Consider the following 113,124-nt stretch of genomic DNA (forward strand, 5'->3'; position numbering starts at 1 on the left):
GATGCGCGCGACCGGCCGGGGCGGCGCCGCGCCGAGGCCAGACAGCGAGGAATGGTCGGAATTCTAACCGTCGAGCGCCCTGCCTGCACCCGGCACAGACAGGCGCATCCCCGCGATGAAGCCCGCGCCGGTCGAACGTCGTCCCGGCTCGGCGTCAGTCCCCGCCAACGCGCTCGGGCCAGCCGCCCGCGGCGTCGAGATGACGGCGGATCGCGTCGCCATCCGCGTCGAGCCGGGGCGAAGGTCGATCGAGATCGAGATCTCCCGAGGACAGGGTGATCGGCGTTCGGACTCCGGGAATGCCGTCCGCCTCGATCGCCATCGCGCGATGCCGGAGCTGCGGCTCCGCGAAGACGTCCGCGACCGTGTTGATCGGGCCGGCCGGAACGCCCGCTTGTTCGAGCCCGGCCAGGAGATCGTCCCGCGTCCGCCGCAGCGTCGCTTCCTCGAGGCGTCGCGTCAGTTCGGCGCGATGCGCGACGCGCGCCGGATTGGTCGCGAAGCGCGCGTCGGCGGCAAGCTCGCCGAGGCCGAGCAGCGCGGTGAGCCGGGCGAACTGCCCGTCGTTCCCGCAGGCGACGATGACGTGCCCGTCCGCCACCGGCAGGGTCTGATAGGGCGCGATATTGGGATGGGCGTTGCCGAGACGGCGCGGCACCGTGCCGGTCGCGAGGAAGTTCATGGCCTGATTGGCGAGGACGCCGGTCATGCAGTCGAAGAGCGCCATGTCGACATGGCATCCGAGCCCCGTCGTCTGGCGTTGCCAGAGCGCCGCCTGGATCGCGACGACTCCGTAGACCCCTGTGAAGATATCGGCGAAGGCGACGCCGATCTTCTGCGGCTCGCCGGCAGGGTCGCCGGTGAGGTCCATGATGCCGGCCATGCCCTGGATCATGAAGTCGTAGCCCGCGCGCTGCGCTTCGGGTCCGTCCTGGCCGAAGCCGGTCACCGAGCAGTAGACGAGGCGCGGATGGAGCGCGCGCAGGCTTTCGGCATCGAGCCCGTACTTGGCGAGACCTCCGACCTTGAAATTCTCGATGAGGACGTCGGCCTCGGCGACGAGCTTCAACACGATCGCCCGCCCCTCCTCCGTCGCAAAGTCGACGGCGATCGAGCGCTTTCCCCGGTTGCAGGCGTGGAAATAGGCGGCCGAGCGCTCGCCCTCGCGCTCGATGAAGGGCGGCCCCCAGCTCCGCGTGTCGTCGCCGCCGGGGCTCTCCACCTTGATGACGTCGGCGCCGAGATCGGAGAGCGTCTGCCCGATCCAGGGGCCGGCGAGGATGCGCGCGAGCTCGACGACCTTCAGCCCGCGCAGCGGCGGAGCGCCCTTCTTCGTCATCGCATCCCGCCCGTCATCGCGCCCGGCCCGCCATCAGAAGAAGGCCTGGAGGCCGGTCTGCGCCCGCCCGAGGATCAGGGCGTGGACGTCGTGCGTGCCCTCGTAGGTGTTCACCGTCTCCAGATTCTGCGCGTGGCGCATGACCTGATACTCGATCTGGATGCCGTTGCCGCCGTGCATGTCGCGCGCCATCCGGGCGACGTCGAGCGCCTTGCCGCAATTGTTGCGCTTGACGATCGAGATCATCTCCGGGGCCATCCGGCCCTCGTCGAGGAGGCGGCCCACGCGAAGCGACGCCTGCAGCCCCAACGCGATCTCCGTCTGCATGTCCGCGAGCTTCTTCTGGAAAAGCTGCGTCTGGGCGAGCGGGCGGCCGAACTGCTTGCGATCGAGCCCGTATTGGCGTGCGCGGTGCCAGCAGTCCTCCGCGGCGCCGAGAACGCCCCAGGATATGCCGTAGCGCGCCCGGTTGAGGCAGCCGAACGGTCCCTTGAGGCCGGAAACGTTCGGGAGAAGCGCGTCCTCGCCGACCTCGACGCCGTCCATCACGATCTCGCCGGTGATCGAGGCGCGCAGGGAGAGCTTGCCGCCGATCTTCGGGGCGGTGAGGCCCTTCATGCCCTTGTCCAGGATGAAACCGCGGATCTCGCCGTCATGGGCGGCCGACTTCGCCCACACGACGAAGACGTCCGCGATCGGAGCGTTGGAGATCCAGGTCTTGGCGCCGGTCAGGCGATAGCCGTCCGCGGTCTTCTCGGCGCGCGTCGTCATGCCGCCGGGATCGGAGCCGGCATCGGGTTCGGTGAGGCCGAAGCAGCCGATCGCCTCGCCCGAGACGAGGCGCGGCAGGTATCTCTGCCGCTGCTCCTCCGAACCGTAGGCGAAGATCGGATAGATCACGAGCGAGGACTGAACCGACATCATCGAGCGGTAGCCGGAATCCACGCGCTCGATCTCGCGCGCGACGAGCCCGTAGGAGACGTAGTTCGCCCCGGCCGCGCCGTAGGTATCGGGCAAGGTCACGCCGAGGAGACCCGCCTGTCCCATCAGGGGGAAGAGATCGGCGTCCATGCGCTCGTCGAGATAGGCATCGTTCACGCGCGGGCGCAGCACGTCCTCGGCGAACGCGGCGGCGGAATCGCGGATCATCCGCTCCTCCTCGCCGAGCTGGTCCTCGATCAGAAACGGATCGTTCCAGACGAAGGCGTTGCGCTCGGCCATGGTCGGTCTCCTCGGATGGGCTCGAAGCTCCTGTCTACCCCGCTCCGCCAGCCGGACGCCAGCAAGGTTTACGCCTCGATCCATTCGGTTTAGGAATGGATCATGTCGCCCTTCGCGCGCAAGCTCCTGCCCTCGACCGGGGCCCTCGCCGCCTTCGACGCGGTCGCGCGGAGCGGCAGCTTCACGGCGGCGGCCGAAGCTTTGTCGCTGACGCAGAGCGCGGTCAGCCGGCAGGTGGCGCTTCTCGAGGCGCAGCTCGGCACGCCCCTCTTCGCGCGCACCAGCCGTTCCGTCACGCTGACGGAGGCGGGACGCGCCTACGCCGCCGCCATCGGGCCGGCGCTCAGCGAGATCCGGCGCGTCACGCTGCAGATGATGACGAAGCGCCATGCCGATACGCTCGAACTGGCGATCCTTCCGACCTTCGGAACGCGCTGGCTGATGCCGCGCATTCCGCGTTTCGTGGCGGACCACCCCGGCATCACGCTCAACTTCGCGACGCGGATCGGCCAGTTCGACTTCGCGCGCGAAGGCCTCGACGCGGCCATCCACATCGGACGGCCGGATTGGCCGGGCGCCGAATGCCGTTTCCTGATGGGCGAGACCGTCGCGCCGGTCTGCAGCCCGGACTTTCTCGAGGCGCATCCGATCTCCGGGGCCAGCGATCTGCTCGGCCTGCCGCTCTTTCACATGGCGTCGCGGCCGGGCGCCTGGAGCGGCTGGTTCGGCGCGGCGGGACTCGGGCAGGCGAGCGAGGAGGGCATGCGCTTCGAGCAGTTCTCGCTGGTCTCGCAGGCCGCGATGGCCGGCCTCGGCGTGGCGCTGATGCCCCTCTTCCTGATCGAACGGGAATTGTCCTCCGGCCGACTGGTGATCGCCCATCCCCATGTCGTGGAAAGTCCGAGCGCCTACTACCTCGTCGCCCCCTCCTTCGAGCGCGGCGGCGCGGCGCTCTCAGCTTTCAGCGACTGGATCGTCGGGGAAGCCCGCGCGGCCTGACGACGGTCCGGAGCCCCGTCGGGCCGGCGAGGCCGCGATCCGCCGGTCCGCCGGTCCGTGAGGCGAGGGAAAAGCCATCATCCGCTTCGCGGCACCTCGGCCATGCCGCCCGTCTCGGGGATGCGTCGTGCCCCTCCATGTCGCTCGGCGGCTACCGACTGCGTCCGGAACGAAGACGAGGAAGGCGGCTTACCGGCCCACACGCAGCGCGGATCACCGCGCTGTCGTCGAAACGGCGCGCCGCGGCCAAGCAGCTTCGGCGCGCCCTCGATCAAGGGACGAATGCGATGAGCGACAAGACCCTCAAGGAGCTGTTTCTCCACCAGCTGAAGGACACCTATTACGCCGAGAACGCGATCATCAAGGCTCTGCCGAAGATGATGGAGGCGGCGACCTCGACGGACCTGAAGTCGGCGCTCGGCGTCCATCTGGACGAGACCAAGGGCCAGGTGAAGCGCCTGGAAGAGGTCTTCCGCATCGTCGGCGTCAAGGCCGAAGGCGTCGAGTGCAAGGCGATCCTCGGGATCATCGGCGAAGGCGAGGAGGTGATGGAGGAGTTCCAGGGCTCCGACGCCCTCGACGCCGGCATCATCTCGGCGGCTCAGGCGGTCGAGCACTACGAGATCACGCGCTACGGCACGCTGAACGCCTGGGCAGAGCAGCTCGGCCTCGAGGACGCCGCGAGCCTTCTCAAGGAGACGCTGATCGAGGAGGAAAACACCGACGACATCCTGTCCGATCTCGCCGAAACCTCCGTCAACGCCGAGGCGACCGAAGAAGCCTGACCTCGCTGAGCGCGGCGACGGGAGCCTTCGCGCTCTTGTTGCCGCGCTTTCGAAGCGTGCGGGCTTTCACCGCGGGACGGCGACCGGTGGCCGGATGCCGTTCGCGCGCTACAAGGGTATCTGTCAGGCCGCGGAACATCGGTGCCGCTGCGGGAGCCCTCATGTCCATTCGCCATCTCGACGCCCTCTTCGAGCCCCGCGCCATCGCCCTCGTCGGCGCCAGCAATCGCGCGGGCTCTGTCGGCGAGGTCCTTGCCCGCAACATCTACGGCTCCGGGTTCAAAGGTCCGGTCATGCCGGTCAACCCGCACGAGACGGCGATCCGCTACTCGGTGAGCTATCGAAGCGTCGCCGATCTTCCCCTGGTGCCGGACCTTGCCGTCGTCGCGACGCCCGCCGCCGGCGTCGCCGCCATTCTCGGGGAACTCGGGCGGAAAGGCTGCCGCGCGGCCATCGTGATCTCTGACGGCTTCGCCGACGAGGCGCTGCGCCAGGCGCTGCTCGACGCCGCCGCGCCGCATCTCCTGCGCATCGTCGGGCCGAACGCGATGGGACTGATCTCGCCGGCCGCCGGGCTCAACGCGAGCTTCGCGCATCTGACGCCGAAGGCCGGCGACGTCGCCTTCGTCAGCCAGTCCGCCACGATCGCGACGGCGGTGCTCGACTGGGCGGACGTGCGCGAGATCGGCTTTTCCCACGTCGTTTCGGTCGGCGACATGTGCGACGTCGATATCGGCGATCTCCTCGACTACCTCGCGCTCGACGCCCGCACCCGCGCCATCCTTCTTTATGTCGAGACGATCACCGAGGCGCAGAAGTTCATGACCGCCGCGCGCATCGCCGCGCGCACCAAGCCGGTCGTGGTGATCAAGGCCGGCCGGAGCGAAGCCGGAGCGCGGGCCGCCGCCTCCCACACCGGCGCGCTCGCCGGCTCCGATGCCGTCTACGACGCGGCCTTCCGCCGGGCGGGCATGTTGCGCGTCGGCTCGCTGCGCGAACTCTTCGAGGCGGTGGCGACGCTGGCCTCCGGCATCCGCCCGAGGGGCGACCGGCTCGCGATCCTGACGAACGGCGGCGGTGCGGGCGTGCTCGCCACCGACGCGCTGTCCGATTGCGGCGGCCGCCTCGCGCAATTGTCCGATGCGACCGTCGAGCGCCTCGACCGGCTCCTCCCGACCGGCTGGTCGAAGGGCAATCCGATCGGCATTCCGGCCGGCGCGGCATCCTCGACCTATGCCGAGACGCTTCGCGCGATCCTCGAGGACCCGGCGCAGGACGCCGTGCTCGTCCTCCATTGTCCGCAGGCCATCTCCGACAGCACGGGCGCGGCGGAGGCCACGGTCGACGCGGCCCGCGGGCAGGAGAATCGCAAGGCGCCCGTCCTCACCTCCTGGCTCGGCGAGCGCGCGGCACGCGACGCGCGGCGGCTCTTCGCAACTGGCGGCGTTCCGACCTACCAGACGCCGGACGAGGCGGTGCGCGCCTTCATGCAGCTCGTCGACTACCGCCGGAACCAGGATCTTCTCATGGAAACGCCGCCCGCCATCGCGCCGGGCGGAACCGACCTCGCGGCCGCCCGAAGCGTCATCGACGACGCGATGTCGAACGGCCGACCGGTCCTGACCGAGCCCGAGGCGAAGCGCCTCCTTTCGGCCTACGGCATTCCCGTGGTGCTGACGCGGATCGCGGCCTCCCCGGCCGAGGCTGCCAGGCTCGCAGCAGAGATCGGCTTTCCCGTCGCGCTGAAAATCCTGTCCGGCGACATCACCCACAAGTCCGATGTCGGCGGCGTCCGTCTCGATCTCGACACGCGCGAGATGGTGGAGGAAGCCGCCGCGCACATGCTCAAGCTCGTCGCCGAGCGTCAGCCGGGGGCTGTGATCGCGGGCTTCACCGTGCAGGCGATGATCCAGCGCCCCCGCGCCCACGAGCTGATCGCCGGCGTCACCACCGACCCCGCCTTCGGCCCGGTCATCCTGTTCGGCCAGGGCGGAACGGCCGTCGAGGTCATCGCCGACCGCGCCGTCGGCCTGCCGCCCTTGAACGAGATCCTCGCGCGCGATCTCATCGGTCGCACGCGCGTCGCCCGGCTCCTCGACGGCTACCGCGACCGGCCCGCCGCCGACCTCGGCGCCATCGCCGCGACCTTGGTGACGCTCTCGCAGATGCTCGCCGATTTCGACGAGATCGCCAAGATCGACATCAATCCGCTGCTGGCCGACGAAAACGGCGTGCTCGCGCTCGACGCCCGCGTCGTCCTCCAGCCGGCGACCGGCTCCACCCGGCGCTCGCGCTTCGCGATCCAACCCTATCCGAGCGAGTTGGAGGAGGTGATCCTCTCGCGCGGCGGCACGCCCTTCCATCTGCGCCCGATCCGCCCGGAGGACGAGCCCGCGCTGATCCGGATGGTGGAATCCTCCGATCCGAACGACATTCGCCTGCGCTTCTTCTCCGCGATCCGGAAGGTCGGCCATGCCTTCGCCGCGCGCCTGACGCAGATCGACTATCGCCGCGAGATGGCCTTCGTGATCCAGGCCGATCCGAAGACCAATGCCGACATTCTCGGCGTCGCCCGTCTGATCGTGGACCCGAACGAGGAGATCGCCGAATTCGGCATCATGGTGCGCTCGGACCAGAAGGGTCGCGGCATCGGCTGGATGCTGATGAACGCGATCCTCGCCTATGCGAAGAAGCGCGGCTTCCAGGAGATCTACGGCGAGGTCCTGTCGGAAAACACGACCATGCTCGCCATGGCGCGCACGCTGGGCTTCGTCCAGAAGGCCCATCCCGACGATGTCGGCCTGCGCAAGGTCGTCATCCGCCTCTAGGGCATCGCGAACCCGCGCGGGACGCTCAGGCGGACCCGTCATCCCCGGGTCCGAAGCGCCCGTCCGCGATGGCATCGACCAGCGCCTGATGGTCCAGCGCGTTCTGGTCGCCATACGTCTCCGCCCAGTCCGCCAGCGCCTCGTCGAAACTGCGGTTTTCCGAACCGCCGCAATAGCCCGAGATCGCGGCGGCGTCCCCGGTTCGGGCATGGGCCCGCGCCAGAAGCGCGCCGTAGCCGAAGGCGAAGAACACGAGCGAGCGGCCCGTCAGCAGCGAATGCGGGATCTCGCCCTTCATGTTCTTCATCTGCCGGACATAGAAGGGCCGGTCATCGATCGTCGTCCAGCCGAGCAAGGGATCGCCGACCGCCTGCAGCAGCCTTTGTCCGTAGACGACGCGCGCGCCGTCATGCGATCCGTAGGGCTCGGGCAGCGGCGCCACATAGGGCGCATGCGAGGGCCGGATCGCTTCCTTGACCTGCAGGAACAGAGCGTCCTGATCCGAATTGCCGAAGAGCAGCGCCAGATAGGCCCGTGTCCCGACGCTGCCGACCCCGACCACGCGGTGGACGACATCGACCACGTGGTAGCGGCTCAGCATGAAGCGGCGTTCACGCGGCAGGGATTCGGCATAGTGCTCGAGACCGGAGATCACGGCCTCGCGCACATCGTCGTCGACCGCGGTGAGGATCGGCGGGTCCTCGCGCAGGCGCCAGCCCCCGTCCACCTGTCGCTCTCCGGCCTTTTCCAGGAGGGACGCATTGTTGCGGCGCCGCGCCTTCTCCACCGCCTTGCGCAGGACCGCCTGCGAATCCGGGTCGATCTCGATCCCGTCGAAGTCGAGCCGGTCGGCCCGCGCGGCGCGATGCCAGACGTCGATCGGCCCCTGCGGCGCCAGTTCCACCATCGAGCGGCGATAGCCCTCGACGCAGCCGGCGACGATCCGCCGCCGGTCCTGGCGTCCGATCGCCTCGTCGCGCCCCGCGACGTTGAGGCTGGCGACGAGGCGCTTCAGGTCCCATTCCCAGGGACCGATCGTGACCTCGTCGAAATCGTTGAGATCGAGCACGACGTCGCGCTGGGGCGTGCCGAACAGGCCGAAATTGGAGATATGCGCATCTCCGTTCATCACGACGTCGATGCCGCTCCGGGGCGTCGTGGACAGATCCGCCGCCATCACGCCGGCCGCCCCCCGCAGGAAGGCGAAGGGCGATTCCGACATGCGCTTCAGACGGATGGGAACGAGGCGGGCCTGCCGGCCCTCGTTGCTCGCCGCTACGATCGCCACGGGATCGCGTCGCCCGTCGGTCGAAACCGCTTCGCCATGGGCGGCGTGGGGCACGGACAGGCGCATTTTCTTGCCCGCCGCCCGGCGCTTCTCCCAGGGCTCGCCCTTGGCGCGCAGGTCGATCCGCGGGATCGCCTCGGCCGGCGCGAGCACGACGTCGGAAGCGTCCGGTAAAACGGGCGAAACCGGGCGTTCCGACGGCAGGTCGGCAGGCGTTTCCGGGAGGCCGGGATGATCGAGACTCATGTCACCAGCCTTTCACGCGCTGCAGCACGGGAAGAAAGGGCCCGGCGTCCCGCTTTCAAGGCATCCCGGCCAGTGGCGAAACGCCCGGCGGCGCCTGTGCCTTTCCGGTGACTCCGGCCCTTCGCGCAGCCCGGCCGCAACGCCCCGCCCCTGCCGGGCCTCGGCTGCCCCGCGCGGGACTTCCTGTCGGCAGGATGAACGGCCCGTTCGCCGCTCGTTCATCGCGGCGGCGCGATAAGACGCCATCGCTTTCACGAAAAGCAGCCGCGTCGTCCCGTCCCTTCCGGCCCGGCTGTTCTGGCCGGGCGCCTCGCAAGAGGCGTCCGGTCCCTCATCGGTCTCAGCGTCTCGCGTCTCCGTCCTTCGAAGGGCCACGCCCGCATCTTGGCCCGAAGAGACCGGCATTCGCGGCGCAGCGCCCTCGAAAGCCGGTGACAAGGACTCCATCTACGCATCCAGCGAAACCGCGACGGCTTTGTTCGGCGCGACAGATGCGAGGCAGGTCCCGTGACGGCTCACTTCTCCTTCGACAACAGCTATGCGCGGCTGGACGCCCCCTTCCACCGCCCGACCCTGCCGACCCCCGTTCCCGCGCCGCGCCTCGTCCAGCTGAACCGGCCGCTCGCCGAAGAGCTCGGCCTCGATCCCGATGCGCTCGACAGCCAGGAGGGCGCGGAGATCCTGTCCGGCAATCGCATCCCGCGCGGTGCCGAGCCGATCGCGGCGGCCTATGCCGGGCACCAGTTCGGAAATTTCGTGCCCCAGCTCGGCGACGGACGCGCGATCCTTCTCGGCGAGGTCGTCGACCGCGCGGGGCGTCGTCGCGACATCCAGCTGAAGGGCTCCGGCCCGACGCCCTTCTCGCGCGGCGGCGACGGGCGCGCGGCGCTGGGACCCGTCCTGCGCGAATACATCGTCAGCGAGGCCATGGCCGCCCTCGGCATTCCGACCACGCGGGCGCTGGCCGCCGTCGCCACCGGCGAGCCCGTCTATCGCGAGACCGCCCTGCCCGGCGCGGTCCTCACGCGCGTCGCCGCCAGCCATGTGCGGATCGGCACGTTCCAGTTCTTGGCCGCGCGCGGCGACGACGACGCCATCGGCCGGCTTGCCGACCACGTCATAGCCCGCCACGATCCGCAAGCCGCGGAGGCGCCGAACCCCTATCGCGCGCTGCTGGAGGGGGTGGCGCGTCGGCAGGCGAGGCTCGTCGCGCGCTGGATGCAGGTCGGCTTCATCCACGGCGTGATGAACACCGACAACATGTCGATCTCCGGCGAGACGATCGACTACGGCCCCTGCGCCTTCATGGACGGCTACGATCCCGCCACCGTCTTCTCCTCGATCGACCGGAACGGGCGCTACGCCTATGCCAACCAGCCCGGCATCGCGCAATGGAACCTGACGCGCCTCGCCGAATGCCTGCTGAGCCGCCTCGACCCGGACGAGAGCCGGGCGATCGAGATCGCGCAGGACATCCTCGCCGGCTTCGCCGAAGCCTTCAACGCGGCCTATGTCCAGGGCTTTCGCGAAAAGATCGGACTTCACGACGAACAGGACGAGGACGCGGCGCTGATCCAGGATCTCCTCGGACGAATGGCCCGGGAGACGGCCGACTTCACCCTCACCTTCCGGGGGCTCGGAACGGCGGCGGAGACGCCGGAAGCGGACGCCTCGGTCCGCGCGCTCTTCGCCGATCCCGCAGCCTACGACGGTTGGGCCGTCCGCTGGCGCGCGCGTTTGGCCGCGGAGTCCCTGGCGCCCGCCGCACGCAAGGCCGCGATGGATGCGGTCAATCCCGCCGTGATCCCGCGAAACCATCGTGTGGAGGAGGCCCTCGCCGCCGCCATCGCGGGCGACACGGCTCCGTTCGAACGCTTGAACGCGGCGCTCGCCCGCCCCTACGAGGACCGTCCGGACTTCGCGTCCTATGCCGCCCTCCCGCCCGAGCGCGAGGCCGCCTATCGGACCTTCTGCGGAACCTGAACCCGGCCGGGCGCGGCGGGGCCGAAGCGCCCCGCGCCCAAGATAGGGCTTGACCCGGACGGTTCGTTCGACGTTCGTCGCCGCGACGGAGACGGGACGGCAAAGGTGGCCGGTCCCGCCGAAAGGACAGGGAACGACGTGCCGGACCAACTCTCGACATCGGGGCTCTACGGCCTGCCGCCCGGGGATCTCGTGGAGGCGCCAAGCGATGCGATCCAGTTCTCCCCGCTGAAGCCCGGATCGGCCGATCTCGCGGGGATCGAGCCCGGCAGCCTCTCGGAGATGGTGGTCCTCGCGCCCCCCGGCACGTTGGAGCGCCGTCGCATCCTCGCTTTGGCGCTGAGAGCGCTGACGGTCGGCGGTCGTCTGACGGCGCTCGCGCCCAAGGCGAAGGGCGGGCAGCGGCTCGCCCCTGAACTGACCGAGTTCGGCTGCGGGATCGGCGAGACGTCGCGGCGCCATCACCGCATCGTGGAAACCCTTCGTCCCGCGAGCCCGGTCGGCCTCGACGCCGCGATCGCGGCGGGCGACCTCCGGCTCGACCCGGATCTCGGCCTCTGGACTCAGCCCGGCGCCTTCGCCTTCGACCGCGTCGATCCCGGCAGCGCACTGCTTCTCGAACATCTGCCGAAGCTCTCCGGCCGCGGGGCCGATCTCGGCTGCGGCATCGGCATCCTCTCCCGCGCCGTCCTCCGCCATCCCGAGGTCACGGCCCTCCATGGCGTCGACATCGACCGCCGCGCCCTCGCCGCCGCGCGCCGAAATGTCGAGGACGCCCGCGCGACGTTCCTCTGGGCCGATGCGCTCGGCCCCGAAGCCGTGCCCGCCGGCCTCGATTTCGTCGTGATGAACCCGCCCTTCCACGAGGACGGGGTCGAGAACCGGGCCCTCGGTCAGGGCTTCATCGCACGGGCCCATGCCGCACTGCGCCCCGGCGGCTTCCTCCACATGACCGCGAACCGGCACCTGCCCTACGAGGCGGTCCTGTCCGGCCTCTTCAAGACGGTGGCCATGAGGGCGGAGGGCGGCGGCTACAAGATCTTCGAGGCCCGCCGATGAAGCCGGCAGCCCCCGTCCGGCTGGACAAGCTCCTCGCCAATCTCGGCTACGGCTCGCGGCGCGAGATCGGCCTTCTCGCGAAAGCCGGCCGCATCACGCTGGACGGCGCGGCGCTGCCGAGCGGCGAGACGAAGATCCGCCCCGAACCGGACCTGCCGGAGCGCATGATCGTCGACGGCGAAGCGGTCGATCCCCCGCCGGGGCTGGCCTTGCTCCTCCACAAGCCGCTCGGCGTGACCTGCTCGCACAAGGAGGCCGGCCCCCTCGTCTACGGCCTCCTGCCGCCGCGCTGGCGCCGGCGCGATCCCGCCATCTCGACGATCGGCCGGCTCGACAAGGAGACGTCCGGCCTCCTCCTCCTCACCGACGACGGCGCGCTCCTCCACCGCGTGATCTCGCCGAAGATGCATGTGCCCAAACGCTACCGCGCCACGCTCGCCCGCCCCTTGCGCGGCGACGAGGCCGAGATCTTCGCCTCGGGCACGCTGATGCTGGAGGGCGAGGAGAAGCCGCTCCTGCCGGCCGTGCTCGAAGCGCTTTCGCCGACGACGGCCCATCTGACCCTCACCGAGGGTCGCTATCACCAGGTGAGGCGGATGTTCGCCGCCGTCGGCAACCATGTCGAGGCGCTCCACCGCGACCGGATGGGCGGTCTCGATCTCGGCACGCTCGAGCCCGGCGCCTTCCGCATCCTCGGACCGGCGGATCTCGGCCTCGTCCTGCCGCCTCGTGGAGCGTGAGGCGATGGCGCTCGACCTCGTGACGGATTTCGCGCCCCGGCACGGCGAAGCGGTGCCCGTCGCAGCCGGCATCTGGCGCATCACCGCCGCCAATGGCGGCCCCTTCACCTTCACCGGCACGAACACCTACCTCCTCGGTGACGCCGACGGCGTCGTCGTCGTCGATCCCGGCCCCGACGACGATGCGCATCTCGCAGCGCTTCTCCGGGCCATCGCGCACCGTCCCGTCGAGGCCGTGCTCCTGACGCACACGCATCGCGACCACACGGCGCTGGTCCCGAAACTGCGTGCCGCCACGGGCTCGCCCCCCGTCCTCGGCGAGGGGCCCCATCGGCCCTCGCGCCCCCTCGGGCCGGGCGAGATCAACATCATGGATGCCGCGGCGGATCCGATCCGTCCCGACCGGCGCCTCGCCGGCGGCGAGGATCTCGGCCTGTCCAGCGCCCGGATCGTCGCCGTCGCGACGCCCGGCCACACCGCCAATCATCTCGCCTTCGCGGTCGGCGGCGAGGGCGTGCTTCTCTCCGGCGATCACGTCATGGCATGGTCGACGACCATCGTCGCACCGCCGGACGGACGAATGTCCGATTACATGGCCTCGCTCGACCGTTTGCTCGACCGAGACGATCGCCTCTTCCTGCCCGGCCATGGCGGACCGGTCGAGCGCCCGCAAGCTTTCCTGCGCGGCCTTCGCTCGCACCGGCGCATGCGCGAGACCGCGATCCTGGAGCGTCTGCGCGGGGGAGACCGGGGGATCCCGCAGATCGTGTCCGCGCTCTACCGCGACACCGATCCGCGCCTTCACCCCGCAGCGAGCCTGTCGGTGCTGGCGCATCTGGAAGACCTCGTCGAAAGCGGCCGGGTCGCAGCGGACGGCCCCGTGCGCCTTGACTCGGCCTTCACGCCGGGCGGCGGTTCGTCCGGGTGAGGCCGATCGCCGGCTTCCCTGAACGCGACCGTCAGCCCTCGCCGGCCGGCACCACCGTCAGGGCGCCGGCCATCGCGAGGTCCAGCCGCGTCAGGAAATCCTCGATGAAACGGCGATTCTGGCCGAGATCCCAGGCGACGGAGCGCGAGGCTGAGCGAAGATCCACGAAGCTCTCCGATCCGTCCTCGACGATGCGGATCGTGATGTCGCTGGGCAGGGCGAGAACGGGTCCCGTCGCCGTCGCCTCGATCGCGTAGTCGGTGGAATCCGGCTGGTCGAGCGGATCGACCTGCGCCTGCGCGCCCTCGGTGTCGCGCGGTGTCGGGATCGGGACGTCGACGGTGCCGCTGACGCCGAGATCGCCGTCCTCCTCGTCGAGAGGGGCTGCGGCGTTCACCGTCGAGACCTCCCAACCGAGATCGGCGAGCACCAGACGGGTCACGCCGAAGACCTGCGCGGCGGTCGCCTGATAGCGCCGGCCGGTGATTGGCGGCGGGGCGTCGGGCGATGCCTCGGCCGGCTCCACCGGCGCGCCGATCTCGGCCGCCTGCATGCCCTCGCTCGACGACTGCGCAACGCCGGGATTGTCGTAGGCGAGGATGCCGGCGAGGACGAAGGGCGCAAGGGTCAGGAGCGACAGGGCGACCGCGCCGATCGCGACCCCGCCGCCCTGGTAGCCGCTGCGCCAGACACGGGCGAGGCCGACCAGCGCGATGACGAGAGCGGCCGCAGCCATCGCGAAGGCGACGACGAGCACGCCCTTCAGCGCCTCGAAATCCACGACGTCGAGCCGGTAGGCGACGATCCCCGCCGCGAGGAACACCAGCGAGAAGCCCGCCAGGCTCCGCGCCGCTCCCGCCAGGCGCAATCGCTTGCGGATGTAATGACCCGTGGCCTTCATGCCGCCTGCCGCCGCCTCGCCCTTCGCAACCTCACCCAAGAGCGCCGTCACCGGACCGGACCGGTCCCGCATCCCGCGGGCGATTCGCCGCCGCGGCGCTCAAGCGCTGGTTCCTACGCCAAACCGCAACGGCCGGCGAGATGCGCCGGGGCACACCGCCGGGATCAAACCGTTGGCAGGCGATAATCCTTGAACTGGCGCCGGAGTTCGAGCTTCTGGATCTTGCCGGTCGCCGTGTGCGGGATCGCCTCGACGAAGACGACGTCGTCCGGCGTCCACCACCGCGCGATCTTGCCCTCGAGATGGGCGAGGAGAGCCTCCTTGGTCGGTGCCGCGCCGTCCTTCGGCACGACGACGAGCAGCGGCCGCTCGTCCCAGCGCGGATGCGGCACGCCGATGACGGCGGCTTCCGCCACGTCGGGATGACCGACCGCGAGGTTTTCCAGTTCGATCGAGGAGATCCATTCCCCGCCGGACTTGATCACGTCCTTCGCCCGGTCCGTGATCTGCATCGTGGCGTTCTCGTCGATATGGGCGACATCGCCGGTGTCGAACCAGCCTTCCGCATCGAAGCATTCGGCTCCCACCCCGCGGAAGTAGCCGGAGGAGACGGCGGGGCCGCGCACCTTCAGCCGCCCGAAGGTCTCCCCGTCCCAGGGCTGCGCGCGGCCCTCGTCGTCGGTGATCGTCATCTCGACGCCGAACGGCGTCTGGCCCTGCTTCTGCTTGTGGTCGAAAAGCGCCTCGCCGGCGAGATCGGCCGTTTCGGGCTTGGGCACGTTCAACGTGCCGAGCGGGCTCGTCTCGGTCATGCCCCAGGCATGGACGACCTCGACGCCGTAGCGCGTCTCGAAGGCTTGCGTCACCACGCGCGGACAGGCCGCGCCGCCGATCACGACGCGCTCGAGATCGGGCAGCGCACCCTTGGTCCGATCGAGATGGTCGAGCAGCATCAGCCAGACCGTCGGCACGGCCGCCGAGAAGGTCACGCGCTCGCCCGTCAGAAGCTCCGCGATCGAGGCGCCGTCCATCTTCGGTCCCGGCATGACGAGGGCGGCCCCCACCATCGGACAGGAGAACGCGATGCCCCAGCCGTTGGCGTGGAAGAGCGGCACGACGGGCATGGCCCGCGACTGCGAGGAGAGGTTCATCGCGTTCGGCTGGATGGCGATGAACGAATGCAGGATGTTGGAGCGATGGGAGAAGAGGACGCCCTTCGGATTGCCCGTCGTGCCCGACGTGTAGCAGAGGCCGGCGGCCGTGGTCTCGTCGAACTCCCGCCAGCGGAAGTCCTCGTCGGCCTCCGCCAGCCAGTCCTCGTAGGCGACGGCGCCCGGCAGGTTCGTCTCCGGCAGATGCGCGCCGTCGGTGAGGACGATCACCTTGCGCAGGCTCGGCACGGAGGGCGCGATGGCTTCGAGGATCGGCAGGAAGGTGAGGTCGACGAAGATCAGCTCGTCCTCCGCATCGCGCAGGATCCAGGCGATCTGCTCGGGGAAGAGCCGGGGGTTCAGGGTGTGGTAGATCGCGCCGAGCCCGAGGATGCCGTACCAGCATTCCAGGTGCCGCCAGGTGTTCCAGGCCATGGTCGCGACGCGGTCGCCGAGCGCGACGCCCTCGCGTTCCAGCCGCTTGGCGACGCGCAGCGAGCGCTGCCGGATCTCGGCATAGGTCGTGCGATGGATCGGCCCCTCGACCGAACGCGAGACCACCTCGCGCCGCGCGTGATGGATCGCGGCATGGTCGATCACCTTCGAGCACAGCAAAGGCCAGTGCTGCATCAGTCCCTGCATCGGGGTTTCCTCCACCTGCATGTCGTCGGGGCGCCGCTTCTCTGCGGAAGCGCTTCGAAGCTCCTCGCGGGAGCTGCCGGAAAGAGGTTGTGCCGCCCGGACCGTTCTTGTCCAGCGATCCTTTCCTCGCCGCGGGACCCCGGCGAGCGCGAAAGACCAAAGGTTCGAACGCGCGCAAAACCGCACCGGGCACGCAACGATCGCGCGAAACCGTCGTTGATGGCAGAAGACGGTCGGAGCGTCCGGCCGCCGCCATCGCTGGGAGCGGACATGAGCGCGGTTCTGAGCCTTGGCCCGGACAAGACGGGCGGCGCCTTGACGGATGCGTTCTCGAGCGTGGAATTCGAGATCGCGCTCGATCTGCAGGACCCCGTTCTTGCGAGCTTCGAAAGCTGCGTCCGCGCGGCGGCGTCGGTCGTGGGCGGAGAATTCCTGTTCGAGATGCCGGCCGATGGAACGGCGTCGAACGCATCCCGCATCGCCGCCGTCCGCATTCCCGCGTCAGAGAGCCCCGCGCAGCCCTCGCAGCTCAGCCCGAGCAAGGCGCGGGACACGATCCTCTTCGCGGTGCTCGACGCCAGCGGAACGCGCCTGCGCATCGCCGATCGCCAGGAGATCGCCGAGCGATTCCACGGCTTCGCCCGCGCTTTCGTCGGCGTTCTCGAACGCTTGCGGGATCACCGGTCCGGGCTGCCGGCGGAGGGGCCGTCCGGCTCGGCCTGACGCCGATCCCGCGACAGGTCCGAAGCCTCACTCTCCCCCGGACGTTCTCAGCCGTGCGTCCTCAGTTGCGGGGTCTTGTCTTGGCGGGCCCGTGGCCCCGCAGGGCGCGGGTCGCGCGGATCGCGGCCTGCGCGGCGGCGAGCCGCGCGATCGGCACGCGAAAGGGCGAACAGGACACGTAGTCGAGCCCGGTCTGCTCGAAGAAGCTGATCGAGGCGGGATCGCCGCCCTGCTCGCCGCAGACGCCGAGCGAGATGTCGGGCCGCGTGCGCCGGGCCTTTTCCACCGCCAGCGCCACGAGCTCGCCGACACCCTCGACGTCGATCGACTGGAAGGGGTCGCGGTCGATGATGCCCTTGCGCTCGTAGGTCGACAGGAAGTTCGCCGCGTCGTCGCGCGAGATGCCGAAGACGGTCTGCGTCAGGTCGTTGGTGCCGAAGGAGAAGAAGTCGGCGACCTCCGCGATCGTGTCGGCGCGCACGGCCGCGCGCGGCAGTTCGATCATGGTTCCCACGAGGTAGTTGACGCGCTTGCCGCGCTCGGCGGCGACGAGGTCGGCGACCTCGTCCACGACGCGCTTCACGAAGTCGAGCTCCTTCCGAAGCCCCACCAGCGGCACCATGATCTCCGGGACCACCGCCTCGCCCGCCCGCTCGCCCGCCTCGATCGCGGCCTCGAAGATCGCGCGCGCCTGCACTTCGACGATCTCGGGATGCGAGATGGCGAGGCGGCAGCCGCGATGCCCGAGCATCGGGTTGAACTCTTCGAGCTTCTCGATCCGCTCGCGGATCACCCGTTCCTCGACGCCAAGCTGCAGCGCCGTCTCCGCGATCTCCGCCTCGCCCTTGGGCAGGAATTCGTGGAGCGGCGGATCGAGCAGGCGGATGGTGACGGGCAGCCCCGCCATGATCTCGAAAAGCTCCACGAAGTCCGAGCGCTGCATCGGCAGGAGGTGCTCCAGGGCCGCGCGCCGGCCGACCTCGTCGGGCGCCAGGATCATCTCGCGCATCCGCCGGATGCGATCGCCCTCGAAGAACATGTGCTCGGTGCGGCAGAGGCCGATGCCCTCCGCGCCGAAGGAACGCGCCGCCCGCGCCTCCATCGGCGTCTCGGCATTGGTGCGCACGCCCATGCGCCGGGCCCGGTCGGCGAACTCCATCAGCGTCGCGAAATCGCCCGACAGCATCGGGCGCACCAGTTCGACCGCGCCCCGGATCACCTCGCCGCTCGATCCGTCGATGGTGATGCGCTCGCCGGCCCGCACCACGATCCCGCCGGCGCCGAGCAGTTCGCCCCGTTCCAGATCGATGCGCAGCGAGCCGACGCCGGTGACGCACGGCTTGCCGATGCCGCGCGCGACCACCGCCGCATGGCTCGTCGTGCCCCCGCGAACGGTCAGCACGCCGTCCGCGACATGCATGCCGTGAATGTCCTCCGGATGCGTCTCGTTGCGCACCAGAATCACCGCGCGCCCTTCGGAGGCGAGTTCCTGCGCGCGTTCGGAGGTGAAGGCGATCTCGCCGCTGGCCGCCCCCGGCGAGGCCGGCATGCCCTTGCCGATGAGGACGATGTCGTCGCCCCGCTTGATCGTGGGATGGAGAAGCTGCTCCAGCGAGATCGGATCGATCCGGAGGATCGCCTCGCTCTCCTCGATCAGGCCCTCGCGCACGAGTTCGACCGCGATGCGCACCGCTTCCGGCGCGTCGCGTTTGGCGACCCGGGACTGGAGGAGGAAGAGTTCGGAATCGCCGACCATGAAGTCGACCTCGACGGCGTCTCCCACATGCGATTCCAGCCGGCGGACGTGGTCGCGCAGCGCGCCGATATCGCCGGGAAAGCGGCTGGTCCCGCTGGTTTCGGCCTCGGCCACGAGATCTGCGAGCGACCAGCGCTCGGCCCGGTCGCCGATCTCCTCGCGCTCCCGCCGCCCGAGCCCGAACTCGCCGGTGAGGCTCGCCTTCCCCGTCGCCAGGTCGCGCGAGAGCGCACGGCCCGTTCCCGAATTCTGGTCGCGCTCGTTGAAGATCATCGCATGCGCGGTGACCGACAGGCCCGTGTTCTCCGGAATGCCGTGGGCCACTCGAAAGGCGCGCGCGATCGGGTTGCGCCAGCTGGCGAAGGCCGATTCGACGACGGCATAGAGCTGCTCCATCGGCGTCTGCGGCACGGTCTCCCCGATCTCGTCCTCGACGAAGGCCAGGAAGCGGGCGATCAGAGCGCGCCACTGCGCGAGATCGTTCGGCACGGCGCCGGTCCAAGCCGCGACGGCGCGCTCGTCGTCCGCGATATCCTCGAAATCCCCGGGATCGACGTCGTAGACGAGGCTGCAGAAGGATTCGATGAAGCGGCGGTAGCTGCCGAAGGCGAAGTCGAGATCCTCGAGCTCGGCCGCCAGCGTCTCGACCGTGCGGTCGTTCATGCCGACGTCGAGGACCGTGTCGGCAAGGCCCGGCATCGCGACGCGCGCGCTGGTTCGCACGGCGAGGAGCAGCGGGCGGGACGCATCGTCGAAACGCCGCCCCGTCGCCCCTTCCAGCCAGTCCACCGCCGAGACGACCTCCGACCGCAGGACCTGCGGCAGACCGTCGGTGGCGGCGAAGGCCTCGCGCCACGCGGAGGACGTGATGGTGAAGCCCGGCGGAACCGGAAGATTGAGCGAGGCGAGGAGCGTGAGATTGGCGCCCTTCAGCCCGAGCGCTTCCGAGGCATCCGCCGTTCGCTCGGCGGAACCGCGCTGGAAGGTGTGCACTCGCTTTGCCATCGACGGCCGCCGCTCCTCGTCCCCCCCGCGGGATCGGCCCGCCGGGCGGCGGGACGCTGATCCCATACGGGATAAAAGCGCGCAGGCCAATTGTTGCACTGCAACGAAGGCGGCGACGTTTCGTCCGGTGAGGATCGGGCTCGATCGGCCCGCAGACGCGGAGCCGCCGGCGGCCGCACCAAGGGCCCCCGGCCGGCTCCGGTTCGCCTCAGAGCATCGAGTCGATGACGGCCGAGAGCTGGGCTGCGTTGAGCGCGCCGGAATAGCGCTGCCCGTTCACGAAGAGGGTCGGCGTCGCTTCAACGCCGAACTCGCTCTGCCCGCGCTGCTGCGTGGCGACGACCTTGGCCTGGAGGTCCTTGTCGTTGAGGCAAGCGGTGAAGCTCTCCTGCGTAAAGCCGGCGAGCTTGGCGATTCCGAGAAGCGCGGCCGAGGCGTTGTCGGCATGCGCCCAGCTCTCCTGCTGCGCGAAGAGGACGTCGACCATCGCCTCGCGGCGGTCGCCGGGGGCGCAGCGCGCCAGCATGAACGCGGCGACGGCGCGGGGATCGAACGGGAATTCGCGCAGGATCAGCTTCGCCTTGCCGGTGTCGATGTAGGTCTTCTTGATCTCGGGCAGCGTGTTGATCGCGAAAGCCGCGCAATGGGGACAGGTCATCGAGGCGTATTCGACGATCGTCACCGGCGCATCGGCCTTGCCGACCACGACGTCCGGCAGGGGTCCCGGCTCCATCAGCTTGGCGACGTCGACCGAGCCGTTCGCCGCGGGAACGTCCACCGCGGGCTTGGCGGGCGCGGCGGCGGCGGCCCCGGCGGCCGGCGCCGCGGTGTCCTGAGCGCCGGCGGCCGGCGCAGCCGGCGCGGTCTCCTGCGCGTTGGCGGCCGGCACGACCGACGAGGTCGCTGCCGTCGAGGACGATTCGTCCGAGCAGCCGGCGACCGAAAGGACACCGGCGCCGAGAGCGGCGAAAAGGGCGATGCGAAGGATCTGGCGCATGGGAATCCTGGAAAGCCTGGCTCGGCCACGACGGCCGCCGGAAAAGGTTCGAGGGCCGTTCTAGAAAGAGATTGCGGCAATTCCAATAGGCAGCGGTCGCGCCAACCTTACCCTTTGGTCACGTCGCGCCGGGAGGTCATGCTCCGCGCGAAGGCGGTCAGCGCGTCGCGCAGCTTCGGATCCTCGATCCGCGACGTCATCTCCGCGATCCCCGCCTCCTCCTCCGGACGAAGCTGCCGAAGCACCGGCTTGCGGTTGGGGCGCGGCGCGGAGACCGCGCGCTGCACGATCTTGATCCGCGCGACCGCCCCGTAGCCGAAGAAGCCGTTGACGCGCGACAGAAGCTCGCTCGTCCCGTGCTGCAGGCGCAGCACCGAAGCCCCCTCGCAGGCGACGACGAGCGTCGCCGGCTCGAACGGATCGTCGCCGCCGCGTCGCGGCGGCCAAACGAGCTTTTCCGGTCGCGTCACGCCGTCGAGGCGCGGACCGACGAGTTCCGGCCAGGCTGCGATGAGGCCGGAGGTCATGCCGGCCTTCTTCGCCAGGACGGGATCGAGCAGTCCCGCGACGAGATCACCGACCGGACGAGCGCCCCTGCGATGAAGGGGGCGATCAGGCCGGTCCATGCACGCCTGCGGTGGGCGTCGTGCTCGCCAGGGGCAGGCGGGCGGGATTGAGGGCGGTGAGAAGCACGGTCATCGTCCCGAAGATCTGGATCAGCATCCACTCGTTGAGAAGGACCCCGTGGAACGATCCGAAGCTGCCGACGAGGATCGGCAGGAAGACCGCGCACTCCCGGATCTCGCGCGACGCCGTCCAGCGCCACACGCTGACGAGAAAGCTTGCCACCACCCCGAAGAGAAGCGCAAGCCCGATCAGCCCGCTCGTCAGAGCCTCGTCGAGCGCGAAATTGTGAAGATGCTTGTAGGTTCGGATCAGCGCGCCGTTGCGCGCGGGATCGGGCGTCGCCTCCGAAACCGCCTGGATGCGCGTCGTCCCGCCGACGCCGGTCAGCGGATGCTGGGCGATGAGGATCACCGCGCCGCGCCACATCGCGAGGCGCACGTCGACGGACCCCCCCGCCATGCCCGTCTCCTGGAACCGCTCGTATTCCGCAAGGCCGATGGAAAAGCGCTGCTTCACCACGCTGGCGAGCGGCACGACGGCCAGCATGGCGATGGCGACGCCGGCCGCGAGCGCGGCATAGGACCGCCGGCTGTCCGGCCGTCCCGCCTTCCAGAGGGCCCGCAGGTCGAAGAGCATGGCAAGCCCGTAGATCAGCCAGGCCGCCCGCGTCTCGGACAGGATGACGGGCAGGAAGGAAAGATAGAAGATCGCCTTCCCGTTCGGCAGGAAGCGCGATGCGCGCTCCGCCGGAAGCCGCGAGACGAGGCCGGCGCCCGCGGCGAGGAAGCCGAAGATGGCCTCGTTCCCGCCGAGCCCCACCCGCTCGCCGAAGCCGAAATACTGGATCGGCGCGAGAATCGAGACGCCGAGCACGCCGAGCCGCGCGCCCGCGACCATCGCGTCGATCGGCCTCGGCACGAGGGCGATCCCGAGCGGCAGGAACAGGAAGCCGAACTCGATCGCCGCATAGGACAGCGCCCGGTTTCCATCGAGACCTTCGCCGCGCAGGAGGCTGAGCCCCACCGTCCAGACGACATAGGCCAGGAGCGCGGCGGAGAAGAGGCGCGGCATGGAGCGGGCCACGCGGTGCCGGGCGAACGCCAGATAGATGCCGCTGAGGATGAAGGCGCCGAACACGGCCTTGCCCCCGGCGTTCATCAGCGGCAGCAGCGCGAAGCCGAGCGAGAGGACCGCCGCGTCGACATGCCGGCGCGCCAGGAGAAATCGCGTCAACCTCACCGCCCGCCGATCCCCGCGGCATAGGCGAGGCGGCGCAGGAGATCCAACGCACGGAACCGCAGCGTCGTCAGCCGCCGCCAGGGCGGCAGCTTGCGCGAGGCATAGGTCTGGCCGTCCATGGTCAGGCTCTTCGAGGTCGCGGCATTGAAGGTGACGAGGTCGGGAACCGCGTGGAGGATGCGGACACGGGACGCCCAGGCGCGCTCCAGCGCGACATCGTAGGGAAGGCGCATCGGGTCGAGCGATCCGCGCAGCCGTTCCGCCCCGGCGCGCGTCACGAGATAGGCGGCCGAGCTTCCCGTCGGTCCGAACACGGCGCGGCCGAGCCGGTGCCCCTCGATGCGGCGCAGGGTGCGGATCGAGGGACGGCGGTGATGGGCGAGCTTCACGAGGTCGAAATCGGGCACGCTGGCAATGGCCGCCAGACGCTCGGCGAAATGTGGCTTGAAGCGCACGTCGTCCTCGAGGATCAGCGCGGCGTCGGCCGAACTGGCCAGGAAACGGTCCAGCGCCAGCAGATGGCTGGCATAGCAGCCGAATTCGCCGTCGAGCGGGCGCTTGCCATGGGCCTTGCGAAAACCCGCCTCGTCGAGCTGCCGGCGCTCGGCGACCGGCACGCTCTTTCCATCCACCGCCGGCACCCGTATCAAGCGGAGCCCCGCGCGTTCGGCATCCGCCTCGATGGCGGCGCGCCGGTCGGTCGATCGGTCGAGGTTGATGACGTAATGGTTGATCTGCAAGCGCTGTCTCCGCCGGTCCGGACCTCGGCACCGGCACGATCCTCTCGTTGCGATGCGATAGTCCGCCGATGAGTGTCAAGCGCCGGTCCCGCACGGAGATCACGATCGCCGGGCTTGCGGTGCATCCCGGCCACGCCGCGCCCGGCGGTCCGGCGATCGCGCGCGCGCTGCTCGCCTGGTACGATCGCCATGCCCGCGCCCTGCCCTGGCGCGTCGGTCCGGCGGAGCGTGCGGCGGGCGTCGCGCCCGATCCCTATCGCGTCTGGCTCTCCGAGGTCATGCTGCAGCAGACCACGGTCGCGGCGGTGAAGACCTATTTCGAGACCTTCACGCTGACATGGCCGACCGTCGCCGACCTCGCGGCGGCCGAGGACGATGCGGTCATGAGCGCCTGGGCGGGGCTCGGCTACTATGCCCGCGCGCGCAATCTCCTCGCCTGCGCCAGGGTCGTGGCGGATCGACACGGCGGGTGCTTCCCCCGGACGGCGGCCGCGCTTCGCGATCTTCCCGGCATCGGCGACTACACGTCCGCCGCCATCGCCTCGATCGCCTTCGACGAGGCGGCGCCCGTCGTCGACGGAAACATCGAGCGCGTCACGACGCGGCTCTTCTCGATCGAACAGCCGCTCCCCGCCGCCCGCCCGCTGATCCGGCGGCACGTCGCCGGGATCATGGGCGACACGCGGCCGGGGGATTTCGCGCAGGCGATGATGGATCTCGGCGCGACGATCTGCACGCCGAAGAGGCCGGCCTGCATCCTCTGCCCGCTCGCCGACGCCTGCACCGCCCGCGCCGCCGGCACGATGGAGCGCTTCCCCGTCAAGCTCGCCAAGAAGGCCAAGCCCTTCCGGCGCGGCGCGGCCTTCGTCGCGGTCCGTCCGTCCGACGGGGCGGTCTGGCTGCGGCGCCGACCGGCGACCGGGATGCTCGGCGGCATGGCCGAGCCGCCGACGACCGATTGGTCGAGCCGGAGCGACGGCGCGACGGGCTCCGGAGCCGCGCCCTTTCCGGCGAAGTGGCGGCGCGTCGGCTCGGTGTCGCACGGCTTCACCCATTTCGACCTCGAACTGGAGGTCTGGCGCGGTGCGGCCGAGCGCGACCCGCCGGTGGCGGGCTGGTGGTCCGGCCGCAACGCCATCGGCGGCGAAGCCCTGCCGACGCTGATGCGCAAGGCGCTGGCCCTCGCCGTTCCCACAGGCGACGGACCGAACGACGATCCCGGGAAGGAAGCGGACGCATGATCGACCACATCGTCTTCGACATCGGCCGCGTCCTGATCCACTACGACCCGGAGATCCCGTTCCGGCGGCTGATTCCGGACGAGGCCGAGCGCACGCGGTTCCTGTCCGAAGTCTGCACGCCCGACTGGAATCTCGAGCAGGATCGCGGGCGACGCTGGTCGGAAGCCGAACGCGCGCTGATCGCGGACCATCCGGACCACGAGGAGCACATCCGCGCCTTTCACCGGCACTGGCACGAGATGGTGCCCCATCATCACGCCGAGCCCGTGGCGCATCTGCGCCGTCTCGTCGCGGAGGGGCGCGACGTGACGCTCCTCACCAACTTCTCCGTCGAGACCTACGCCCTCGCGCGCCGGCTGTTCCCCTTCCTCGACGAGACGCGGGGGGCGACCGTCTCCGGCGAGATCGGCGTCCTGAAGCCCGACCGCGCCATCTACACGCGTCATGCGACCCGTTTCGGCCTCCGGCCCGATCGCACGCTCTTCCTCGACGACAGCGCCCGCAATGTCGAAGGCGCACGCGATGCGGGCTGGCAGGCATGGCTCATCGAGGAGCCGGGCGACGTGACGCGCGCGCTGCGCGCCGTCGGCCTCTGCGACTGAGACGATTGACGGACCGACGGGACGGGCCGGACCGCGCCGCGATCCCGCCCGTCCCGTTCCCTGACCTCTCGTCTCGCCGAGTCGTGTCGCTGTGGGTATCGGCGCGCCGGGCGCGAGCGATCAGGCCCCGGCCATGGCCATGGAATCGCGGATCTCCTGGCGGAGTTCGTCGATCACGCGGAGCTTGGGGCCTTGCGGCACATGCCAGAACGTCCAGCCGTTGCAGGATTCCAGCCCCTGGACCTTGGCGCCGAGCCGATGGATGGAGGCCGCGTCATTGCCGATCGAAACCGTTCCGTCCGCCCGCACCAGCGCCTTCCAGCGCCGCTTGGCGTCCATGATTTCCGAACCCGGCGCGACGAGACCGGCCTCGACGAGGCTGGAGAAGGGCACGCGCGGCTCGGCCCGCTTCCCCGCGACGCCGCGCAGCGTCGCGAGATCGAGCGCGACGGTTCCCTCGATGCGCGCCTTGGCGTGCCGGATGTAGTCGTCCTCGCGCTCGATGCCGACGAAGTGGCGACCGAGCTTCTTGGCGACCGCGCCGGTCGTGCCCGTGCCGAAGAACGGATCGAGGATGACGTCGCCGGGCCGCGTCGAGGAGAGGATCACGCGGGCGAGCAGCGCTTCGGGCTTCTGCGTCGGATGCGCCTTGCGGCCGCTCTCGTCCTTCAGCCGCTCGGCGCCCGAGCAGATCGGGAACACCCAGTCCGAACGCATCTGGAGATCGTCGTTCGCCGCCTTCAGGGCGTCGTAGTTGAACGTATAGGCCTTCGCCTCCGCGTTGCGCGACGCCCAGATCATCGTCTCGTGCGCGTTCTGGAAGCGCCGGCCGCGAAAGTTCGGCATCGGGTTGGTCTTGCGCCAGACGATGTCGTTGAGGACCCAGAAGCCGAGGTCCTGCATGATCGCGCCGACGCGGAAGATGTTGTGATAGGAGCCGATCACCCAGATCGTGCCGTTCGGCTTCAGCACCCGGCGCGCCGCGAGCAGCCAGGCGCGCGTGAAGTTGTCGTAGGCCGCGAAGCTCTCGAACTGGTCCCAGGCGTCGTCGACGGCGTCGACCTTCGACTGGTCCGGCCGATGAAGGTCGCCGCCGAGCTGGAGATTGTACGGCGGGTCGGCGAAGATCGCGTCGACGGAGGCCGCGGGAAGCGCTTCCATCCGGGCGATGCAGTCGCCCTTGATGATCGTGTCGAGCCAGGCCGGAGGGGCCGAGACCCCGACGTCGAAGGAGGTCGCAAACCGCGATTTCACCATGTCATCTCACCCGTTACGCAGCACAAGTCGTCGGGGATCATGGTTACCGAACGAGGTTAATTCTCTCTTATTTACCGAAAAACTTCGACGGATGCGGACCGCTTTTTCGCTGTCGGTCGCTGCCGCCCTCCCCTATAGGAGCCGGAACGTTCGAACCCGTCCGGAGACATGGATGCCCTCCCCGCTTGCCCTCGCCATCTTCGACTGCGACGGCGTGCTCGTCGATTCCGAGATCATCGCCGCCCATGTGGAATCCGATATGTTCCGGGAGATCGGCTACGAGATTTCGCCCGAGGAGCTCGCCCATCGCTTCGCGGGCCTGACGCTGACGCGCATCGTCGAACTCGTGAAGGACGAGTCCGGCATCGCGGTACCGGAGAATTTCGTCGCGCGCGTGGAGGCGGAGAACGACGTCCGCCTCGGTCGCGACGTCGTGGCCATTCCCGGCGTCGGGGCCCTGCTCGACGCGATCGATCTGCCGCGCTGCATCTGCTCGAACTCGTCCTCCGCCCGGCTGGAGATGATGCTGCGCCATGTCGGGCTCTGGGACCGGTTCCGGCCTTTCGTCTTTGCCGCGCGCGAGGTCGGCAGCGGAAAGGTGAAGCCGGCGCCGGACGTCTTCCTCCATGCCTGCACGGAGTTCGGCGTGGAGCCGTCCCAGGCGGTGGTGATCGAGGATTCCGTCCATGGCGCGGCGGCCGCCGTCGCGGCCGGTTGCCGGGTCGTCGGCTTCACGGGCGCCAGCCACACCTATCCCGGCCATGCCGAGGCGCTGGAAGAGGCCGGCGCCGAGACCGTGATCAACCGCCTTGCGGACTATCCCGCCGTCGTCGGGGCCCTGTCGAGCTGGCGCGGCTGACAGGACCGCGCCGCAGCGGGCGTCAGCGTCCCGGACCCTCGTCGAAGCCGGCATAGACGACGAGATTGCGGGCCGTCGGCTCCGGCACGGACACCGCCGCGTCCACATAGATGAACTCGGCCGCCGCCTCGCCCGGCGTCAGCGCGACGCTCTGGCTGCCCTGCTGGGAATAGATGACGTCGGTGCCCTGGACGATCGCGATCCGGATCGGAAGCGCGACGTTGCCGGCCGTGCCGGCGGGGCCGGGCACGACGCGCCCGGCGACGCCGATCTTCATGCGCAGCTGGCCGTCGACGATGCGGCAGTCGCGGTTGGTGGCGGTGACGGAGGCGACATATTCGAGATCGTCGCCCGAGCGCTTGCGCAGGATCGCGGTCCCGTCGCGCAGCGTCACGCGCGGGCAGTAGTCTGCGGCCTTTCCGTCGAACGACGGCGGAGCCGGGGCCGCGGTCGGCTCGATGGCGGCGACGGAACGCTCGCCGGTCGAGGTGCAGGCGGCGGCGAGGGCCGCGAGGGCGGCAAGGCTCACCGCGCGAAGGGCAGACGACTGGTGCATCCTCGGATTCTTCCCTAAACGTTGCGCGACGTCGTATATCAGCCCGTTGGCGCGAGTGCGACGGCTGAGATATAGTCGAGAGGACGGGCCCCCGGGCCCGGATGGAATTCGACGGCTGAGACGCAATTCGAAGACTGAGAAGAGGCGGCCCGGAGGACAAGGGCAGCCCGGCCGCCCGTTCGGGCTCTGGTGAGGGGCTCTTATGGGACCGGCGATCGTTCTGGAAGTGGAAGCGGCGTGAAATATGTGAGTTCCCGGGGCGAGGCTCCGGTGCTGGGCTTCGCGGACGTGCTCCTGGCGGGCCTTGCCTCCGACGGGGGCCTCTACGTCCCGGCGGAATGGCCGACGTTCGGGCCGGACGAGATCCGTGCCTTCCGCGGCAAGCCCTATGCGGATGTGGCCTTCGCGCTCCTCTCGCCCTTCGTCGGCGACGAGATCGAGCCGGCCGAGCTGAAGAGGATGATCGACGAGGCCTATGCGACCTTCGCCCATCCGGCGGTGGCGCCCCTCGTCCAGCTCGGACCGGAGCACTTCGTGCTCGAGCTCTTCCACGGCCCCACGCTCGCCTTCAAGGACGTCGCCATGCAGCTGCTCGCGCGGCTCATGGACCATGTCCTGAAGGAGCGGGCGATGCGCGCGACCATCGTCGGCGCGACCTCCGGCGACACCGGCGGCGCGGCGATCGCGGCCTTTTCGGCCAGCGAGCGCACCGACATCTTCATCCTCTTCCCGCATGGCCGCGTGTCGCCCGTGCAGCAGCGCCAGATGACGACGTCGGGCGCCGCCAACGTCCATGCCATCGCCGTCGACGGCACGTTCGACGATTGCCAGTCGCTGGTGAAGGCGATGTTCAACGACCAGCGCTTCCGCGCGCAGTCGCAGCTCTCGGGCGTCAATTCCATCAACTGGGCCCGCATCATGGCCCAGATCGTCTACTACTTCACCGCCGCCGTCAGCCTCGGCGCGCCCGATCGCGCGGTCTCCTTCACCGTGCCGACCGGCAATTTCGGCGACATCTTCGCCGGCTATGCCGCCAAGCGCATGGGCCTGCCCGTCGACCGGCTCGTCATCGCGACCAACGCCAACGACATTCTCGCCCGCACCCTGGAGACCGGCCGCTACGAGATGACGGGCGTCCATGCGACGAGCTCGCCCTCGATGGACATCCAGATCTCCTCGAACTTCGAGCGGCTGCTCTTCGAGGCGAGCGGGCGCGACGCCGAAACCGTGCGCCGCCTGATGCAGCAGCTCGGCCAGTCCGGCGGCTTCACGCTCCCCGACGACATGCTGGCCGCCATCCGCGCCGAGTTCACCGCCGACCGGACCGACGAGGCGGGCACGGCCGTGACGATCCGCGAGGTTCTCGGCACCACCGCCTATCTTCTCGATCCGCACACCGCCGTCGGCGTTCGCGTCGCGGAGGCGCAAGGCCATCGCGGACCGATGATCACGCTCGGCACCGCGCATCCCGCCAAGTTCCCCGCCAGCGTCAAGGCGGCCTGCGGGCGCGAGCCCGCTCTGCCCCCGGCCCATGCGGACCTGATGGGTCGCACCGAGTGCTTCGATCGCATCGCGGCCGATCTCGACGCGGTCGAGACCTACATCCGGGACCGCAGCCGGGCGGTCCGCAAGGGAGCTGCCGCATGAGCGTCGACGTCGAGATCTCCCGGCTTTCGAACGGGCTGACGGTCGCCACCGAGACCATGCCCCATCTGGAGAGCGCCGCGCTCGGCATCTGGGTCAAGGCCGGCGCGCGCGACGAGCAGGCGGGCGAGCACGGGATCGCCCATCTCCTCGAGCACATGGCCTTCAAGGGCACCAGCCGGCGCACGGCCCGCCAGATCGCGGAGCAGATCGAGGATGTCGGCGGCGAGCTGAACGCGGCGACCTCCGTCGAGACGACCTCCTATTACGCCCGCGTCATGAAGGACGACGTGCCGCTGGCGCTCGACATCCTCGGCGACATCCTCCTCGATTCCAGGTTCGATCCCGAAGAACTGGAACGCGAGCAGCAGGTCATCCTGCAGGAGATCGGCGCGGCCGAGGACACGCCGGACGACATCGTCTTCGACCATTTCCAGGAGACGGCCTTCCGCGACCAGATCATCGGCCGGCCGATCCTCGGCACGCGGCAGACGGTCAAGGGCTTCACGCCGGACAGTCTGCGGTCCTATCTCGCGCGTCACTACACGCCCGACCGGATGATCGTCTGCGCCGCGGGCGCGGTGTCGCATCAGGACATTCTCGATCGCGTCACCGCGGCCTTCGGCGGCATCGGGGCTTCCGCCGTGCCGATGCTGAAGCCCGAGCGCACGCCGGCGATCTACACGGGCGGCGAGTTCCGCCAGTCGCGGGACCTCATGGACGCGCAGATGGTGCTCGGCTTCGAGGGCCGCCCCTATTATGCGAGGGACTTCTACGCCTCGCAGGTCCTTTCGCTGATCCTGGGCGGCGGCATGTCCTCGCGTCTCTTCCAGGAGATCCGCGAGACGCGCGGGCTCTGCTACGCGATCTACGCCTTCCATTGGAGCTTCTCCGACTCCGGCATCTTCGGCGTCCACGCCGCGACCGGCGAGGAGGAGCTGGCCGAGCTCGCGCCCGTCATCGCGGAGGAGCTGGTGCGCGCGGCCGACGGCATCTCCATGGAGGAGGTCGTGCGCGCCCGCGCGCAGATGCGCTCCAGCCTCCTGATGAGCCAGGAAAGCCCCGCATCGAGAGCTGGGCAGATCGCCCGCCAGATCCTCTTCAACGGAACGACCATCTCCAACACCGAGCTGATGGACCGTCTGACGGCGATCACCCCGGAGCGCCTGTCCGAGCTCGCCGGACGCACCTTCATCGGCAAGGCGCCGACGCTCGCGGCCATCGGCCCGATCGACAAGCTGCCCGGCCTCGACATCCTCGGCGCGCATTTCACGGGCGAGACACCGTCCGCATCCGGGGCGCGAACGGCCGCTCTCGGCTGAGAGCGGGCGGGGCGGGTCCGGTGGGCCTTTTCGAGCGCTGGCTGTCTCCGGCCTTCCCCCGGATCGAGGGCGAGGGCGTCGTCCTGCGGCTGCCCGAGGCGCGCGACTACGAGGAATGGCGTCGTCTTCGCGAGGCGAGCCGCACCTTCCTGACGCCCTGGGAGCCGCTCTGGACGCCGGACGAGCTCTCCGGCCGTGCCTATCGGCAGCGTCTCCTGCGTTACCGGCTGGATGCGCGCGAGCGTTCCAGCTACACGTTCTTCCTCTTCGACACGCGAAGCGGCGCCCTCTTGGGCGGCGTCACGATCGGACAGATCCGGCGCGGGGTCGCTCAATGCTGCACGCTCGGCTATTGGATGGGCGAGGTCCATGCCGGAGCCGGCTGGATGCACCGGGGCGTCGAGGCGCTCAAACCCTTCGTCTTCGACGTGGAAGGTCTTCACCGCATCGAGGCGGCGTGCCTGCCCACCAACGCCCGATCGATCCGCCTTCTTGAAAAATCCGGTTTTCGGCGCGAGGGCTATCTGCGAAACTACCTCAAGATTGCCGGCCAATGGGAGGATCACCATCTCTACTCGCACCTCGCCGAAGACCGGACACGACCGGGCGCGCGTCCCAGCACCTTGCGCGGACCCCTGGATGATGCGGTCGAGCGGCGATCGGTCGAGGGGAGACGGGACTCCTCCGCGCCGGGCGCGCGCTGAGTTCGAGGCATCGTCGTGCTGACGTCTTGGCTCCTCCGCCTTCTGGCGGGGCTTCTCGTTGCGATCGCCGCCCTCGGCTCGGGCGCGGGTCCGGCCGCGGCGCTGGAGCCCGTCGGCATCTCGCGCGACGACGTCGCGATCGATCTCCTGCCCGCCGTCGACATCTATCGCGGCCGTGGCGCCTCGTTCCAGGTGTCGACCGTCCCCGGCGCGGACGGCATCGTGCGACGCATCGAGGTCGAGGCCAATGCGCCGAACGCATCCGGCGACTGGGCCGTCTTCGCCCTCGCCAACAACACCGACGTCCAGATCGACCGGCTGATCGTCGCGCCGAACTTCAAGCTGGCGGGGTCCGGCGTGATCTGGCCCGACCTCGGCTCGCAGCGCATCGCCTCGATCACGCCCTCCGAGGGCTTCGCGCTGGACCGGCAACCCAATCCGGAGGCCGACGTCTTCCTGGTGACGCTCGATCCCGGCTCCACCATCACCTTCGTCGCCGAGCTCGCCTCGGCGCGCGGGCTGCCGGAGCTGCGGCTCTGGGAGCCGAACACCTACAAGGACACGATCAACGCCTATACGCTCTATCGCGGCATCGTCCTCGGCATCGCGGGGCTGCTCGCGGTCTTCCTGACCATTCTCTTCGTCGTGAAGGGTTCGCCGATGTTTCCGGCGACCGCCGCGCTCGCCTGGGCGGTGCTCGCCTACATCTGCATCGATTTCGATTTCTGGCAGAAGCTGGTGCCGATCATGCCGGGACAGGAGCGCATCTGGCGCGCGGGCACGGAGGTCGCGCTCGCCTTCACGCTGGTCGTCTTCCTCTACGCCTATCTCAACCTCAACCGCTGGCACGGCATCCTCTCCGCCTTCACCATCCTCTGGCTGACGGGCCTACTCGCGCTCGGCGTCGCCGCGGCCTTCGATCCCCCCGTCGCCGCCGGCATCGCCCGGCTGTCGCTGGTCGTGACGGCCGGCATGGGCCTCCTTCTCATCCTCTATCTGTCGTGGCTGCGCTTCGACCGGGCGATCATGCTGATCCCGACCTGGTGCCTCGTCATCCTCTGGCTCTTCGGCGGCTGGATGACGGTAACGGGGCAGCTCGTGAACGACGTGATCCAGCCGGCGCTCGGCGGCGGTCTCGTCCTCATCGTGCTCCTCATCGGCTTCACCGTGATGCAGCACGCCTTCGCCGGCGGCAGCTTCGCGGGCGGGGCGATCTCCGAACTCGAACGGCGCTCGCTCGCGCTGACCGGCACCGGCGACGCCATCTGGGACTGGGACGTGACGCGGGACCGCATCTTCGCCGGCCTCGACGGCGACGGCCTCGGCACCCTCCCCTTCGCCGACATGAACGGCGCCGCGCGGGACTGGCTGCCGATTCTCCACCCCGACGACCGCGACCGGTTCAAGCTGACGCTGGACACGATCGTGGAGCATCGCCGCGGTCGCATCACGCAGGACTTCCGCGTCCGCGGGCGGGAAGGCCACTATCACTGGGTGCAGCTGCGCGCGCGGCCGGTTTTGGGCTCGGACGGCGAGGTCGTGCGCTGCGTCGGCACGCTGAAGGACGTGACCGACCGCAAGAAGGCCGAGGAGCGCCTGCTCCACGACGCGCTTCACGACCAGCTGACCGGCCTGCCGAACCGCGAGCTCTTCATCGATCGGCTCGAATCCATCGGCGCGCTCGCCGCGACCCGGCCCGACGTCAAACCGAGCGTCATCCTCATCGACATCGACCGCTTCCGGCAGGTGAACGACGATTACGGAATCGCCACCGGCGACACGATCCTCCTCACCGTCGGACGCCGCCTGAAGCGCGTCCTGAAATCGCAGGACACGCTCGCCCGGCTCAACGGCGACCAGTTCGGCCTGATCCTCACGTCCGAGACGGAGGTCGCCGCCATCGTCGCCTTCGCCGAATCGCTGCGCGAAGCGATCAAGGCGCCGATCTCCTTCGGCGGACGCGAGATCATCCTCACCGGCTCGCTCGGCATCACGGGTTGGAGCGAGGGCTGCAATCCCGAAGAGGTGCTGAAAGAGGCCGAACTGGCGATGTTCCAGTCCAAGCGGCTGGGCGGCGATCGGATCGAGCCGTTCCGCCCGGCCTACAAGTCCGCCGGCTCCGGTCGTCTGGAGATGGAATCGGATCTCCGGCGCGCCTTCGACCGCAACGAGCTGTCTCTCGCCTTCCAGCCCATCGTGCGGCTGGAGGACGGCGAGATCGCGGGCTTCGAGGCGCTCCTGCGCTGGGAGCATCCCAAGCGCGGCGCGATCTCGCCGGCCGAGTTCATTCCCGTCGCGGAAAGCTCGGGGCTCATCGTCCAGCTCGGCCAGTTCGCCCTGGAGGAGGCGGTTCGCCGCCTGTCCGACTGGCACAAGATGACCGGCGACGATACGCTGACCGTGTCGGTGAACATTTCGAGCCGGCAGCTGATCCGCCAGGATCTTCTCAACGACGTCGCCGCCTGCATCGCGCGCTTCCAGATCCCGCCGGGCTCGCTGAAGCTGGAGGTGACGGAATCCCTGGTAATGGACAATCCCGAGCGCTCGGCCCAGCTTCTCGTGAAGCTCCGCGAAATGGGAGTCGGCCTCTCGCTGGACGATTTCGGCACGGGCTATTCCTCCCTCGCCTATCTCATGCGCTTCCCCTTCGACACGCTGAAGATCGACCAGTCGTTCCTGCGTGACGACGGACGGCCGCAGCGGCCGATCATCCTGCAGTCGATCGTCACCATGGCGCACGATCTCGGCCTTTCCGTCGTGGCGGAAGGGGTCGAGACGGAAGAGGATGCGGTGCGGCTGCGCCAGCTCAACTGCGAATATGCCCAGAGCTACATGTTCTCGCCGCCGCTGCCGCCCGAGATCGCCCGACGTCGGCTGCAGGACAAGATGGTCGGCTTCAAGCGCGCGAGCTGAGCACGCGCCGCGCCGTGCGCATCGCCATGCCGGGACAGCGCCTTGCCCCGGCCGGACGCACCGGGTCAGGCGTGACCGGCCTCCGCGTTGAGGAAGGTCGGATCGACGCCGAGCAGCCCGAGCGCGCGGCCATACTTGCCGTCCAGCGCGGGGTCGAAGATGATCCCGGCATCGGCGCGGCAGGTCAGCCACCCGTTGGCCGCGATCTCCGCCTCCAGCTGACCCGCGCTCCATCCGGCATAGCCGAGCGCCATCATCGCCGCGCGCGGTCCGATGCCTGCCGAGATCGCCTTCAGGATGTCGAGCGTCGGCGTCAGGGAGACCTCGTCGGCGACCGACACGGTCGATTCCGAATCGTAGTCGCCCGAATGCAGCACGAAGCCCCGTCCGCGCTCGACCGGGCCGCCCATGCAGACCGAGACCTCGCGGCCCTTATCGGGCAGGCGGATCTCGTCCTCGTTCCCGACGATGCCGAGCTGCGTCAGGAGCGCGGGAAAGGAGATCGGTTGCGATTTGTTGATGATGAACCCCATCGCACCGCTCGGCGAATGAGCGCAGATATAGACGACGCTTCGCGAGAAGCGCTCGTCTTCCATGCCCGGCATGGCGATGAGGAAATGCCCTTCGAGAGAAGTCGTCTCCATCGGCAGGTCTCTGTCCTTCGTGGCGTCCATGGGTTTCAAATAGGAAGCATGCCGAAGAAAGTCATTCATCCCGGTTCGCTCGGGACTGAACGGGAATGGGGCACGAGCTTGGCCGTTCGATCAAGAGCGTTGAAACGACGGCACCCGCTTTTCGAGCCGCTGCGACATTTGGGTCGCGGCCTGGCCAAACGCCTGTTCGCGCTGGCGACCTCGATCCCGCTGCTTCTCGCTGGCGCTCCGGTGCCGCCGTCGAGCGCGGCCGATGCGCCGCCGCGCCTGTCGATGGAGGGCGCCGAGCTGCGCCTGGTGGCCGAAGAGCCGGCCCCGGACGGGCGCCTACGCGCGGCGCTCCTGATCGACCTCGCGTCCGGCTGGAAGACCTATTGGCGCGATCCCGGCGAGGCCGGCATTCCACCCCGCCTCGACCTGTCGAAAAGCGTCAATCTCGTATCTCTCGCGGCAGGGTTTCCGATGCCCCACCGCTTCGGCGACGCCGATGGCGCCTCGAACGGCTATTCCCAGCCGCTGGCGGTCGCGCTGACCTTCGAGCGGCCCGATCCGTCCGCGCCCGCCACGATCGACCTCGTGCTGTCGCTCGGTCTCTGCCGCGAGATCTGCATCCCCGCCTCCGCTCACCTCCGTCTCGACATCGGCGCGGGCGATGCCGCCGACCGACGCCTCGTCGCCTACGCCTTCGCGGCTCTGCCCGAGGCGAGCACGCCGAACGCCGGCATCGCCTCGGCCCATCTCTCCGCGGACGGCGCGTCGATCGAGATCGAGGCGCTCGCGCCGGACGAGCGGGAGCATCGCCGCGCGGATGTCTTCGTCGCCGGCCCCGAGGGCTGGTTCTTCGGCGCACCGAAGGCGCCGCGACGAGACGGGCGTCGCCTGACCTTCGCCGTTCCCGTCACCGGAAAGCCGCGCTCCGCGGGCGACGCGCCGCCCGCCGCGGTCGACGTCGTCCTGGATCTCGGCGCGGAAACCTACGGTGCCTCGAAGCTCGGCGTGGCGCCGCCGCGATGAGTCTCGACGCGGCTGCGGGACCGCCTATCTTCCGCAGCGGCCGACGCCGGTGCGGCGCGGCATGGCTCGAAGGGACACGAACGACATGACCATCCAAATCGGCGACAGCATCCCGAACGCCACCTTGAAGACCCGCACCAGCGACGGCCCGACGGACCTGTCCACCGCCGAACTCTTCGAGGGCAAGAAGGTCGTCCTCTTCGCCGTGCCCGGCGCCTTCACGCCGACCTGCACCATGAACCACCTGCCCGGCTTCCTGGAGAATCACGACGCCATTCTCGCCAAGGGCGTCGATACGATCGCGGTCGTGGCGGTCAACGACGTCTTCGTCATGAGCGCCTGGGCGAAATCGACGGGCGCAGAGGACAAGATCCTCTTCCTCTCCGACGGCAATGCCGATTTCGCCAAGGCGGTCGGTCTCGACGTCGATCTCTCCGTCGCCGGTCTCGGCGTGCGATCCAAGCGCTATTCGATGATCGTGGAGAACGGCGTCGTGACGGCGTTGAACGTCGAGGACTCGCCCGGACAGGCGGAAACGTCGTCGGCTGCGACTCTGCTGGAACAGCTCTGAGGCATCGAGGTCCGAGGGGCCGCGACGTCCGCCTGCAGCAAAGTCCGGGAAACGAGGTCGGGGGGCGGCGCAGGCCGCCCCATCGTCCGGCGGTGCCGACCTATTTCGCCTTCTGCACGATCCCGTGCAACATCTTCGGCGCGGGCGCCTTCCCGCCCTTGAACGGCGCCATGCCCATGCGCGCCAGTTCGTCCGCGCGCTCGTTCAGCTCGTGACCGGCATGGCCCTTCACCCAGTGGAAGGTCACGTCGTGCACGGTTCGCGCCTGATCCAGCGCCTGCCAGAGCTCGGCGTTTTTCACCGGCTTCTTGTCGGCCGTGCGCCATCCGTTGCGCTTCCAGCCGTGGATCCACTTGGTGATCCCGTCGCGCAGATATTGCGAATCCGAATGGAGGTCGACCGGCATCGGGCGCTTCAGCGAGCCGAGCGATTCGATCGCGGCAAGAAGCTCCATGCGGTTGTTCGTCGTCATCGCCTCGCCGCCGGAGAGCTCCTTGCGCGTGCCATCGTAATGGAGGATCGCCCCCCAGCCGCCGGGACCGGGATTGCCCGAGCAAGCGCCGTCCGTGTAGATCTCGACGCGCTTGGATGCGCCCGCGCCGACGGCGTTCTCGTCGCTCATGAAAGGCTCCGTTCGATCCCGTAATCGGCGGCCTGTTTCACGCCCCGATGGAACCGCAGCTTGCGCAGATATTCGCGCGGATCCTTCTTCGTCACGAAGCTGTCGTCGGGAACGTTCAGCCAATCGTAGAGGCGCGTCAGCAGGAAGCGCATCGCCGCGCCCCGCGCCAGGATCGGCAGCGCCGCGATCTCGGCCTCGGACAGGGGACGCACCGAGCGATAGCCCTCGATCATCGCGCGGCCCTTGGTGATGTTGAAGGCGCCGTCCTGCTCGAAGCACCAGGCGCAGAGACCGATCGCCAGATCGTAGGCGAGAATGTCGTTGCAGGCGAAGTAGAAGTCGATGAGCCCGGACAGCTCGCCCGACAGGAAGAAGACGTTGTCGGGGAAGAGATCGGCGTGGATGACGCCGGTCGGAAGATCGCTCGGCCAGTGGGCTTCGAGCGTCTGGAGATCCCCCGCGATCTCCGCGGAAAGACCCGGCTCGACCCGGTCGGCACCGGTTCCACACGCCTCGGCCAGCGGCCGCCATGCCCCGACAGAGAGTGCGTTCGGCCGCACCAGGGAAAAATCGGACGCCGCGACGTGCATCCGCGCCATCTCCGCGCCGACCGCGCGGCATTCCGATGCGCCCGGCCGGCGCGTCCACATGCCTTCGAGAAAGGTGAAGATCGCGGCCGGACGGCCCGCGAGTTCGCCGAGACGCGTGCCGCTGCGCGCATTCACCGGCAGCGGACAGGACAGGCCCCGCTCGGCCAGATGATCCATGAGCCCGACGAAGAACGGCAGGTCGTCCTTGTCGACGCGCTTTTCATAGAGCGTCAGGATGAAGGTGCCGGCCTCGGTGCGCAGGAGGAAGTTGGAGTTCTCCACCCCTTCCGCGATGCCCTTGTAGCTGAGCAGGGCGCCGAGATCGTAGTCGCCCAGAAAGGCCGACAGCTGCGGCTCCGTGACGTCGGTGTAGACCGCCATGTCAGCGGCTCCCGGCGGCCAGGGCCGACGCGCCCTCGCCGTGGACGAAGGCCATGTCGGCGGGGAGAAGCGGCGTGTCGCGAAGCGAGCGCATCACCGGGAAGTTCTCGTTCTCCTCGGCCGTGCGCACGAGTTCGACAGAGATATCGTAGCGCGCGCGGAAGGCGTCGATGATCTCGTCGATGACGATCTCCGGCGCGGAAGCCCCCGCCGACATGGACAAGGTCGCGCCGTCGGAGACGAGGTGCCAGGGAATGTCGCTCGCGCGCTGCACCAGGGCGGAGGCGAGCGCGCCGGCACGCGTCGCGACCTCGACGAGGCGCATGGAATTGGACGAGTTCGGCGCGCCGACGATCAGGAAGAGGTCCGTGCCGGGAGCCGCCGCCTTCACCGCGTCCTGGCGATTGGTCGTGGCATAGCAGATCGAATCCGACGACGGTGCCTGCAGGTTCGGGAATTTGGCCTGCAGCGCGGCGACGACCCCGGCGGTGTCGTCCACCGACAGCGTCGTCTGCGTGACGAAGCCGAGCGCATCGGGATCGGCGGGATCGAAGGCCGCGACGTCGGCCTCGCTTTCGATCAGGGAGACGGTGCCGTCGTCCAGCTGGCCCATCGTTCCCACGACCTCGGGATGACCCTTGTGACCGATGAGGAGAACGTGGCGTCCCCGCTTCACGTGCAGCATGGCCTGCTTGTGAACCTTCGAAACGAGCGGACAGGTCGCGTCGAGATAGAGAAGCTCGCGGGAGGCCGCCTCCGCCGGAACGGATTTCGGCACGCCATGCGCGGAGAAGACGACGGGCTGACCGTCGTCCGGCACGTCGGACAATTCCCGCACGAAGACGGCGCCGAGCGTCTCCAGTCCTTCCACGACATAGCGGTTGTGCACGATCTCGTGACGGACATAGACCGGCGCGCCGTATTTCTTCAGCGCGAGCACCACGATCTGGATGGCCCGGTCGACGCCGGCGCAAAAGCCCCGGGGCTCGCAGAGTCGTAAGGTCAGGCGGGGCGTTGGCAAGGTCTGGAGCAAGGCGCTGTCCGTTCTCTCCGGCGGCCGGACCGCGCGGCATAGTTTCGCCGGGAATGAAGGCATCGCGCCCGTCTGTGTCAAGCGCGGCAAGACGCCGGATCGGACGGGATCAACCGTCGCGCGGAGCCCGGCGCTGGCGCAGCACGAGAAGGACCAGCATCACCGACAGAACCGCGGCGAGCCCGTACCACGTGATCGCATATTGGAGATGGCTGTTCGGAATGTCGACCACCGTCGTTCCGCCGACGGGCCCGCCGGCACCGGACGGCGTATCGGGGCCGGCATCCACGATGAAGGGCAAGAGACCCGCCATGTCGGCCTCCGGCAGGCCGCGGGCGAGATCGGGCAAGTGCTTCCAGAAGAAGGCGTTCTTGACCGGATCGTTGTCGGGCACGAAGGAGCTCGGCTTTTCCGCCAATGCGTTGCGCGCGATGCCGGCGAAGGCGACCGCACCCTCCACCTGCCCGCCGCTTCGCGTTTCCGCGCTCTTGCGGTCGTAGGCGACGAAGCCGCGATTGACGAACAGCGTCCGCCCGTCGTCCAGGCGCAGCGGCGTGAAGACGTTCCAGCCGGCGGCGCCGCCCGAGGTCGAGAGGACGTGGCGCTCGTCGGCATGCAGGAAGCGCCCGGAGACGAGGACCGGGACATAGTCGACGTCGCCGCCGCGCGCGAACTCGGCCTCGACCTCTTCGAGAGGACGCGGCGGCGCATGGACCCGCGCCTCGATCGTTGCGATCAGCCCGTTCTTCCAGCCGAGCCGCTCCATCTGCCAGGTGCCGAGCCCGACGAGCACGGCGATCCCGAGGAGACAGAGCACGACGCCCGCCGCGAAGCTGCCGCGGCCGAGACGACGGATCTCCCTCGGCGGCGCGACCGTCCCGGGGCCCTCAACCCGCGACATCGTCATCCGTCTCCAGGCGTCCCGGCGCGGCCTTGTTGCGAAACTGCAGGCCGATCATCAAGCCCTTCAGGAGGCGCAGCAGCGGCAGGCAGAGAACCAGCGTCAGCGGAATCCACAGGAGGAAGTGGATCCAGAGCGGCGGATTCCACGTGACCTCGGTGTAGAGAGCGAGGCCAACCACGACGAAGCTGATGATGAGAATGACGAAGACGGCCGGACCGTCGCCCGAATCGATGAAGGCGTAGTCGAGCCCGCAATGACTGCAAGCCGGCTTGAGAGAGAGAAAGCCCTTGAAGAGACGGCCTTCGCCGCAGCGGGGGCAACGATTGCGCATCGCCATCCCCGCGGCATCGACCGGCGCGTAGAGCGGGGTATCTTCGGCCATCTCGTCACCTCCAAACGAAAGAGGCGGTCGCCGACGCGCCGCCCCTTCCTTCTCGTTCAGTCCTCGGCCGGAGCCGGATTCACTCGGCGTGGATCGTGCCGCCCCAGCTTCCCCAGATGTAGATGGCGAAGAACAGGAAGAGCCAGACGACGTCGACGAAATGCCAGTACCAGGCCGCGGCCTCGAAACCGAAATGCTTCTGCGCCGTGAACTGGCCCTTCAGCGCCCGGATCAGGCAGACGATCAGGAAGATCGTCCCGACGAGAACGTGGAAGCCGTGGAAGCCGGTCGCCATGAAGAAGGTCGATCCGTAGATCGAGCCGGCGAAGGCGAAGGGCGCGTGGGCATACTCGTAATACTGCACGTAGGAGAAGATCACGCCGAGAACGCAGGTGAGCGCGAGGCCGGTGATCAGACCCTTGCGGTCGTTGTGCAGCAGGGCGTGGTGCGCCCAGGTGACCGTCGTGCCCGAAAGAAGGAGCGTCACCGTGTTGAAGAGCGGCAGGTGCAGCGGATCGAGAACCTCGATGCCGACCGGCGGCCACTGACCGCCCAGGACCTCGGTCCGCGCGGCCTGGATGGCCTCGCCGGGAAACAGGCTGGCGTCGAAGAAGGCCCAGAACCATGCGACGAAGAACATCACCTCGGAGGCGATGAACATGATCATGCCGTAGCGCAGATGCATCGACACGACCGGCGTGTGCGCGCCCTCCTGCCCCTCCTTCACCGTGTCCGACCACCAGGCGAACATCACGTAGAGGACGAGCGCCAGTCCGATGAAGAAGATCCAGGGCGTGGCGAAATCGACGCCGCCGATCAGGAACTGCTGCTCTGCGTGAAGCCGCATCCAGCCGACCGCGCCGAAGAACATGATGAGCGCGCCGAGCGAGGCGAGGAACGGCCACGGGCTCGGATCGATAATGTGGTAGTCGTGCTGTTTGCCGTGCGTGGTGTCGGCCATGTCTAGTCCCCGGTCGTTCCGTGCCCGTCTCCGACCCTCTTATACGAAGGCGGCGGCATGCTTTACCAGCCCATCCCCTCCGCCTCTGTCCCGAAAGGCGGTGGAAGAGCGATTAGAGTTCGTTCGTCGTCTCGGTCTTTCCGGCCTCCGACGGCGCCGACGCGACAGGCGCCGGCGTGTCGACGGGGAAGAAGGTATAGGACAGCGTGATGGCCGGCAGGCCCGTCAGGTCCTCGGAGTCCAGCATGGCCGGATCGACGTAGAAGATCACGTCCATGTCCCGGCTCTCGCCCGGCTGAAGCGTCTGCTCGGTGAAGCAGAAGCAGGTGATCTTGTTGAAGTAGACGCCCGCCGCCTCCGGCGTCACGTTGTAGGTCGCCTGCGCGGTGACGGGCTTGTCGGACCGGTTGACGACCCGGTAGCTCGTCTGCCGCGTTTCGCCGAGCTTGACGCGGATTTCGCGCTCGATCGGCTGGAACGCCCAGGGCACGCTCTTCGACGCATTGGCGTCGAACCGGACCAGGACCTCGCTGTCGACGACCCTCTCGGACGCCGCTTCGGCGCGCTGCGTCGTGCCGCCATAACCGGTCACCTGGCAGAACATCTGGTAGAGCGGAACCGCCGCATAGGCCGCGCCGAGCATGCCGCAGGCGAAGGCCCCGGCGGCGACCGCCACCGTCAGGTCCCGGCGGCGCTTGGGGGACGGAGCCCCCGTCACGACGGACTTCCCATCTTCGCGATGGTCACGACGTAGAAGAGGACGACGAGCGCCACGAGGAACACGCCGATGGCGACCGAGCGGCGGCGACGCGCCTTCTGCTCTTGCGGTGTCAGGGTCACGAAGTCTTCGGCCATCACGGCGCTCCTCACAGGAGACCCGCGCGGGCGACGATCGCCTCGCCGAGCAGGATCACGAACAGGGCGAAGAGGTAGAGGATCGAGAAGCCGAACAGCTTCTTGGCCGGCAGCATCTTCGGGTCGGCATCCGGCATCCGGTACGTGGCGAAGGCCAGCCAGAGGAAATAGGCGCCGAGTCCGATGCTGGCGACGCCGTAGACCGGGCCGGCGAAGCCGAGCGCGAACGGCGCGGCGCCGACCGGCACGAGGATCAGCGAATAGAGAAGGATCTGGAACCGGGTCGCCGCTTCACCGGCGACGTTGGGCAGCATCGGAATGCCGGCGCGGCCGTAATCCTTCATCTTGAACAGCGACAGCGCCCAGAAATGGGGGGGCGTCCACAGGAAGATGATGAGAAAGAGGATCGCGCTTTCCAGGGAGACTCCGCCGGTGACGACGGCCCAGCCGATCATCGGGGGAAACGCGCCCGCGGCTCCGCCGATGACGATGTTCTGCGGCGTCGAGCGCTTCAGGCCCATCGTGTAGACGACGGCATAGAAGAAGATGGTGAAGGCGAGGAGCGCCGCCGAGAACCAGTTGGCCGCGAGTCCGAGGACCATCACCGACAGGCCGGAAAGAGCGAGCCCGAAGGCGAGCGCCGTGCGCGGCTCGATGCGTCCCGCCGGAACCGGACGGCCCGCGGTGCGCGTCATGATCGCGTCGATGTCGGCGTCGTACCACATGTTGAGCGCGCCGGACGCGCCCGCGCCGAGCGCGATCGACAGCACGGCGACGACGGCGAGCGAGGCGTCGATGGAGCCGGGCGCCATCATCAGGCCGGTGATCGCGGTGAGGACCACGAGCGACATGACGCGCGGCTTCAGGAGGGCCAGGAAATCGCGCGGCTCGGCGAGGCTGATCCCGCTGCGTGCGCTGCCGGCCGTGCCGGCGATGGGTTCGATCGCGATGGTCACTTCGTCACCTCAGGCATCGCCGGCCGGAACTCGCCCCATGCCGTCCGGCGGTGGCGAAGTCGGACGCGGCGGTCCGGTCTGGAACGACATGGCCCCGAACGAAGCGGGGCCATGTCGGATGTCGTCTCGTCCGCTGCGGATCGAGTTCGGCTTACCGAACGCGCGGCAGCTGCTCCCACTGGTGGAACGGCGGCGGCGAGGACAGCTGCCATTCCAGCGTGGTCGCGCCTTCGCCCCATGGGTTGTTGCCCGCGATGCGCTTCTTGGCGAAGGCTTCCCAGACGCCGTAGAGGAACACGAGGACGGCGAAGCCCGAAATGTACGAGCCCATCGAGGACACGAAGTTCCAGCCCGCGAAGGCGTCGGGATAATCCGCGTAGCGACGGGGCATGCCGGCCGCGCCGAGGAAGTGCTGCGGGAAGAAGACGAGGTTCACGCCGACGAAGGTCAGCCAGAAATGCACCTTGCCGATCGTCTCGTTGTACATGTAGCCGCTCATCTTCGGGAACCAGTAGTACCAGCCCGCGAAGATCGCGAAGACGGCGCCGAGCGAGAGCACGTAGTGGAAGTGCGCAACCACGTAGTAGGTGTCGTGCAGCACGCGGTCCATGCCGGCATTGGCGAGCTTGACGCCCGTGACGCCGCCGACGGTGAAGAGGAAGATGAACCCGATCGCCCAGTACATCGGCGTGCGGAAGGTTAGGGAACCGCCCCACATCGTCGCGATCCACGAGAAGATCTTGATGCCGGTCGGAATGGCGATGACCATCGTCGCGAACACGAAATAGCGCTGCGTGTTGAGCGAGATGCCCGTCGTGTACATGTGGTGGGCCCACACGACGAAGCCGACGACGCCGATGGCGACCATGGCATAGGCCATGCCGAGATAGCCGAAGACGGGCTTGCGCGAGAAGGTCGAGATGACGTGGCTGACGATGCCGAAGGCCGGCAGGATCAGGATGTACACTTCGGGATGGCCGAAGAACCAGAAGAGGTGCTGGTAGAGGATCGGATCGCCACCGCCGGACGGCGTGAAGAAGGTCGTGCCGAAGTTGCGGTCGGTCAGCATCATGGTGATGGCGCCGGCGAGAACGGGCAGCGACAGGAGGAGGAGGAAGGCGGTCACGAGCACGGACCAGGCGAAGAGCGGCATCTTGTGCAGCGTCATGCCGGGGGCGCGCATGTTGAGGATGGTCGTGATGAAGTTGATCGCGCCGAGGATCGACGAAGCGCCGGCGATGTGCAGCGCGAAGATCGCGAGATCGACGGCGGGGCCGGGATGGCCCGTGGTCGAGAGGGGCGGATACATGGTCCAGCCGGTGCCCGCGCCGTTCGATCCCGGCGCGCCTTCGACGAACATCGACATGAGGAGCAGGAGGAAAGCGGGGACGAGGAGCCAGAACGAGATGTTGTTCAGGCGCGGGAACGCCATGTCCGGCGCACCGATCATGATCGGCACCATCCAGTTGGCGAAACCGCCGATCAACGCCGGCATCACCATGAAGAAGATCATGATCAGGCCGTGGCCCGTGGTGAAGACGTTGAAGATCGCGGGGTCGCCGAAGATCTGGAGGCCCGGCGACTGCAGTTCCATGCGGATGGCGACGGACAGACCGCCGCCGAACACGCCGGCCATGATCGCGAAGATCAGGTAGAGCGTGCCGATGTCCTTGTGATTGGTCGAATAGACCCAGCGCGCCCAGCCCGTCGGGCGATGGTCATGCGCATCATGTGTGTCGTGTACGGCTCCGGTGGCCATGACGGTGCTCCTCTGGACCCGAGTTTACTGGCTGACCGCGACGGCCACGCGGCCGGCGGCGGCTTCGATCGAAGCGGTCAGTTGCTGGTTGGCGGCGGCGACGTCTCCGGCCGCGGCCGCGAGCCAGGTCGCGAACTGCTCCTTCGACACCACGCGCACGCCGATCGGCATGAAGGCATGGTCGCGCCCGCAAAGCTCGGAGCACTGTCCGTAGAACATGCCCTCGCGCGTCGCCTCGAACCAATATTCGTTGTTGCGGCCGGGCACCGCATCGACCTTCACGCCCATCGAGGGAATCGCGAACGAGTGAATGACGTCGCCGGAGGTCGCTAGGATGCGGATCACGGTGTTCACTGGAACGACCATCTCGTTGTCGACGGCGAGAAGGCGCGGATAGACGGCCATGTCGACCTTGCCGCTCGCGGCGCGGTCGGCCTCCTGGACCATGTAGGATTCGAACGAGACCGGCTCGGCGGCCGGGGCGGCTTCCGCGGACTGCGATGCCTCGGCGGTCGCGGCGGGAGCGGTGCCCGAACCCTCGGCGGCCGGATTGGTCGCGCCGGGCTGATACTCGTAGCCCCAGTACCACTGGTAGCCGGTCGCCTTGATCGTCAGTTCCGGCTCACTCGGCGGATTGTACTGCGCCGTCAGAAGCTGGAACGAGGGGATGGCGAGAAACAGGAGGATGATGACCGGCGCCACCGTCCAGACGACCTCGATCGCCGTGTTGTGGCTCGTGCGCGACGGCGTCGGATTGCGCTTCTCGTTGAAGCGGTAGACGCAGTAGGCCAGCAGCGCCGCCACGAAGATCGTGATCGGAACGATGAAGGCGAGCGTGTAGTTCGAGAACCAGTGGATCTGCGCCTCGATCGGCGACAGCGCCTCCTGCAGATTGATCTGCCAAGGATGCGGCTGTCCCGGATGCAGTTGTTCCTGCGCTCCCGCGACACCGAGACCTGCGGCGATCGCCGACGCTGCGATGATGGTTCTCTTCACCCAATGCTCTCCCCGTCGCGTCCCCTGGGATCGGCCCGCTTCCTCTCTGGAAGCGATCACCGGCCCCGACACGGGCGACGCCCATATTATCCGGCGTCTCGGCTGCTTCAAACCACGAAAGGCCGTAATCTGCAACATTTCCAAAGAAGAACCGGGACGGCCGTTCTGCACGGGGCCGGCCCGGACCGCAGACCGCCGCCGCTCGATGCTTCCCGACGAGGTTAGGCCATTCCCCTGCCATGTTCGACCGGCCATAACGCCGCGCTTGCGTCCGCCCGGGCATGGTCCTGCGATCGGACGATGCGGCCGGGCGACGGCTCGTGCTAAACACCGGCGAACGGAGCCTCTTCGGGGCCGACCGACGACGTTCGGCCGCACGAGTCTCGTCCGGACGAAGTTCGACCGGACCGAACCCGGCCGATCACGATCCGCCAAACCACTCTCGGCCAATCGATTTTTGGCCAAACCAGATTCGGTCAAACCAGACTCGGCCAATCCACACTCGGCCAATCCAGACTCGGCCAAACCAGACTCGGATGGAATGATGAAGCGGTATCTCAAGGCGGCCTTGGCCGTGGCCATGGCCGTGCCGGCCCTTTCGATCCTGCCGGGGACGGCCCTGGCGCAATCCGCCGCGGGCGGTCAGGTGAAGTCGCAGCACGGCGCCTGGGCCGTGGTCTGCGAGACGCCGCCCGGCGCCCCCGGCGAGCAATGCGCCCTTCTCCAGACGGTCGTCTCCGAACAGCGCCCGGAAATTGGTCTCGTCGTGATCGTCCTGAAGACGGCCGACCGCAAGGCGACCATCCTGCGCGTGCAGACGCCGCTCGGCGTCGTTCTGCCGACCCAGATCCAGGTCGCGATCGACGGGCGCTATTCCGGCAATCTCCAGTTCATGCGCTGCTTCGCCGACGGCTGCTTCGCCGAAGCCGTTCTCGACAAGCCGGACACGATCAACGGCGAGCAGACGACCCTGCAGGCTGCTTTGGCCAAGGCGGCGACGGTCGTCTTCTCGGTCTTCCCAACCGTCGAGGAGGGGATCGGCTTCGAGATCGACATGAAGGGCTTCACCGAGGGTTTCGCCGCGCTTCCCTGATCCGGGGCGGGCGGTTCCGCCCCGCCGCTCCCGCGCGCCCGGCCTCGCCCCCGCGCCTGCGGCTCCGATCCCGGCAGGCGAGCGCTTGGTGCGCGCGCTTCGGGCTCCTATGTCAGGGCCTCGGTCCCCTATCGACCCTCCATCCCGCCTTTCCCGCCTTCGACTCTTTTGCAAGGACGACGCCATGGCCGCTTCGCTGATCGAGCGCTTCGACATTTCGCGCGCCGAGATCGACCGGATTCTCGGCGGCGCCCTCGCCGGGGCGGACGACGGCGAACTGTTCCTGGAAGTGCGCGAACAGGAGTCCCTCGCCTTCGACAACGGACGCCTGAAGGCCGGCACCTTTTCCTCCGATCAGGGCTTCGGCCTGCGCGTCGTCGCCGGCGAGGCCGTCGGCTTCGCCCATGCGGGCGATCTGTCGGAGGGCGCGCTTCGTCGCGCCGCGTCCGCCGTCGAGGCGGTGAAGAGCGGTCACAGCGGCACGGTCGCCGAGGGTCCGTCCGGCACCAATCAGAAGATCTACGGCGAGGAGAATCCGATCCCCTCGCCCGGCTTCGAGGCCAAGGTGAAGCTCCTTCAGGACATCGACGCCTATCTCCGCGCCAAGGACGAGGCCGTGCGGCAGGTGTCGGTGACGCTCGGCTCGCAATGGCAGACGGTCGAGATCCTGCGCGCCGACGGGCGCCTGGCGCGCGACATCCGGCCGCTTGTTCGGATCAACGTCTCCGTCGTCGCCGGCCGCGGGGATCGGCAGGAGACGGGATCGCACGGCGCGGGCGGGCGCACCGGCTTCGGCGAATTCTTCGTCGAGGCCAGCTGGAAGGCGATCGCGGACGAGGCGCTGCGCCAGGCGCTGGTCAATCTCGACGCGGTCCCCGCGCCGGCCGGGGTGTTCGACATCGTCCTCGCCGCGGGCTGGCCCGGCGTCATGCTGCACGAGGCGGTGGGACACGGGCTCGAAGGCGATTTCAACCGCAAGAAGACGTCGGCTTTCGCCGGTCTCCTCGGCCAGCAGGTCGCGGCCAGGGGCGTCACGGTCGTCGACGACGGCACGATCGCGGAACGGCGCGGCTCGCTGACCATCGACGACGAGGGCACGCCCACCAACCGCACGGTCCTCATCGAGGACGGCAAGCTCGTCGCCTACATGCAGGACCGGCAGAACGCGCGGCTGATGGGCATGGCGCCGACCGGGAACGGGCGCCGCCAGTCCTACGCCTACGCGCCGATGCCGCGCATGACGAACACGATGATGCTGGGCGGCACGGCGACGCCGCAGGAGATCCTCGCCTCCGTGACGGACGGCATCTACGCCGTCTCCTTCAACGGCGGTCAGGTGGACATCACGTCGGGCAAGTTCGTCTTCAACTGCACGGAAGCCTACCGCATCCGGAACGGCATCGTCGGCGAGCCGCTGAAGGGCGCGATGCTCATCGGCAACGGCCCCGAAGCCATGCACCGCGTCTCCATGATCGGCAACGATCTCGCGCTCGACACGGGCATCGGCATGTGCGGCAAGGCCGGCCAGGGCGTTCCCGTCGGCGTCGGCCAGCCGCATCTGCGCATGGATCAGGTCACGGTCGGCGGGACCGAGGCCTGAGCGATGGGGCCCGGCGACGCGTGTCGCCGGGGCCGGCGCCGCGGGGCTCGCGTCCGCCGGACGATTCGTTCAGGGGTAGAGCCGCCGGCGCGCCCAGGCGCGTTCGCCGTCCGGGCCGGTTCCGCGACCGTCCGTCTCGCCGTCCCGCGTGTAGAGGATGCGGTCGTGCAGGCGAAATTCGCCGTCCTTCCAGAATTCGATCTCCGTCGGCAGGATGCGCAGGCCCGACCAGTGCGGCGGGCGCGGAATGTCCTCGCCGGGAAAGCGCGCATCCGCCTCCGCCACGCGGTCGACGAGGATCTGCCGGCTCTCCAGCGGCCGGGACTGTTCGGATGCCCAGGCGCCGAGGCGGCTGCGGCGCGGGCGCGTCGCGTAATAGGCGTCGGCCTCGTCATCGGAGACGATCTCGGACACCCCGCGCACGCGCACCTGTCGGCGCAGCGACTTCCAGTGGAAGCAGAGCGCCGCCTTGCCGCTCGCCAGGATCTCGCGGCCTTTCGCACTGCCGAAATTCGTGTAGAAAACGAAGCCGCGATGGTCGAGCCCCTTGAGGAGGACCATCCGGACATCGGGCAGGCCGCCTTCGTCGACGGTCGCGAGCGCCATGGCGTTCGCATCGTTGATCTCGGCGGCCGTCGCCTCCTCCAGCCAGGCTTCGAAAAGCGCGAAGGGATCCTCGCCGGCCGGCACTTCACCGAGAGTTAAGCCATCGTTTGTCATGATGATCGCAAGCTCCACGCTACGTGTTCGCCGGCTATAGTGGATCGCCGAGCCGCAGCACCAGACCCAAGATGGCATGAGATGCCATGAGATGGCATGAGATGGCGATGAAACCGATCAGGCCCCTGGCAATCCTTCTGGCCGCAGTTCTCTGCGGCGGCTGCGTCGTGTCCGGCGGCGGCATGGACGACGGGGTCGACGAGAAGGCCGTGACCGCCGCCATTCCGGCCGCCGATCCCGCGCCCTCCCCCGACCAGGCCTCCGATCAGATGACGGTGCGCAACGCCGTTTCCGCGGCCGATCTCTCGGCGGCGGAGAACCAGCGGCCCTGGGCGAATGCGGACACGGGTGCGACCGGCGTCATCACGGCGATCGCCGAAAGCCGCGCCGGCGATACGATCTGCCGCACCTTCCAGACGTCGCGCCAGCGCTTCGATGGCATCGCCCTCTACAATGGAGAGGCCTGCACGAAGGGTGGCGGGCAGTGGACGCTGACGCGATTCGCCGAGGGCCAGTAGGACCGGTCGGACCGGGGCACGGCGGGCCCGCCCGCGCTCCGAGGCGACATCGATAGGTTCGACCCTTAAATTTGCGGTCGGATTGCGCCATATAGAGCTGTCGTCGGGCGCAGGCTGCGCCCCAGAAGTTCATGGATGTTCGAGGACCGAGCTCTGATGCGTGATCCCTACGCCGTTCTCGGCGTCGCCAAGACTGCGAACGAGAAGGACATCAAGTCCGCCTTTCGCAAGCTGGCGAAGAAATATCATCCGGATGCGAACGCCACCGATTCCTCCGCGAGCGCGCGCTTCAACGAAGCCAATCAGGCCTACGAGATCCTCGGCGACAAGGAAAAGCGCGCGCAGTTCGACCGGGGCGAGATCGACGCCGACGGAAAGCCGAAATTCCAGGGCTTCCCCGGCAGCGGCGGCAGCCCGTTCGGCGGCGCGGGCGGCGGTGGCAGGAGCGCGCCCGGATTCGACTTCCGCAATGCGCGCGGCGGCCCCGAGGCCGGCAACGAAGGCCTCTTCTCCGATTTCTTCGAGCAGGCGTTCGGCGGCCGCGGCGCGCGCGGCGGCGCGGGCGGCTTCTCGCAGGCGCGCGGCGGTGCCGGTGGTGCGTCCGTCAAGGGCGAGGACATCAAGGCGACCCTCAAGGTCCGGCTGGAGGACATCGTCTCCGACGACAAGGTCGAGGCGATCTTCCCGACTGGCAAGCGCCTTGCCATCGACATTCCGGATGGAGTGGAGAACGGGCAGGTGATCCGCCTGCGCGGACAGGGTCAGCCCTCGCCTCTTCCGGGAGGCGCGCCGGGCGATGCGTTCGTGACCATCGAATATGTCTCCCATCCCCGATTCGAGGTTGCGGGGCGCGATCTGACGCTCGACCTGCCCGTGCCGCTCGCCACCGCCGTGCTCGGCGGCAAGGTGCCCATCGAGACCCTCGACGGCCGGGTTTCCATGACGCTTCCGCCCTGGTCGAATTCCGGCCGGACCCTGCGGCTCAAGGGGAAGGGCCTGACCAAGCCCGGCGGCGGGCGCGGCGACATCCTGGCCAATCTGCGCATCGTCCTGCCGAGGGATCCCGATCCTGCCCTCGTCGATTTTTTCCAGGCCAAGGTCGAGCCGGCCGAGGGCTGAGGCCGGGCGGGCACGCGCGCGGTGCCGGCCCGAAATCCCTGCCAGCTTGATGGTCGACCATCCCTATGCCATACCGCCGCCGCAAGACGGCGACGTGACCGAGTGGAAAGCTGAAGCATCATGGCAGCATCGAACGGGCTGATGGCCGGCAAGCGCGGGCTCGTTATGGGCGTTGCCAACAACCGCTCGATCGCCTTCGGCATCGCCAAGGCCTTGACGGACGCGGGCGCCGAGGTTGCGCTCACCTATCAGGGCGACGCGCTGAAGAAGCGGGTCGAGCCGCTGGCCGCCGAACTCGGCGCCTTCGTCGTCGGTCACTGCGACGTCGCGGACGCCGCCACCATCGACGCCTGCTTCGCCACGATCGAGCAGCGCTGGGGCAAGATCGATTTCCTCGTGCATGCGATCGGCTTCTCCGACAAGGACGAGCTAACCGGTCGCTATGTCGACACGAGCGAGGCGAACTTCTCCAAGACCATGCTGATCTCGGTCTATTCCTTCACGGCTGTCGCCCAGCGCGCCGAGAAGCTGATGACCGACGGCGGCTCGATGCTGACGCTGACCTATTACGGTGCGGAAAAGGTGATGCCGCACTACAACGTGATGGGCGTCGCCAAGGCCGCGCTCGAGGCGTCCGTTCGCTACCTCGCCGTCGACCTCGGCCGGAAGGCGATCCGCGTCAACGCCATCTCCGCCGGACCGATCAAGACCCTGGCCGCCTCCGGCATCGGCGACTTCCGCTACATCCTGAAGTGGAACGAGTACAACGCCCCGCTGAAGCGCACCGTCACGATCGACGAGGTCGGCAATTCGGCCCTGTATCTCCTGTCGAACCTGTCCACGGCGGTGACCGGCGAGGTCCACCACGTCGATTCCGGCTATCACACGGTCGGCATGAAGGCGGTGGATGCGCCGGACATCTCCGTCGTGAAGGATTGACGATCCAGCCCGCGCCGGCCGCGTCCGCCTTGAACCTCTCCGACCTGCCGCATCTCGTCCTCTGCCGCCATGGCCAGACGGACTGGAACGCGGAAGGCCGGCTGCAGGGGCAGGAGGAGATCGACATCAACGAGCGCGGCCGGGCCGAGGCCCGGCGCAACGGACGCCGCCTTGCCGAACGCCTGGGGGCCGCGGCGTCGTCCTTCCGCTTCCTGGCGAGCCCGATGCGACGGACCCGGGAAACCATGCGCCTCGTGCGCGCCGAGATGGGCCTCGACCCCGAAGCCTACGAGACCGACCCGCGTCTCGTCGAACTCAGTTTCGGCGACTGGCAGGGCTCGACATTGCAGGAGGTCGAGGCTCGCGAGCCGACCGCCATCATTGAGCGCGAGGCGGGCAAGTGGACGTTTCGCCCGCCGGGCGAGCGCGCCGAGAGCTACGACATGCTCGCCGCGCGCGTCGCGCCGGTCTTCGCCGAACTAGACCGGCCGACGGTCATGATCGCCCATGGCGGCACGATCCGCTCGTTCCTCAAGCTCTACACCGGCCTCGACGCCGCCACCGCCGCCCATCGCCCGATCCCGCAGGATCGCTTCATCGAGGTCGAGAACGGCGTGATGCACTGGCGGTAGACCGGTCCTTCGGGCGAACAGAAGACGCTTCGACGCCTCAAAATGCTGCATAGATCGCTTCGGGAACCCCGTCCAAGTGCGATGTCGGAGGCCGGACCTGGAACGTCGTCAGCCTCTCGCAACCTCCGCCGGCTCGACGATCACATGAGCCTCCATGCCGGGCGACACGGCGTCGTAGTCGAAGCTGCCGGGCAGTCGGTAGGCGGTGCCGTCGGCGAAGATGAGGAGCGAGCGGTCGCGGTCGACGGCGGCGATGACGCCGCTTTTCTCCTCGGCGCAGGCCGGGATCGTCAGCGCGACACAGAGAAACGAACTGGCGAAAAACGCGACGATCTGCTTCGTCATGAGCTTGTCCTCCTCGGCCGGCGGTCCGGCCCCAACCTGAATTTCATCGACCATCGAACCGCGGTCCCCCCGCAGCCGATCGTTACCCATCCATCATTCCGGTCGATTGTGGCGGATTGCGTCATCGAAGCGCCCGACCACACTTCGTTACAAAATTTGACGTCGGCCGACCCGCTGACATAAACCCCCGCATGCTCGTCCGGTCGCCCGTCGGGCCGAGTGCCCTCGTCCCGTCCCGCCGAACCGTTCCGGCGAAGAGTGTCCCCCGCCGCAGAGTTTCACCGGCCCATGTCGCACAACACCTTCGGACACCTTTTCCGCGTGACGACCTGGGGCGAGAGCCACGGTCCGGCGATCGGCTGCGTCGTCGACGGGCTGCCCCCGGGACTCGTCTTCTCGCAGAGTTATATTCAAGACTTCCTTAACAAGCGCCGGCCCGGTCAGTCGCGATTCACCACGCAGCGGCGTGAGCCGGACGAGGTCCGCGTCCTGTCCGGCACGATGCCCGGCGCGGCCGAGGGCGACCTCGTCTCGACGGGAACGCCGATCGCGCTGGAGATCCAGAATGTCGATCAGCGCTCGAAGGATTATTCCGACATCGCCCAGCGCTATCGGCCGGGTCATGCCGACATCGCCTACGACATGAAATACGGCGTGCGCGACCACCGCGGCGGCGGACGGTCCTCCGCGCGCGAGACGGCCTGCCGCGTGGCGGCCGGCGCCCTGGCGCGGCTCGTCCTGCCCGGCATCACGATTCGCGGCGCTCTGGTGAAGATCGGGCGGATCGGGATCGACCGCGCGCGCTGGAGCGATTCGCAGATCGACTCCAACCCCTTCTTCTGCCCCGATGCCGAGACGGCCTCGCTCTGGGAGGCCCATCTCGACGCGGTGCGCAAGGCCGGCTCCTCGGTCGGCGCGGTGGTGGAGGTCTGCGCGACCGGCGTTCCGGCCGGCCTCGGCGCGCCGCTCTACGGCAAGCTCGACGCCGACATCGCGGCCAATCTCATGTCGATCAACGCCGTGAAGGGCGTCGAGATCGGCAACGGCTTCGAGGCGGCCGAACTCACCGGCGAGGAGAACGCCGACGAGATCCGGATCGGAGCCGATGGCGGTCCCGCGTTCCAGTCCAACCAGGCCGGCGGTATTCTCGGCGGCATCTCGACAGGCCAGGCGATCGTCGCGCGCTTCGCCGTGAAGCCGACCTCCTCGATCCTCACGCCGCGCCGCTCCATCGACGCAGCTGGCCAGGAGGTCGACGTCATGACGAAGGGCCGGCACGATCCCTGCGTCGGCATCCGCGCGGTTCCGATCGGCGAGGCCATGCTCGCCTGCGCGCTGGCCGATCACGTCCTGCGCGATCGCGGGCAGACGGGACGGACCCGATGACGACGCGCCTCTACCATCACCCCGTCTTCGCCGAGCACCTGACCGGCCCCGGTCATCCCGAGCGGCCCGACCGCATGCGCGCCGTCGCGGCCGCGCTGGAGGCCGAGGCCTTTCAGCATCTCGACCGGGCGGAAGCGCCCGAAGCTCCGCTGGCGGCGATCTATCGCTGCCATCCCGAGTCCTATGTGCGGCGCATCGCCAAGGCGATTCCCGATGCCGGCATGGCACGGATCGACGGCGACACGGTGGTCAGCCCGAAAAGCTTCTCGGCCGCCCTCCATGCCGTGGGTGCCGCCTGCGCGGGCGTCGACGACGTGGCGACGGGCGCGGTGGCGAACGTCTTCGTCGCGGCGCGTCCGCCCGGCCACCATGCCGAACGCGACACGGCAATGGGCTTCTGCCTCTTCAACACCGCCGCCATCGCCGCCCGCCATGCCCAGGCCGTCCATGGCCTGGAGCGCGTCGCGATCGTGGATTGGGACGTCCATCACGGCAACGGCACCCAGGACATCTTCTGGAGCGACACGTCCGTCTTCTACGCCTCGACGCACCAGATGCCGCTCTTCCCCGGCACCGGCGCCAAGGACGAGACGGGCGCTGGAACGATCTGCAACGCACCTCTCTCCTCCGGGGATGGGAGCGAGGCCTTCCGCGAGGCGTTCGAATCGCGCGTTCTGCCCGCGCTTCACGCGTTCAGGCCCGATCTCGTCATCATATCGGCCGGTTTCGACGCACATCATCGCGATCCGCTCGCCAACATCAATCTCGTCGAAGGCGATTTCGACTGGGCGACGGGCAAGCTGATGGACGCCGCCGACCGGCACGCGGGCGGGCGTCTCGTCAGCCTGCTCGAAGGCGGCTACGACCTCGTCGGCCTCGGCCGCTCGGTCACCGCCCATGTCGGCCGCCTCATGGCTGGCTGAGGATAAGGAGAGATCATGCCCGCCAACGCCTCCGTCGCCGACTTGCCGGCCGACGATTCGGACATCAAGCGCATGAGCTTCGAGGAGGCGCTGTCGGGACTGGAGCGGATCGTCTCTGATCTCGAGCGCGGCGACGTGCCGCTCGACATCTCGATCCGCATCTACGAACGGGGCGAGAAGCTGAAGAACCATTGCGAACGGCTGCTATCCGCCGCCGAGGACAAGGTCGAGAAGATCAAGCTCTCGCGGGCGGGAAAGCCCACCGGCGTGGAGCTGCTCGACCCCGCCTGAGACGGCTTCGGGATGCGGCCATTGAACCGCTGGCTTGAACGCGCCGCAATTCATACAATCTAACCGTTCCAAGATCCCGGCGGCGGCGCAGCCGACGCAGCCCGAGGGATCGCCATCGTTGAAAGGTGGATGATCCACGTGCCGGACAGTCTGCAGACCCCGCTTCTCGACCGCATCGAAACGCCCCGCGATCTCCGCGCCCTGAAAGAGAGTGATCTCCGGCAGGTCGCCGACGAGCTGCGCACCGATCTCATCGACGCGGTCTCGCGCACCGGCGGACATCTCGGCGCCGGTCTCGGCGTCGTCGAGCTGACGGTGGCGCTGCATTACGTCTTCGACACGCCGGACGACCGCCTGATCTGGGACGTCGGCCACCAGGCCTACCCGCACAAGATCCTGACCGGCCGGCGCGAGCGCATGCGCACCGTTCGCCAGGAGGGCGGCCTCTCCGGCTTCGCCAAGCGCACCGAGAGCGAGTTCGATCCCTTCGGCGCGGGCCATTCCTCGACGTCGATCTCGGCCGGACTCGGCATGGCGGTCGCGCGCGACCTCGATGGCGGCAAGCGCAACGTCGTCGCCGTGATCGGCGACGGCGCGATGTCGGCCGGCATGGCCTACGAGGCGATGAACAATGCCGGCGCGCTCGACGCGCGCCTCATCGTCATCCTCAACGACAACGACATGTCGATCGCCCCGCCGACGGGCGCGATGAGCGCCTATCTCGCGCGCCTCGTCTCGGGCAAGACCTATCGGGGCCTGCGGCACGGCGCCAAGAAGTTCTCCAAGATCCTTCCCGGCTTCATGCGCGAGGGCGCCCGCAAGACCGAGGAGTTCACGCGCGGCTTCTTCACCGGCGGCACGCTGTTCGAAGAACTCGGCTTCTACTATGTCGGCCCGATCGATGGCCACGACCTCGATCACCTCCTGCCCGTCCTGAAGAACGTCCGCGATGCCAAGGAGGGTCCGATCCTCGTCCACGTCGTGACGCAGAAGGGCAAGGGCTACGGACCGGCGGAGAGCTCCAGCGACAAGTATCACGGCGTCTCGAAGTTCGACGTCATCACCGGCGCGCAGGCCAAGGCCAAGGGCAATGCCCCGAGCTACACCACCGTCTTCGCCGAAAGCCTCGTCGCGGAAGCGCGCGAGGACGAGAAGATCGTCGCCGTCAACGCGGCCATGCCGAACGGCACCGGCCTCGACCTCTTCGGCGAGGCGTTCCCCTCGCGCACCTTCGACGTCGGCATCGCCGAGCAGCATGCCGTCACCTTCTGCGCGGGCCTCGCCTCGGAGGGCTACAAGCCCTTCGCCGCGATCTATTCGACCTTCCTCCAGCGCGCCTACGACCAGATCGTCCACGACGTCGCGATCCAAGGCCTTCCCGTGCGCTTCGCCATCGACCGGGCCGGCTTCGTCGGCGCGGACGGGCCGACCCATGCCGGGTCCTTCGACACCGGCTTCCTGTGCCCGCTTCCCGGCATGGTCGTGATGGCCGCGAGCGACGAGGCGGAACTGCGCCACATGGTGCGCACCGCGGTCGAGTACGACGAGGGCCCGATCTCCTTCCGCTATCCCCGCGGCAACGGCACCGGCGTCGAGATGCCCGAGCGCGGCAAGGCGATCGAGATCGGCCGGGGCCGCGTCGTGCGCGAGGGTACCAAGGTCGCGATCCTGTCCTTCGGCACGCGCCTCGCCGACGCCGTGGCCGCCGCCGAGGAGCTCGAGACCTTCGGCCTTTCCACGACGGTCGCCGACGCCCGCTTCGCCAAGCCGCTCGACGGCGACCTCGTCGCGCGCCTCGCCCGCGACCATGAGGTGCTGATCCTTCTCGAAGAGGGCGCGAGCGGCGGCTTCGCCGCGCAGGTGCTGCAGTTCATGGCGACGCGCGGCCTTCTCGACCAGGGCATCAAGGTCCGTCCGCTGATGATGCCGGACCTCTTCGTCGACCACGCCAATCCCGATGTGATGATCCGGCAGTCCGGCTTGGACCGGACCGGCATCGTGGATGCCGTGTTCAAGGCGCTCGGCACCTCCGCGCGCCGCGTGATGCAGGCCTGACGCCCCCGGGCCCTTGCCATTTGGCGCGCCGGGCCCCATGACCCGGCGATGGCAGCCACCGAAGAACAGCACCTGTCCCGCGTCCGGCTCGATCAGCTCGTCGCCGAGCGCGGCCTCGTCGCCAGCCGGGCCCGCGCGCGCGACGCGATCCTGCGCGGGCATGTCCGCGTCGACGGGCGCGTCGTGACCAAGCCCAGCCTCAACGTCGAGCCGGACAGCCGGCTCGATCTCGACGATCCCGCCGCCGACTTCGTCTCGCGCGGCGGGCTGAAGCTCGATGCCGCACTCGACGCCTTCGGCATCGACGTCGCGGGTCGCTCGGCGCTCGACGTCGGCGTGTCCACCGGCGGCTTCACCGATTCGCTGCTGAAGCGCGGCGTCGCGCATGTCGTCGCGATCGACGTCGGCCACGGACAGCTCCATCCCCGCATCGCCGCCGACGAGCGCGTCGACGCCATCGAGGGCCTCAACGCGCGCGACCTCGACGAGGACCATCTCGGCGGTCACGCGATCGACCTCGTCGTCGCCGACGTCAGCTTCATCTCGCTGCGCCTCGCCCTGCCGCCCGCGCTGGAACTGGCCGAGCCCGGTGCCGACGCGGTCCTCCTCGTCAAGCCGCAGTTCGAGGCCGGCAAGGACGCCATCGCCAAGAACGGGCTCCTGCGCGACCCCGACAGCGCGACGGATGTCGCGGAAAGCCTGAAGACCTGGCTCGGCACGCAGGACGGGTGGACGGCGGTCGCGCTGATCCCCTCGCCCATCGAGGGCGGCGACGGCAATCGCGAGTTCCTGCTGCATGGTCGCAAGTCATGACCCTGACGCTGGAGATCGACGAGCTCGGCGCCAAGGGCGACGGCGTCGCGACGGGGCCGGAGAATGCCCCCCTCTATGTCCCGTTCACGCTGCCGGGCGAGCGCGTCGAAGCCGAGCGTTCGGGGGCCCGCGCCAAGCTTCTGCGCATCGAGCTGGCCTCCAAGGACCGCGTCGAGCCGCCCTGCCCGCATTTTGGGATCTGCGGCGGCTGCGACCTCCAGCATGCCGACGACGCCCTCTATCGCGACTTCAAGCGCCGTCTCGTCGTCTCCGCCCTGAAGAGCCGCGGCATCGAGACCGAGATCGCGCCGCTCGTCACCATCCCGCCGGCGACGCGCCGTCGCGCCGTGTTCTCCGGCCTTCGCGAGGGCAATCGCATCGTCTTCGGCTTCTTCGAGGCGCTGACGAACCGGATCGTGCCGATCGAGACCTGTCTCGTCGTGGTGCCGGAGATCGAGCGGCGTCTGAACGACCTGCGCTCGCTTGCCCTGATCGTCGCCGACCGCAAGGGCCCGATGCGGATGGTCGTGACCGCGAGCGACGTCGGCTTCGACATCGCCCTCTCCGAGACCGCCAAGGCGACGGAGGCCCTGCGCCAGTCGATCGTCGCCTTCGCGCTGCGCCAGGATTTCGCGCGCGTGACGCTCGACGGCGAGACGGTCATGGAAACGCGCCGCCCGACGGTCGACGTCGCGCGGATCACCGTGCCGCTGCCGCCGGGCGGCTTCCTCCAGGCGAGCGCGCAAGCCGAGGAGGCGATGGCATCGCTCGTCACGCGCCATCTCGCCGGCTCCAAGGCGGTCGCCGATCTCTTCTCCGGCATCGGCACCTTCGCGCTGCGCCTCGCGCGCTCCTCGGCGGTCCACGCCGTCGAAACCGACGCGCTCGCGCTCGCCTCGCTCGACGCCGCCCGGCGCAAGGCGCAGGGGTTGAAGCCGCTGACGACCGAGCGCCGCGATCTCTTCCGGCGGCCGATGACCGCCAAGGATCTCTCCCGCTTCGAGGGCGTGGTCTTCGATCCGCCCCGCGCCGGCGCGGAGGCCCAGTGCCACGAGCTCGCCTTGTCGAAGGTGCGGCGCGTGGCGGCCGTGTCCTGCAATCCCGCCACGCTCGCGCGGGACCTGCGCATCCTCCTCGACGGCGGCTTCCGGCTCGTCGGCCTCACGCCGATCGATCAGTTCGTCTGGTCTCACCATGTCGAGGCGGTCGCTCTTCTGGAGCGCTGACGCGTGCCCGGCGCGATCCGGCTTCGAGAGCGAAAAGACAGGCTCGACGCGAGCCTGGATCTGGAGCGCTGAGGCATGCTCGACACGATCATGGGCTTTGTCGCCGATTACGGCGTCGTCGTCGTCTTCCTGTCGATCCTGGTGGAATCCTCGGGGCTTCCCGTGCCCGGCGAGAGCATGCTGGTCGCGGCGGGCGTGCTGGCGAGCCAGGGCCGGCTCGAATACTGGCACGTCTTTGCCGCGGCGACGCTCGGCGGCATCGCGGGCGACAATGTCGGCTACCTCCTCGGCCGGCGCTACGGTCGCCGCTTCGTCTATCGCTACGGGATGAAGGCGGGCCTGCCGAAGGCGCGGATCTCGGAACTGGAGCGGGGCTTTCTCGAACGCGGGCCCCCCATCGTTCTCTTCGCGCGCTTCATCTTCATCCTGCGCCAGCTCTGCGGCTTCTTGGCGGGAACCGCGCACATGCCGTGGTGGCGCTTTTCGTTCTACAACGTCCTGGGCGCCGCGCTCTGGGCCGGCGCCTATTCCGGCGGAGCCTATCTCCTCGGCTCGGCCGTCGAGCGCTATCTCGCCGCCAGCCACTGGGTCTTCGCTGGTGTCGCCGCCATCTTCGTCATGGCGCTGTCGACGACCATCTGGAAGTTCGTCCGCGAAGCCCGAGCCGCGCCGATGGGGGACGACGACCTCCCGCCGCCACCCCCATCCGCCGCGTGAGGCGTCAGCCTTTCCCCTTCGACATGAAGGCCATGAACGCCGTCCGCGCCTCCGCCGAGGACAGGCGTTCCCCGAAGTGCCGCGTCTCCACCGCGATCCGCTCCAGCAACTCCTCGCGCGGTGCCCGCAACAGATCCCGACCGATGGCGAGCGCTTCCGGCGGCTTGGCGGCCAGAGACTGCGCCGCCGAAAGCGCCGCCGCCTCGACCTCCGCCTCGGCCACGATCCGCGTCACGAGATCGGCCGCCTTCGCCGCCTCCGCATCGAAGGCCTCGCCAAGCACCAGCAGCGCATAGGCTCGGCGCACGCCCATGAGGCGTGGGGCCAGCAGGCTGGAGCCGGCTTCCGGCACGAGGCCGAGATCGAGGAAGGGCGTGCGGAACACCGAGCGCGGCGAGGCCAGCACCATGTCGCAATGCATCAGCATCGTCGTGCCGATGCCGATCGCCAGCCCGTCCACCGCCGCGACGAGAGGCTTTCGGGAGGTCGCCAGCGCGTCGATGAACTCGCTCACCTCCCCCGTCGGCTGGCCGCCCATGGCGATCGCGACGAAATCGGCAATGTCGTTGCCCGCCGAGAAGGCGCCGGGAACGCCCGCGATCACGCTCGCCCCGATCGCGGGATCGCCGTCGGCCGCCCGGAGCGCCGCCGCCATCGCGGCATACATCGGCCGGTCGATCGCGTTCTTCTTGTCCGGGCGGTTCATGCGGACGATCTGGACGCGCCCGTCGCGCTGGGTCCCGACGAAGGCGCTCATGCCGCGAATCCTTCGCCGAGCGCGGCCTGGGCCGCCGCCTGGAGGCTGGCCGCGCCGGCCGTCACCTGCCGCGAAAGCCCCGCCGTCTCGGCGAGGAGATTTTCGGCCATGAAGCGCGCGAGCGCGACGCGCGATGCGTCGCCCGCATCCGCCAGCGCCCCGCGCGCGAGGTAGACCGCGCCCGCGGTCAGGCCCGCCAGCTTGAGATAGGGGGTCGCCCCGGCCAGCGCCGTGTCGGTCTCCTTGGAGGCCAGACGCCCCGCGAGGTATTCCGTCGCGCTCCGAAGATCGGAAAGGCCTGCCGACAGCGCCTCGGCCGTCGCTCCGAAATCGGGACGGTTCGCGCCGCGCACCGCCTCGACCGTCTCTTCGAGCTCGGCGAAGTAGGATGCGACCGCCGCCCCGCCGGCGAGCGGCAGCTTGCGCATCACGAGGTCGATCGCCTGGATGCCGTTCGTGCCCTCGTAGATCGGCGCGATCCGCGCGTCGCGGTAATGGCGTGCCGCGCCGGTTTCCTCGATGAAGCCCATGCCGCCATGGACCTGGATGCCGAGCGAGGCGACGTCGACGCCGACGTCGGTCGCGAAGGCCTTGGCGATCGGCGTCAGGAGATGGGCGCGGTCGCGCCAGGAGGATCGTGCGGCCTCGTCCGCCGTCGCGTCGTGGCTGCGGTCGATGGCATGGCCGCAGGCGAAGGTGATCGCCCGCGCCGAGGCCGTCAACGCCTTCATCGTGAGGAGCATGCGCTGGACGTCGGGATGCTCGACGATCGGGCTCATCGCACCCGCCGTTCCAGCCGAGGAGCGCCCCTGCCGGCGGTCCCGCGCATAGGCGAGCGCCCCTTGCGTCGCGGCCTCGGCGATGCCGACCCCTTGCGTCCCCACATGCAGCCGCGCGTTGTTCATCATCGTGAACATGCAGGCGAGGCCCTTGTTCTCCTCGCCGACGAGCCAGCCGATGGCGCCGGCCTCGCCGGTCTCGCCCTTGCCGTCGCCGTAGATCATCGTGCAGGTCGGCGAACCGTGAATGCCGAGCTTGCGCTCGATCGAGTGGCAGATCACGTCGTTGCGGGCGCCGAGAGCGCCGTCCTCGCCGACGAGGAACTTCGGCACGAGGAAGAGCGAGATGCCCTTCACCCCGGCCGGCGCGTCCGGCAGGCGCGCGAGAACGAGATGGACGATGTTCTCCGTCCAGTCGTGCTCGCCATAGGTGATGTAGATCTTCTGCCCGAAGATGCGGTACGTGCCGTCCCCGGCCCGCTCGGCGCGTGTGCGCAGGGCGGAGAGGTCGGAGCCGGCGGCGGGCTCGGTGAGGTTCATCGTCCCCATCCAGACGCCGGAGACGAGCTTTTCCAGATAGGTCCGCTTGAGGTCGTCCGAACCGTGCGCGGCCACGGCCTCGACCGCGCCGACCGTCAGCATCGGTCCGAGGGCGAAGCCCATGGACGCGCCGTTCCACATCTCGAAGACCGCCGCCGACAGCGCCACCGGCAGGCCCTGGCCGCCGTGGCTCTCCGGCCCCGTCAGCGCATTCCAGCCGCCGTCCGCCCAGCGCCGGTAGAGATCGGCCCAACCCTTCGGGGTGGTGACGACCCCGTTCTCGGCGCGCGCGCCCTCCCGGTCGCCGGAAACGGCGAGCGGCGCGATCTCCTCGCCGGCGAACCGGCCGGCCTCCTCCAGAATCGCGTCGAGCAGATCCGGCGTCAGGCTTCCCGCCCGTCCCTCCTCCATGGCGGGTCCGAGTCCCGCGACGGATTTCAATGCGAATGCAATGTCGGCCACCGGCGCCTTGTACATCGTCAGCTCCTCCCGCCGCCCGCGTCATGCGAGCCGATCCTCGGTCGAGAGGGCTAAGCGCGATTGACGTGAACGTCAATCGTCGGCGGGTCATCCCGTCTTCGACCGGCTCTTGCGGAACTCGCCAAGTCGTTCGCCTGACCTAGAATGAAGGTCACGTCTCAGTATTTTTGCAGGACCGTGACGACCGGGAGTCGTCCGGGTTGGGAGTTGAGCATGCGGCTGGTGCGCTTTGGCGACCGCGGCCGGGAGAAGCCCGGGCTGATCGACGGACAGGAAAGATTGAGGGACCTGTCCGAACACGTGTCCGCTCTGTCGGGAGAGGCGCTGGAGCCGGCGAGGCTCGCCGAGATCGGCCGGCTCGACATATCCAGTCTGCCGATCGTGGACGGCGCGCAGCGCCTCTGCGCGCCGGTCGCCCGCATCGGCAAGGTGATCGGCGTCGGGCCGAACTATCACGAGAGCGCCCGCCTCGCCGGCTTCAAGATCCATCCCGAGCCGACCGTCTTCATGAAGGCGCCGAGCGCGGTGTCGGGACCGAACGATCCGATCGAGATCCCACGCATGTCGAACCGCACGGACTGGGGCGTCGAACTCGCCGTGGTGATCGGGCGGACGGCGAAATACGTGAATGTCGAACAGGCGATGGACCACGTCGCCGGCTTCACGCTGGCCAACGATCTTTCCGAGCGCTCCTTCCAGCTTCAGCGCGGCGGCCAGTGGTTCAAGGGCAAGTCGCACGACACGTTCGCGCCGCTCGGCCCCTGGCTCGTCACGCGGGACGAGTTGAAGCGCTACGACGACATCACCATCTGGCTCGATCTCAACGGCGAGCGGATGCAGGAGGTCTCGACCTCCCGGATGATCTTCAAGGTGCCTTACCTCGTCTCCTACATCTCGCGCTTCACGCGGCTCGATCCGGGCGACGTCATCCTCACGGGAACGCCGGGCGGCGTCGGCCTGTCGCAGGATCCGCCCCGCTTCCTGACGCCGGGCGACCGCATGACACTCGGCGGAGAAGGGTTTGGGACGCAGGACTACGTCTGCATCGCCAGCTGACGAGACGCCGGGAGCCGCGGCGTGGCGGATCGCTATTCCGCGGCTTCCGAGCGCCCCGATATCTCGGTCTCCACCGCCGCGTCGCGTCCGTGCTGTTCGGCGATCGGCGAGACGTCGTTTCTCGGCAGCACGTCGACCTCGATCACGCGCCGCACGGCCTCGCGCGCGGCGACGAGCCGGCCGAACTCGGCCTCGTCGATCACGTCGGCTTCGCGGGCCGCCTCCGGCGTCGCCTGCCCGGCCTCGCGCATCCGCTTCTCCAGCGGCGCGACCTCCACGACGAGGGCGAGCGCGTCTTCCAGATGGCGCACCGGATGATCCGCCCGGCCCTCGCCCAGATAAAGATCGGGCGTCAGGCGATCGCGCTGGATCGAGGGCCGCATCAGGATCTCCGCGACCTCGCTCGTCAGCTCGTCGGCCGGGGCCGGCATGGGAATCCCGAAGGGGAAGCAGGCGACGCGCACCGCCATCGCCGCCCAGCGGGCCGGCAGGTTGTCGAGAACCCCCGCGAAGGCGACGCCGAGCCGGTTGAAGCCTTTCAGCATCAGGAATTCGACGATCGGCCGGTCCGCTTCGGGACGCCCCTCCGTCTCGAAGCGCTTCAGCACCGCGCCCAGGAGGTAGAGCTCCGACAGGATGTCGCCGAGCCGCGCCGAGATCATTTCGCGCCGCTTCAACGATCCGCCGAGCGTCAGGAGCGCGAGGTCGGAGAGCATGGAGAAGGCGGAAGCGTAGCGCGAAAGCTGGCGCCAATGGCTGATGAAGGCGGCCTGTCGGGGATGGTGCGCCGCCAGACCGCCGGTCCAGCCGTGCAGCGTCGCTGTCACCGCGTTCTTCGAGGCATGGGCCGCATGGGCCCAGAAATGCCGGTCGAAGGCGTCGAGGCCGCGCTCGGCGTCGGGGTCGGCGATCGCCTCCATTTCCTTCAGCATGAAGGGATGCGCCCGGATCGCGCCCTGCCCGAAGATCATCAGGCTGCGCGTCAGGATGTTGGCGCCCTCCACGGTGATGCCGACCGGCACGGAGCGGTAGAGCGCGCCCATGTAGTTCTTCGGCCCGTCGATGATGGCCTTGCCGCCGTGGATGTCCATCGCCCGCTCGACCGACTGGCGCATGCGCTCGGTCGCCTGCGACTTCATGATGGCGGAGATGACTGAAGGGCGATGGCCCTCGTCGAGCGCCGCGCAGGTGAGGCGCCGGGCGGCGTCGAGTTGGTAGGCGTTGCCGGCGAGGTCGGCGAGCTTTTCCTGAATGCCCTCGAACATTCCGATCGGCATGTTGAACTGACGGCGAACGCGCGCATAGGCGCCCGACACGCGCGCGGCGAAGGCCGCGGAGGCGGCCGACTGGGACGGCAGCGAGATGCCGCGCCCGGCGGCCAGCGCCCGCATCAGCATGGTCCAGCCCTGCCCGATCTGCGCCTCGCCGCCGAGCACCCAGTCCATCGGGATGAAGACGTCCTTCCCCTCCAGCGGTCCGTTCTGGAAGAAGGTGAACTGGGGAACGTGGCGGTCGCCGGTGACGACGCCGGGGGTCGAGGTCGGGATCAGCGCGACGGTGATGCCGAGATTCTCCCCGCGGCCGAGACGGTTCTCGGGGTCGAAGAGCTTGAAGGCGAGGCCCATCACGGTCGCGACCGGGGCGAGCGTGATGTAGCGCTTGGAGAAGTCGAGCCGGATGCCGAGCACCTCGCGCCCCTTGTGCTCGCCCATCGCGACGACGCCCCGATCCTGCATGGAGGCGGCATCCGAGCCCGCATCGGCGGAGGTCAGGCCGAAGCACGGGATCTCGCGACCGTCGGCGAGGCGCGGAAGCCAGTGCAGGCGTTGCTCCTCGGTGCCGAAATGCAGCATCAGCTCGCCCGGTCCGAGCGAGTTCGGCACCATGACCGTGACGCCGGCGGTGACGCTGGCCGAGGAGACCGTGCGCACCACCTCGGAATGGGCGAGATTGGAGAAGCCGAGCCCGCCGTATTTCTTCGGGATCACCATGCCGAAGAACTTCTGCTCGCGCATGAAGTCCCACACGGCCTTCGGCAGGTCGCGGTCCTTCCAGGCGAGCTGCCATTCGTCGATCATCGAGCAGAGCTCGACGACCGGCCCGTCCATGAAGGCCTGCTCCTCCGCCGTCAGCCGCGCGGGCGGCATGGCGAGAAGCTTGTTCCAGTCCGGGCTGCCGCTGAACAGCTCGCCGTCCCACCAGACGGTGCCGGCCTCGATCGCCTCGCGCTCGGTCGCCGAGATCGCCGGCATCGAACGTTGGGCCCAGCGGTAGATCGGTCGGGTCAGGCGGTCTTTGCGAAAGGACATGGCGGCGTCTCCCAGATCGTCGTCTCGTCCGACATCAAGCCGGATCCTTGGGAAAACGTTGCGTCCGATTGACGTTTACGTCAATCCCCGGATCGCGCTCCGGGGGGATGAACGGCTCATGCGGCCGTGCCGTCCGCGTCCCGCGCGATGGCGCGATGGCCGATATCGGTGCGCCAGAATCCCTCCGGCCAGTCGACCTCTTCCAGCGCCGCATAGGCCTTGACCGCGGCCTCCGCGACATCGACGCCGGTCGCCGTCACGCCGAGAACACGCCCCCCGTCGGCGACGAGCCGGTCGCCGAGGAGCTTCGTTCCCGCATGGAACACGATCGCGCGATCGTCGTCCTCGGGAAGCTGCCGGATGGGGCTGCCCTTGGCGAAGGCGCCGGGATAGCCCTTCGTCGCGGCGACGACGCAGACCGCGGCTTCCTCGCGCCAGACCGGGCGCGCTTCGGAGAGGTCGCCCCTGGCGCAGGCGAGGAGCAGCGGCAGGAGGTCGCTGTCCAGCCGCATCATCAGCGTCTGGCATTCCGGGTCGCCAAAGCGGACATTGTATTCGATCAGCTGCGGGCCCGTCTCCGTCAGGATCAATCCGGCATAGAGCACGCCCGAGAACGGCGTTCCCGCCGCGCGCATGCCAAGGAGGGTCGGCTCCACGATCCGGCGCATCGCCTCCTCGGTCAGGTCCGGCGTCAGGACGAGCGCCGGCGAATAGGCGCCCATGCCGCCGGTGTTCGGCCCTTGGTCTCCGTCGAAGGCGCGCTTGTGGTCCTGCGCGGTCCCGAAGAGGACGGCCCGCTCGCCATCGCAGAGGCAGAAGAGGCTCGCTTCCTCGCCGAACAGGCAGTCCTCCACGACGATCGCAGCGCCGGGTGTGCCGTCGAGCGCGGCCTCCACGGCGGCGAGCGCCTCGTCGATCGCCGTCGCCACCACGACGCCCTTGCCGGCCGCCAGCCCGTCCGCCTTGACGACGATCGGCGCGCCTTGCGCCCGCACATAGGCGAGCGCCTCCTCGCGGTCGGTGAAGCGACGATAGGCGGCGGTCGGGATGTCCATCCGCGCGCAGAGATCCTTGGTGAAGCCCTTGGAGCCTTCCAGCCGGGCCGCCGCGCCGGAGGGACCGAAGACGAGGATGCCGGCCGCCCTGAGGACATCGGCGAGGCCGGCGACGAGCGGCGCTTCGGGCCCGACGACGACGAGGCCGATCGCACGGCTCCGGCAGAAGTCGAGGACGCGACCGGCGTCCGTCACGTCGAGGGGAACGATCTCGGCCAGCGAGGCGATGCCGGGATTTCCGGGGGCGGCGTAGAGACGGCCGAGGTCGGGCGAGGATGTCAGCTTCCAGGCCAGCGCATGCTCGCGGCCGCCGGATCCGATGAGGAGGATGTCGATGGCCATGGATCGCCCTGACGGTTCGAGACTGCAAAGAACGGTCCGGCGATAGGGACCGTCCCGGTTCCCGTCAAGGCCGCTCCGGCGTAGCATCGCCCCGACGCGATCCGGGACGAAGCCGCCCGATGGCCGGTCTTGACGCGCCGGGCTTTCGGAGCACTGTCCGGCCCATGTCGAATCTCAAGTCCGAAACGGCCACGGGGGCCGAAGTCGCCGATGCGCCCGCCGCCAACTGGGTCCACCGTTTCCTGCCGCGCGCGCTCTGGCCCTATGCGCAACTGGCGCGCTGGGACCGGCCGATCGGCTGGCAGCTGCTGCTATGGCCGTGCTGGTGGTCGGCCGCGCTCGCCCCGCAGGCGATCGCCCCGACGGCGGTCCTGACGGGCCTTCCGATCCTCAAGCATCTCGTCCTGTTCTTCGTCGGCGCGGTCGCCATGCGCGGCGCCGGCTGCACCTACAACGACATCGTCGATGCGACGATCGACGCCAAGGTCGCCCGCACGCGCTCGCGTCCCCTGCCCTCCGGCCGGGTGTCGAAGCGCCAGGCCAAGATCTTCATGGTCCTGCAGGCGCTGGTCGGGTTTCTCGTCCTCGTCCAGTTCAATCTCTTCACGATCCTCGCGGGCATCGCCTCGCTCGGCTTCGTCGCGATCTATCCGTTCCTGAAGCGCGTGACGGATTGGCCGCAGCTCGGCCTCGGCCTCGCCTTTTCCTGGGGCGCTCTAATGGGCTGGGCCGCGGTCTGGGGCTCGCTGGCGCTGGCGCCGGTGCTTCTCTATCTCGGCGCCATCGCCTGGACGGTCGGCTACGACACGATCTACGCGCATCAGGACAAGGAAGACGACGCGCTGATCGGCGTTCGCTCCACCGCGAGGCTTTTCGGAACGCGCACGAAGCCGGCCCTCGCCGTGCTCTACGGCAGCGCCCTCGTCCTCTTCGCCGCCGCCTTCGTGGCGGCGTCCGCGGGAGCGTGGACGGGTCCGAGCTGGCCGGCCTATGCGGGCCTTGCCGTCGGAGCCCTGCAGATGTTCTGGCAGATCCGGAGCCTCGACATCGACGATCCCGACCAGTGCATCCGGCTCTTCCGGTCGAACAACCGCTTCGGCGCGATCGTCTTCTTCGGCCTCGTCCTGTCCGCGCTCTGGTCGCTTTCGGTGCCGCTGCCGGCCTGACGCCTGACCGTGAACGTCCGATGACCTCAGTCGCGGGCGATGATCTCCTGGCCGGCGATCGTCATCGTCATGCCGAGGCCGCCGGGCTTGCGGCGGGCGAGGAAGCGCGGACGGCGCGTGCGGTGGGCGCTCGCCGAGCGGCGGCGCGGGGCGGCGCCCGTCGAGCGGACCTGGCCCATCGTCTCCTCGAGCGGCACCACGGCGCCGCCGGCTTCGACCATCAGCATCGGCAGGTTGAAGAGGTCCGACCAGGACCGCCAGTCGGCGGCGACGTCGTAGAGGTCGCTGGCGACGAGCAGCGGCACGGAGAGCTTGGGGTCGGTGTGGTGAAGCTCCAGCGTGACGGTGACGGCGCCGGTCTCGTCTTCCATCGCGCGGGCCGCGACGCCGGCGAAGGCGCGGGCGGGCAGCGCGATCGACATCGGCATTCCGGAGCGCTCCAGGACGCGGTTGATCACGACGCCCCGGTGGTCGATCCGGTAGGAGACACGTTCGCCGTCATCCATCATCTCGAAGGCCTGGCGGCGATCGGCGAAGGCCGGGTCGACGCGGATCGGCATGTCGGCCCACTGGGGACGGGTCGAAACGGTTTGCGAAGCCATGGTCATCTCTGCGCCTCTTGTCCTGTGCGGGTGTCCAACGTGGTGGACTTGCCCTCGACCGATATGTTCCGGCCTTCGATGACTTGAAGCTACAGCAGTCGTCTTGCCCTCGACCTAAGAAAGGCAGTTAAACGAACATGACCGACTGGACGGTTACTAAGTCGAAAATCTGAATCGACTTTTAAAGGACTTTGCCGGGGTTCAGGATCCGGTAAGGATCGAAGGTCGCCTTCAGCGCGCGCATCAGCTCGATCTCGGGTCCGGCCTTGCCCGCGGCGAGATCGGCGACCTTCAGCTGGCCGATCCCGTGCTCGGCGGAGAAGCTGCCGTCGAGATCGGCGACGATGCCGTGGACGATCTCGGCCATCTCGTGCCAGCGCGACAGGTACTGCGCCTTGTCGGCCCCGACGGGCTGGGAGACGTTGTAGTGGATGTTGCCGTCGCCGAGATGGCCGAAGGCGACGATGCGCACGTCGGGCATGAAAGCGAGCACCGCCTTGTCCGCCCGCTCCAGGAATTCCGGGACGCGGGCGACCGGCACGGAGATGTCGTGCTTGATCGAGCCGCCCTCCGGCTTCTGCGCCCAGCTCAGCTCCTCGCGCATCGTCCAGAAGCGCTCCTGCTCGGAGAGCGACGGCGCGATGGCGGCGTCCTCCACGATGCCGGACTCGAAGGCGGCTTCCAGCACATCCTCCATGGACGCGCGCGCATCCTCGCCCGAGCGCGAGGACGAGATCTCGACGAGGACGTACCAGGGATAGGCGCTTTCCAGCGGATCGCGCGCGCCCTTGGTGTGACGGACGGTGAACTCCATGCCCTGCCGCCCGATCAGTTCGAAACCGGTCAGCTGGCCGCCGACCCGCCGCTCGGCGATGCCGAGAAGCTTCAGCGCGTCCGACGGGGTCCGCACGCCGGCATAGGCGACCTCGCGCCCGGCGGGCTTGGGGAAGAGACGCAGGACGGCGGCTGTGATGACGCCGAGCGTTCCTTCGGAGCCGATCAGAAGATCCTTCCAGTCGTAGCCCCGATTGTCCTTCTTCAGCTTGCGCAGGCCCCGCAGGATCTCGCCCGACGGCAGCACCACCTCGAGCCCGAGGCAGAGTTCCCGCGCGTTGCCATAGGCGAGAACGCCGGTGCCCCCGGCATTGGAGGCGAGGTTTCCGCCGATCTGGCAGGAGCCTTCCGAGCCGAGCGAGAGCGGAAAGAGAAGCCCCGCCTCCTCGGCCGCGCCCTGCGCCTGCGCCAAGATCACGCCCGCCTCCGCGACGAGGACGCGCCCGACCGGATCGACCTCGCGGATGCGGTTCAGCCGCTCCAGCGACAGGACGATCTCGGAGTCCGAACGGGGCGACTGGCCCCCGACGAGGCCGGTATTGCCGCCCTGCGGCACGACCGGGATCCGCTGCTCCGAGGCGAGCTTCAGGATAGCGGAGACCTCGGCCGTATCGGCCGGGCGCAGGACGAGCCGCGTTCGGCCGGCATAGAGGTCACGCGGCTCGATCAGGTATCTCGCAAGGAGATCGGGCGCCGTCAGCGCATGGCTGGGGCCCGTGATCTCGGCGAAGCGGGCGAGGATGTCGTCGGAAAGCGTCGCGGTGTCCATGTCGCGATCCTTAACGTTCCGTTTCCGAGGCGTCGAGAGCGTGCGGTCGCCGCGGCGTCGCGGCGCTCCGTCGTCCGCGTCAGAGGCCCCGCGGTGCTGCGGCGCGCGTCAGGCGGTCGTTGATCGCCTCCCCGAGCCCCTCGCGGGGAATCGCCACCACGGCGATGCGCGCGATATCGGGCCGATCGAGTTCGGCGAGCACGGCGAAGAGCCGTGCCGCCGCTTCCCGAAGGTTGCCGGCGGGGCTGAGATCGTGGATCTCGGCCGCCGCCTCGTCGCCCTCGATGCGCCGGCCGGCAAAGGTGACGAGCGCCTCGCCGGGGTCGACATGGCGCGCTTCGAGCCGCACCGAGCCAGACGGCGCGTAATGCGACACGAGTTGGCCCGGTGCCTCGACCGCCGGCCCCGGCGGCGTGCGGATCACGGCAAGACCCGTCGCCGCCTCGATCTCGGCGGGGTCGAGCCCGCCCGCGCGCAGCAGATGAAGCCGCCCGTCGAGAGGCTTGATGATCGTCGATTCCAGGCCGACGGAGGCTGGGCCGCCGTCGAGAACGAGATCGACGGCAGATCCGAGGCTGGCCTCCACATGGGAAGCCGTCGTCGGGCTGACGCGACCCGAACGGTTGGCGCTCGGCGCGGCGATCGGAGCCCCGAGCGCGGCCGCGATCGAACCCATCACGCCGCGCGGCATGCGCAGCGCGATCGTCGGCAATCCGGCGCTCGCCAGGACGTGCACGGGCGAGCCATCCAAGGCCGGCAGGACCAGCGTCAGCGGTCCCGGCCAGAACCGATCGGCAAGGCGGAGGGCGAGCGGATCGAAGACGGCGAGGCGCCGCGCCATGTCGAGATCCGAAACATGGGCGATCAGCGGATTGAAGCGCGGCCGTCCCTTCGCCTCGAAGATCCGCGCGACCGCCTCTCCGTTCGTCGCGTCGGCGCCGAGACCGTAGACCGTCTCCGTCGGCAGAGCGACGATCCCGCCATCGGCGAGACAGGCGACGGCGGCGGCGATGGAGCGCGGGTCGTCGGCCGGGATCATGAGAGCACCAGGAAGCGTGGGGCCCGAGCCCCGGGTTGAACCCTGGCAGCCTGGAAAGCGCGAGAAACGCAGGCGAACGACGCCTGTCCGGTCCAACCGCGCTCGCGCGGAGCCGTTCGAAAGGCCGGACCGTTTCCGTTCGCTGGATGGGTTCGGCAGCGTCGGCCGTCGCGCCGTGCCGGATCCTCGTCCTCGATGGGGCGTTGCCGACGGGCATGGCGGGTCACCGCAAGGCCTGTCCATCGCGGGGCGGCACCCGATTGCACGCGATCGCAAAGTTCACCGGGCGCGAAACGCAAAAAGGGCAGCGGCCCGAGGGGGGGTGGCCGCTGCCCTGTGCAGAATCCGGAGGGGGCCGGATGTTGTGTCTGCAGCGCCCGTCCATCGAACCCAAGCGCAAGTCGACCGGGGGAAGTCGACCGGGGTCTGCGCGAGGTTTCCGCGATGTCCAGGCGTTCTGGAGAAAAATGGCTCATCGCGCCATTGGTTCCGCCGGCCGACGAAAAAGATCAAGGAAAAATCGAGATCGACGCGTCGGAACGTCCAGCCCGCCGCACGGACCTCGGCGCCATCAGCGCGTGGCGCGGAAGGCACCGTCGACGCGATCCCCGGCGGCGGCGTTCTTCGGCACGAGCCGCGCGCCCCGTCCGGCGGACGCGGACTGCGAGAGAACGTAGGCCGGCATGGCGAGCGCCGCGGCGCCGCTGTCCCTGGCCGCCGAGAGCTCCAGCCAACGCTTCACCTTGGAGCGCTCGGCCGCACCGAAGAGGACCTTCGGCAGCGGAACGGCAGGCACGTCGGCAACGGCGGCGACAGCGGACATCGCGTGATCGAGACCGTCGCCGAGACCGAGCGAGGCGACCTCGACGCCGTTCGCGCGGCCGGCGGGCGTCTTCGACGGCGCAGTGGCGGCGACGGCGGCGGCGGCCGTGCCCGGCACCTTCTGCGACGTGCGACGCTCCTCGAGAGCGGCCTGGGTCAGGAGTTGCAGCGGATCGATGACCTTGTGCCCACCCGACGGACCATAGGCCGCCACCATGGGAACCTTCGCCTCGACGGGCGCCTCGGCCAACGGCGCGGAGGCGGGCAGCACGGCAGCGGCCGGGACGGTCCTTGTCGCCGCGGGCACTGCCGCCGGGGGCGGCGAAGGCTCGGCGGCGACCGCCATCTCGGTCGAACCGGCGGAGCGCGCCTGGAGAAGCCGATCCACGCCGCCCGCGACCGAGGCCACCATGCGGTTCGCCTGCGTGGTCAGGCTGGCGACGAGGGTCGAGGATGCCGGCGGCGCGTCGAGCGGCCGCACGAGTTCGGCGAACGGCCAGGCGGCGCGCAGGCCCGCCACGTCGAGGCTCGCGACGTTGACGTCGATGTCGCTTTTGGCGCCCTTCACCCGGTAGAAGCATTCCTTCTCCGAGCAATTGTGCATCGAGGAGAACTGCCAGAGCGCGTAGATCGGCCAGTTGTCCTCCGGAAACAGTCCGGTGATGTCGCCGCGATAGCGGGCATACCAGAGCGGCAGGCGCGACAGGAGCTTGTAGGTGTCACGGTAGTCGGCGACCCACTTGGCGGTCGAGCCGTTCGTGTAGAGGACGGGATAGCGGCCGGTGCGGATCTTGATCTGGTCCGCGAAGATCTCGGCGTCCTTGAGGCTCATCCATTCCGGCGTGTTGTCCTCGATGTCGAGGGCGATCAGCTCGTCCGGACCCGGCTCGGCGAAATCGATGAAATGGTCCGCCTGCTCGCGCGGATTGCCGGGACGGCCGAGATGGTAGGCGCCCCATTTGAGCCCGAGCGTCTTCGCGATCTCGCGGCGCGTCATGTAGAGCTCTTTGGTGACGGAGTATTTCCACCACCGGTTCTTGCAGAGCAGTTCGTCGTTGCCGCTCTTGCCGCGGCAGTTCCATTCCGGCGGCAGTCCGTCCGAGGCCTTGTTGATGAAGGCCGCGATCCGCTTGTCGGATGTCAGGGCCTTCCAGTCGATCGGATTGAACTCGTAGGCGTCGATGACGATCGCGCGGTCTTCGGCTTTCCAGGGCTCGTTCCATTCGGCGCGTGCGGGCGTGACGATCACGGCGCAGGCGAAAGCCATGGCTGCCGACAAGGCGGCGCGCAACTTCTGCATCCAGACAAGTCCCTCGTGGTCGATCCCCATGCCGCGACGGGGAAACGCTACAAGCCCCGGCCCTTCGGCCCGTCCTCTGTGGCGGGTGAATCCGTCGGGTTCCGGGCAAGGGTCTTCACATCACATATCATGACGTAATATGTCGTGATAATTAAGCAAAAATGTCAGCTAAATCGTTGTTTTAGGTCGATTTGGAATGCTTGTGCCAAGCTGACGATTGTTTCCGCCGTGTTGCGTCCGGGGGCGCATTGGCGCACGCCGCGCAGCTTGGCGCGACACATTCGCCGTCGTCTTGCCGCAATTGACACGGGATCGCCGACGCCAGCGGACGGGCAGAGGCTCGGCCGCCGCGTCGGATCGGCGGCTCAGCCGCCGATCTTGGAGACGTCCGCGACACGCCGTGTGGCGGAGCGGATGCGCGCCAGGAGCGCCAGCCGGTTCGCCCGGACGGACTCGTCGTCGGCATTGACCAGCACCGTGTCGAAGAAGGCGTCGACCGGACCGCGCAGGGATGCGAGCGCCGTCATCGCGCCTGCATAGTCTTCGGCCGCGACCGCCCGCTCGACGCTGGCGTCGGCCGCCTCGATCGCCGCCTGCAATGTCCCTTCCTCGGCGTCGACGAAGAGCCGGGGATCGACGGAATTGGCGATCCGGGTGCCCTTCTTCTCCTCCGCCGACAGGATGTTCGCGGCCCGCTTGGTGCCGGCGAGGAGGTTCTTGCCGTCCTCGGTCGACAAAAACGCCCCGAGCGCCTCGACGCGCCGGGTGATGTCGAGGAGATCGTCGCTCTCCGGCGACAGCACGGCGTCCACCAGATCGTGCCGCGCGCCGGACTCGCGGAGCTGAACTTTTAGACGATCGTGGAAGAAGGCCGGGAGGTCGCCGGCCGGCAGGAGCCGCCCGAGGGGGAAGCGGAGCTTGGCATCCAGCACGATCCGGATCACGCCGAGCGCGGCCCGTCTCAGCGCATACGGATCCTTCGAGCCCGTCGGCTTCTCGTCGATCGCCCAGAACCCGACCAGCGTGTCCAGCTTGTCCGCGAGCGCCACCGCGATGGCGACGGGATCCTGCGGCACGGCGTCCCCCGGCCCCTGCGGCTTGTAATGCTCCTCGACGGCGACTTGCACGGACGGGTGCTCGCCCTGCAGCGCCGCGTAATAGCGGCCCATCAGGCCCTGCAGTTCGGGGAACTCGCCGACCGCCTCGGAGGTGAGATCCGCCTTCGCCAGCAGCGCCGCGCGCCGTGCCAGCGCCGGATCGGCCCCGACCAGCGGCGCGATCGTTTCGGCCAGCGCCGCGATGCGACGCACGCGCTCGCCTTGCGTCCCGAGCTTGGCGTGGAACGTCACGCCGAGCGCGTCGAGCTTCGCCATCCGCTGGTCGAGCGGCTTCGACAGGTCGAGCCCGAGCGACTCGGCCGCCGGCTTCAGGTCCTGCCAGCCCGGCAGGTCCTCCTGGTCGGTCTGCCAGAAATAGAGCGCATCGGAGAGGCGCGCGCGCACGACCTTGCCGTTGCCCCTTGCGATCTCCGCGCCGCCGTCCGACGCCTCGATGTTCGACACGAGGAGGAACTTCGTCGAAAGCCGCGTCTCTCCCGCGACGCGCGTGACGAAGCACTTCTGGTTGGTCTTGATGGTGAGCCGGATCACCTCCGGCGGGATCGCGAGGAAGGCCTCCTCGAAGGAGCCCATCAGGACGACCGGCCATTCCACGAGGCCCGAGACCTCTTCCAGCAACGCCTCGTCCGGCACGACTTCGAGACCGCTCGCGAAGGCGAGGTTGTCGGCATCGGTGCGGATGATGTCCTTCCGGCGTTCCGCGTCGAGAACGACATAGGCCTTTTCCAGGCTCGCCGCGTAATCGTCGAAACGGCGCACCCTGATCGGCCCCGGCGCGTGGAAGCGATGGCCAAAGGTCGTGTTGCCCGAGGCGATGCCGCCGACGGTGAAGTCGACCACCACGGGCTCGGAGGTCTCCGGCCCGAAGGTGCAGACGATCGACTGCAGCGGACGCACCCAGCGGAACGAGCCGGCTTGCGCCGATGCCGCGCCCCAGCGCATGGATTTGGGCCAGGGAAAGCCTTCGATGATCCCCGGCATCGCTTCGGCGATGATGTCCTCGGCCGGCCGGCCGGCCTTCTTCAGATGCGCGACGTAGAAATCGCCCTTCTTGGCGTCCTTGTGGACATGCACGTCGTCGATGGAGGCGATGCCGGCGCCGCGCAGGAAGCCCTCGATCGCCTTTGGCGGCGCGTCGGTGCGCGGCCCCTTGCGCTCCTCCACCGTGTCCTTGGAGCGCGCGTCGACGCCGCGGATGTCGAGCGTCAGGCGTCGCGGCGTCCAGTATTCCCGCGCCCCCTCGTAGGTGAGGCCCGCGGCGACGAGCGCGTCGGTCACGGCTTGCCGCAGGTCGCCCGCGGCCTTGCGCTGCATGCGCGCGGGGATCTCTTCCGAGCGGAGTTCGATCAGGAGGTCGGGCATGGGAAGGCTCCCTCCCCTCCCCGTTTCGGGAGGGCCGGCGCCGGGCGCCGGAGGCATCGGTTGAGCCGATCGCCTCAGCGCCGCGCCGGCCGCGGTCGCGGCTTGCCGGGGCGGGGCGCCAAGGGTTCCGGATCGGCGGGCGGCAGTCTCCGCCGCTCTTCGACCACCGCGCCGATGGTGTCAAGAACTCCCGAAAGGTCGCGTCGCAGCGCCTCGTTGAGAAAGCGCAGCGTCCGGTAGCCCCGCTCCGCCAGAGCCGCGTCCCGCCGCGCGTCGCGCTCCGCCTGATCCCCGGCTCCGTGCTGGGCGCCGTCGATCTCGACGATCAGCTTCAGCGAGGGCGACACGAAGTCGGCGAGATAGGGGCCGATGCGGATCTGCCGTTCGAACAGGGCGGCATCCGCCGGGCGGGCCCGGCGCATGGCCTGGAACAACGCCTCTTCCAGCGCCGTGCCGTCCCTGGCGATGCGACGCCGGACCGCAAGGGCCCGGCGCGCGAGCCGTGTCATCGCCATGCTGTCGCACGTCCGTCTTGAAGGTTCAGATGTCGCCCTTCGTCGTGTCGCAAGCCCCGATGTCTCCGGTCTCGAAACCGCGCGTGAACCAGGCTTTGCGCTGGGCGGACGTGCCGTGGTTGAAGCTGTCGGGCACGACGTAGCCTTGCGACTCCTTCTGCAGCGTGTCGTCTCCGATCTGCTGGGCGGCGTTCAGCGCCTCGTCGATATCGCCGCTTTCTACGTAGCCGGCGGCCTGGCTGTCATGCGCCCAGATGCCGGCATAGCAGTCGGCCTGGAGTTCGACCCGCACCGACATCGCGTTGGCTTCCGCCTCGGACGAGGCCTGACGACGCGCCTGGTCGAAGGCCGGCAGGACGCCCTGCAGGTTCTGGACGTGATGTCCCACCTCGTGGGCGACGACATAGGCCTGCGCGAAGTCGCCCGGCGAGTTCAGCTGGTCGCGAAGCTGCCGGAAGAAGGTCAGGTCGATGTAGAGCTTCTGGTCGCCCGGGCAGTAGAAAGGCCCGGATGCCGAGCTCGCCTGCCCGCAGGCGGAGGCGACGGCGCCGTTGAAGAGAACGAGCGTCGGCAGCTGGTAGGTTTCGCCCGCCGCCTGGAAGCGCTGCGTCCAGACATCCTCCGTGTCGGCGAGAACCGTCGCCACGAAATCGTCCGCCTCGTCGGCCGTGCCCTGCACGCCCGGCCCGTTCGCCGTCTGCGTGACGCTCCCGCCGGACGACTGGCCGTTCATGAAGATGTCGATCGGATTGACGCCGAAGCCGAACCACAGCACCGCGCCGATGATGATCATCCCGACGATGCCGAGCCCGCCGCCGCCGGCGCCCGTGCGCATCGGGATGCGAAAGCCCCCGCCGCCCGGCATGCCGCCGCCCCCACCACCGCCGCGGCGGTCCTCGATCTGGCTGGATTGCCGCCGGCCTTTCCACTGCATCGATCACGTCCTTGTCAGAGTCCCCGCCTTCCAACGCACGAGATCGCGTTCGGTGCCGCGGGAACGGCGCGCCGACCGAAAAGAGCCGTCAGGCGGCCCTCGCCTCGGATCGGCCGCCCGCCTCCGTTTGAAGGAACGCTTCTCCGCAGGCTTTCGCAAGGGCTCGCACCCGCAGGATGTAGCTCTGGCGCTCGGTGACCGAGATCACGCCGCGCGCGTCGAGAAGATTGAAGGCGTGGCTCGCCTTGATCGCCTGATCATAGGCGGGAAAGACGCAGAGATGCAGCGCGCCCGGCGCGGCCGGCGCGCCCGCCGCGAGCAGCCGGCCGCATTCCGTTTCCGCGTCGATGAAATGCTGATGCAGGATCGCCGTATCGGCATATTCGAAATTGTAGCGCGAGAATTCGCGCTCGGACTGCAGGAAGACGTCGCCATAGGTCACCTTCTCGGCGCCCTCGCGACCGTTGAAGTTGAGGTCGTAGACGTTGTCGACGTTCTGCACGTACATGGCCAGCCGCTCCAGCCCGTAGGTCAGCTCGCCCGCCACCGGCGCGCATTCGATGCCGCAGACCTGCTGGAAATAGGTGAACTGCGAGACCTCCATCCCGTCGCACCAGCACTCCCAGCCCAGTCCCCACGCGCCGAGCGTCGGGCTTTCCCAGTCGTCCTCCACGAAGCGGATGTCGTGCAGCTTCGGATCGACGCCGATCGCGGCGAGCGAGCCGAGATAGAGCTCCTGCAGGTTGGACGGGTTCGGCTTCAGGATCACCTGATACTGGTAATAGTGCTGGAGCCGGTTCGGATTCTCGCCGTAGCGCCCGTCCTTCGGCCGCCGCGAGGGCTGGACATAGGCCGCGTTCCACGGCCGCGGCCCGAGCGCCCGCAGCGTCGTCGCGGGATGGAACGTGCCGGCGCCGACCTCCATGTCGTAAGGCTGCAGCACGACGCAGCCGTAATCGGCCCAGTAGCGGTGAAGCGCCAGGATCAGGCCCTGGAACGAGCGCTCGGGCGCCATGTGAGGGGCGGTGTCGGTCATGTCGAGGCATCCCGCAGGGCGTGAGCCGGTGTCGACGCCCGTCATGGCATCGCCCGGCAAGAGGTCCGTCCGGCTGTGCCACGCAGCCCGCGAACCGGTCAACCCGCCGCGCTCAATCCCGCTTCAGGCGATACACCCCGTCCTCGCCGCGAACGAGCGTGCCCTGCGCGCCCGTTCGCAACTCTTGCTCGGATCGGCGGTTGCGCTCGGCGACGCGCACGGCATCGCCCTTGAACTGCTTGAAGCCGTAATAGGCGGCGGCCCCGACGAGACCGAAGAGAAGGAAAGGCATCAGATCGACCATGAACATCGTCGAAGGACTATGGTCCGGCAGCCCGCTTTCGTAAAGCGGCGGACCGACGCATTCTCCCGCCCGGCCTCAAAGGCCGAACCGGCTCCAGGCCAGGCGCTCCTCCGCGAGCGCCGCCAGACGCTCCACCGCGCCCGCGCCGGCAAGCTCCAGGCTCGCCCCCGGGGCGCTGCCGCCCTCGAGGCTCTGCCCGGCCAGCCGCCGACCGATGAAGCCGCGGGCCGGCTGGACGACCACCGGCTTCACATGCTCCCCGAACCGCTCGCGCAGGACGCCGCGAAGGTCGCCCAGGTGATCGACGAGGCCGAGCTCGAGGCCCCGCAGGCCCGACCAGAACTGGCCGGTGAACAGATCGTCGTGATCGGCGAGCCGGTCCCCTCGACGGGACGTCACGAGGTCGATGAAGGTCTGGTGGATCTCGCGTTGCAGGGCGAGGAGATGGGCGACGTCCTCCTCGCGCTCCGGCCGGAACGGATCGAGCACGGCCTTGTTGCGGCCGGACGTGTGCACCCGGCGCTCGACGCCTAGCTTCTGCAGCGCCTCGACGAAGCCGAAGCCGCCGGAGACGACGCCGATGGAGCCGACGATCGAGGACGGATCGGCGATGATCTCGTCGCCCGCGCAGGCTATCATGTAGCCGCCCGAGGCCGCGACATCCTCGACGAAGACGAGGACCGGCTTCTTCTTTTCCGCGGCGAGATCGCGGATGCGCTGGAAGATCAGGCGCGACTGGACGGGCGAGCCGCCCGGCGAGTTGATCGAGATCGCGACCGCCGGCGCCTCCTTCATCGCGAAGGCCTTGTCGAGGATGCCGGCGACGCCGGCCAGCGACAGGCTCGGCCGCAACGGCCCCGAGGTCGCCATGATCGTGCCGGTGAGCCGCACGACCGGCACGGGGACACTCTTCTTGCGCAAGCGCCTGGGTAGATAGGTCTGCAAGGAGAAAGCCAAGATTGTCGCCCGTCTGAAGGAGGACCGGCGCTGCCGGGATCTCCCCGATGTAGGCGTTTGCGCCTTTCGCGCAAACCGTCAGCGCGCGATCTCGAAGTCGATGGCCGCCCGCCCGTCCCCGATCGCGGCTCCCATCGGGGTCGCGCGCCCCTGCGCATCGGCGAGAACGACCGGCGGCAGGATCTGGAACGGCGCCTTCGATCCGCGCCGCGCCGCAAGGAGAATGCGGCTCGCGGGTCGCTCCGGCCGCGGATGTACGGGCCGCAGACGGATGTCGCCGTAGCGGTTCGTCGCGGCATCGAGAACGGCCTGGAGACTGTCCGGCCGCGCGACGAGAAGAAGCAGCCCCCCCGGCTCGAGAAGCGCCGATGCCGCGGCCAACCAGCGCTGCAGGAAATCGGGCTCCGGCATCGATCGCGCGGCCTGCCGGGACGGTTCGGGCGAGGCGCGGCCGCCGGCGGGGTGAAAGGGCGGATTGGTGAGAACGGTCTGGAACGCGCCGTCGAAGAGACCCGCAGCCTCGCGCGCGGTCCGCCCCGCCAGGAGATCGACCTCGGCGACGGCGAGCCGGCCGCCGAAGGCCGCGTTGGCCGGAAGCGCGAGGCTCGACCGCGCGAGGTCCGCCATGGCCGGATCCCGTTCGACGAGGGTCACCCTGAGATCCGGACAGCGCGTCGCCGCCGCGAGCGCGACGACGCCCGAGCCCGCACCGAGATCGGCGGCCCGGCCCTTGCGGTCCGCGGGGATGCAGGCGGCGAGCGCCAGCGCGTCGAGCCCGGCGCGAAATCCGCGCCTGGGCTGCAGGAGATGGAACGCGCCACGAAAGAACCCGTCGCAGGTCGTCTCCGGCGCGACCTCTCCCGCCGCCGCGCCGCGGTCCGACAGGCCGGTCAGGACAGTTCCTGGCCGAGATCGGCATCGCGCAGGATCCGTCGCGCCTGCTCGATCCGGTCGGCCTCCACGAGCACGCGGCGCGGCAGAACGCCGATCGAGCCGTCGAGGATGCTCATGTGGCTGTCGGCGACGAAATGCCCGATGCCGGCGTCGGTGAGCAGTGAATCGACGAAGGAGATCGTCACCATGTCGTTCGTTCGCATCAGTTCGAGCATAGGGGATCTGCGCCTTCGTTCCGTTCGATGAGCCGCCGATCGAGGGTCCGGCTCGGCGCCGAGGCTTCGCGGCGACCTTCGCACCACCGGGCCGCGCGGAGCAAGCGCTCGTCGCGGATGGGACAGGCCCGGCGACGTCCGCAGCGATCTCGGCCTCCCCAGCCTTACCGCAACGCGGCACTGCGCCATGTTGGAGACTTGCTGCCCCGGCCGTCCCGTGATTAGTCCTCGCGCGAACAACGGAGAGACCTCGTGAGTGTTGCCAACCCCGCCCGTGAGATGCCCGCACGGGCCTCGATCGAGCCGATCGTGCGGCTGACGTCGCCTGCGATGGGCGAGGTCAACGCGATGATCCTCGCGATGGCGGGATCGAACGTCGCGCTCATTCCCGAGATCGCCGAGCATCTCATCTCCTCCGGCGGCAAGCGCCTGCGGCCCATGCTGACGATCGCCTCCGCCCTTGCCCACGGCTACAGCGGCGACGCGCATGTGAAGCTCGCGGCCAGCGTCGAGTTCATGCACACGGCGACGCTCCTCCACGACGACGTCGTCGACGAGAGCGATCTCCGGCGCGGCAAGCAGTCCGCCCGCATGATCTGGGGCAACCAGGCGAGCGTGCTCGTCGGCGACTTCCTGCTCGGGCAGGCCTTCAAGACGATGGTCGAGGTCGGTTCGCTGGAGGCTCTGCGCATCCTGTCCGGCGCCTCCGCCGTGATCGCCGAGGGCGAGGTCTGGCAGCTTTCCGCCGCCAAGCACATGACGACGAGCGAGGCCGACTACCTGCAGGTGATCGAGGCCAAGACCGCCGCGCTCTTCGCCGCGGCGACCGAGGTCGGGCCGGTCGTCGCCGGCGCGGGGCCCGAGGCCTGCGCCCGGATGCGCGACTACGGCCTCCATCTCGGCCTCGCCTTCCAGCTTCTCGACGATGTGCTCGACTATCGCGGGACGGCGAAGGCGCTCGGCAAGAATGTCGGCGACGATTTTCGCGAGGGCAAGATCACGCTTCCCGTCATCCTCGCGCATGGTCGGGGAACGGAGGCCGAGCGCGCCTTCTGGCGCGAGGCCATGGAGAAGGGCGTCAACGACGACGCCGCTCTCGCCGAGGCGAGACGTCTCCTCGACCGCCACGGGGCGCTCGAAGCCACGATCGAGCGCGCCCGCGGCTTCGGAAACGTCGCCTTCTCCGCCGCCGCCTCGCTGCCGCCGTCCGAGGCGCGCGAGGCGCTGATCGAAGTCGTCGCCTTCTGCATCGAACGCATCAACTGACGGAGAGCCGGCGCCGCGGCCCCAAAATGGTCACCCTGACCGGACAAACGGGGATCGTGGCATTGCCCGGGCAATTGCCGTAAACATCGTTGTTTCCGTTGAAACCCTCGAAGATCGGCTCGGCGCTTCGATCCCGGTCTTCCCGAAATGACGAGTCGGCTTCGAAAGGATTTCAGTCCGTGCCCCAACAGCGTCATGCCCGCCTCGTTCTTGCCGCCCTGATCGGGCTTTCGCCGCTCGTCTCCGGCATCGCCCTCGCCGCCGGCACGGACGGCGCGGTCGCCGCACGGTCCGGTCTTTCGGCGACGCAAACGCTGTCCGGCGCCTATCTCGCCGCCAAGTCCGCGCAGGCCGGCGGCGATCTCTCCGCCGCGACCGGCTTCTACGCCGAGGCCCTGGCGCTCGACCCCGCCTCCGAGCCGCTGCAGCAGGATGCGATGTTCGCCTTCCTCGCCGCCGGCAATTTCGACGAGACGGCCGAGCTCGCCGCCAAGATCCGCGACACGCCCGAAGCCGGCAAGGTCGCGCGCCTCGCGCTCGGCGTCGATCTCCTGCGCAAGGGGCGCTACGTCCCGGCCATCGCCGAATTCGACATCGTCGATCCGAGCGATCTCGACGCCGTGCTTCTCGGCCATCTCTCGGCCTGGGCCGATGCGGGCGCCGGCAATGTCGACGGAGCGCTCAGCCGCCTCAAGGAGCTGCAGGGCGCCAGCTGGTACCCGATCTTCAACGACTACCAGAGCGGCCTGATCGCGACCTTCGCCAACCGGCCGGACGTCGCGCGCAGCGCCTTCTCCGCCGTCATCGAGGATCCCGCCAACGCCCAGACCTCGCCGGACGCCTTCCTCGCCGCCGCCGAGGCGCTCGCCCGCCTCGAATCGCGCGCCGGCAAGAAGGACGCGGCCATCGCCGCCCTCGACAAGGGCCTCGATGTCGCCGACAGCTACGACCCGCTCCTCCACCTCAAGGCCCGCATCGAAAAGGGCGAGACGATTGAGCCCGCGGTCGCCAGCGTCAAGGACGGCGCGGCGGAGAGCCTCTACATCCTCGGCCAGGCCATCAATCGCGGCGACGGGCAGCAGGTCGCGCTTCTCTATTTCCAGCTCGCGCGCGCCCTTTCCCCGACCGACCCGAACCTCATGATGGCGCTCGCCGGCATCGCCGAGCGCAACGACCAGGTCGATCAGGCCATCGCCTATTACCGTCAGATCCCGGCCGATTCCGGGCTCCAGCGCGCCGCCCGCCTGCAGACCGGCCTCGACCTCTGGTCGGCCGAGCGCAAGGAGGAGGCCAAGGATCACTTGCGCAAGGCCGTCGCCGACTATCCGGACGATCTCCAGGCCTATCTCGCGCTCGCCGATGTCCTGGCCGCGGACAAGGCCTATGCCGAGGCGGCCGAGGCCCTGGACAAGGCGGTCGCGATCGCCGTGCCCGCCAAGAAGGAAACCTGGAACCTCTACTACCAGCGCGGCATCGCCCACGAGCGGCTCAAGGCTTGGGACAAGGCAGAGCCGGACTTCCGCAAGGCCCTCGAGCTCTCGCCCGACCAGCCGCAGGTCCTCAACTATCTCGGCTATTCCATGGTCGACATGAACCGGAACCTCGACGAGGGGCTGGACATGATCAAACGCGCCGTCGAGCTTCGCCCGAACGACGGCTACATCATCGATTCGCTCGGCTGGGCCTATTTCCGCCTCGCGCGCTTCGACGATGCCGTCGAGCAGCTCGAGCGCGCCGTCCTGATCACGCCCGTCGATCCGACGATCAACGACCATCTCGGCGACGCCTATTGGCGCGTCGGCCGCACCCGCGAGGCGAGGTTCCAGTGGAGCCGCGCGCTGGTGGGCGAGCCCAAGCCCGAGGCCGCCGAGGTGACGAAGATCGAGGCCAAGTTGAAGGACGGCCTGCCGCCGGAAACCCGCAAGGCGGAGATGGAGAACGGCAAGCCCCTGAAGGCGGAAGCGCAAAAGCCCCTCGCGACGGCCTCCGAGGCCGTGCCGGCCGCGCCGAAGGTCGTGCCGAACTGAGCGCCGCAAGCACGACGGCGGCCCCTCGTCCGCTCGCGGCCGGCCCCGAGCGCGCCTCGGCCAAGATCAATCTCGCGCTCCACGTCACCGGGCGGCGCGAGGACGGGTATCACATGCTCGACAGTCTCGTCGCCTTCGCCGAGATCGGCGACGACGTCGCCATCGCGCCGGCCGGGAGCGATCTCCTGACCCTCAGCGGCCCCTTCGCCGACGCGATTGCGCCAGACGGCGACAACATCCTCGTCAAGGCGCTCGACCTCGCGCGGCGGGCGGGGGACGCAGTGGGCTGCGCGATCGGCCCCCTCGCGATCCATCTGGAGAAACGCCTGCCCGTCGCCTCGGGCATCGGCGGCGGTTCGGCCGATGCCGCGGCGCTCCTGCGCCGTCTCGCCGCGGCCCATCCCGAACTCCGGGCGCCCCTGTCCGCGACGTCTCTGTCGCTCGGCGCGGACGTTCCGATGTGCCTTGCCGATCGCCCCTGCCGCGTCGGCGGGATCGGCGAGGCGATCGAGCCGCTCGCGGCCTTCCCCGCCATGGCGATCGTCCTCGTCAATCCCGGCACTCCGGTGTCGACGCCCGCCGTCTTTCGCGCGCTGGAACGCCGCGACAACGCGCCCCTGCCGGAGCTCCCGCAAGGCGGCTTCCGCACCGCATCCGCGCTCCTCGCCTGGCTCGCGCAGACCCGCAACGACCTCGAAGCACCCGCGCTCGCCATCGCGCCGGCGATCGGCGCGGCGCGCGCGGCCTTGATCCGAGAAGGCGCGTCCTTCGCGCGCATGTCCGGCTCCGGCGCGACCGTCTTCGGCCTCTTCGAGGGTGCGGACCTCGCGGCCCGCGCCGCGGCCGCGCTCGGGGCCGAACATCCCGCCTGGTGGGTCGCCCCGTCCCGGCTCCGGCCGGCCGGATCGCCGGACGCCGTCGTCGCCGGCAAGGCCCGGCCCACTTCCGAACTCGATCCGGGATACAGACCATGAGCGAGCGCGACTTCATCCCCCTCGGCATCGCCGTCCTCACCGTCTCCGACACGCGCACGCCCGCCGAAGACCGCTCCGGCGCGACGCTCGCCGAACGGCTGGAGGGAGCCGGCCACCGCCTCGCGGGCCGGCGCATCGTCGCCGACGACGTGGAGGCGATTCGCTCCGCCGTGACCGACTGGTCGAAGGACCCCGCCGTCGACGTCGTCATCACGACGGGCGGGACCGGCTTCACCGGCCGCGACGTGACGCCGGAGGCCCTGGAGCCGATCTTTGAGAAGCGGATGGACGGCTTCTCCGCGATCTTCCACCGCGTCTCCTTCGAGACGATCGGCGTCTCGACCATCCAGTCGCGCGCCACCGGCGGCGTCCTCAACGCCACCTTCGTCTTCGTCCTCCCCGGCTCCCCCGGCGCCTGCCGCGACGCCTGGGACCACATCCTCGCCCTCCAGCTCGACTACCGCCACAAGCCCTGCAACTTCGTGGAGATCATGCCGCGGCTGGACGAGCATCTGCGGCGGGGGGGCGGAAGGTCGGCCTGAGACGGGTCGATCGTTCGCACCGTCGGGAGACGGCGGGTCCTGTGCCGCCCGGCAGAGAGCCGTCTTGCTCACCGATCCTCGATCACCGCCAGCCCCACCATCATCAGGACGATGGCGGGGCCGGTTTTGACGAGCGCCCCGAGGGGGTCGATCCACAGGCCGGGTGTGATGAGGGCTGCACCGAGCATATAGACGATGGAGAGGCCGATTCCTGCCAGCAGGCCGATGCGGCAGGTCCGCCGGTTGGCGATCAGGACACCGATCGCGATATCCATGAGGCTCGTCGCGACCGTGACGATCTCCGCCGGCGAGCGTGCAAAGCCGCGATCGGTGAGAATCTCGACCGCCGCATCGAAGGCGACGGAAACCGCGATTCCCCCGGACACGATCCAGAATGTCACGAGGATGCCGAAAATGAAGGCCTTCAGCAGGTAGAGCCGCGCGAACCACCGCTCCTGGACCGTTGCCGCGATCGTGTCGAGGGTTGCAGGCCCGGACAAGGGAACAAGGCCCGTCGCCGCCCGCCAGCTTGTCGCGTCGCCCGTCACGCCGCGGCGCATCTCGGAAAGAGCGGTCGATCGGACGGGAGGGCGCCAGCCGAGCCGCGAAACGGCGTCGCCCGCGACGCCTGCCGTGATCAGCATCCAATGGGGAAGCTCGACGCGTCGGCGCGGCCCGGCCAGCCGCGCGGAAAGCCTGGCCAGAACCTCGCCGACGGTCCTCGGCTCATCCTCCATCATGTCCCAACTCGCCTGCCAGGTGGAGCGACCCGTCGTCGACTGGTCCAGGAGGAAGGCGACCGTGCGACCGATGTCGCGGGCATCGGTGACAGCGAAGGGGCGTTCCGCGACCTCGTCCGGAAGATCGAAGGGGACAACGGCCAACGATCGCATGAGAGCGCTGCCCCCGAAGGCCGCCTGGGCGACGACGAAACCGGGATGAAGGATCACATAAGACAGAGCCGAGCGCCTGATCGCCGCCTCCGCAGCCCGCTTGCCGAGGCTGAACTCCGTCCGATCGTCCTCCGGCAGGCCGGGGATCGAGATGTGGATCAGAAGCGGCGAACGCTCTTCTGACGTCTGCAGAGCCTCCACGAGGCGTTCCACGAAATCGCGGTTGGCATTCGAGGCGGACGCGCCGGGGGCGTCTTGAAGCGCTCCAACGCAATTCACGACGACATCCGCCTTCGTCCCCGCGAGGAAGGCGCTGAGGCTTGCCGTATCGGCGTCGACCAAGGAATATCGCATCCAGCGTCCGCGCCAGGCGTCGGTCTGAACGGGTGTGAAGCGCCTTGCGACCGGAACAACCTCGTAGTCCTGCGACAACAGAAAGTTGCAAAGAGCTTCGCCGATCAGACCCGAAGCACCGAGCACGGCCACAATCGGTGTCCCCGGATCGCGGCTCATAGCGAGGGCCGCGCGATCATCAGCCAAAGGATCGCGAGAACGGAGCCGAAGCCCGGCAGACCGAAGACGAACCAGATGCGGTAGAGGCGGTGATAGGCACGCGGGAGCGCCTGTCCGGCCTCTGCCGCATGTCGCGCGAGATCGCGCATTCGCGCCTGGATCCAAACCACCGGCAGCCAGAAGACGCCGGCCACGCCATAGAGGAGGATCGCCAATCCCAGCCATCCCGTCCAAGGATCAGCGCCCGTCATCTCGGCGAGGAAATATCCGGTGATCGGCTGCGCGATGACGGCACTGGCCGTGAAGATCATGTCGGCTGTGACGACGACCGCCGCCGTGCGTGCGACGAAGGCGGCGTCCTTCGTGCGGTGGGCCATGACCATGAAGAAAGCGATGCCCGTTCCCGTCCCGAGAAGGGTGATCGCTCCGATCACATGCAAGTATTTCAGAAGATTATAATCCAAGCGGAGCTTGCCAAACCATCCTTCGACCAGCACCTCGAGGCGGTCGATGCAGAGGTAAGAAGTTATATTCGGGAATGGAATGGCGCGAAAGTCGGATTTCGAACGGTCGGAGACGATACGAAGGACGAAGTCGCCAGTCCTCCTGAAGACATCCGGTGGACCACCCCGTCCGATGACGTCGAGCCGGCTTCGTCTCTGACATTTCCGACAAACTTATCCCCGCCCTTCCCGCCGCCCCTATCCTTCCTCTCACCACCAGCCCGCGAGACGGGCGCGAATGATCACCGGGATCGTTCGGGGGCTGGGGGCGGGTCTCGGGAGGATGCCGTTTCGGAACGGCGGAGCCCCTGGGTCCGGATGTTCGCGTCGGCTCCGGGAAACCGGGGTTGCGGGAGAGATCGGCGTAGATCCTGGCGGGCGAAGTCGCCCAAAGTCCAATATGCCCGATCAACGACGCACGAAGCGGGATATCCCGTCCACGACGATCGAACGAACCTCGCTGGTCGCGAGGTATCCGGACAGAAGCCCGCGCGTGGACGCCGGAGGCGGACCAACCACACCACATACCCCACACCGGAGGGTCTTCCTCCGGCGTCCCGCCGCTCCCCATGGGGACGGCCCGAGCATCCCGGCGACCAGCCCGCCGGCTCGATCATCACCCCGGCGCGCCAGCGTGCGGGCGTTTCGGTGCGTCGGGAGAAGCGAGGAACCGGCTCAAGCGAATTTCCATTCGCCGGACCTCTCCTCCCTATCCCTTCCCCGCCGGCCGGATCGTCGCCTCCAGCCGCGTCGCGGCGACGCCGCGTCCCATCGTCTCCAGCGATTGGGATGCCTTGGACAATCCGACGGCCTGGGCTTTCGGCAGAAGCAGCGCCTCCGCGAGCGCCGTCCGCTTCTGCCCGAATCGCGCGAAGAAGCCGGGCCGGTCGCGCTTGGCGCGCGAGAAACGCGCGGCGTGCGGCGTGCGGGTCCCGCCCTCCACCTCGGCGACATGGGCCTGAACGTCCTCGATCCAGTCGGAGGAAAGCCGAGCGCCGGCCTCGATCAACAGGATCCACTCGCCTTTCGCGCCCGCGACGACCGCCGCGAGATCCCCGGCCGGCGCCACGCGGCACCCCGCATGGTCCGCCACCTTGCGCGTGCCGGCGTCGAGACCGGCATCGAGGACGACGACGTCCCGAACCAGCCCCTCCACCGCGCCCGAGACGAGCGAGGCGAGCGTGCCCCCGAGAGCGGGCGCGTCGTCCGCGGCTTCGATGAAAACAGTCAGCATAGCCTCGCTTAGACGATCCCGCCGGCAGCGACCAGCCAGGGGCGACAGCGATTTTTGTTCTTGTATTGTTCTCATCCCCCCTTTAGGACTTTGATCATAGATCGACGATTGGATCGGAAGTCTCTCCCATGCACAGCGTAGAGATCGCAGACCGCGCCGCTTTCGCCTCCCGGAGGCCCCCCCAGAGCGGCCTCCAGGGCCCGGTCGACATCGCGGATCACGTCATCGCCGAATCCGGCATCCGCGTCGGCTTCGACCGTCGGCGAGGTCGCGGCGCCGCGACCAACGTCTCGGGCCGGTACGAGCCCTTCGCCCGCAGCGCCTATGACGACGGCTGGAACTCGCTCGACGACCTTCCCGCCTTCCGCACCGACGTGCAGGTGGAGAAGCCCCGGACGATCATCACGAAGAACGCCTCTCCGGACATTTCCTTCGACCGCTCGGTGAATCCCTATCGCGGCTGCGAGCATGGCTGCGTCTACTGCTTCGCGCGGCCGAGCCATGCCTATATGGGGCTGTCCTCCGGGCTGGATTTCGAAACGAAGCTCTTCGCCAAGCCGAACGCCGCGCAGCTTCTCGAAGCCGAGCTGTCGAAACCCGGCTACGAGCCGAGATCGATCGCCATCGGCACCAACACCGATCCCTATCAGCCGATCGAGAAGAGCTGGGGCATCATGCGCGAGATCCTCGAAGTCCTGGAGGCGGCCGATCATCCCGTCGGCATCGTCACGAAATCGGCTTTGGTCACGCGCGACATCGACATTCTCTCGCGCATGGCGAAGAAGGGCCTCGCCAAGGTCGCGCTTTCCGTCACGACGCTCGACCGCACGCTGGCGCGCGCCATGGAGCCGCGCGCCGCGACGCCGGCCAAGCGCATCGACGCCGTGCGGGCTTTGACCGAAGCCGGCATTCCGACCATGGTCATGACGGCGCCGATCATTCCGGGCCTCAACGACCACGAGATCGAGAAGCTGCTCGAGGCCGCCGAAGCGGCCGGTGCGAGGGAAGCGGGCTACGTTCTCCTGCGCCTGCCGCTCGAGGTCAGCCCCCTCTTCAAGGAATGGCTCCTGCGCCATTACCCCAACCGTTATCGCCACGTGATCTCGCTCCTGCGCCAGATGCGCGACGGCAAGGATTACGACGCAGAATGGGGCAAGCGCATGAAGGGCACCGGCCCCTACGCCTTCCAGATCAAGCGGCGCTTCGAGCTCGCGGCGAAGCGGCTCGGCCTCAACGAGACGCGCGCCAAGCTTCGGACCGACCTCTTCCGTGCGCCCAAGAGCGCGGCCGGCGTCCAGCTCTCGCTGCTCTGACGTCAAAACCTGGATCGCCGGCCGTCCCCCGGCCGGCGCCGCCCGAGGGGAACATCGACCCCGGTTGCCCCGGGCCTTGTGGAGAATCGGGGAATGCGCGAGTCTCGCCGCACGATGGCTCGCCTTGACCCCGATTCTCCCGCCGCCCTTTCACTGGATCGCGCGGCGGCGACCGCTTCCGCCGGAATGCCCGACGACGTTGAACGAAAGGCCGGTCCCGCCGGGGCGGTCTCAACGCAGGTCGATCCGGCGACGTCGAAGAGCGCCGTCCGTTCGTCCACGGCCAAGCGAAGGTTGTCCGCCGCACCGGCCGCCGGCTCACCGGCATCCGCGCGTCCCGGCCCGCCGCCGTCGAGGTCCCGGAAACCGTCCGCTCCGGCCGGCGCTCCCGATTTTCAGATCGAGGTCGAACGTCTCGACCTCGGCGCCCGCCATGTGGCCGGCGTCGACGAAGCCGGGCGCGGACCGCTGGCCGGCCCCGTCGTCGCGGCCGCCGTGATCCTCGATCCTCTGCGCATGCCGTCCGGGCTGAACGATTCCAAGCAACTTACCGCCGCCGAGCGCGAGCGCCTCTTCGCCGAGATCCTCGCCAGCGCCCGCGTCTCCGTCGCCTCCGCGAGCGCCGCCGAGATCGATCGCATCAACATCCGGCAAGCGACGCTTCTCGCGATGACGAGGGCCTTGGCCGGCCTCGACCACACCCCCTGCCACGCCCTCGTCGACGGCCGGGACGTCCCCGCCGCCTGGACGACGCGCGGCACCGCCGTCATCGAGGGAGACGCCCGCTCCCTGTCGATCGCAGCCGCTTCGATCGTGGCCAAGGTGACGCGCGACCGCATGATGCGAAACCTCTGCCGCGCCTTTCCCCTCTACGGCTTCAGCCGCCACATGGGATACGGCACCGCCGAGCACCGCCTTGCGCTCGGCCACCACGGCCCCTGCCCGTACCACCGCATGACCTTCGGACCGCTCCGCCAGGGCTCGCTGTCCTTCGACTGACGGCGGCGCGCGCGGGCACGGGACCGTCCGACCCCGCCCGACCCGCGCCTCGGCGCCGGCACTGTTCGGCACGTCTGTTGCGAACAGGGGCGGCGCGGATCAGGGCCCAACGCAAAACGCCGCGGCCTCTCGGCCACGGCGTTTGCAATACAATTCGTTCTAAATCAGTTGAGCTGCTGGCGCACGTCCTGGATCGACTGATCGAGAAGCCGGCTGCTCTGTCCGGCTGCGTTGCGATCGACGATGATCTTGGTGGCGGCGGCGACCGCGATGTCCACCGCCGAGGCGCGGACCTCCGCGATGGCGTCGGCTTCGGCCTGGCTGATCTTCAGCTCGGCCATGGCCGCGCGGCGCGTCACGTAGTCCTCGCTCTTGGCCTTGGCCTCCTGCAGGAGGCCGGCGGCTTCGCGGCGTGCGCCTTCGACGATCTCGCGGGCCTCGGTCTCGGCCTCCTGACGACGACGCTGATATTCGGCCAGCTGCGCCTTCGCCTCGTCCTTCAGGGAACGCGCCTCGTCCAGATCCTTGCGGATGCGGGCGGCACGGGCGTCGAGCGCCTTGGTGATCATCCCCGGCACCTTGAAATAGCAGAGGAGGATCAGGAAGAGGATGAGGGCGACGAAGGCCCAGAACGTGTTGTCGATCGCCATGGTCGCTTCTCCTTACGCCCGAACCGCGCGGACGGCACCGGCAACCTCGTCCGGCGACGCATCGAGGCCGGCGACGGTGGAAACGATCGTCTGGGTCGCGGTTTCCGCGATCGCGCCGACATCGGCGAGCGCGCTCTGCTTGATCTCTTCGATGCGAAGGCGGGCGGTTTCGAGCTTGGCGTCGAGATCTCTCTCGATGCGGGCGCGCTCGGCATCGGCTTCCGCCTTGGCGGCCTCGCGGGCCTCGATGGCGATCTTGTGCGACCGCTCGCGGGCTCCGGCAAGTTCCGTCTCGTAGGCGGCATGGGCGCGATCGGCCTCCGCCTTCATGTGCTCCGCCGCCTCGATGTCGAGGGCGATGCGGTCGCGGCGATTCTCGATGATGCCGCCGAGGCGCGGCAGGATGGCCCTCTTCAGGAGGAAGTAGAAGAGGCCGAAGCTGATCGCGAGCCACAGGAGCTGCGAGGGAAAATATTGGGCGTCCATCGGCGGGAACACGGCGCTGTGGCCAGCACCCTGCTCGGTGAGTTCGCCATGAATCTCGGACTCGAGACCCGGCAGTTCGGGATGCCCGCTCGCGGGGGCTTCTGTCTGCGCGTAGGCCGCGGTCACGAACATGGGGTCTTATCTCCGGCGAAAATGTGCCGGCCGGGGGCGTTTCGCCCGCTCGGCCGGCTGATCAGGTGGTTCTGTCCGCGATCAGACCGCGAAGAGAAGGAGCAGCGCGACGAGCAGCGAGAAGATGCCGAGCGCTTCCGTGACGGCGAAGCCGAAGATGAGGCGGCCGAACTGGCCGTCGGCGGCCGAGGGGTTGCGCAGCGCGCCGGCGAGGTACTGGGCGAACATGTTGCCGAGGCCGAGGGCCGTACCGGCCATGCCGAAGCAGGCGAGACCAGCGCCGATGTAACGTGCAGCTTCCGCGTCCATGGGATTCTCCTTATCTGGAACTGTTGGCTTGGGTGGGCGGTTGGAAGACGCGAGGACCCGGCGGGCACCCGCGACGTACGAGAGCGATCAGTGGTGCGGATGCACCGCGTCGTTGAGGTACATGCAGGTCAGGACCGCGAAGACGTAGGCCTGGAGGAAAGCCACCAGGAATTCAAGCCCGGTCAGCGCCACCGTCATGATCATCGGCAGGATCGCGCCACCGACGCCGACCGCGCCCAGCGCCGACAGCGACACGACGAAGCCCGCGAAGACCTTCAGCGTGATGTGGCCCGCCAGCATGTTGGCGAACAGACGAACCGACAACGAAATCGGGCGGGACAGAAACGAGATCACCTCGATCAGCACCACGAAGGGCAGGATGACGCCGGGCACGCCGTGCGGAACGAACAGCTTGAACCAGGACAGCCCGTGCTTGGCGATGCCGTAGAAGACCACCGTGCCAATGACGAGAAGCGCCAAGGCGAAGGTGACGATGATGTGGCTCGTCACGGTGAAGAAATAGGGGAACATGCCGAGGAGATTGGCCACCAGCACGAACATGAAGAGCGAGAACACGAAGGGGAAGAAGTGCATCCCCGACTTCCCTGCCGCATCGCGCAGCATGTTGGCGATGAACTCGTAGCTCATCTCCGCGACCGACTGGGTGCGGTTCGGGACGAGCGCGCGATTGCCGGTCGCCCAGTAGAGGAAGCCGGCCGCGACCGCCGTCGTCGCCACCATGAAGAGCGACGAATTGGTAAAGGAGAAGTCGAGCCCGCCGATCTCGATCGGCACCAGCTTCTGAATCACGAATTGGTGGAGCGGGTCGTTGGCCAAACTTCACTGCCCTTCAGCTACGGCAGGCTCCCGGCGGAGCCCTCGTGCCCCCTTGACGGAGCCGCCCTGCCATAGCCGCAAGGTTTCGCATGCGCAACCGTTTCTTGGCCTCGTTATCGAGCTAATCCCGTCGATCCCCGTGCTTTTCCTCAAGGTCCGGCCTTTTGACCGGGGATGTGTCCGTCCTCGCGTCCGCGTCGGGGCGCGGCACGGCGCCGGTCCTCGGCTGCGGCGCTTTTCCGATCGAGCGCAAGACGTTGAGGACGCCGGCGGCAAATCCCAGCAGCAGGAAGATGACGAGACCGAAGGGTTGCGTGCCTGCGATCCGGTCGATGAGGTAGCCGATTCCCGCTCCCGCCAGCACGCCCGCGACGAACTCGCTGGCGAGCTTCATGCCGTCCGCCGCCCCCCGCATGGTCGTGCCGGGGCCTTCGGACGCGGGCTTGGCGGCCAGACGCTGCGCGGCGAGCCGCGCTTCGAGCGTTCGCCGGCGCGCGAGGAGCTCGGCCTCGGCCTGGTCGCTCGGCAGGCTCGTCTCCGGACGCTGGTCGCTCATGGCTCGGCCCTTCCCTTTGCTCGCCCGGCCATCAAGCTCGAAGCGACGCGAGGGTCAACCCGGCCGCAGAACCCTCAGTTCCAGCCGCCGCCATAGGTGCGGTAGAAGATGTGCCGGCCGATCTTGTCGACCTTCTGCATCGCCTTCGCCCAGCGCGGCGCGACATAGGTGGCGTGGTAATGCGTCGACGACCCGACATCGGCCAGCCAGATCTCGCCGCGCGTCACCTTGTCCGCGACATCCTTGGCCCGGGCATAGGCCCGCTTGTTGAGGATCCGGTCCTTGTAGGCGTCGCAGGCGAAGGAGAACTGGCAGCGGTTGCGCCAGGACTTGTTCTGGTAGACGACGCCGCAGATCGTTTTGGGATAGGTCGGGTTGCGCACGCGGTTGAGGATCACCTGCGCGACGGCGGCCTGGCCCTCCTCCGATTCGCCGCGGGCTTCGAAATAGATGCCGGTGGCGAGGCAGGTCTGCTCCTTGCCTGAATAGGCCGACGGCGGCAGCGGCGTCGCGGCCCAGGCGTGATCGCCCTTGCCGAGCGGCGGCACGAAACCCGTCCCGTTGCCCTGGGTGCCGAGAATGCGGCCGAACAGGGCGGCCGCAGGATTGGCTGCGGGTTCGGCGGGCGCGTAGCCGAGCGCTGACACGCCGTCGGCCGGCGCCAGCGAAGCCATCTCGACGGTCTCGGCCTTCGCAACGACGCTGGCCTTAGGCTTGGAAAGACGTCCGCCCTTGCGCGATTCGATCGCGGCGATCATGACGCGGTCGGGCGTTCCGCCCGGCAGCGGCGCTCCCGCGTCCGGACGCGGCGAGAAGGCCATGGCGACTTGAACGGCACGGTCGGAGGCGACCGGCCGGGCGCTCGCGGGCATCAGGCCGGCGACGCCCGTCGAGACGACCGGCCGCAAGAGGCTCTGGCGCTCCAGAATCGAGCCGGCGCTGAAGGCCTTCGGCAGCGAAAGCGGCGTCGCCGCGAGGACTCGGCTCCCCTTCTCGCGGCGGTTCACCCGCGTCTCGTCGGGCGTGTCGAAGCTCTCGCGAACCGTGTCGAGCGTATAGACGTCCTTGCCGGTGGACAGTCCGGCGCCGCGCGGCAGGCGCGAACGATCGGCCGCGTCGGCGAAGGCGAGCTTGGCGGTCTCGATCGAACCGGCCGGCGACGGGACGAAGGTCGCCTGCCATCGGGCCTGAGACCGCGCCCCCTCGATGAGGCTCGTCATGTCCTGCAGCGCGACCTCTCCGGTCGTCGCGGGAAGGAAGGCAAGCCCCGCGCAAAGGACGAGGCCCAGTCTCTGTAGTGCCGTCCGCCCGTTTGTCCGACCCATCGCCCGGGGACGCTTCGCCGTCTTGTCCATGCCCCGATACCCGCTTCGTTCCACCGATCGATGCGAGTATGTTTCGTTAACCTTGTCGCTTGGTTAACGCGGGTTGAAAACATTCGGAAATTCGTAAGGCGGGTTCAGGTGTACTTCTTGGCGCGGCCGGCGAACGGGTTGTCCGGCTTGCGCAGGCCGAGCCGGATGGGAACGCCGCCGAGGCCGAAGCTCTCCCGTAGATTGTTCACGAGATAGCGCGTGTAGGACGTGCCGAGCGCTTCGGGACGCGTCGTCGAGATCATGAAGGTCGGCGGGCGGCTCTTCACTTGCGTCATATACTTGATGTTGACGCGGCGGCCCGCGACCGCCGGCGGCGGATGATGCCCGACGACGCGCTCCAGCCACTGGTTCAGCTTGGCCGTCGAGATGCGCTTGTTCCAGGTCTCGTGCGTCGCCATGATCGCCTGCATCAGCCGGTCGAGCCCCTCGCCCGTCTCGCCGGAGACCGGCACGGCCTGGATGCCGCGCGCCTGCGGCAGGAGCCGTTCGGTCTTCTCGCGCAGATCCGCCAGGACCGCCTGGCGGTCTTCCACGAGATCCCACTTGTTGAAGGCGATCACCGGCGCGCGGCCCTCGCGCATGATGAGATCGGCGATCGAGAGATCTTGGCGCTCGAAGGGAATGGTCGCGTCGAAGACGACGACGACGACCTCGGCGAAGCGGATCGCCCGCAGCGCATCGGCGACCGACAGCTTCTCCAGCTTCTCCTGCACCTTGGCGCGCCGGCGCATGCCGGCCGTGTCGAACATCTTGACCCGGCGACCGCGCCAGTCCCACTCGACCGAAATGGAGTCGCGCGTGATGCCGGCTTCCGGGCCGGTCAGAAGCCGGTCCTCGCCGAGGAAGCGGTTGATCATCGTCGACTTGCCGGCATTCGGACGTCCAACGATCGCGATCCGCATCGGCTTGGTCGCGTCGTAGGACTCGATCGGCTCGTCCTCGTCGAACTCGATCTCCGTGTCGGCGACGGCATCCGGCGCGGCTTCCGCCTCCGGCTCCTCGAACGCCGCCTCGCCGAGCGCGCCCACGATCGCGTCGCGAAGATCGCCCATGCCCTCGCCATGTTCGGCCGAGATCGGAACAGGCTCGCCGAGGCCGAGAGAATAGGCATCGTAGAAGCCGGAATCCGACCCTTTGGCCTCCGACTTGTTGGCGACGAGGAGAACCGGCCGCCCGCGCTTGCGCAGCAGTTCGCCGAAAGCCTGATCCTGGGGGGTGATGCCGCTCTTGGCGTCGACCATGAAGAGCGACAGATCGGCCATGTCGATCGCCCGCTCGGTCTGCGCCCGCATGCGGCCTTCCAGCGTGTCGTCCACCGCTTCCTCGAGACCGGCCGTATCGACGATCTCGAACTCGAGGTCGAGCAGCGAGGCCTCTCCGACGCGGCGGTCCCGCGTCACGCCGGGGCGGTCGTCCACCAGCGCGAGCTTCTTGCCCACGAGGCGGTTGAAGAGGGTCGACTTACCGACATTGGGTCGGCCGATGATGGCGATGGTGACCATGAGGCGCGGCTCCGGCAGAAAAGTGAGGATCGCAGGCCCCCGCAGAAAAGCCAGAGCGAAGCCGATATGGAAGACCTGAAAGCGATCAGGACGGCGGTGTCGAGGGCGCGGCCGGTGCGACGGCGGGAGCCGGAGGCGCGGCAGGCGTGCTGGGGGCGGTCCCGGATTCGGCCGGTGCCGGCGTCTCGCTCGGGACCGGTGCAGCCGTCGCCGGTGCGGTCGCGGGCGGCGTGGCAGCTGCAGGCGTCGTCGGCGTGGCTTCGGCGGGAACGGGCGTCGCGGTCTCGGCGGACGCCGGCGTCTCCGCCGCAACCGATGCGGCATCGGACGCGGCCGGGGCGGCGTCGGATGTCGCCGCCGCCGACGCCGTCGGCGGCTGGCTGCCGGCCGCGATCATCTCGAGCATCAGGCCGGCGCGAAGCGCGATGCCGGCGGGCGCGCCGCCGTCGTCGCGGATCTGTTGGAAGAAGCCCTTGGCCGCCTCGTTGTCGCCGGCCTTCCAGCTGGCGAGACCGAGCGTCTCGCGCGCGGCGGAGCGCAGCGCCTCCGCATCGCCCGTCAGACGCTCGGCCCGCGCGCGAACGTCGTCGAGCGTGCCGGAATCAACGAGGATGTAGGCCGCACGGATGGCGGCCATATCGCGCATCGGCTGCGGCGTCTTGGCGTCGTTGGCGATGCCGTCGAGCGCGGCGACCGCCGCGCCCGTGTCGCCCTCGGCGACGCGAACCGTCGCGATCCGCATGCGGGCGAGATTGGGATAGGCCCCGTAACCATCCTGCGTCAGTTCTTCGAGCTGCTGGACGGCGGCGGTCAGATTGCCCGCCGAGGCGAGGTCGAGCGCCGAAAGATACCGGTCGCCCGACGCGTTGGCCTGCCGTTCCTGCCAGGCCTTCCACGCGACCCAGCCGCCGGTCGCGAGCACGGCGAGGATCGCGATCGCGATCAGCGCTCGGCCGAAACGGGCCCAGAGCGCACGCGTGCGCTCGTGGCGGATCTCCTCGTTGACCTCGCGAAAGAAGCTCTCGTCACTCATGCCTGGCGTCACCTCGAACCCTTGCGACGGCCGCGCCGGAGCGGAGGACGGCGGCTCGTTCCTGTTTCGGAGCGCCCGCACGGCCGGGCGCATCGGCCTGCCGAAACCGGAAAGACCGCTGATACGAAGTCGCGTTCTAACGATTTCTGGCGCAAACGAAAGCCCGAAGCCGGCCCTCGCGTCAGCCGGGCGAGGATCCGACCCTTGCTCCGGCGTCCGGAATGATCAGAGATGCCGCCCTTATCGCTTTTTGCCGAACGGACCCAGAGCATGACGCAGCCGATCCTCGTTCCCGCCGACATCCTCGAAAGCCGCCTGCGCGGCGCCTTGGAAGCGGCCGGCGCCGATGCGCCATCGGTGGAGGCGTGCACGCGCGCGCTGATGCACGCCTCGCGGCTCGGCGTCGACAGCCATGGCGTCCGCCTGGTCGTCCACTATGCCAGGGTCATGGGCGGCGGCCGGGTCAATCCATGCCCGAACCTCACCGTCCGGCGCACGGCCGCGGCGACCGCCGTCGTCGACGGCGATAACGGGCTCGGTCACCGCACCGGCTACGCCGCCATGGCCGAGGCGATCTCGATCGCGCGGGAAGCCGGCATCGGCGCGGTCGGTGCGGTCCGCTCGTCGCATTACGGCGCGGCCGGCGCCTATGCGCTCGCCGCCGCCGAAGCCGGGATGATCGGTTTCGCCACCACCAACACCGATTCCTGCGTGACGCTGTTCGAGGGCGCCGAGCCCTTCCACGGGACCAATCCCCTCGCCTTCGCAGCGCCGAGCGGAGCCGAGAAGCCCTGGCTCCTCGATATGGCGACCTCCTCGATCCCGCTGAACCGCGTCTTCCTCTACCGAACGCTCGGGCTCCAGCTTCCACCCGGCGTCGCGGCCGATGCCGCGGGAGAGACGACGCGCGACCCCGAGGCGACGCGGATGCTCCTGCCGCTCGGCGGCGCGGATTTCGGCTTCAAGGGCGCGGCGCTGGCGGGCCTGGCGTCGATCCTTTCCGGCGTGCTCCAGGGCGCGACGCTCGATCAGGATTTCATCCAGATGGACCATCCGACCGAGATCACGACGCCGCGCGGCATGGGGCACTTCTTCCTCGCGATCGATCCCGAGAAGTTCGGCGGCGCCGCGCTCTTCGCGGCGGGAATGGCCGCCTATCTCGGCGCGCTCCGCGCCGTGCCGCCGCGCGAGGGCGGGAACGTCATGGCGCCCGGCGATCGGGAATGGCAGGTCGAGGCCGACCGCGCGCGCGACGGGATCCCCGTCGATCCTCAGACCGCCGCCTTCCTCGGCCTGGCTTGACGTATCGCGGCTCGGGCGGGATAGATCCGCGCCCGAGCCGTTGCCCTCAGCTGCCCGAGGACAAGGCCGGGACGAAGGGCAGGTTTCGCAGCCGCTTGCCCGTCGCCGCGAAGATTGCGTTGCCGAGCGCCGGCGCGGCCGAGACGGTCGCCGTCTCGCCCATGCCGCCCGGCTCCTCGCGGCTCTCCACGATGTGCACGTCCACGGGGATGCTCTCGTTCATGCGCAGCTGGCCGTATTCGTCGAAGCTCGTCTGCTGCACGCGGCCGCCCTCGAAGGTGATCCCGTTGTAGAGCGCGGCGGAGAGGCCGAAGAGCAATCCGCCCTCGACCTGCGCCTCCACGACGTTGGGATTGACGACATGGCCGCAATCCACCGCCGCGACGGCGCGCTTCAGCTGGACCGAACCGTCGGCCGTCATGGCGATATCGAGGACGACGGCGATGTAGCTGCCGAAGGACAGGTGCAGCGCGACGCCGCGCCCCTCGCCCTTGCCGGGTTTCCAGGTGCCCCAGCCGGCCTTCTCCGAGGCGAGCGTCAACACGTTGGCCGCGCGCGGGTTGGCGCCGAGCAGCGACAGGCGGTAGGCCACGGGATCGACGCCGGCCGCAAGCGCGAGCTCGTCCATGAAGCTTTCCACCACGAAGACGTTGTGCGTCGGCCCGACTCCGCGCCACCAGCTGACCGGCACCGGCGGATCCTTGCGAACCCAGTCGACGAGGAGCGTCGGGAAGGCATAGGGCGGCTCGGCCGCGCCTTCCACGGCGTCCGAATCAAGCGTCCCGTCCGGCAGGCCGGTCGGCAGGTAGCTGCCGAGAACCGAGCCGCCCGTGACGTGGTCGATCCAGGCGACGGGCTTGCCGTCCTCGCCGAGACCGGCCGAGATCCGGTCATAATAGGCCGGGCGGTAGAGATCGTGGCTGAAATCCTCCTCGCGCGACCAGACGACCTTCACCGGATAATCCACCTGCCGGGCGATCTCGACGGCCTGTCCCACATAGTCGGCCTCCAGCCGCCGCCCGAAGCCCCCGCCGATCAGCTGGTTGTGGAGCGTGACCTTCTCCACGGGGAGGCCGAGGATCTTGGCCGCGAGCGCCTGCGCCGCGGTCGGCACCTGCGTGCCGCACCAGATCTCCGCCTCGCCCTCGCGCACATGGACGAGGCAGTTGATCGGCTCCATCGTCGCGTGGGCGAGGAAGGGCAGCTGATAGACCGCCTCGACCTTCTTCGCCGCGCCGGCGAAGGCGGCGACGGCATCGCCCTCCTGCTTGGCGAGGACGGGCTTGCCGGTTTCGGACGCCGTCTTCAGGTCCGCGAAGAGCGCATCCGTGCCGAGGCCGGAATTCTGACCTTCGCCCCACTGGATCTCCAGCGCATCGACACCCTGGCGCGCCGCCCAGTAATGATCGCCGGTGACGGCGACGGCGTTCTTCAGCTTCACGATGTCACGCACGCCGGGGACGGCGCGCGCTCCCGTCTCGTCGACCGTCCCGAGCGTCCCGCCGAAGACCGGGCAGGCCACGACGGTGGCGACCTTCATGCCCTCGACCTTGACGTCGATGCCGAAGATCGCGGTTCCGTCGGTCTTCGAACGGCCCTCGACGCGAGCGGCGGGCGTGCCGATCAGGGTGAAGCGTGCGGGATCCTTCAGCGCCACGTTCTGCGGGAGCGGCAGCTTGGCGGCATCCTCGACGAGCTCGGCATAGGTCGCGGAGCGGTTGCTGTCGGCGTGCGAGACCGTGCCACGGGCCACTTGGAGAGCGGCGGGATCGACGCCCCAGCGCTGTGCCGCGGCACCGACGAGGAGCATGCGCGCCACGGCGCCAGCCTCCCGCAGGGGACCCCAGGTCGACCGGATGGAGGTGGACCCGCCGGTCGTCTGGGATTGCAGGAGAGGCTGCTTGTAGAGGTCCTCGTTCGGCGGGGCCGGCAACACGACGACCTGGTCGAGGCCGACTTCCAGTTCCTCGGCGATTAGCATGGCCTCGGCGGTGTGGATGCCCTGTCCCATTTCGATGTTGGGGATGAGGAGGGAGATCTCCCCCGTCGGGCTGATGCGCACGAAGCCGCCGGGCGCGAAACCCTGGAAGGCGTCGCCGGTGTCGCCGCCCTCAACCTGTCCTTCGATGGCGCGAAGGCTCGGCTGCTCGCCGCCCTGCGCCCAGACCTTGCGGCCGAGCGGCGAGACGGCGAAGGCGATGGTGAGGCCGCCGCCGAGAAGGCTGCGGCGCGTGACGTTCGTCCGGCTGACCGGCGCGGCGCTCCGAAAAGCGGCTTGAAGGGACTCCCCCATGGTTCGCTTCCTTCCGATCAGGCCCGGGCGGCCGTCTTGATGGCTTCACGGATGCGCGGATAGGTCCCGCAGCGGCAGATGTTTCCCGACATGGCCTCGTCGATGGCCGCATCGTCCGGCGCTGGATTTTGGGACAGGAGCGCCGAGGCCGACATGATCTGCCCGCTCTGGCAGTAGCCGCATTGGACGACCTGATGGTCCAGCCAGGCCGCCTGGACCTTTCGGCCCGCATCGGTCTCGCCGACCGCCTCGATGGTGGTGACGGCTGACGTGCCGACCGTGGAGACGGGCGTGACGCAGGACCGGACCGCCTCGCCGTCGACATGCACCGTGCAGGCCCCGCATTGCGCGACGCCGCAGCCGAATTTGGTGCCCGTCATACCGACGACGTCGCGCAGGACCCAGAGGAGCGGCATGTCCTCGGGAACGTCGACGCTGTGGCGCTGGCCGTTGATGGAAAGCTCGATCATTTGACCCTCGAGAACGCGGGAGGACCGCGGGATGATGTGAAGGATCCGATGATACCTAATCCAAATGTCGCCGAGGCAAGTCCGCTGCGACGTCGTCGATCGCGATGGAGTGCCGACGAGCCGATGCGAAATCGTCGTCTCCCAGTTGCCGCGCCGCTGTCGACCGACGCACGAAACGCCGCGAGCGTCACCGATATCGGCACCTGGAACGTTCTCTTCTCCACAACGCGGAAGGCGAAAGGCGGAGCCACCGGATCGGGAGACCGTCGCGTTCGCACGGCCCGCGAACGGCGAACGCGTTCCAGGTCCATCTGGGGAGACCGACGAGGTTCGAGCCGGGTTCATGTCGGACATGGACAGTTCGAGAGGGCGATTGCGCGGCGTGGTCCTTGCAATCGGCGATTTTGTAGCCGTCCTGACATTTTCCATATCTTTGGATTATCAGGGGCCATGATTTTAAACCGCTGCGTCATCTTTGCTTCCTACGATGAGGACGTCTTGATGAGGCTCGTCGATGTTGCGTTGGATACTGTCCTGGTTCTGGATGAGCGGCACGTCGCCGGACATCGCCATGGCGCAGTTCAAGGTTCTGCAGCGGCAGGTTCCGCTGCTCTATGCCCTTCTCAGCGTGAACGCCCTCGCCGTCGCCTACACCCATCACGGCCAAGCGCCGGACTGGATGACGATCGGCGTCTCCGGCGTGCTGGTTTCGGTCAGCCTCGTCCGGCTGGTCGTCTGGGTGCTGCGGCGACATCGTGAAGCGACGGCGGCGGAAGCGCTTTCCAATCTGCGCCGCACGACGATCCTCAGCGTCGTCCTCGCCGTCGCCTACATTTCCTGGTCGCTCAGCCTCAACGCCTATGGCGGCCCCTACGAACATGCCCATGTCGCGATCTTCATCGCGATCACGGTCATCGGATGCATCTTCTGCCTGATGCAGTTGCCGCAGGCGGCGCTGGCCGTCGCGATCGTCGTGACCGTTCCCTATCTCGTCTTCTATCTGCGCCTGAACAATCCGGTCTTTTCCGCGATCGCGCTGAACATGTTCCTCGTGACGCTGGTCATGGTCCAGGTTCTGCTGAACAGCTATCGAAGCTTCATCCAGGTCATCGTCTCGCGCGGCGAGACCGAGCGACTCAGCCGCGAGAACCTGCGTCTGGCCCACACCGACGTCCTGACCGGCCTGCCCAACCGGCGACATTTCTTTCTAGATCTGGAGGAAAGCCTCGACCGCGCCCGGCGAACGGCACGCCCGCTGGCCGTCGGGCTCGTCGACCTCGATCGCTTCAAGCCCGTGAACGATACCTATGGCCACGTCGTCGGCGACCGGCTTCTCGAAGAGGTCAGCCGGCGGTTCGACGCGCTTTCCGCCTCCGGATGCGTGATGGCGCGCCTTGGCGGCGACGAGTTCGGATTCTTCATCGACTGCGACGAGGAAGAGGCCCACCGCATCGCCGCATCGCTCTGCGACACGCTGGCGCGTCCCTTCCAGATCGAAGGGATCACCCTCTCGATCGGCGGATCCTGCGGCGTCGCGGTCTATCCCGACGGCGGGCTCACGACGCATGAGCTTTTCGATCATGCCGATTATGCGCTCTACAAGTCCAAGAGCGCCTGCCGTGGATCGGCGACCTTCTATTCGGCGGATCACGAGACGAAGATCCTGTCCGATCGCGCCGTCGAAGCGGCGCTGCGGGCCGCCGACCTCGAAGCGGAAATGGAGATTCACCTCCAGCCCATCGTCCATGAGCCGTCGGGGCGGGTCGCCGCCGTCGAAGCGCTCGCGCGCTGGAACCATCCGCGCCTGGGGCCGGTCGAACCCGACCTCTTCGTCGCCATCGCGGAACGAAGCGGCCTGATCCACGATCTGACGCTGATCCTCCTCGCGAAGGCCTTGCGGACGCTGACCGAGCTTCCCGGCGGCATGCCGCTCTGCTTTAACCTCTGCGCCCAGGACATCACCAATCCGCAGACGGTCATCGCCATCCTGGCGTTGGTTCGGCGGACCGCGGTCGATCCCTCCCGGCTGACGTTCGAACTCACGGAAACGGCGCTTCTGCGCGACGTCGACGTGGCGAACCGCTCGATCCGGCTGTTCCGCTCCGTCGGGATCGGAATCGCGCTCGACGATTTCGGAACGGGATCGTCGAGCCTCAGCCAGCTCCACCGCCTGCCGATCGATACGCTGAAGATCGACCGCAGCTTCGTGAAGGTCGGTGCAGGTCAGCCCGTTCAGACCATCCTGGCCTCGATCCGCGCGCTCGGGGCCGCGATGACGCTCGACTGTATCGTGGAAGGCGTCGAGACCGGGGAACAGCTGGCGATCCTCCGTGCGATCGGCTTCGAGCGCTTTCAGGGCGATCACTTCGCGGCGCCGATGACGCCGGACGCGCTTCTGCTGTGGCTGGCGGAGCGGAACCGCGCTCTCGCAACGACGGCGACCGGCGAGGCGGAGGTCGGCTGACCGCGATCAGCCGTCGATCGGCCGAGGCTTGCGCAAGGCATCGATCGCCACGAAGGTGAAGAGACCGCGCGTCACCTGTTCGGTTTCCTCGCTTTCCCTCGACCGGCGCCACGCCTCCACCGAGATCTTCATCGAGGAACGGCCGACCGAGACGACCTCGGCGTAGAGGCTGACCTCGTCGCCCACGATCACCGGCTTCAAGAACTGCATCGCGTCGATGGCGACCGTCGCACAGCGTCCGCGCGCCCGGCGAGCCGCGGCGGCGCCGGCCGCCAGATCCATCTGCGCTAGCAGCCAGCCGCCGAAGATGTCCCCGGCCGGATTGGTGTCGGCCGGCATCGCGATCGTGCGCACGGTCGGCGCGGACGCCTGCCGGCGTTCCATGTCCCTGGCGTCTTCCATGCGGTCGCGTCGCTCCGGTGCGAATGCTCTCCGGATAAGGCCGCAAGCGACGGATCGCCGCAAGAGCCACGGAGCGAAAGCCGATCGAACGGCTTCGGTCAGCGCCCCGCCAGAGCGCCTCCGACCAAGGTGAAGGGGCTTGCGATGGCGGCGCCCGCGGCGTTGAAGACGTAGGCGCCCGCCTGCCGCAGCTCGTTCGCCCCGCCTCCGCCCGCTTCGCCGCCGCCTGCCTCGTCGGACGCGGCGTAGACGCCGGCGAAGGACACGAAGCGATCGTGGTTCAGACGGTCGCTCGCGTCGAGCGTGGAGATATCGACGACGCGAAGATCGTTTTCGCGGGCCGCCTCGAGGACGCACGGATCCTCGACATCGGCCGCGCCGATCCGCGGCCGGCCGCCGGCGAGCCGGCTCGATACGGCGAGCGCGCGGTCGTCCTTGGAGACGAGGATCATCATCGGACGCTTCATCGGCCCGACGGTCGCGATCTGCGTGCGGAAAACGTCGACGTCGATGTCGGGCGCGGCCAGCACGACGTCGAGCCGGTCGAGAGCCCGATCCCGCCCGAGCAGCTTCATCTGGCGCAGCGACTCCATCACCAGCCAACCGCCCATGCTGTGGCCGACCAGCGTGACCTTTCGGACCGAGGGCTCCTGCGAAAGATCGGAGAGCACCCGCACCAGATGATCGCGCGAGAAGGTCACGGCGTCCCGGTCGGCGACATAGCCCGCGACCGCGGCTTCCGATGGCCAGGCGAAGAGAACCGGGACGTTTTCGACCTTGGAATCGGCCGAGAGCTGCGCGAGGCGGAACAGCCCTTCCTGCAGGCTGTAATTGAAGCCGTGGACGAAGACGGCGGCTTCGCCGCTTCCCGCCCGAGCGCGCGCAGCGACGCGCCGGCGGAATTCGCGTTCGGTCAGCCGCGTGCGTCGAAGGGTGGCGAAGCTCTTTTCGGGTCCGGGCTCGCGCTCGGACCATTCGATCCTGCCGGGCTCATGTCCGGGGGGGACCGAGATCGTGACCTCGGCATAGGCGAGATCGCGGCCGCGACCGCTGCCATAGGTCGCGGCGCCGACGCCGTCGGCCGCTTCGAGGCGTTCGCGGTCGGTCGCGAGGTAGAGCGTGACGAGACGTGCGCCGGGCACGCTCTTGCCGACCGGCACGAGGGCGATCGCGCCCGGGCGCGTCGCGCATCCGGCGAGACCGAGGGCGAGCACCAGCGTCACCAGGACGAGAAGGAAAAGGCGGCTTGTCCCGGCGTCGGAGATCGTCATGCGCAGTCGCATCCGTTTCGGTCCGGCCTCGACGACCGTCGATCCAGCGAATGGCCGCAATTGCTCGGCAGCACAAGACGGGACAACCGATCCGACGCATCACGTCCCGGCGATCCACCGCCGAGCGATCCCCCTTGGCGTCGATCGATCGGCGGCCGAGGGCGATCGAACGGCACTGCGCATCGCCGTTGACAGGCTGGGCCGCCTCGTTCACCTTCCGCGCCATTCCGAGGGGCGCACTACCTGCAGTGCTGAGATGGCGTCGAGCCAGCACCCTTGAACCTGATCCGGGTCATGCCGGCGTAGGAACGGGAATGGGCATCGAGCCCCCTCACCTTCTTCGCAGCTGCATTCGGATCGTCGTGGATGCGGCGGGCGGCGAATGGCGATGGAACCGACACGAGCGGGCGAAGGCGGAGGCGAGCGTCTCCTCGCGGCGCCGCGCGCTCGAAACGACCGGCGACCCGGCGGAGCGCGCTCGATCGCAGGAGCGACCCTGCGTGCGATCCTGATCGTCCTGATCCTCTGGCAAGCCGCGCTTCTTGTTCTCGACCCGCCCCGCTTCATGCTGCCCGAGCCGCTCGACGTCGTCCGGACGCTGATCGCGCGCTTCGATCTTCTGCTGCGCGAGGCCGCCGTGACGGCCGTCGAGATCGTGCTCGGCCTCGTCATCGGCACCGCGGCCGGCATTCTGGCAGGTCTTGCCGTCGTGATGCTGCCGCGCGTCGGCGCGCTCCTCTGGCCGCCGATCCTGGCGCTGCAGTCCATGCCGGTCTTCGCCGTCGCCCCGCTTCTGGTTCTCTGGTTCGGTTTCGGCCTCGCCTCGAAGGTGGTCATGGCTGCGCTGATCCTGTTCTTCCCCGTCGCGTCCGCGTTCGCCGACGGCCTGCGCCGCACCGATCCCGTCCTTCTCGACGCGGCGGCGCTGACGCAGGCCTCGACCTGGGCCGCGTTCCGCCATGTCCGCATTCCGCTGGCTCTCCCCGCGCTCGTCACGGGCCTGCGCGTCGCAGCGCCCCTCGCGCCGCTCGGCGCCGTGATCGGCGAATGGGTCGGCTCGGCCGGCGGTCTCGGCTTCGTGATGCTCCAGGCCAATGCCCGGATGCAGACCGATCTCGTCTTCGCCGCGCTCGCGATCCTCGCCGTCACGACGCTGCTGCTGCGCGTCCTCGTCGACGCCTTGGCCGCGCGCCTCGCCCCCTGGGCGCCCGAACTCCACGCCTGAAGCCACGCCTGAAGCCAAGAAAGTCATCGACATGCTCCGCAGGACCTTCCTCGCCGCCGGCCTTCTGCTCGCCGGCCTCGCGCTGCCCGTTCGAGCGGAGGCGGCGGAAAAGCTGACCGTCCTCCTCGAATGGTTCGTCAATCCCGACCATGCGCCGCTCGTCGTGGCCCGGGAGCTCGGCCTCTTCGCCAAGGCCGGTCTCGAGGTGGAACTGATCCCCCCGAGCGACCCGTCCGCGCCGCCGCGCCTTCTGGCGGCCGGGCAGGCCGACATCGCGATCCACTATCAGCCGAACCTCTTCCTCGACGTCGCCGCCGGCCTGCCGCTGGTCCGCTTCGGAACGCTCGTCGAGACGCCGCTGAACACGGTGATGGTGCGCGCGGATGGACCGATCAAGACGCTCGCCGACCTCAAGGGCAAGCGTGTCGGCTTCTCCGTCGCCGGCTTCGAGGACGCCATGCTCGGCCGCATGCTGGCGAGCCATGGCCTCTCCGCGGGGGATGTCGAGCTGATCAACGTCAACTTCGCGCTCTCGTCCTCGCTGCTCGCAGGTTCGGTCGACGCCACCGTCGGCGGCTACCGCAATTTCGAACTGACGCAGATGGAAATCGAGGGCCATCCGGGCCGCGCCTTCTACCCCGAGGAGCACGGCGTTCCCGCCTATGACGAACTGATCTACGTCACGCGCCGCGATCTCCTCGCCGACAAGCGCCTGCCGAAGTTCCTCGGCGCGGTGGAAGAGGCGGCGATCTTTCTCACCAACCATCCCGACGAGGCCTTCGCCCTCTTCGTGAAAGCCTATCCCGATCTCGGCGATGCGCTGAACAGGCGCGCGTTCTTCGACACGCTGCCGCGCTTCGCCAAGCGCCCGGCGGCGCTCGATGCCGGTCGCTACGAGCGGTTCGGCGCCTTCATGAAGGAGTCCGGCCTCATCCCGGCGGTTCCCGAGCTCGGCGAGATCGCCGTGGAACTGCCGCGATGACGCGGGCGGTCGATGCGGATGCCTTGGGCGATGTGCTGGCGCGGCTTCGCGAGCGGCGTCCGCGCGTCCACTGCCTCCTCAACACCGTCGTCCAGAACCTCGTCGCGGACGGGTTGACGGCGCTCGGCGCCGTTCCCTCCATGACGTCGAGCCCCGAGGAGATCGAAGGGTTCGTCGCCCGCGCGGACGCCCTTCTCGTCAATCTCGGCACGCTCACCGCCGAGCGCGCCGGCGTGAGCGAGCGGGCCGTGGCCGTCGCGGCGCAGCGGAGCACGCCTTGGGTGCTCGATCCCGTGAAATGCGAGGATTCTCCCGTCCGTCTGGCGCTCGCCCGGCGGCTCATTGCGGCGGGACCCTTCGCCGTCAAGCTGAACGCGAGCGAGGCGGCGATGCTTGCCCCGCAAGGCGGCATCCTCATCGTCGAGACCGGCCCGCGCGACCGCCTCGCCGTCGCGGGCCGCGAGATCGCCGTCGCGAACGGCGATCCCCTCCTGGCGCGCGTCACCGGCACCGGCTGTCTCGCCGGGGCCATCCTCGCGGCCTGCGCGGGGGTCGAGGACGACCCGCTTCTCGCCGGCGCCGCGGCGCTGACCATCCTCGGCGTCTCTGCCGAGATGGCGGCCCCTCGCAGCCGCGGTCCCGGAAGCTTCGCCGTCGAGCTCCTGGACGCGCTCGGTTCGATCGCGCCGTCCGACCTCATCGCCCATGCCAGGATCCACCATGCCGAAACCTGACCTTCGCCTCTACGGCCTTCTCGATGCCTCGCTCGGCGCCGAGCGTCTGCCGATCCTCGCGCGGCAGGCTGCCGAGAACGGCGCGACGCTTCTTCAATATCGCGACAAGACGGCCGGAACGCGCGATCTCGTGGAGAGCGCATGCGCGATCCGCGCGGCGCTGGAGGGAACCGGCGTGCCGCTTCTCGTCAACGATCGCGTCGACGTCGCCCTCGCGGCCGGCGCGGCCGGCGTCCATCTCGGCCGCGAGGACATGGCGCCGGAGGATGCCCGGGCCCTGCTCGGGCCGCGCGCCATCGTCGGCATCACCGTGAAGAACGAGGCGGACGCGCTCGGCGCGGCATCGCCGGCCGTCGATTACGCCTGCATCGGCGGCGTCTTCGAGACCCTGTCGAAGCGCAATCCCGATCCCCCGGTCGGCCTTGCCGGACTCGCTGCCCTGCGCCGCCTCGTCGCCAGCCTGTCGCCGGATCTTCCCGTCGGCGCGATCGCCGGCATCGACGCGGAGCGCTTGGCGAGCGTCCTCGCGGCCGGCGCGGACGGGATTGCCGTGATATCGGCGCTCTTCCATTCCGACGACGTTCCGCGGACGGCCGGAAGCCTGCGTGCCGCCGTCGACGCGGGCCTGTCGGGGCGACCGGCATGAGGTCGACGACGCCGATCGCTCTCACCATCGCCGGCTCCGACAGCGGCGGCGGGGCCGGCATCCAGGCCGATCTCAAGACCTTCTCCGCCCTCGGCGTCTACGGCGCGAGCGCGATCACCGCCGTCACCGCGCAGAACACGCGCGGCGTCACGGCGGTGGAGGATCTGTCGCCCGCCATGGTGGAGGCGCAGATCGACGCGGTGCTTTCGGACATGGCGGTCGGCGCGATCAAGGTTGGCATGGTGTCCCGGGCCCAAACGGCCCGCGCGGTCGCCGGAGCGCTGCGGCGTCACGGCCGCCGCGTCGTGCTCGACCCCGTCATGGTCGCGACCTCCGGCGACCGGCTGCTGCGCGCCGATGCCGTCGCGGCCCTCGTCTTCGAGCTCCTGCCGCTCGCCGATCTCGCAACGCCGAACCTGCCGGAAGCCGCGATCCTGTCGGAAAGCCCGGTGGCCGGCGACGAAACGGCGATGATCGCGCAGGGCCGACGGATCCTGGGGCTCGGCGCCAGGGCCGTCCTCATGAAGGGCGGACATGGAAGCGGTCCGGACAGCACCGATCTTCTCGTCACCGCCGAGACCGTGGATCGCTTTCCCGCGCCGCGGCTCGCCTTGTCCAACGATCACGGCACCGGCTGCACGCTGTCGGCCGCCGTCGCGGCGGGTCTCGCCAAGGGTCTGCCGCTGAGGGAGGCCGTCGGCGAGGCCAAGCTCTATCTCGGCGCGGCGCTCGCTGCCGGCGAGCATCTCCGGATCGGAGGCGGACGCGGCCCGGTCCATCACTTCCATCGCTGGTGGGGAGGCGAAGCATGAGCCGGCTGATCGAACGACTGAAGGCTGCGGCGGGTTCGGAATGGACCCGCTATGTCGAGCACGACTACATCCGCAAACTGGCGGAGAACCGACTGCCCGAGGCCGCCTTCCGGCATTACCTCGTCCAGGACTACCTCTTCCTCATCCAGTTCGCGCGGGCGCAGGCGCTCGCCGTCTACAAGAGCCGGACGCTCGGAGAGATGCGGATCGCCAAGGCCTCGATGTCGGCGATCCTCGACACCGAGCTGGGACTGCATGTGCGCGTCTGTGCCGGCTGGGGCCTTTCGCCGTCCGATCTCGACGAGGCCGAGGAGCATCCCGCGACCGTCGCCTACACGCGCTTCGTCTTGGACGCCGGCATGTCCGGCGATCTTCTCGATCTGCGCGCGGCGCTCGCCCCTTGCGTCGTCGGTTACGCGGAAATCGCCGGCGCGATCGTCGCGGACGTGCGATCCGTACCGGACCACCCGCAAGCGGCCTGGACGGAGGAATATGCCGGGGCCGGCTACCAGGACGTCGCCGAAGCCGCCCGGCGCGAACTCGACCGCCTCGGCGCCGACGGGATCGGACCTGCCCGGATGGCGCGGCTCGAACGCATCTTCACCACCGCCTGCACCCTCGAAAGCGCGTTCTGGCAGATGGCGCTCGACGCCGCGCAACCGGAGTTTGCCACATGATCAACCGACGCCAGGCCTTCGGCGCGATCGCCGCCGCCACGATCGGGCTTCTCGCGGCCCCCGCCGTCGTCCGGCGCGCCAGGGCCGCGGAACGCATCACCGTCGCCTCGCTGCTGGGGCCGGACAAGCCGGAAACGCGGATCTGGCAGGTCGTCGCCGATGCGGTGGAGGCGCGGCTGCCGGGTGCCTTCGCCTTTCGCATCGTTCCGAATGCAGGGCTCGGCGGCGAGCGGGACGTCGCGGAAGGGCTTCGCCTCGGTTCGATCCAGGCGAGTCTCCTCACGGTTTCGTCGCTGTCCGCCTGGGCGCCCGAAACGCAGCTTCTGGACCTGCCCTTCCTCTTCCGCGACGCCGCCCATCTGGCGCGCGTCCTCGAAGGGCAGGTCGGATCCGAGCTCCGGACCCGGCTCGCGGCCGAGCGCTTCGCGGTGCCCGCCTTCGTCGACTACGGACCGCGCAACCTCATTGCCAAGGTGCCGCTGACGACACCCGAAGCCGTCGCGGGCCTCAGGCTCCGCGTGATCCAGAGCCCGCTCCACGCCGCGCTCTGGCAGGCCTTCAAGGCCCATCCGACCGCCATACCGATCCCCGAGACCTACAACGCGCTCCAAAACGGCGTCGTCGACGGCATGGACCTCACCCGCCCGGCCTATGCAAGCCTGAAGCTCTACGAGGTCGTGCCGGTCATGACGCAAACGCACCACATCCGGGCCGCCGGCGTCGTCGCCTTCGCCGGCGCCTTCTGGGAGGGGCTCGACGACACGGCCCGTGACGTCGTCTCGCAAGCCGCCGCCGCCGGCGCCGAGGCGTTCCGCGCCATGATGGAGGAGGAGGACGCCAAGGCGCGGATCGCAATCGAGGCCGCGGGCGGATCGAGCGTGCTGCCGACGGACCGATCCGCCTTCGAGCGCATCGGCCGCTCGATCTGGCCCGCCTTCGCGGATCGTGTCGGCGGCATGGATCGCATCGAACGGACGGCATCGGCCTGACGTCACGCGCGCAACGCCGCCCCCATGCAGAGAAGGGCGAGCGCGGTGAGGAGCGCCGCGAGATAGGGCAGGACGGCCCGGAAGAGTGCGGCTGGCGGGAGACCGGTCACCGAGGCGACGACGTAGACGAGGATGCCGACCGGCGGCGTCAGCCCACCGATCATGAGGTTGACGACGA

Annotated in this window: 106 protein-coding genes and 1 riboswitch (2 of these 107 running past the window's edge); of the genes, 48 read left to right on the forward strand and 58 right to left on the reverse strand. The window is 68.9% G+C overall.

Features of this window, described 5'->3' with window-relative positions:
* Positions 1-67: the final stretch of a methyl-accepting chemotaxis protein gene (locus ASG43_RS03580; RefSeq protein WP_056500201.1), read on the forward strand. 1,841 nt of this gene lie to the left of the window's left edge; only the last 67 of its 1,908 coding nucleotides appear in the window; its start codon lies off the left edge, out of view; it ends in the stop codon at positions 65-67.
* Positions 68-154: 87 nt separating this feature from the next.
* Here ASG43_RS03580 and ASG43_RS03585 read toward each other — a convergent pair whose 3' ends face one another.
* Positions 155-1,339 carry a CaiB/BaiF CoA-transferase family protein gene (locus ASG43_RS03585; protein ID WP_056500205.1) on the reverse strand — a complete coding sequence of 395 codons (1,185 nt, stop codon included), beginning with the start codon at positions 1,337-1,339 and terminating at the stop codon, positions 155-157.
* 33 nt (positions 1,340-1,372) lie between these two features.
* A complete protein-coding gene (locus tag ASG43_RS03590) occupies positions 1,373-2,560 on the reverse strand; it encodes an acyl-CoA dehydrogenase (protein WP_056500207.1) in 1,188 nt (395 codons plus the stop codon).
* 102 nt (positions 2,561-2,662) lie between these two features.
* Between ASG43_RS03590 and ASG43_RS03595 the strand changes: the two genes are divergently transcribed.
* From ASG43_RS03595 to ASG43_RS03605, 3 genes are all read left to right on the forward strand, one after another.
* Positions 2,663-3,559 (forward strand): LysR family transcriptional regulator, encoded by an 897-nt coding sequence (locus ASG43_RS03595; RefSeq protein WP_056500210.1) that lies wholly within the window; start codon positions 2,663-2,665, stop codon positions 3,557-3,559.
* A 287-nt stretch (positions 3,560-3,846) separates the two neighbouring features.
* A complete protein-coding gene (locus ASG43_RS03600) occupies positions 3,847-4,344 on the forward strand; it encodes a ferritin-like domain-containing protein (RefSeq protein WP_056500214.1) in 498 nt (165 codons plus the stop codon).
* Between the two features lie 161 nt (positions 4,345-4,505).
* Complete coding sequence (locus ASG43_RS03605) at positions 4,506-7,172, forward strand: bifunctional acetate--CoA ligase family protein/GNAT family N-acetyltransferase (RefSeq protein ID WP_056500217.1); 2,667 nt, start codon at positions 4,506-4,508, stop codon at positions 7,170-7,172.
* Positions 7,173-7,197: 25 nt separating this feature from the next.
* Here the strand turns inward: ASG43_RS03605 and ASG43_RS03610 are convergent, their stop codons facing one another.
* On the reverse strand, positions 7,198-8,706 hold the full coding sequence (locus ASG43_RS03610; RefSeq protein ID WP_082490566.1) for a DUF2252 domain-containing protein: 1,509 nt from the start codon (positions 8,704-8,706) through the stop codon (positions 7,198-7,200).
* Between the two features lie 507 nt (positions 8,707-9,213).
* Here ASG43_RS03610 and ASG43_RS03615 point away from each other — a divergent pair.
* The 4 genes from ASG43_RS03615 to ASG43_RS03630 all read left to right on the forward strand — a co-directional run bounded on the left by ASG43_RS03615 (position 9,214) and on the right by ASG43_RS03630 (position 13,416).
* Entirely contained in the window at positions 9,214-10,689 is a 1,476-nt protein-coding gene (locus ASG43_RS03615) for a protein adenylyltransferase SelO (RefSeq protein WP_056500219.1), read from the forward strand.
* A gap of 138 nt (positions 10,690-10,827) precedes the next feature.
* Positions 10,828-11,748 (forward strand): methyltransferase, encoded by a 921-nt coding sequence (locus ASG43_RS03620; protein WP_156386405.1) that lies wholly within the window; start codon positions 10,828-10,830, stop codon positions 11,746-11,748.
* Entirely contained in the window at positions 11,745-12,488 is a 744-nt protein-coding gene (locus ASG43_RS03625) for a pseudouridine synthase (protein WP_056500224.1), read from the forward strand. The genes ASG43_RS03620 and ASG43_RS03625 overlap by 4 nt, the downstream gene beginning before the upstream one ends.
* Before the next feature lie 4 nt (positions 12,489-12,492).
* On the forward strand, positions 12,493-13,416 hold the full coding sequence (locus ASG43_RS03630) for an MBL fold metallo-hydrolase (RefSeq protein ID WP_056500227.1): 924 nt from the start codon (positions 12,493-12,495) through the stop codon (positions 13,414-13,416).
* A 31-nt stretch (positions 13,417-13,447) separates the two neighbouring features.
* On the opposite strand, the gene ASG43_RS03635 is transcribed toward ASG43_RS03630, so the two are convergent.
* Positions 13,448-14,368: a DUF1499 domain-containing protein gene (locus ASG43_RS03635; protein WP_162244665.1), complete on the reverse strand. Its 921-nt coding sequence runs from the start codon at positions 14,366-14,368 to the stop codon at positions 13,448-13,450.
* A gap of 113 nt (positions 14,369-14,481) precedes the next feature.
* Positions 14,482-16,110 carry a long-chain-fatty-acid--CoA ligase gene (locus ASG43_RS03640; RefSeq protein ID WP_056501072.1) on the reverse strand — a complete coding sequence of 543 codons (1,629 nt, stop codon included), beginning with the start codon at positions 16,108-16,110 and terminating at the stop codon, positions 14,482-14,484.
* 270 nt (positions 16,111-16,380) lie between these two features.
* On the opposite strand from ASG43_RS03640, the gene ASG43_RS03645 reads away from it, so the two are divergent.
* On the forward strand, positions 16,381-16,833 hold the full coding sequence (locus ASG43_RS03645; RefSeq protein WP_156386407.1) for a hypothetical protein: 453 nt from the start codon (positions 16,381-16,383) through the stop codon (positions 16,831-16,833).
* Between the two features lie 61 nt (positions 16,834-16,894).
* Here ASG43_RS03645 and ppdK read toward each other — a convergent pair whose 3' ends face one another.
* The 5 genes from ppdK to ASG43_RS03670 all read right to left on the reverse strand — a co-directional run bounded on the left by ppdK (position 16,895) and on the right by ASG43_RS03670 (position 23,197).
* Entirely contained in the window at positions 16,895-19,594 is a 2,700-nt protein-coding gene (gene ppdK / locus ASG43_RS03650) for a pyruvate, phosphate dikinase (protein ID WP_056500235.1), read from the reverse strand.
* 208 nt (positions 19,595-19,802) lie between these two features.
* Positions 19,803-20,591 carry a DsbA family protein gene (locus tag ASG43_RS03655; protein ID WP_082490567.1) on the reverse strand — a complete coding sequence of 263 codons (789 nt, stop codon included), beginning with the start codon at positions 20,589-20,591 and terminating at the stop codon, positions 19,803-19,805.
* Between the two features lie 107 nt (positions 20,592-20,698).
* Positions 20,699-21,217, reverse strand: a complete 519-nt coding sequence (locus ASG43_RS03660; RefSeq protein WP_056500238.1) for a DciA family protein — start codon at positions 21,215-21,217, stop codon at positions 20,699-20,701.
* Positions 21,204-22,457, reverse strand: coding sequence for an O-antigen ligase family protein (locus ASG43_RS03665; protein ID WP_156386409.1), 1,254 nt, complete (start codon positions 22,455-22,457; stop codon positions 21,204-21,206). Before ASG43_RS03665 ends, ASG43_RS03660 begins: the two co-directional genes overlap by 14 nt.
* A complete protein-coding gene (locus ASG43_RS03670) occupies positions 22,454-23,197 on the reverse strand; it encodes a glycosyltransferase family 25 protein (RefSeq protein WP_056500242.1) in 744 nt (247 codons plus the stop codon). Before ASG43_RS03670 ends, ASG43_RS03665 begins: the two co-directional genes overlap by 4 nt.
* 68 nt (positions 23,198-23,265) lie before the next feature.
* Between ASG43_RS03670 and mutY the strand changes: the two genes are divergently transcribed.
* Both mutY and ASG43_RS03680 read left to right on the forward strand, forming a co-directional pair.
* A complete protein-coding gene (gene mutY, locus ASG43_RS03675) occupies positions 23,266-24,438 on the forward strand; it encodes an A/G-specific adenine glycosylase (RefSeq protein WP_082490569.1) in 1,173 nt (390 codons plus the stop codon).
* Positions 24,435-25,040: an HAD family phosphatase gene (locus tag ASG43_RS03680; RefSeq protein ID WP_056500245.1), complete on the forward strand. Its 606-nt coding sequence runs from the start codon at positions 24,435-24,437 to the stop codon at positions 25,038-25,040. Before mutY ends, ASG43_RS03680 begins: the two co-directional genes overlap by 4 nt.
* Positions 25,041-25,160: 120 nt before the next feature.
* Here ASG43_RS03680 and ASG43_RS03685 read toward each other — a convergent pair whose 3' ends face one another.
* Positions 25,161-26,297 (reverse strand): site-specific DNA-methyltransferase, encoded by a 1,137-nt coding sequence (locus ASG43_RS03685; RefSeq protein ID WP_056500246.1) that lies wholly within the window; start codon positions 26,295-26,297, stop codon positions 25,161-25,163.
* Between the two features lie 172 nt (positions 26,298-26,469).
* Between ASG43_RS03685 and ASG43_RS03690 the strand changes: the two genes are divergently transcribed.
* Positions 26,470-27,156 (forward strand): HAD family phosphatase, encoded by a 687-nt coding sequence (locus tag ASG43_RS03690; protein WP_056500249.1) that lies wholly within the window; start codon positions 26,470-26,472, stop codon positions 27,154-27,156.
* A gap of 22 nt (positions 27,157-27,178) precedes the next feature.
* On the opposite strand, the gene ASG43_RS03695 is transcribed toward ASG43_RS03690, so the two are convergent.
* Positions 27,179-27,712, reverse strand: a complete 534-nt coding sequence (locus tag ASG43_RS03695; protein ID WP_056500254.1) for a hypothetical protein — start codon at positions 27,710-27,712, stop codon at positions 27,179-27,181.
* A 237-nt stretch (positions 27,713-27,949) separates the two neighbouring features.
* Here ASG43_RS03695 and thrC point away from each other — a divergent pair, with 237 nt between their 5' ends.
* The 4 genes from thrC to ASG43_RS03715 are packed head-to-tail and all read left to right on the forward strand — an operon-like array spanning position 27,950 to position 34,295.
* A complete protein-coding gene (gene thrC / locus ASG43_RS03700; protein WP_056500257.1) occupies positions 27,950-29,359 on the forward strand; it encodes a threonine synthase in 1,410 nt (469 codons plus the stop codon).
* Entirely contained in the window at positions 29,356-30,678 is a 1,323-nt protein-coding gene (locus ASG43_RS03705) for a pitrilysin family protein (protein ID WP_056500260.1), read from the forward strand. Before thrC ends, ASG43_RS03705 begins: the two co-directional genes overlap by 4 nt.
* A gap of 20 nt (positions 30,679-30,698) precedes the next feature.
* Positions 30,699-31,382 (forward strand): GNAT family protein, encoded by a 684-nt coding sequence (locus ASG43_RS03710; protein WP_348271059.1) that lies wholly within the window; start codon positions 30,699-30,701, stop codon positions 31,380-31,382.
* An 18-nt stretch (positions 31,383-31,400) separates the two neighbouring features.
* Entirely contained in the window at positions 31,401-34,295 is a 2,895-nt protein-coding gene (locus tag ASG43_RS03715; RefSeq protein ID WP_056501080.1) for an EAL domain-containing protein, read from the forward strand.
* A 65-nt stretch (positions 34,296-34,360) separates the two neighbouring features.
* Here ASG43_RS03715 and ASG43_RS03720 read toward each other — a convergent pair whose 3' ends face one another.
* Positions 34,361-34,939 carry a YqgE/AlgH family protein gene (locus ASG43_RS03720; RefSeq protein WP_162244666.1) on the reverse strand — a complete coding sequence of 193 codons (579 nt, stop codon included), beginning with the start codon at positions 34,937-34,939 and terminating at the stop codon, positions 34,361-34,363.
* 168 nt (positions 34,940-35,107) lie between these two features.
* On the opposite strand from ASG43_RS03720, the gene ASG43_RS03725 reads away from it, so the two are divergent.
* Together ASG43_RS03725 and ASG43_RS03730 are read left to right on the forward strand one after the other, a co-directional pair.
* A complete protein-coding gene (locus tag ASG43_RS03725) occupies positions 35,108-35,962 on the forward strand; it encodes a protein-disulfide reductase DsbD domain-containing protein (RefSeq protein ID WP_056500263.1) in 855 nt (284 codons plus the stop codon).
* Between the two features lie 85 nt (positions 35,963-36,047).
* Entirely contained in the window at positions 36,048-36,533 is a 486-nt protein-coding gene (locus ASG43_RS03730) for a peroxiredoxin (RefSeq protein ID WP_056500264.1), read from the forward strand.
* Positions 36,534-36,633: 100 nt separating this feature from the next.
* Here the strand turns inward: ASG43_RS03730 and rnhA are convergent, their stop codons facing one another.
* From rnhA to coxB, 11 genes are all read right to left on the reverse strand, one after another.
* Positions 36,634-37,155: a ribonuclease HI gene (gene rnhA / locus ASG43_RS03735; protein WP_056500269.1), complete on the reverse strand. Its 522-nt coding sequence runs from the start codon at positions 37,153-37,155 to the stop codon at positions 36,634-36,636.
* Positions 37,152-38,126 carry a homoserine kinase gene (locus ASG43_RS03740; RefSeq protein ID WP_056500271.1) on the reverse strand — a complete coding sequence of 325 codons (975 nt, stop codon included), beginning with the start codon at positions 38,124-38,126 and terminating at the stop codon, positions 37,152-37,154. The genes rnhA and ASG43_RS03740 overlap by 4 nt, the downstream gene beginning before the upstream one ends.
* 1 nt (position 38,127) lies before the next feature.
* Positions 38,128-39,159 (reverse strand): 4-hydroxy-3-methylbut-2-enyl diphosphate reductase, encoded by a 1,032-nt coding sequence (gene ispH, locus ASG43_RS03745; RefSeq protein ID WP_056500274.1) that lies wholly within the window; start codon positions 39,157-39,159, stop codon positions 38,128-38,130.
* Between the two features lie 109 nt (positions 39,160-39,268).
* The gene (locus ASG43_RS03750) at positions 39,269-40,060 is read right to left on the reverse strand and encodes an SURF1 family protein (protein WP_280137186.1); all 792 of its coding nucleotides are present in this window, start codon (positions 40,058-40,060) and stop codon (positions 39,269-39,271) included.
* A complete protein-coding gene (locus ASG43_RS03755; RefSeq protein ID WP_056500278.1) occupies positions 40,047-40,445 on the reverse strand; it encodes a DUF983 domain-containing protein in 399 nt (132 codons plus the stop codon). The genes ASG43_RS03750 and ASG43_RS03755 overlap by 14 nt, the downstream gene beginning before the upstream one ends.
* 79 nt (positions 40,446-40,524) lie before the next feature.
* The gene (locus ASG43_RS03760; protein ID WP_056500281.1) at positions 40,525-41,406 is read right to left on the reverse strand and encodes a cytochrome c oxidase subunit 3; all 882 of its coding nucleotides are present in this window, start codon (positions 41,404-41,406) and stop codon (positions 40,525-40,527) included.
* A 112-nt stretch (positions 41,407-41,518) separates the two neighbouring features.
* Positions 41,519-42,124 (reverse strand): cytochrome c oxidase assembly protein, encoded by a 606-nt coding sequence (locus ASG43_RS03765; protein WP_056500284.1) that lies wholly within the window; start codon positions 42,122-42,124, stop codon positions 41,519-41,521.
* Positions 42,121-42,261, reverse strand: coding sequence for a protoheme IX farnesyltransferase (locus ASG43_RS21985; RefSeq protein ID WP_082490572.1), 141 nt, complete (start codon positions 42,259-42,261; stop codon positions 42,121-42,123). The genes ASG43_RS03765 and ASG43_RS21985 overlap by 4 nt, the downstream gene beginning before the upstream one ends.
* A gap of 11 nt (positions 42,262-42,272) precedes the next feature.
* The gene (gene cyoE / locus ASG43_RS03770) at positions 42,273-43,196 is read right to left on the reverse strand and encodes a heme o synthase (protein WP_244487978.1); all 924 of its coding nucleotides are present in this window, start codon (positions 43,194-43,196) and stop codon (positions 42,273-42,275) included.
* A 172-nt stretch (positions 43,197-43,368) separates the two neighbouring features.
* Positions 43,369-44,976 carry a cytochrome c oxidase subunit I gene (ctaD, locus tag ASG43_RS03775; RefSeq protein WP_056500286.1) on the reverse strand — a complete coding sequence of 536 codons (1,608 nt, stop codon included), beginning with the start codon at positions 44,974-44,976 and terminating at the stop codon, positions 43,369-43,371.
* Positions 44,977-45,000: 24 nt separating this feature from the next.
* The gene (coxB, locus tag ASG43_RS03780) at positions 45,001-45,942 is read right to left on the reverse strand and encodes a cytochrome c oxidase subunit II (RefSeq protein WP_056501088.1); all 942 of its coding nucleotides are present in this window, start codon (positions 45,940-45,942) and stop codon (positions 45,001-45,003) included.
* A gap of 574 nt (positions 45,943-46,516) precedes the next feature.
* Here coxB and ASG43_RS03785 point away from each other — a divergent pair.
* Both ASG43_RS03785 and tldD read left to right on the forward strand, forming a co-directional pair.
* The gene (locus ASG43_RS03785) at positions 46,517-47,065 is read left to right on the forward strand and encodes an invasion associated locus B family protein (RefSeq protein WP_056501091.1); all 549 of its coding nucleotides are present in this window, start codon (positions 46,517-46,519) and stop codon (positions 47,063-47,065) included.
* A 184-nt stretch (positions 47,066-47,249) separates the two neighbouring features.
* The gene (gene tldD / locus ASG43_RS03790; RefSeq protein WP_056500289.1) at positions 47,250-48,665 is read left to right on the forward strand and encodes a metalloprotease TldD; all 1,416 of its coding nucleotides are present in this window, start codon (positions 47,250-47,252) and stop codon (positions 48,663-48,665) included.
* A 69-nt stretch (positions 48,666-48,734) separates the two neighbouring features.
* Here the strand turns inward: tldD and pdxH are convergent, their stop codons facing one another.
* A complete protein-coding gene (gene pdxH, locus ASG43_RS03795) occupies positions 48,735-49,385 on the reverse strand; it encodes a pyridoxamine 5'-phosphate oxidase (RefSeq protein WP_056501092.1) in 651 nt (216 codons plus the stop codon).
* A gap of 107 nt (positions 49,386-49,492) precedes the next feature.
* Between pdxH and ASG43_RS03800 the strand changes: the two genes are divergently transcribed.
* The 4 genes from ASG43_RS03800 (at position 49,493) to ASG43_RS03815 (ending at position 52,593) form a co-directional block, all read left to right on the forward strand.
* Positions 49,493-49,903 carry an RT0821/Lpp0805 family surface protein gene (locus tag ASG43_RS03800; RefSeq protein ID WP_162244667.1) on the forward strand — a complete coding sequence of 137 codons (411 nt, stop codon included), beginning with the start codon at positions 49,493-49,495 and terminating at the stop codon, positions 49,901-49,903.
* Between the two features lie 156 nt (positions 49,904-50,059).
* The gene (locus tag ASG43_RS03805; protein ID WP_056500298.1) at positions 50,060-51,022 is read left to right on the forward strand and encodes a DnaJ C-terminal domain-containing protein; all 963 of its coding nucleotides are present in this window, start codon (positions 50,060-50,062) and stop codon (positions 51,020-51,022) included.
* Positions 51,023-51,142: 120 nt separating this feature from the next.
* Positions 51,143-51,961, forward strand: coding sequence for an enoyl-ACP reductase FabI (gene fabI, locus ASG43_RS03810; RefSeq protein WP_056500302.1), 819 nt, complete (start codon positions 51,143-51,145; stop codon positions 51,959-51,961).
* Positions 51,962-51,963: 2 nt separating this feature from the next.
* A complete protein-coding gene (locus tag ASG43_RS03815) occupies positions 51,964-52,593 on the forward strand; it encodes a histidine phosphatase family protein (RefSeq protein ID WP_244487979.1) in 630 nt (209 codons plus the stop codon).
* Positions 52,594-52,701: 108 nt separating this feature from the next.
* Here ASG43_RS03815 and ASG43_RS03820 read toward each other — a convergent pair whose 3' ends face one another.
* Positions 52,702-52,938, reverse strand: a complete 237-nt coding sequence (locus ASG43_RS03820) for a DUF1344 domain-containing protein (protein ID WP_162244668.1) — start codon at positions 52,936-52,938, stop codon at positions 52,702-52,704.
* A 288-nt stretch (positions 52,939-53,226) separates the two neighbouring features.
* Here ASG43_RS03820 and aroC point away from each other — a divergent pair, with 288 nt between their 5' ends.
* The 7 genes from aroC to ASG43_RS03855 all read left to right on the forward strand — a co-directional run bounded on the left by aroC (position 53,227) and on the right by ASG43_RS03855 (position 60,349).
* A complete protein-coding gene (aroC, locus tag ASG43_RS03825) occupies positions 53,227-54,324 on the forward strand; it encodes a chorismate synthase (protein WP_056500306.1) in 1,098 nt (365 codons plus the stop codon).
* Positions 54,321-55,247 carry a histone deacetylase family protein gene (locus tag ASG43_RS03830; RefSeq protein ID WP_056500309.1) on the forward strand — a complete coding sequence of 309 codons (927 nt, stop codon included), beginning with the start codon at positions 54,321-54,323 and terminating at the stop codon, positions 55,245-55,247. The genes aroC and ASG43_RS03830 overlap by 4 nt, the downstream gene beginning before the upstream one ends.
* Positions 55,248-55,289: 42 nt before the next feature.
* Positions 55,290-55,538 carry an exodeoxyribonuclease VII small subunit gene (locus ASG43_RS03835; RefSeq protein WP_162244677.1) on the forward strand — a complete coding sequence of 83 codons (249 nt, stop codon included), beginning with the start codon at positions 55,290-55,292 and terminating at the stop codon, positions 55,536-55,538.
* Between the two features lie 129 nt (positions 55,539-55,667).
* Positions 55,668-57,593: a 1-deoxy-D-xylulose-5-phosphate synthase gene (gene dxs, locus ASG43_RS03840; protein WP_056500314.1), complete on the forward strand. Its 1,926-nt coding sequence runs from the start codon at positions 55,668-55,670 to the stop codon at positions 57,591-57,593.
* A 48-nt stretch (positions 57,594-57,641) separates the two neighbouring features.
* Positions 57,642-58,406: a TlyA family RNA methyltransferase gene (locus tag ASG43_RS03845; RefSeq protein WP_056500316.1), complete on the forward strand. Its 765-nt coding sequence runs from the start codon at positions 57,642-57,644 to the stop codon at positions 58,404-58,406.
* The gene (locus tag ASG43_RS03850; RefSeq protein ID WP_056500318.1) at positions 58,403-59,632 is read left to right on the forward strand and encodes a class I SAM-dependent RNA methyltransferase; all 1,230 of its coding nucleotides are present in this window, start codon (positions 58,403-58,405) and stop codon (positions 59,630-59,632) included. Before ASG43_RS03845 ends, ASG43_RS03850 begins: the two co-directional genes overlap by 4 nt.
* A 75-nt stretch (positions 59,633-59,707) precedes the next feature.
* Complete coding sequence (locus ASG43_RS03855; RefSeq protein WP_056500322.1) at positions 59,708-60,349, forward strand: DedA family protein; 642 nt, start codon at positions 59,708-59,710, stop codon at positions 60,347-60,349.
* A gap of 4 nt (positions 60,350-60,353) precedes the next feature.
* On the opposite strand, the gene ASG43_RS03860 is transcribed toward ASG43_RS03855, so the two are convergent.
* Together ASG43_RS03860 and ASG43_RS03865 are read right to left on the reverse strand one after the other, a co-directional pair.
* Complete coding sequence (locus ASG43_RS03860; protein ID WP_056500325.1) at positions 60,354-61,106, reverse strand: crotonase/enoyl-CoA hydratase family protein; 753 nt, start codon at positions 61,104-61,106, stop codon at positions 60,354-60,356.
* On the reverse strand, positions 61,103-62,902 hold the full coding sequence (locus tag ASG43_RS03865; RefSeq protein WP_056500326.1) for an acyl-CoA dehydrogenase: 1,800 nt from the start codon (positions 62,900-62,902) through the stop codon (positions 61,103-61,105). The genes ASG43_RS03860 and ASG43_RS03865 overlap by 4 nt, the downstream gene beginning before the upstream one ends.
* 216 nt (positions 62,903-63,118) lie before the next feature.
* Here ASG43_RS03865 and ASG43_RS03870 point away from each other — a divergent pair, with 216 nt between their 5' ends.
* Positions 63,119-63,961 carry a fumarylacetoacetate hydrolase family protein gene (locus tag ASG43_RS03870; protein WP_056500329.1) on the forward strand — a complete coding sequence of 281 codons (843 nt, stop codon included), beginning with the start codon at positions 63,119-63,121 and terminating at the stop codon, positions 63,959-63,961.
* Positions 63,962-63,993: 32 nt separating this feature from the next.
* Here ASG43_RS03870 and ASG43_RS03875 read toward each other — a convergent pair whose 3' ends face one another.
* Both ASG43_RS03875 and purD read right to left on the reverse strand, forming a co-directional pair.
* Entirely contained in the window at positions 63,994-66,270 is a 2,277-nt protein-coding gene (locus ASG43_RS03875; protein WP_056500333.1) for an acyl-CoA dehydrogenase, read from the reverse strand.
* A gap of 116 nt (positions 66,271-66,386) precedes the next feature.
* On the reverse strand, positions 66,387-67,661 hold the full coding sequence (gene purD / locus ASG43_RS03880; RefSeq protein ID WP_056501098.1) for a phosphoribosylamine--glycine ligase: 1,275 nt from the start codon (positions 67,659-67,661) through the stop codon (positions 66,387-66,389).
* Positions 67,662-67,831: 170 nt separating this feature from the next.
* Between purD and ubiA the strand changes: the two genes are divergently transcribed.
* Positions 67,832-68,833: a 4-hydroxybenzoate octaprenyltransferase gene (gene ubiA, locus ASG43_RS03885; protein ID WP_056501100.1), complete on the forward strand. Its 1,002-nt coding sequence runs from the start codon at positions 67,832-67,834 to the stop codon at positions 68,831-68,833.
* 26 nt (positions 68,834-68,859) lie between these two features.
* Here ubiA and ASG43_RS03890 read toward each other — a convergent pair whose 3' ends face one another.
* The 12 genes from ASG43_RS03890 to ASG43_RS23050 all read right to left on the reverse strand — a co-directional run bounded on the left by ASG43_RS03890 (position 68,860) and on the right by ASG43_RS23050 (position 81,534).
* Positions 68,860-69,441: a DUF6101 family protein gene (locus ASG43_RS03890; RefSeq protein WP_082490576.1), complete on the reverse strand. Its 582-nt coding sequence runs from the start codon at positions 69,439-69,441 to the stop codon at positions 68,860-68,862.
* Positions 69,442-69,616: 175 nt separating this feature from the next.
* Positions 69,617-71,038, reverse strand: a complete 1,422-nt coding sequence (locus ASG43_RS03895; protein WP_056500336.1) for an FAD-binding oxidoreductase — start codon at positions 71,036-71,038, stop codon at positions 69,617-69,619.
* 79 nt (positions 71,039-71,117) lie between these two features.
* Positions 71,118-72,077 carry an L-threonylcarbamoyladenylate synthase gene (locus ASG43_RS03900; protein WP_056500339.1) on the reverse strand — a complete coding sequence of 320 codons (960 nt, stop codon included), beginning with the start codon at positions 72,075-72,077 and terminating at the stop codon, positions 71,118-71,120.
* Positions 72,078-72,648: 571 nt separating this feature from the next.
* Positions 72,649-74,199 carry a glycoside hydrolase family 25 protein gene (locus tag ASG43_RS23785; protein ID WP_348271060.1) on the reverse strand — a complete coding sequence of 517 codons (1,551 nt, stop codon included), beginning with the start codon at positions 74,197-74,199 and terminating at the stop codon, positions 72,649-72,651.
* A 365-nt stretch (positions 74,200-74,564) separates the two neighbouring features.
* Positions 74,565-76,679 carry a glycine--tRNA ligase subunit beta gene (glyS, locus tag ASG43_RS03910; protein WP_056500346.1) on the reverse strand — a complete coding sequence of 705 codons (2,115 nt, stop codon included), beginning with the start codon at positions 76,677-76,679 and terminating at the stop codon, positions 74,565-74,567.
* A 74-nt stretch (positions 76,680-76,753) separates the two neighbouring features.
* Positions 76,754-77,194 (reverse strand): endonuclease domain-containing protein, encoded by a 441-nt coding sequence (locus ASG43_RS03915; protein ID WP_056500348.1) that lies wholly within the window; start codon positions 77,192-77,194, stop codon positions 76,754-76,756.
* Between the two features lie 25 nt (positions 77,195-77,219).
* Positions 77,220-78,128, reverse strand: a complete 909-nt coding sequence (locus tag ASG43_RS03920) for a neutral zinc metallopeptidase (RefSeq protein ID WP_056500351.1) — start codon at positions 78,126-78,128, stop codon at positions 77,220-77,222.
* 88 nt (positions 78,129-78,216) lie between these two features.
* A complete protein-coding gene (locus ASG43_RS03925; protein WP_056501106.1) occupies positions 78,217-79,164 on the reverse strand; it encodes a glycine--tRNA ligase subunit alpha in 948 nt (315 codons plus the stop codon).
* A gap of 112 nt (positions 79,165-79,276) precedes the next feature.
* Entirely contained in the window at positions 79,277-79,468 is a 192-nt protein-coding gene (locus tag ASG43_RS03930; protein ID WP_056501110.1) for a hypothetical protein, read from the reverse strand.
* A gap of 75 nt (positions 79,469-79,543) precedes the next feature.
* A complete protein-coding gene (locus ASG43_RS03935; protein WP_056500354.1) occupies positions 79,544-80,425 on the reverse strand; it encodes a S49 family peptidase in 882 nt (293 codons plus the stop codon).
* A gap of 78 nt (positions 80,426-80,503) precedes the next feature.
* Positions 80,504-81,319, reverse strand: coding sequence for a methyltransferase (locus tag ASG43_RS23045; protein WP_244487980.1), 816 nt, complete (start codon positions 81,317-81,319; stop codon positions 80,504-80,506).
* Positions 81,316-81,534 (reverse strand): DUF2007 domain-containing protein, encoded by a 219-nt coding sequence (locus ASG43_RS23050; RefSeq protein WP_056500360.1) that lies wholly within the window; start codon positions 81,532-81,534, stop codon positions 81,316-81,318. The genes ASG43_RS23045 and ASG43_RS23050 overlap by 4 nt, the downstream gene beginning before the upstream one ends.
* Before the next feature lie 279 nt (positions 81,535-81,813).
* Here ASG43_RS23050 and ASG43_RS03950 point away from each other — a divergent pair, with 279 nt between their 5' ends.
* From ASG43_RS03950 to moaB, 4 genes are all read left to right on the forward strand, one after another.
* Positions 81,814-82,800: a polyprenyl synthetase family protein gene (locus tag ASG43_RS03950; RefSeq protein WP_056500363.1), complete on the forward strand. Its 987-nt coding sequence runs from the start codon at positions 81,814-81,816 to the stop codon at positions 82,798-82,800.
* A gap of 179 nt (positions 82,801-82,979) precedes the next feature.
* Entirely contained in the window at positions 82,980-84,827 is a 1,848-nt protein-coding gene (locus ASG43_RS03955; RefSeq protein WP_056500366.1) for a tetratricopeptide repeat protein, read from the forward strand.
* A complete protein-coding gene (locus ASG43_RS03960) occupies positions 84,824-85,801 on the forward strand; it encodes a 4-(cytidine 5'-diphospho)-2-C-methyl-D-erythritol kinase (protein ID WP_082490638.1) in 978 nt (325 codons plus the stop codon). The genes ASG43_RS03955 and ASG43_RS03960 overlap by 4 nt, the downstream gene beginning before the upstream one ends.
* A complete protein-coding gene (gene moaB / locus ASG43_RS03965) occupies positions 85,798-86,343 on the forward strand; it encodes a molybdenum cofactor biosynthesis protein B (RefSeq protein WP_056500367.1) in 546 nt (181 codons plus the stop codon). Before ASG43_RS03960 ends, moaB begins: the two co-directional genes overlap by 4 nt.
* Positions 86,344-86,411: 68 nt before the next feature.
* On the opposite strand, the gene ASG43_RS03970 is transcribed toward moaB, so the two are convergent.
* From ASG43_RS03970 to ASG43_RS03980, 3 genes are all read right to left on the reverse strand, one after another.
* Positions 86,412-87,749 carry an SDR family oxidoreductase gene (locus ASG43_RS03970; protein ID WP_082490579.1) on the reverse strand — a complete coding sequence of 446 codons (1,338 nt, stop codon included), beginning with the start codon at positions 87,747-87,749 and terminating at the stop codon, positions 86,412-86,414.
* On the reverse strand, positions 87,746-88,213 hold the full coding sequence (locus ASG43_RS03975; RefSeq protein WP_056501113.1) for a DUF2269 domain-containing protein: 468 nt from the start codon (positions 88,211-88,213) through the stop codon (positions 87,746-87,748). Before ASG43_RS03975 ends, ASG43_RS03970 begins: the two co-directional genes overlap by 4 nt.
* 748 nt (positions 88,214-88,961) lie before the next feature.
* Entirely contained in the window at positions 88,962-89,486 is a 525-nt protein-coding gene (locus ASG43_RS03980; RefSeq protein ID WP_056500372.1) for a hypothetical protein, read from the reverse strand.
* A gap of 128 nt (positions 89,487-89,614) precedes the next feature.
* Between ASG43_RS03980 and ASG43_RS03985 the strand changes: the two genes are divergently transcribed.
* On the forward strand, positions 89,615-90,799 hold the full coding sequence (locus ASG43_RS03985) for a PA0069 family radical SAM protein (protein WP_056500374.1): 1,185 nt from the start codon (positions 89,615-89,617) through the stop codon (positions 90,797-90,799).
* Between the two features lie 399 nt (positions 90,800-91,198).
* Positions 91,199-91,798: a ribonuclease HII gene (locus tag ASG43_RS03990; RefSeq protein ID WP_244487981.1), complete on the forward strand. Its 600-nt coding sequence runs from the start codon at positions 91,199-91,201 to the stop codon at positions 91,796-91,798.
* A 164-nt stretch (positions 91,799-91,962) separates the two neighbouring features.
* On the opposite strand, the gene ASG43_RS03995 is transcribed toward ASG43_RS03990, so the two are convergent.
* From ASG43_RS03995 to ASG43_RS04030, 8 genes are all read right to left on the reverse strand, one after another.
* Positions 91,963-92,448 (reverse strand): F0F1 ATP synthase subunit B, encoded by a 486-nt coding sequence (locus ASG43_RS03995; protein WP_348271061.1) that lies wholly within the window; start codon positions 92,446-92,448, stop codon positions 91,963-91,965.
* A 12-nt stretch (positions 92,449-92,460) separates the two neighbouring features.
* Positions 92,461-93,066, reverse strand: a complete 606-nt coding sequence (locus tag ASG43_RS04000; RefSeq protein WP_056500377.1) for a F0F1 ATP synthase subunit B — start codon at positions 93,064-93,066, stop codon at positions 92,461-92,463.
* Between the two features lie 81 nt (positions 93,067-93,147).
* Entirely contained in the window at positions 93,148-93,375 is a 228-nt protein-coding gene (locus ASG43_RS04005; protein ID WP_056500380.1) for a F0F1 ATP synthase subunit C, read from the reverse strand.
* Positions 93,376-93,462: 87 nt separating this feature from the next.
* A complete protein-coding gene (locus ASG43_RS04010) occupies positions 93,463-94,212 on the reverse strand; it encodes a F0F1 ATP synthase subunit A (protein WP_056500381.1) in 750 nt (249 codons plus the stop codon).
* 121 nt (positions 94,213-94,333) lie between these two features.
* Positions 94,334-94,768, reverse strand: a complete 435-nt coding sequence (locus tag ASG43_RS04015; protein WP_056500383.1) for an AtpZ/AtpI family protein — start codon at positions 94,766-94,768, stop codon at positions 94,334-94,336.
* A 74-nt stretch (positions 94,769-94,842) separates the two neighbouring features.
* Positions 94,843-96,123 (reverse strand): cell wall hydrolase, encoded by a 1,281-nt coding sequence (locus ASG43_RS04020; protein ID WP_056500387.1) that lies wholly within the window; start codon positions 96,121-96,123, stop codon positions 94,843-94,845.
* 104 nt (positions 96,124-96,227) lie between these two features.
* Positions 96,228-97,646 (reverse strand): ribosome biogenesis GTPase Der, encoded by a 1,419-nt coding sequence (gene der / locus ASG43_RS04025; protein ID WP_056500391.1) that lies wholly within the window; start codon positions 97,644-97,646, stop codon positions 96,228-96,230.
* Positions 97,647-97,731: 85 nt separating this feature from the next.
* Entirely contained in the window at positions 97,732-98,679 is a 948-nt protein-coding gene (locus tag ASG43_RS04030; RefSeq protein ID WP_162244669.1) for a tetratricopeptide repeat protein, read from the reverse strand.
* 270 nt (positions 98,680-98,949) lie between these two features.
* Here ASG43_RS04030 and ASG43_RS04035 point away from each other — a divergent pair, with 270 nt between their 5' ends.
* Positions 98,950-99,981: an Ldh family oxidoreductase gene (locus ASG43_RS04035; protein ID WP_056500392.1), complete on the forward strand. Its 1,032-nt coding sequence runs from the start codon at positions 98,950-98,952 to the stop codon at positions 99,979-99,981.
* Positions 99,982-100,027: 46 nt separating this feature from the next.
* Here ASG43_RS04035 and ASG43_RS04040 read toward each other — a convergent pair whose 3' ends face one another.
* Together ASG43_RS04040 and ASG43_RS04045 are read right to left on the reverse strand one after the other, a co-directional pair.
* A complete protein-coding gene (locus ASG43_RS04040) occupies positions 100,028-102,274 on the reverse strand; it encodes a xanthine dehydrogenase family protein molybdopterin-binding subunit (protein WP_056500395.1) in 2,247 nt (748 codons plus the stop codon).
* A gap of 17 nt (positions 102,275-102,291) precedes the next feature.
* Positions 102,292-102,744: a (2Fe-2S)-binding protein gene (locus ASG43_RS04045; RefSeq protein WP_056500397.1), complete on the reverse strand. Its 453-nt coding sequence runs from the start codon at positions 102,742-102,744 to the stop codon at positions 102,292-102,294.
* Positions 102,745-103,258: 514 nt separating this feature from the next.
* On the opposite strand from ASG43_RS04045, the gene ASG43_RS04050 reads away from it, so the two are divergent.
* A complete protein-coding gene (locus ASG43_RS04050; protein ID WP_082490581.1) occupies positions 103,259-105,208 on the forward strand; it encodes an EAL domain-containing protein in 1,950 nt (649 codons plus the stop codon).
* A 6-nt stretch (positions 105,209-105,214) separates the two neighbouring features.
* Here the strand turns inward: ASG43_RS04050 and ASG43_RS04055 are convergent, their stop codons facing one another.
* Together ASG43_RS04055 and ASG43_RS04060 are read right to left on the reverse strand one after the other, a co-directional pair.
* A complete protein-coding gene (locus ASG43_RS04055; protein ID WP_082490582.1) occupies positions 105,215-105,592 on the reverse strand; it encodes an acyl-CoA thioesterase in 378 nt (125 codons plus the stop codon).
* A 116-nt stretch (positions 105,593-105,708) separates the two neighbouring features.
* Positions 105,709-106,881, reverse strand: coding sequence for an alpha/beta fold hydrolase (locus ASG43_RS04060; protein WP_244487956.1), 1,173 nt, complete (start codon positions 106,879-106,881; stop codon positions 105,709-105,711).
* Between the two features lie 220 nt (positions 106,882-107,101).
* Positions 107,102-107,207, forward strand: a riboswitch (TPP riboswitch).
* Positions 107,208-107,269: 62 nt separating this feature from the next.
* Here ASG43_RS04060 and ASG43_RS04065 point away from each other — a divergent pair.
* From ASG43_RS04065 to ASG43_RS04095, 7 genes are read left to right on the forward strand one after another with little or no spacing between them, the layout of a single operon-like run.
* Entirely contained in the window at positions 107,270-108,106 is an 837-nt protein-coding gene (locus ASG43_RS04065) for an ABC transporter permease (RefSeq protein WP_082490640.1), read from the forward strand.
* Positions 108,107-108,137: 31 nt separating this feature from the next.
* The gene (locus tag ASG43_RS04070) at positions 108,138-109,088 is read left to right on the forward strand and encodes an ABC transporter substrate-binding protein (RefSeq protein ID WP_056500416.1); all 951 of its coding nucleotides are present in this window, start codon (positions 108,138-108,140) and stop codon (positions 109,086-109,088) included.
* The gene (locus ASG43_RS04075; RefSeq protein ID WP_056500418.1) at positions 109,085-109,822 is read left to right on the forward strand and encodes a hydroxyethylthiazole kinase; all 738 of its coding nucleotides are present in this window, start codon (positions 109,085-109,087) and stop codon (positions 109,820-109,822) included. Before ASG43_RS04070 ends, ASG43_RS04075 begins: the two co-directional genes overlap by 4 nt.
* Positions 109,809-110,468 carry a thiamine phosphate synthase gene (gene thiE / locus ASG43_RS04080; protein WP_056500420.1) on the forward strand — a complete coding sequence of 220 codons (660 nt, stop codon included), beginning with the start codon at positions 109,809-109,811 and terminating at the stop codon, positions 110,466-110,468. The genes ASG43_RS04075 and thiE overlap by 14 nt, the downstream gene beginning before the upstream one ends.
* Positions 110,465-111,280, forward strand: coding sequence for a bifunctional hydroxymethylpyrimidine kinase/phosphomethylpyrimidine kinase (gene thiD, locus ASG43_RS04085; protein ID WP_056500424.1), 816 nt, complete (start codon positions 110,465-110,467; stop codon positions 111,278-111,280). The genes thiE and thiD overlap by 4 nt, the downstream gene beginning before the upstream one ends.
* A complete protein-coding gene (gene tenA, locus ASG43_RS04090; RefSeq protein WP_056500427.1) occupies positions 111,277-111,957 on the forward strand; it encodes a thiaminase II in 681 nt (226 codons plus the stop codon). Before thiD ends, tenA begins: the two co-directional genes overlap by 4 nt.
* On the forward strand, positions 111,954-112,946 hold the full coding sequence (locus tag ASG43_RS04095) for a TRAP transporter substrate-binding protein (protein ID WP_056500430.1): 993 nt from the start codon (positions 111,954-111,956) through the stop codon (positions 112,944-112,946). The genes tenA and ASG43_RS04095 overlap by 4 nt, the downstream gene beginning before the upstream one ends.
* 2 nt (positions 112,947-112,948) lie before the next feature.
* On the opposite strand, the gene ASG43_RS04100 is transcribed toward ASG43_RS04095, so the two are convergent.
* Positions 112,949-113,124, reverse strand: partial view of a TRAP transporter large permease subunit gene (locus ASG43_RS04100; RefSeq protein ID WP_056500433.1) — the 3' end only. 1,654 nt of this gene lie beyond the right edge of the window; only the last 176 of its 1,830 coding nucleotides appear in the window; its start codon lies off the right edge, out of view; it ends in the stop codon at positions 112,949-112,951.

This window comes from Aureimonas sp. Leaf454 (assembly GCF_001424685.1).
GTDB lineage: Bacteria > Pseudomonadota > Alphaproteobacteria > Rhizobiales > Rhizobiaceae > Plantimonas.

Bases quoted from the DNA above. Each gene is read 5' to 3' on its own strand.
- ASG43_RS03585 (WP_056500205.1), bottom strand. From the start codon at position 1,339: ATGACGAAGAAGGGCGCTCCGCCGCTGCGCGGGCTGAAGGTCGTCGAG.
- ASG43_RS03590 (WP_056500207.1), bottom strand. From the start codon at position 2,560: ATGGCCGAGCGCAACGCCTTCGTCTGGAACGATCCGTTTCTGATCGAG.
- ASG43_RS03595 (WP_056500210.1), top strand. From the start codon at position 2,663: ATGTCGCCCTTCGCGCGCAAGCTCCTGCCCTCGACCGGGGCCCTCGCC.
- ASG43_RS03600 (WP_056500214.1), top strand. From the start codon at position 3,847: ATGAGCGACAAGACCCTCAAGGAGCTGTTTCTCCACCAGCTGAAGGAC.
- ASG43_RS03605 (WP_056500217.1), top strand. From the start codon at position 4,506: ATGTCCATTCGCCATCTCGACGCCCTCTTCGAGCCCCGCGCCATCGCC.
- ASG43_RS03610 (WP_082490566.1), bottom strand. From the start codon at position 8,706: ATGAGTCTCGATCATCCCGGCCTCCCGGAAACGCCTGCCGACCTGCCG.
- ASG43_RS03625 (WP_056500224.1), top strand. From the start codon at position 11,745: ATGAAGCCGGCAGCCCCCGTCCGGCTGGACAAGCTCCTCGCCAATCTC.
- ASG43_RS03630 (WP_056500227.1), top strand. From the start codon at position 12,493: ATGGCGCTCGACCTCGTGACGGATTTCGCGCCCCGGCACGGCGAAGCG.
- ASG43_RS03640 (WP_056501072.1), bottom strand. From the start codon at position 16,110: ATGCAGGGACTGATGCAGCACTGGCCTTTGCTGTGCTCGAAGGTGATC.
- ASG43_RS03645 (WP_156386407.1), top strand. From the start codon at position 16,381: ATGAGCGCGGTTCTGAGCCTTGGCCCGGACAAGACGGGCGGCGCCTTG.
- ppdK (WP_056500235.1), bottom strand. From the start codon at position 19,594: ATGGCAAAGCGAGTGCACACCTTCCAGCGCGGTTCCGCCGAGCGAACG.
- ASG43_RS03655 (WP_082490567.1), bottom strand. From the start codon at position 20,591: ATGCGCCAGATCCTTCGCATCGCCCTTTTCGCCGCTCTCGGCGCCGGT.
- ASG43_RS03660 (WP_056500238.1), bottom strand. From the start codon at position 21,217: ATGGACCGGCCTGATCGCCCCCTTCATCGCAGGGGCGCTCGTCCGGTC.
- mutY (WP_082490569.1), top strand. From the start codon at position 23,266: ATGAGTGTCAAGCGCCGGTCCCGCACGGAGATCACGATCGCCGGGCTT.
- ASG43_RS03680 (WP_056500245.1), top strand. From the start codon at position 24,435: ATGATCGACCACATCGTCTTCGACATCGGCCGCGTCCTGATCCACTAC.
- ASG43_RS03685 (WP_056500246.1), bottom strand. From the start codon at position 26,297: ATGGTGAAATCGCGGTTTGCGACCTCCTTCGACGTCGGGGTCTCGGCC.
- ASG43_RS03690 (WP_056500249.1), top strand. From the start codon at position 26,470: ATGCCCTCCCCGCTTGCCCTCGCCATCTTCGACTGCGACGGCGTGCTC.
- ASG43_RS03695 (WP_056500254.1), bottom strand. From the start codon at position 27,712: ATGCACCAGTCGTCTGCCCTTCGCGCGGTGAGCCTTGCCGCCCTCGCG.
- ASG43_RS03705 (WP_056500260.1), top strand. From the start codon at position 29,356: ATGAGCGTCGACGTCGAGATCTCCCGGCTTTCGAACGGGCTGACGGTC.
- ASG43_RS03720 (WP_162244666.1), bottom strand. From the start codon at position 34,939: ATGGAGACGACTTCTCTCGAAGGGCATTTCCTCATCGCCATGCCGGGC.
- ASG43_RS03730 (WP_056500264.1), top strand. From the start codon at position 36,048: ATGACCATCCAAATCGGCGACAGCATCCCGAACGCCACCTTGAAGACC.
- rnhA (WP_056500269.1), bottom strand. From the start codon at position 37,155: ATGAGCGACGAGAACGCCGTCGGCGCGGGCGCATCCAAGCGCGTCGAG.
- ASG43_RS03740 (WP_056500271.1), bottom strand. From the start codon at position 38,126: ATGGCGGTCTACACCGACGTCACGGAGCCGCAGCTGTCGGCCTTTCTG.
- ASG43_RS03750 (WP_280137186.1), bottom strand. From the start codon at position 40,060: ATGTCGCGGGTTGAGGGCCCCGGGACGGTCGCGCCGCCGAGGGAGATC.
- ASG43_RS03755 (WP_056500278.1), bottom strand. From the start codon at position 40,445: ATGGCCGAAGATACCCCGCTCTACGCGCCGGTCGATGCCGCGGGGATG.
- ASG43_RS03760 (WP_056500281.1), bottom strand. From the start codon at position 41,406: ATGGCCGACACCACGCACGGCAAACAGCACGACTACCACATTATCGAT.
- ASG43_RS21985 (WP_082490572.1), bottom strand. From the start codon at position 42,261: ATGGCCGAAGACTTCGTGACCCTGACACCGCAAGAGCAGAAGGCGCGT.
- ctaD (WP_056500286.1), bottom strand. From the start codon at position 44,976: ATGGCCACCGGAGCCGTACACGACACACATGATGCGCATGACCATCGC.
- ASG43_RS03785 (WP_056501091.1), top strand. From the start codon at position 46,517: ATGAAGCGGTATCTCAAGGCGGCCTTGGCCGTGGCCATGGCCGTGCCG.
- tldD (WP_056500289.1), top strand. From the start codon at position 47,250: ATGGCCGCTTCGCTGATCGAGCGCTTCGACATTTCGCGCGCCGAGATC.
- pdxH (WP_056501092.1), bottom strand. From the start codon at position 49,385: ATGACAAACGATGGCTTAACTCTCGGTGAAGTGCCGGCCGGCGAGGAT.
- ASG43_RS03800 (WP_162244667.1), top strand. From the start codon at position 49,493: ATGAAACCGATCAGGCCCCTGGCAATCCTTCTGGCCGCAGTTCTCTGC.
- ASG43_RS03805 (WP_056500298.1), top strand. From the start codon at position 50,060: ATGCGTGATCCCTACGCCGTTCTCGGCGTCGCCAAGACTGCGAACGAG.
- fabI (WP_056500302.1), top strand. From the start codon at position 51,143: ATGGCAGCATCGAACGGGCTGATGGCCGGCAAGCGCGGGCTCGTTATG.
- ASG43_RS03820 (WP_162244668.1), bottom strand. From the start codon at position 52,938: ATGACGAAGCAGATCGTCGCGTTTTTCGCCAGTTCGTTTCTCTGTGTC.
- aroC (WP_056500306.1), top strand. From the start codon at position 53,227: ATGTCGCACAACACCTTCGGACACCTTTTCCGCGTGACGACCTGGGGC.
- ASG43_RS03830 (WP_056500309.1), top strand. From the start codon at position 54,321: ATGACGACGCGCCTCTACCATCACCCCGTCTTCGCCGAGCACCTGACC.
- dxs (WP_056500314.1), top strand. From the start codon at position 55,668: ATGATCCACGTGCCGGACAGTCTGCAGACCCCGCTTCTCGACCGCATC.
- ASG43_RS03845 (WP_056500316.1), top strand. From the start codon at position 57,642: ATGGCAGCCACCGAAGAACAGCACCTGTCCCGCGTCCGGCTCGATCAG.
- ASG43_RS03850 (WP_056500318.1), top strand. From the start codon at position 58,403: ATGACCCTGACGCTGGAGATCGACGAGCTCGGCGCCAAGGGCGACGGC.
- ASG43_RS03855 (WP_056500322.1), top strand. From the start codon at position 59,708: ATGCTCGACACGATCATGGGCTTTGTCGCCGATTACGGCGTCGTCGTC.
- ASG43_RS03860 (WP_056500325.1), bottom strand. From the start codon at position 61,106: ATGAGCGCCTTCGTCGGGACCCAGCGCGACGGGCGCGTCCAGATCGTC.
- ASG43_RS03865 (WP_056500326.1), bottom strand. From the start codon at position 62,902: ATGTACAAGGCGCCGGTGGCCGACATTGCATTCGCATTGAAATCCGTC.
- ASG43_RS03870 (WP_056500329.1), top strand. From the start codon at position 63,119: ATGCGGCTGGTGCGCTTTGGCGACCGCGGCCGGGAGAAGCCCGGGCTG.
- ASG43_RS03875 (WP_056500333.1), bottom strand. From the start codon at position 66,270: ATGTCCTTTCGCAAAGACCGCCTGACCCGACCGATCTACCGCTGGGCC.
- ubiA (WP_056501100.1), top strand. From the start codon at position 67,832: ATGTCGAATCTCAAGTCCGAAACGGCCACGGGGGCCGAAGTCGCCGAT.
- ASG43_RS03890 (WP_082490576.1), bottom strand. From the start codon at position 69,441: ATGACCATGGCTTCGCAAACCGTTTCGACCCGTCCCCAGTGGGCCGAC.
- ASG43_RS03895 (WP_056500336.1), bottom strand. From the start codon at position 71,038: ATGGACACCGCGACGCTTTCCGACGACATCCTCGCCCGCTTCGCCGAG.
- ASG43_RS03900 (WP_056500339.1), bottom strand. From the start codon at position 72,077: ATGATCCCGGCCGACGACCCGCGCTCCATCGCCGCCGCCGTCGCCTGT.
- ASG43_RS23785 (WP_348271060.1), bottom strand. From the start codon at position 74,199: ATGCAGAAGTTGCGCGCCGCCTTGTCGGCAGCCATGGCTTTCGCCTGC.
- glyS (WP_056500346.1), bottom strand. From the start codon at position 76,679: ATGCCCGACCTCCTGATCGAACTCCGCTCGGAAGAGATCCCCGCGCGC.
- ASG43_RS03915 (WP_056500348.1), bottom strand. From the start codon at position 77,194: ATGGCGATGACACGGCTCGCGCGCCGGGCCCTTGCGGTCCGGCGTCGC.
- ASG43_RS03920 (WP_056500351.1), bottom strand. From the start codon at position 78,128: ATGCAGTGGAAAGGCCGGCGGCAATCCAGCCAGATCGAGGACCGCCGC.
- ASG43_RS03925 (WP_056501106.1), bottom strand. From the start codon at position 79,164: ATGACCGACACCGCCCCTCACATGGCGCCCGAGCGCTCGTTCCAGGGC.
- ASG43_RS03930 (WP_056501110.1), bottom strand. From the start codon at position 79,468: ATGGTCGATCTGATGCCTTTCCTTCTCTTCGGTCTCGTCGGGGCCGCC.
- ASG43_RS23050 (WP_056500360.1), bottom strand. From the start codon at position 81,534: ATGCTCGAACTGATGCGAACGAACGACATGGTGACGATCTCCTTCGTC.
- ASG43_RS03950 (WP_056500363.1), top strand. From the start codon at position 81,814: ATGCCCGCACGGGCCTCGATCGAGCCGATCGTGCGGCTGACGTCGCCT.
- moaB (WP_056500367.1), top strand. From the start codon at position 85,798: ATGAGCGAGCGCGACTTCATCCCCCTCGGCATCGCCGTCCTCACCGTC.
- ASG43_RS03970 (WP_082490579.1), bottom strand. From the start codon at position 87,749: ATGAGCCGCGATCCGGGGACACCGATTGTGGCCGTGCTCGGTGCTTCG.
- ASG43_RS03980 (WP_056500372.1), bottom strand. From the start codon at position 89,486: ATGCTGACTGTTTTCATCGAAGCCGCGGACGACGCGCCCGCTCTCGGG.
- ASG43_RS03985 (WP_056500374.1), top strand. From the start codon at position 89,615: ATGCACAGCGTAGAGATCGCAGACCGCGCCGCTTTCGCCTCCCGGAGG.
- ASG43_RS03995 (WP_348271061.1), bottom strand. From the start codon at position 92,448: ATGGCGATCGACAACACGTTCTGGGCCTTCGTCGCCCTCATCCTCTTC.
- ASG43_RS04000 (WP_056500377.1), bottom strand. From the start codon at position 93,066: ATGTTCGTGACCGCGGCCTACGCGCAGACAGAAGCCCCCGCGAGCGGG.
- ASG43_RS04005 (WP_056500380.1), bottom strand. From the start codon at position 93,375: ATGGACGCGGAAGCTGCACGTTACATCGGCGCTGGTCTCGCCTGCTTC.
- ASG43_RS04015 (WP_056500383.1), bottom strand. From the start codon at position 94,768: ATGAGCGACCAGCGTCCGGAGACGAGCCTGCCGAGCGACCAGGCCGAG.
- ASG43_RS04020 (WP_056500387.1), bottom strand. From the start codon at position 96,123: ATGGACAAGACGGCGAAGCGTCCCCGGGCGATGGGTCGGACAAACGGG.
- der (WP_056500391.1), bottom strand. From the start codon at position 97,646: ATGGTCACCATCGCCATCATCGGCCGACCCAATGTCGGTAAGTCGACC.
- ASG43_RS04030 (WP_162244669.1), bottom strand. From the start codon at position 98,679: ATGAGTGACGAGAGCTTCTTTCGCGAGGTCAACGAGGAGATCCGCCAC.
- ASG43_RS04035 (WP_056500392.1), top strand. From the start codon at position 98,950: ATGACGCAGCCGATCCTCGTTCCCGCCGACATCCTCGAAAGCCGCCTG.
- ASG43_RS04040 (WP_056500395.1), bottom strand. From the start codon at position 102,274: ATGGGGGAGTCCCTTCAAGCCGCTTTTCGGAGCGCCGCGCCGGTCAGC.
- ASG43_RS04045 (WP_056500397.1), bottom strand. From the start codon at position 102,744: ATGATCGAGCTTTCCATCAACGGCCAGCGCCACAGCGTCGACGTTCCC.
- ASG43_RS04050 (WP_082490581.1), top strand. From the start codon at position 103,259: ATGTTGCGTTGGATACTGTCCTGGTTCTGGATGAGCGGCACGTCGCCG.
- ASG43_RS04055 (WP_082490582.1), bottom strand. From the start codon at position 105,592: ATGGAACGCCGGCAGGCGTCCGCGCCGACCGTGCGCACGATCGCGATG.
- ASG43_RS04060 (WP_244487956.1), bottom strand. From the start codon at position 106,881: ATGACGATCTCCGACGCCGGGACAAGCCGCCTTTTCCTTCTCGTCCTG.
- ASG43_RS04065 (WP_082490640.1), top strand. From the start codon at position 107,270: ATGGAACCGACACGAGCGGGCGAAGGCGGAGGCGAGCGTCTCCTCGCG.
- ASG43_RS04070 (WP_056500416.1), top strand. From the start codon at position 108,138: ATGCTCCGCAGGACCTTCCTCGCCGCCGGCCTTCTGCTCGCCGGCCTC.
- ASG43_RS04075 (WP_056500418.1), top strand. From the start codon at position 109,085: ATGACGCGGGCGGTCGATGCGGATGCCTTGGGCGATGTGCTGGCGCGG.
- thiE (WP_056500420.1), top strand. From the start codon at position 109,809: ATGCCGAAACCTGACCTTCGCCTCTACGGCCTTCTCGATGCCTCGCTC.
- thiD (WP_056500424.1), top strand. From the start codon at position 110,465: ATGAGGTCGACGACGCCGATCGCTCTCACCATCGCCGGCTCCGACAGC.
- tenA (WP_056500427.1), top strand. From the start codon at position 111,277: ATGAGCCGGCTGATCGAACGACTGAAGGCTGCGGCGGGTTCGGAATGG.
- ASG43_RS04095 (WP_056500430.1), top strand. From the start codon at position 111,954: ATGATCAACCGACGCCAGGCCTTCGGCGCGATCGCCGCCGCCACGATC.